This is a genomic window from Rathayibacter sp. AY1A7, from assembly GCF_002930845.1.
In the GTDB taxonomy this organism is placed as follows: domain Bacteria; phylum Actinomycetota; class Actinomycetes; order Actinomycetales; family Microbacteriaceae; genus Rathayibacter.
Window position 1 is genome coordinate 56,845 of the sequence record NZ_PSTL01000001.1, and the last position, 114,113, is coordinate 170,957.

A 114,113-nucleotide genomic window follows, 5' to 3' on the forward strand; every position below is an offset into this window, starting at 1 on the left:
ACCGTGTGCACGCGGGTGAGCTGCGGGAGCACCGCGAGGAGCCCCTCCGCCGAGCCGACCGAGTCGAGCGCGGTGAGGAGGACCACCAGCGAGCGCTGGGAGGCCAGGGTGCGCACCTGCGCGGGGACCGCCGCCCAGTCGGTCTCGATGAGCTGGGGCTGCACGGGGGCGAGGGCGTCCACGACGCGGGTCAGCACCTCCGTGCCGGTCGCGCCGTGCACGCGGGCTCGCCGGGTGCGGTCGAACGCGAGCACGTCGACCCGGTCGCCGGCCGAGGCCGCGAGGGCCGCCAGGAGGAGTGACGCCTCGATCGCCGTGTCCAGGCGCGGCTCGTCCTCGATCCGGGCGGCGGACGTGCGGCCCGTGTCGAGCACGACGATCACGCGCCGGTCGCGCTCCGGGCGCCAGGTGCGGACGACCGGCTCCCGGCGCCGCGCGGTCGCCCGCCAGTCGAGCGAGCGGACGTCGTCGCCGCGGACGTACTCGCGCAGGCTGTCGAACTCGGTCCCCTGGCCGCGGATCATCACGCTGGTCCGCCCCTCCAGCTCGCGCAGCCGCGCCAGGCGCGAGGGCAGGTGGCGGCGGGAGCGGAAGGCGGGCAGCACCCGCACGACGGCCGGCGCGGCCCGCGTCGCCTGGCGGCCGGCCAGCCCGAGCGGCCCGCGGGAGCGGATGGTGACGTGGAGTGCCCGGCGCTCGCCGCGGCGCAGCGGCTCCAGGACCGTGGTCACCGCGCGGCGCTCGCCCGGAGGCAGACGCAGGGGCGACCGGGTCTCGAGGGCGCCGGCCGAGGGCTCCCAGGCGTCGCGGAGGACCCCCGTGATCCTCCTGCGGCCGGTGCTCGTGACCAGGAGGGTCGCCTCGGCCCGCTCGCCGAGCCGCACCCGGTCCGGCACCCGCCGCTCGAGCACGACGGCCCGGGGCGAGCCCGCGACCGCGACGTCGATCCCGACGAGGACCGCCCAGGCCAGGAGCCAGAGGCCGAGCACGGCGAAGGCGACCTCGGGGCGGCCGCCCAGGAGGACGACCGGCACCAGGCCGACGAGGAGGACGAGGACGCTGCGTCCGGTGAGGTGCACGGCTCAGACCGGGACGCGGACCTGCTGCAGGATCCCGCCCAGGACGGCCTCGGTGCGGACGCCCTCGAGCTCCGCCTCCGGCTCCAGCTGGATGCGGTGGCGCAGCACGGGCAGGACCATCGCCTGCACGTGGTCGGGGGTGATCGAGCCGTAGCCGTTGAGCCAGGCCCAGGCGCGGGACGCCGCGAGCAGGGCGGTCGAGCCGCGGGGGCTGGTGCCGAGCTTGACGCTCGGGCTCTCGCGGGTGGCTCGGGCGAGGTCGACGATGTAGCCGAGGACGTCGGGGCCGGCTCCGACGCGCCGGGCCGACGCCTGGGCGGCGCGCAGACGAGCGGCGTCGAGCACGGGGCGCACGCCCGCGGCGTCGAGATCGCGCGGGTCGAAGCCGGCGGCGTGGCGCGAGAGCACCTCCACCTCGACGTCGCGCGGCGGGATGTCGAGCACGAGCTTGAGCAGGAACCGGTCCAGCTGGGCCTCCGGGAGCACGTAGGTCCCCTCGTACTCCACCGGGTTCTGGGTGGCGGCGACGAGGAACGGGTCCGGCAGAGGCAGGGTGCGCCCGTCGACGCTGACCTGGCGCTCCTCCATCGCCTCGAGCAGCGCGGCCTGGGTCTTCGGCGGCGTGCGGTTGATCTCGTCCGCCAGCAAGAGGTTCGTGAAGACCGGGCCCTCGCGGAAGGCGAAGCCGGAGGTGGAGGCGTCGTAGACGAGGGAGCCGGTGATGTCGCCGGGCATCAGGTCCGGCGTGAACTGCACCCGGCGGGTGTCGAGGCCGAGCGAGACGGACAGGGCGCGCACGAGCAGCGTCTTCGCGACTCCGGGGACGCCCTCGAGCAGGACGTGGCCGCCCGCGAGGAGGGCGATCAGGAGCCCGGAGACGGCGCCGTCCTGGCCGACGACCGCGCGGCCGACCTCGGAGCGGACCCGGTCGAGCTCGGCGCGCAGGTCGTCGTCGGAGACCGGCGCTCCGTCGCGGGCGGAGGGGGTGGTGTCGCTCATCGGGAGGGGCCTTCCGGTCGTCGGGCGGTCGTCGGGGAGAGGGCGGCGCGGAGCGCGCTCTCGAAGCGGAGGAGCTCGTCGGAGGCGGCGACGAGGGCGGCGTCGTCGCCCGGCAGGTCGTCGACGAGCAGACGGCGCAGCGCGGCCTGATCGCGGCCGAGGCGCTCGGCGGCGACGGCGACGATCTCGTCGACCCCGGTCGCCGGAGCGAGTCCCAGGAGCGCGGCCGTCCGCCGGAGGGTGCCGATGCGCAGTGCGTCGAGGGCGCGGGGCCGGAGGGCTCCGCGCGCGTAGAGCCGCGCGCGGCCGCGGGCCGTCTCGCTCGCATGCACGACGACCGGCAGCGGCTCGACCGCGAGCGGGCCGAGCCGGCGGCCGCGCCAGACGGCGGAGGCGACGAACACGGCCACCAGCAGCAGGAGAGCCGGAGTCACCCAGCCGGGGGCGAGGTCGGCGGGTGCAGGGGTGGTGCTCGCCGAGTCGGCGGCTCCGGCGCGGTACCAGACCAGCCGGTCCTCACCGCCGAGCAGTCCGAGTGCGAGAGCGGCGCGGCCGTCCTGGCCGATGGTGCCGTTGCGGAGGAGGTCGGCGTCGCCGATCGCGGTGACGTCGGCGCCCTGCGGGAACCCGGTGCTCACGAGCAGGAAGCCGTCGTCGCCTGAGGGGAAGCAGCCGACCGCGTCGCCGTCGTCGAGGATCCGGTACGTGTTCCCTCCGGCGGGGAGCGTGCCGGCGCGCTCAGCCGCGGGGAGCGGGCACTCGGCGCGGAAGGGGCCGTCGCCGGCCGGGGAGCCGGCGAAGCGGACGTCCGGCAGCAGGGCGTCGAGCGCGGCTCCTCCCGGGGTCACCAGGACGAGCGAGGCCGATGCGCGGGCGAGCCGGCGGTACTGGGCCTCGTCGAGGGCCACGTCCGGGTCGTCGACGAGCAGTGTCGCGTCGGGGGAGGAGGCGGCGAGAGCGGAGTCCAGGTCGTCGGCGCGGACGACCTCGACGCCCTGATCGCGCAGCACCTGGGCGAGCGCGCGGGCGCCGTCCGGGGTCGCGCTGTCGACGTCGAGGTCGGGGGCGGCCACCCGGGTCCCGGTCGCGACGGTGAGCAGCAGAGTGCCGACCGCGACGATCACGAGGAGGAGCACCCACACCCGTCCGCGGCGCAGCAGTGCGCCGAGGGTCGGGCTGGAGACCGTGTCGGCGCTCACCGGGGCGCCGCCAGGGCGTCCAGGACCGGCGAGGCCGCGGCGAGCTCGCGGTCCAGAGCCGCGACCCTCTCGTACTCGGCCGGGCCGCAGGGCTGCCCGAGGTAGCGCACGCGATCGAAGTCGTCGGCCGTGCGGCGCAGCGCGGCGGCGGAGGAGGGGAAGGCCGCAGAGGCGCGCGACGCCAGGCCGAGCGCGGTCGTGCCGGGCGAGACCCGCAGGACGGTCCGCTCGTCGAGGGAGCGCACCAGGGCGCGGAAGCGCTCGACGAGCGCCTCGTCCCAGTCCCCGCGGGCGGCCGCGGCCTCGGCGAGCGAGCGGAGGATCGCGGCCGAGCGGGTGTCGTCGTCGGCGAGCACCGCTCCCGTGACGGTGCTGCGGCGACCGGCGCGGGGCCGTCCCGCGATGACGAGCGCGGCGACCACGAGCGCCACCAGCACCAGCACGCCGATCACGGCGGCGATCGGCACCGGCGGGCCGTCGCCCTGCAGCGTGAGGGAGGCGAACCAGTCGCGCACCGCCTGCACCACCCGGTCGAAGAGGGTCGGCTCGGCCGCCCGGTAGCGCGGGTCGGTGAGCTCCTCGAGGAGGAGTCGGCGCGCCTGCTCCGCGTCGGGCTCGAGAGGGGCCGCGGCGAGGATCACGGGCGCTCCGGCACGGGGAAGGGATCGGGGGAGGGGCGGCCCGCCGCGCGCTCCTCGACGTGGCGCATCAGCACCAGGTCGAAGCCTTCGCGGCGCATCCGTCGGTCGAGGTAGACGAGGCCCGTCACGGCCGACTGGAGCACGGTGCCGACGGCGCCGATCACGAAGCCCACGGCGACGGAGGCGATCGTCACCACGAGCGAGGTGACGAGCTGCGCGTCCGGGTCGGTCGGGGCGATCAGGGCGCCGGCGATCGGGATGAGCAGGCTGAACGGCGTGGCCACGATCTGGCCGGCGACCTGGATGATCACGGTCATCAGCGCGAGCGCGCCGAAGGTGCGCCAGAAGCCGCCCGCCACCAGCCGCCAGGAGCGCGCCACCGCACGGCGCAGCGGCAGCCGCTCGACGACGATCAGGCTCGGAACCAGGGCGAGCTTCGTCGACAGCCAGACCCCCAGCGCGAGGGCGACCAGGCCGGAGCCGACGAGCACCAGGATCCCGCCGACGATCGCGCTCGACGTCCCGTCCATCGCTCCGATGACGAACAGCGGCACGGCGAGCGCCACGGCGAGGAGCACCAGGAGGAGGTAGCCGACGCCCTGCAGGACCGTCCAGCCGATCAGCGCCCAGAAGCGGCCCCGCAGCCGGGCGAGCAGCTGTCGGAAGGTCGCCCGCTCGCCGAGGACGCCGCGGGTGACCTCGAGCACGACCACGCCCTGCACGAGGGCACCGCTGGCGAGCGAGACGGCGAGGGGGATGAGGGCGGCCAGGACCACGACCGCGAGGGAGCCCGCGCCGACGGCGTCGCGGTCGGCGGACTCCGCCTGCGCGATGCGCCCGACGGCGAGCACCGCGATCAGGCCGTAGACCGCCAGGGCGAGCACCGACCCGAGGCCCTGCACCAGCAGGGCGACGCCCAGGGTCGTGCGGGGGCTGCGGCGGAGGACCTGGAACGGGGCGCCGAGCAGGGTGCCGAAGCCGAGCGGGCGCAGCGGCACGAGACCGGGCTTGGGCGGGGGAGTCCAGCCGGGTGCGGGGCGACCGGGCGACCAGGGGCCGGCGCCGGAGGCGGGCGACCAGGAGCCCCCGGCGGGACCGGTCGGTACGGGACCTGCGCTCGGCGGCGCGGGCGACCAGGCCGGGGCGACGGGAGCGGGCAGCGGCCTGCGCCGGTCGCCGTCCTGCGCCGTGACGGCCGCGTCGTCCGGACGCCCTGCGGGCGGGGGCCACTGAGCTGCGTCGGTCATCCCCTCCATGCTGTCACAGGCGTGCGGGCGGGGTCCTCCCCCGAGCGGACCCCCTTCGCCCGCAGAGCCCGCTCCCCGCCCACGGAGAGGTGCGTCGGTTAGCCTGGGTCGGGTCACCGTGCGCGCCGTGGGCGGGCGCGACCCGAGACGAGGAAGAGCAGACCGATGAGCGCGCGCATTCTGGTGGTCGACGACGACGCCGCCCTGGCCGAGATGATCGGCATCGTCCTGCGCGCCGACGGGTACGACGTCTCCTTCTGCGCGGACGGCTCAGGCGCCCTCGAGGCCTTCCGGCGGGCCCGGCCGGACCTGGTCCTGCTCGACCTGATGCTGCCCGGGATCGACGGGATCGAGGTGTGCCGCGCGATCCGCGCCGAGTCCGGAGTCCCCGTCATCATGCTGACGGCCAAGTCCGACACCTCCGACGTCGTGCAGGGCCTCGAGTCCGGCGCCGACGACTACATGGTCAAGCCGTTCGACCCCAAGGAGCTCGTCGCGCGGATCAGGACGCGCCTGCGTCCCGCCACCGCCGCCGCGAACGCGGTGCTGCAGGTCGGGGACCTGAGCCTCGACGTCGCCGGCCACGAGGTCCGCCGCGGCGAGACGCGCATCGGCCTGACCCCGCTCGAGTTCGACCTCCTCCTCGCCCTCGCCTCCAAGCCCCAGCAGGTCTTCACCCGCGAGATGCTGCTCGAGCAGGTCTGGGGCTACCACTACAAGGCCGACACCCGCCTCGTGAACGTGCACGTCCAGCGCCTGCGCGCCAAGGTCGAGAAGGACCCGGACGACCCCCGCATCGTGATGACCGTGCGCGGCGTCGGCTACCGCGCCGGCGCCGTCCTCCCGGGCTGACCGTGCCCCGCCTCGCCGCTCCCGACGTGCGCCGGTGGCCCCGCCGCGTGCTCGGGGTGTGGCGCACGTCGCTGCAGTTCCGCGCGGTCGCGATCACGGTCCTGCTCAGCGGCATCGCCATCGGCTCGACCGGCGTCTACCTCTCGTACAGCATCAGCGACAACCTGTTCCAGTCACGGCTGACGCAGGTCACGGGCGACACGTCGCGCGCGACCCGGGCCGCGCAGGGATACCTCGACGCCGCCACAGTCTCCACCCGCCAGGACATGGAGGAGGTGATGAGCTCGGTGCGCACCGCCGTCCGGGACGCCTCCTCCTCCGCGCTGATCGCCGTCGTGCGCTCGCCCGACCAGGAGGCGTCCTCGCTGGCGCCTCAGGACATCTACAACCGCGAGCTGCAGAACGGCGTGATCAGCGACGCGCTGCGCGAGCGGGTGCAGGCGGGCTCCGACGGGCAGTACTGGCAGTCGGTGACGCTCGACGCCTCCGGTCAGCAGCAGCCCGGCATCCTCGTCGGCTCGACCCTCGAGCTGCCGAGCTCGGCCGGGCGCTACGAGCTGTACATCGGCTACTCCCTCGCGGACGCGGAGCGCACGCTCCAGTTCGTGCAGCAGGTGCTCAACGTGGCGGGGATCCTGCTCATCCTGCTGATCGGAGCGGTCAGCTGGGTCGTCGTGCGGATCGTCGTCGCCCCGGTCCGGGTCGCGGCCGAGACGAGCCAGCGCCTCGCCGCCGGCGACTTCGACGTGCGGATACCCGAGCGGGGCCAGGACGTGATCGCGACACTCGCCCGGTCCTTCAACGGCATGGCCGACAGCCTGCAGGACCGGATCAGCGAGCTCGCGACGCTCAGCCAGGTCCAGCAGCGCTTCGTCTCGGACGTCTCGCACGAGCTCCGGACTCCGCTGACGACGATGAAGCTGGCCGGGGACGTGCTGTACGACCAGCGCGAGGACTTCGCCCCGGTCGCCGAGCGCACGGTCGAGCTGCTGCACAGCCAGATCGACCGCTTCGAGAGCCTCCTCGCCGACCTGCTCGAGATCTCCCGCCACGACGCGGGATCGGCCGAGCTCGAGCTCGAGCCGGTCAACCTGGTGAAGCTGGCCGGCGACGAGATCGAGGCGATGCGGGGGATCGCGGAGGCGAACGGCTCCCGGCTCACTCTCTCCGCCCCGGGCGGCTACTTCGACGCCGACCTCGATCCGCGCCGCATCCGCCGGATCGTCCGCAACCTGCTGGGCAACGCGATCGAGCACGGCGACGGCCGCGAGGTCGTCGTCACCGTCGACAGCAACGCCAGCGCGGTCGCCCTCGCCGTGCGCGACTACGGGCACGGCATGAGCAGCGAGGAGGTGGTGCGCGTCTTCGACCGCTTCTGGCGCGCCGATCCGTCCCGCCGCCGCACGCTCGGCGGCACCGGCCTCGGCCTCTCCATCGCGCAGGAGGACACCGCCCTGCACCACGGCTGGCTGCAGGTCTGGTCCGTGCCCGATCGCGGCGCCTGCTTCCGCCTGACCGTGCCCCGGCACCGCGGCGAGCGGATCGAGGCCTCGCCTCTCCCGCTGCCCCCGGTCGACGCGGGCGAGCAGGCCTACAGCGGCCCGATCGTCCTCCCGCCGCTGCAGGCTCCTCCGGTCGGGGCCGCGGGGGTCCTCCCGTGAGGCGCGGCGTCCTCCGCGCCGCCGCGGCCGCCACGCTGCTCGCGCTCGGGCTGGCCGGGTGCGCCGGCATCCCGCGGGACGGCGACGTCGGAGTCGGACGGCCCGACACCGCGCCGCAGGACCTCCAATACGACTTCCTCCCGTCGGGACCCGCCGTCGGTGCGTCGCAGCGCGACATCCTGACCGGCTTCATCGACGCCGCGTCGAGCCCGCAGAACAACTACAAGATCGCCCGCGAGTTCCTCTCCACCGGAGCCGACTGGACGCCGGGCGAGCACGTGACGGTCGACGAGGGCCAGCGCTCCGCCTCGCCGCAGTCGGGATCCACGCTCTCGCTGACGATCACGCCCGTCGCCGAGGTCGACGCGACGGGCGTCTACACCGACGTCGCCACCACGGCCGGCCTGACCCTCGACTACGGCTTCGTCCAGGAGAACGGCGAGTGGCGCATCAGCGCGCCGCCGAGCGGCGTGGTGATCGACCGCACCACCTTCGAGCAGGTCTTCTCGACGCACGCGCTCTACTTCTTCGACCCCGGATACCAGTACCTCGTGCCGGACCTGCGCTGGTTCGCCTCGCGCGCCGACAGCTCCACCAGCACCACGATCGTCACCGAGCTGCTGCGCGGCCCCACGCCGTGGCTGCGGGACTCCGCCGCCGTCGTGTCGGCCTTCCCGACCGGGACGACGCTGGCGGCCGAGACCGTCCCGGTCGAGTCGCAGCGCGCCGTGGTCGACCTGAACCCGGCCGCTCTCGAGGCCGATCCGGCGCAGTGGCGGCTGATGGCGCTGCAGCTGAACCGGAGCCTCGCGAACGTCTCGAACGTCACCGGAGTCGCGCTCTCCGTCGAGCAGAACCCGATCGACGTCCCCTCCGAGGTCACCGGGCTGCCGACCTCGCCCCGCGTCGACACCCGGCCGCTCGTGCTGACCGACGACGCTTTCGGATTCCTCGGCTCCTCCGGGCTGGCCGGCCTCGGGATCTCGGATCGGATCGAGGCGCTGCAGCCGCGGGCCGCGGTCCTCGGCGAGCAGCGCGGGGCCGACTCGGACGCATCGGCCGCCGTGCTCACCGCCGCGGGCGTGAGCCTCGTGGAGCCCGACGGTGCCGACGTCCTCCTCGACGCGCGGTCGGGCCTCGTCGCGCCGTCCATCGATCCGCTCGGGTACGTGTGGTCCGTGCCGTCGGCCTCGCCCGGGCAGCTGGTGGCGTACTCCGCGGACGGCTCGCGCTCGATGCAGGTCGCGACGGCCTGGAGCGAGGTCGAGTCGCTCGCCTCGATCGCCGTGTCGCGCGACGGCACCCGGATGCTGGCGCTCGCCCAGGACGGGCAGCAGGCGACGGTGCTGGTGGCCGGCATCACCCGCTCCCGGGACGGCGACCCGGTGGCGGTCGGCGAGCCGGTCGTCCTCCGCTCGACTCTGGGGACCGCGGTCGCCGCGGCCTGGACGGACGAGCTCGATGTGGTGTCGGTCGTCCGCGGCTCGACGGGAGAGGACGCCGTCACGATGAACCTGCTCGGCGGAGGCGCCACGGCGCTCGGCACGACGACGGGCACGGTCCAGATCGCCGCGGGCAACACCTCGACCCAGATCCGCATCCTCGCCGAGGGCGGGGAGCTCCGGCAGCAGCGGGGCTCGGCCTGGCAGACGACCGCGACGGACATCCGGCTGCTCGCGGCACAGACCGGCATGGGGTCCTGACCGGTCCTGTCGGCGGCGACGAGCCCTTCCGACGGCGGCGCGCTCCGGATGCTCCTCCCCAGGCGCGTCGGGCGGGCGGATCGTCCCGATCCGACGGATCCACCCCCCGCGCCGCGGCCCGGACGGCGAACGTGGAGGCATGCTCTCCGATCACCTGCTCGACGCCCTCGCCGTCCTCCTCCCGCTGGAGTGCCCCGCCTGCGGAGAGCCGACGAGCCGGGCGCCCTGTCCGGACTGCTCGGCCGACGCGGCCGCCTCGGCCTGCCTGCTGACCCGCGTCGTCGGGCCGCCGGACGATCCGCTCCTCGTCGTCACCGGTGCCCCGTACGAGGGCACGGTGCGCCGCCTCGTCGTCGCGCTGAAGGAGGAGGGCCGCACGGCCTGCCTCGCCCCGCTCGGCGCGCTGTTGCGTCCGGCCCTCGGCGCGGCGCTCGCCGGCAGCCCCGCGATCCTGGTCGTCCCGCCCGGCTCCTGGCTCGGCCGCGTGCGGCGGGGCGCCGATCCCGTCGCGCAGCTGGTCGCCGCGGCGGGAGGGCGGGCGGCGCGTCCTCTCCGGCGGTCGCGGATGGTCCGCGACCAGGTCGGGCTCGGCCGCGTCGAGCGGCGCGGCAACCTCGACGGGGCGTTCCGCGCCCGCCGTCCGCTCTCGTCGTGGCCGCCGGTGGTCCTCGTCGACGACGTGGTCACCTCCGCCGCCACCCTACTCGAGCTCCGGCGCGTCGTGCGTGCGGCCGGCGGGACGGTCCGGGCCGCGGCGGCCCTGGCCGGCACCGCGCAACGAGGAGGGAACGTAGCAGCAGAATCCGGACGAACTCCCGGTGACGATCCGGTGGCCGGGGTCTACGGTGGGGGCACGGCGTGAACGGTCCGCCCCGGAGAAAGGCGGCACGCCGTACTCGACTGGGAGGTTGTCATGGACATCGACATCACAGGACGCAACATCGACATCACCGATCGCTTCCGCGCGTACGCGACGGAGAAGTCGGACAAGGTGGCGCACCTCGCCGATCGTGCTCTCGCACTCGAGATCAAGGCGAGCAGGCACGCCGAGGGCAAGGGCTCGGCCGGCGGCGACCGCGTGGAGCTGACGCTGATCGGCAAGGGGCCCGTGGTCCGGGCCGAGGCGAGCGGGGCCGACAAGTACGCGGCGTTCGACGTCGCCATCGGCCGGCTGCTCGAACGGGTGAGACGCGCCAAGGACCGGAAGAAGGTCCATCGGGGCCAGCATCGGCCGACCTCGCTCCGCGACGCGGCCGCCGACGACTTCAGCGTCGTCGCCATCCAGCCGGCCGACGCGGCGGTGCTGGAGCAGCTGAGCACAGGCGTCATCCCCGTGCAGGAGGCGCCGGAGCCGGTGGAGGACGAGGTCGAGGAGCCGTACTGCCCCGTCGTCATCCGCAAGAAGGTCTTCGCCTCCGTCTCGATGACCGTCGACGACGCCGTCGACTACATGGAGCTGGTCGGACACGACTTCTACCTCTTCATCGACTCCGACACGAACCGCCCGAGCGTGGTCTACCGCCGCAAGGGCTGGGACTACGGCGTGATCGGCCTCGGCGACGAGGCCGACGAGCTCGCCGAGCAGGCCGCCGGCTGAGATCCGACCCCGGGCCCCGGAGCATCCGCTCCGGGGCCCTCCCCGTGCCCAGGCAGGGAGTCCGCCCAGGGCGGACGCGTCGCCCCGACCGCTCGCCGCCCGCCCCGGCTAGGCTGGTCGCGGTCCGCGCTCCGGCGCGCGACTCCTGTCTTCTACTTTTTTGGAGTACCCCGTGGCCTCTGTCCTCGAAAAGGTCCTTCGCGTCGGGGAGGGGCGGGTCATCCGTCGCCTCGAGAACTACGCGAAGGCCGTCAACGCCCTCGAAGAGGACTTCACGCACCTCAGCGACGAGGAGCTGAAGAACGAGACCGTCGAGCTGCGTGAGCGCTACTCGAACGGCGAGTCCCTCGACGACCTGCTGCCGGAGGCGTTCGCAGCCGTCCGCGAGGCCTCGCGCCGGACGCTCGGCCTCCGCCACTTCGACGTGCAGCTCATGGGCGGCGCCGCCCTGCACCTGGGCAACATCGCCGAGATGAAGACCGGAGAGGGCAAGACGCTCGTCGCGACCCTCCCGGCCTACCTCAACGCGATCGCCAGCCGCGGCGTGCACATCGTCACGGTCAACGACTTCCTCGCGTCGTACCAGTCCGAGCTGATGGGGCGCGTGTTCCGCGCCCTCGGCATGACGACCGGAGTGATCCTCTCGGGCCAGACCCCGGAGCAGCGCCGCGAGCAGTACTCGGCCGACATCACCTACGGCACGAACAACGAGTTCGGCTTCGACTACCTCCGCGACAACATGGCGTGGCAGGCGCAGGACATGGTCCAGCGCGGCCACTTCTACGCCATCGTCGACGAGGTCGACTCGATCCTCATCGACGAGGCCCGCACCCCGCTGATCATCTCCGGGCCGGCCTCGGGCGAGGCGAATCGCTGGTTCGCGGAGTTCGCCAACCTCGCCAAGCGCCTCGACGAGGGCGAGGACTTCGAGGTCGACGAGAAGAAGCGCACCGTCGGCGTCCTCGAGCCCGGCATCGAGAAGGTCGAGGACTACCTCGGCATCGACAACCTCTACGAGTCGGCGAACACCCCGCTGATCTCGTTCCTCAACAACGCCATCAAGGCGCGCGCGCTGTTCAAGAAGGACAAGGACTACGTCGTGCTGAACGGCGAGGTCCTGATCGTCGACGAGCACACCGGCCGCATCCTGGCCGGACGCCGCTACAACGAGGGCATCCACCAGGCCATCGAGGCGAAGGAGGGCGTGCAGGTCAAGGCCGAGAACCAGACCCTGGCGACCGTCACGCTCCAGAACTACTTCCGCCTCTACGCGAAGCTCTCCGGCATGACCGGAACGGCCGAGACCGAGGCCGCCGAGTTCATGTCGACCTACAAGCTCGGCGTCGTCCCGATCCCGACGAACCGCAAGATGCAGCGGATCGACAACGCCGACCTCGTCTACAAGAACGAGCAGGTCAAGTTCGCCCAGGTCGTCGAGGACATCGCGGAGCGCCACGCGGCCGGGCAGCCGGTCCTCGTCGGCACGACCAGCGTCGAGAAGAGCGAGTACCTCTCGCGCCTGCTCGCCAAGAAGGGCGTGCGCCACGAGGTCCTGAACGCCAAGAACCACGCGCGGGAGGCGGCCATCGTCGCCCAGGCCGGCCGCCTCGGCGCCGTCACCGTCGCGACCAACATGGCCGGTCGAGGCACCGACATCATGCTCGGCGGCAACGCCGAGTTCCTCGCGGTCTCCGAGATGACGGCCAAGGGCCTGAACCCCTCCGAGACTCCGGAGGAGTACGAGGCCGCGTGGGACGAGGTCTTCGCCGCCGTCAAGGAGAAGGTGGGCGAGGAGGCCGAGAAGGTCCAGGCCGCCGGCGGCCTCTACGTGCTCGGCACCGAGCGCCACGAGTCGCGCCGCATCGACAACCAGCTCCGCGGACGCTCGGGGCGCCAGGGCGACCCGGGGGAGAGCCGCTTCTACCTCTCGCTCACCGACGACCTCATGCGCCTGTTCAACTCCGGCGCCGCCGAGGCGCTCATGGGCCGCGGCAACGTCCCGGACGACATCGCCATCGAGTCGAAGGTCGTCTCGCGCGCCATCCGCAGCGCCCAGTCGCAGGTCGAGGCCCGCAACGCCGAGATCCGCAAGAACGTCCTCAAGTACGACGACGTCCTCAACCGCCAGCGCGAGGCGATCTACTCGGACCGCCGCCACATCCTCGAGGGCGACGACCTGCACGAGCGCACCCAGAAGTTCCTCGTCGACGTGATCGACGAGATCCTCGAGGTGCACACCGGCGACGGCAACGGCGACGACTGGGACTTCGACGCCCTCTGGACCGAGCTGAAGACGCTGTACCCGATCAGCCTCACCATCGACGAGGTGGTGCAGGAGGCGGGCAGCCGCGGCCGCATCAACAAGGAGTTCATGCGCCGCGAGATCCTCTCGGACGCGCAGCTCGCCTACCAGCGCCGCGAGGAGCAGCTGGGCTCTCCCGCCATGCGCGAGCTCGAGCGCCGTGTCGTGCTCTCGGTGATCGACCGCCGCTGGCGCGACCACCTCTACGAGATGGACTACCTCAAGGACGGCATCGGCCTGCGCGCGATGGCCCAGCGCGATCCGCTGGTCGAGTACCAGCGCGAGGGCTTCGCCCTGTTCCAGCAGATGATGGGGCAGATCCGCGAGGAGACCGTCGGCTTCCTCTTCAACCTCGAGGTCGAGGTGACCCAGAAGCAGGGCGAGGTCGCCGGAGTCGCGGCCAAGGGCCTCGCTCAGCCGGTCGCTCCGGCCGAGAAGCTCAGCTACTCGGCCCCGAGCGACACCGGCGGCGTCGAGGTCCGCAACCAGCGCGGACAGGTGCAGCAGGCGGCCACCGCGAAGGCCCGCGCCGAGGAGGCCCGCAAGGCGCTCCCCGAGGGCGAGGCGGAGGAGACTCCGACGACCGGCGCCTTCGGCCAGAAGCCGGGCGGCTCGGACGCCCCCGCCAACCGCGAGGAGCGGCGCGCGCAGTCCAAGCGCCGCTGAGTCCTCCCCGGACGACGCCGACGGCCCCGGTCCCGCAGCAGCGGGTGTCCGGGGCCGTCGGCGTTCCTGCGGAGGCTCGGAGCCCGCCTCGCCCGCCGTCAGGACTCGCCGCGCGCGAGGGCCGAGACGAAGCCGCCGGCGAAGGTGTCGCCGAGGCCGATCGTCGTCGGCCGGTCCGTCTCGAGGACGAGCCCGGGGACGCAGCAGGCCTCGAGCGCCGACTCCACCGCTGCGCACACCGCTTGCGAGCCGGGCTGGGGAGGGAGTCCGCCGACGAGGTCGTAGTCGGCGGCGGTGAAGCCGTCCCCGAGGAGGTCGCGGAGCTCGGCCGCGCGGATCATCTCGTCACCGACGCCCCGCCGCCCCCGGAGCTCGAGGAGGCCCTGCGCGACAGGGGGGTGGAGATCGTGCTCCCGGCCGGTGCGGCCGCCCGGGAGCGCTGACCCGCTCCTCACAGCACGTTGATCGCGGTGGCACGCCAGCGCGCGTCCGTGCCCTCGAGCCGGATCGCGACGGCCCGGCTCCGTGCGCGGTGATGCACCAGGACCACTCCCTCGACGACGCCGTCCCGCGGCTCCGTGACGATCACCCGTCCGACCGTGAACGGGACGCGCTGCGCCGTCCGCTTCCGCAGGCTGCGGGCGCGGGCCGCGAGCACGACCCGCTTCTGCAGGTGGTGGTAGACCTCGTCGCTCAGCCACCGCGCGATCTGGTCGATCTCGCGCGAGCCCTCGAGGATCTCGATCACGAGGTGCGTGAGCCGGGCGAGCAGGGGCTCCGGGTCGGGCAGCTCCGCGCGGGTCGCAGGCTGCGGGGCGAAGAACTCCGCGAGGGTGAGCCGCTCCACGGCCGCCTCGGGGTCGAGGGGGAGGGTGCGGTAGTCGAAGGCGTGGAGGGGAAGGCTCATGCGGCGATCTCCTGGGGCAGGACGAGCTGTTCACGGGTCCGGGTCACCTCTCTGCTCGACGGGCTGGGCGCGCTGGGTCGGCACGCGAGGACGACCTCATCGAAGCAGTCGAGGGATGCTCATGGAGTGCAGAGGCGCAGACTGTGGATAATCGTCGGCCGTCCCGAGCTGTGGACAGCGAGCCCGGCGTGCACCGCCCGGCCGCGCCCTAGGCTTGTCGGGTGTCGACCCTCAGTGACCTCGTCCTCTCCCACGGCCGATCCGACGAAGCGGACGTCGAATGGCTGCACCTGCTCGTCGGCGACCTGCAGCTGCTCGCCGACCTGGCCTTCGCCGACATCGTGCTCTGGGTGCCCACGGCCGACGACAGCTTCGTCGCCGTCGCCCACGCGCGCCCCAGCAGCGCGGCGACGCTCTTCTACCGCGACTTCGTCGGGCAGAGGATCAAGTCGGAGTGGCGCGCCCAGGTCGTCGAGGCGTTCGAGACCGCGCGGATCGTCGACACCTCCGCCCCGGACTGGTTCGAGGAGACGCCCACCCGCGTGCGCGCGGTGCCCGTCCTGCGCCGCCGGGGGGCCTCCGACGGCGGCACGACGGACCGCCCCATCGCGGTCGTCACGCGCCACACCAACCTCAGCGAGACGCGCACGCCGAGCCGGCAGGAGCTGACGTTCAACGACTGCGCGAACGACCTCTTCTCGATGATCGCCTCGGGCGACTTCCCGGACCTCGGCGCGCCGACCGGTCCTCGTCGCGGGGCGCCGCGCGCGTCCGACGGACTGATCCGCCTGGACGTCGACGGCGTCACCACGTTCGCGAGCCCCAACGCCCTCTCGGCGTTCAACCGCATCGGCTTCGCCGACGAGCTCGAGGGGGAGTCGCTCGCCGACGTCACCACGAAGCTGATCGCGGGGAAGGTCGTCATCGACGAGTCGCTCCCGCTGGTCGTGACCGGCCGGGCGCCGTGGCGAACCGACATCGAGGCCCGCGGAGTGACGGTGTCGCTGCGCGCGATCCCGATCCGCGACCGCGGCGAGCGGGTCGGCGCCGTCGTCCTGTGCCGCGACGTGACGGAGCTGCGCCACCAGGAGCGGGAGCTCATCACCAAGGACGCGACGATCCGCGAGATCCACCACCGCGTGAAGAACAACCTGCAGACCGTGGCCTCGCTGCTGCGGATCCAGGCGAGGCGCACCCACTCCGACCTCGCCCGGGAGGCGCTCACGCAGGCGATGCGCCGCGTCGCCGCCATCGCGGTCGTGCACGACACGCTCTCGGAGGGGCTGAACCAGAACGTCGACTTCGACGCGGTCTTCGACCGGGTGCTGCTGCTGATCGCCGAGGTCGCCTCGACCCACAACACCACGGTGCACCCGAAGCTGACGGGGAGCTTCGGCAACCTGCCCAGCGAGTACGCGACTCCGCTCGCCCTCGCCCTGACCGAGCTGGTCACCAACGCCGTCGAGCACGGCCTGGCCGGACGGGAGGGCGACGTGGAGATCGTCGCCTCGCGCAGCGACGACGAGCTCACGGTGAAGGTGCGCGACACGGGCGTCGGGCTGCCGGAGGGCAAGGTCGGATCGGGCCTGGGCACGCAGATCGTGCGCACGCTCATCCAGGGCGAGCTCGGCGGCACCATCGACTGGCACACGCTGGTCGGGCGCGGCACCGAGGTCACCATCGAGGTGCCGCTGCGATGGCTGGAGCGCGCCCGCTCCTGAAGCCGGAGACGACGCGACCCCCGCTGCCGAGAGGCGACGGGGGTCGGGGTCGTTCGTGCCGCCGAGCGGCTCGTGCGCCTAGGAGGCGCGGCGTGCGCGGGCGGCGCGGCGCTTCAGGGCGCGACGCTCGTCCTCGCTGAGGCCGCCCCACACGCCCGAGTCCTGGCCGGTCTCGAGGGCGTACTGGAGGCAGACCTCGGTGACGGTGCAGCGTGCGCACACCGACTTCGCCTTCTCGATCTGGTCCACGGCCGGGCCGGTGTTGCCGACCGGGAAGAAAAGCTCGGGGTCTGCGGTGAGGCAAGCGGCCTTGTCGCGCCAGTCCATGCGGATGCTCCTTGTGTGAAGGCGTGCGTGGAGGAACCACGCAGTGTTCGGGTGGGATGATCGATCCACGCCGACGATCCCGACCAGTACTCGACCTCCGCGCCCTCACCGGCGCACGCCACGAGGCCCCGTGCTGGAGCGCGGGGTGGATCGGGGTGGTGGACGGGAGAACGCTCGGTTCTTGCCGGTGCACTCGACGCGATGCGTGAGCACTGCGTCGGCCACCCGGCTCCAGTGCTGGTCATCCGGCTCGCCCCCTTGCCTGACGGCGCGGCGGGATCGGATGTTCACATCGGCGGAAACCCACGACCCTGTGAGCGGTGAAACGAACTGGACTAGCCTGTCACGGGGATGAGCCCGAATCAAGAGTCCTGGATGGGATGTGCCTGTGACCGCTGACGCGAACGGGTCCCGCGGACCCCGCCCGACCGCCTCCCGGCCGCTCGGTCTGGTGGTGCTGATCGCGGTCCTGGCCCTCGAGACGCTCGCCGTCGCCGGGGTCGCGGCGTGGCTCGTGCTCGAGCTGCTGACGACCCGTGCCGACACGGTCGGCGGAGGGATCGCCATCGTCGTCCTCGCGCTGATCGCCGTGTGCTGGGCCGCCGCGACGACGCTCGGCGCCGTGCGACGGCGAGGCTGGATGCGCGCGTCGGCGCTGACTATCCAGCTGGTGATGATGGCCGTGGCGCTCGGCGCCTTCCAGGGCCAGTACGCCGTGCCCGACATCGGCTGGGCGCTGCTGGCGCCGGCCGCGGTGGCCGTCGTCGCGCTGTTCCTCCCGAGCGTGGTCGCCGCCACTCGTCGCGATCCGGCCGTGTAGCCGGACGGCTGGCGCGCCGCCGCTCGCGGGTGCGACGCTGGAGGGACCCCCTCCTCGACACGGAAGCGACGCGCATGGACTCCACCCGACTCGGCTCCAGCGGCCTGCAGATCTCCTCGATCGTCCTCGGCTGCATGAGCTTCGGCGCTCCCGACCGCGGTGCCCACGGCTGGAGCATGGGCGAGGAGGAGTCGCGGACCTTCCTCCGGCGGGCGCTGGAGCTCGGCGTCACCACGTTCGACACGGCGGACGTCTACTCCGACGGCACGAGCGAGGAGTTCGTCGGCCGGGCGCTCGCGGACTTCGCGGTCCGCGAGGAGGTCGTGATCGCCACGAAGGTCCACGGGCGGATGCGCCCCGGCCCCAACGGCGGCGGCCTCTCGCGGCGGCACATCCTCAGCGCGATCGACGACAGCCTCCGGCGTCTCGGCACGGACTACGTCGACCTCTACCAGATCCACCGCTGGGACCCCGAGACGCCGATCGAGGAGACGATGGAGACGCTCCACGACGTCGTCCGCTCGGGCAGGGCGCGCTACATCGGCGCCTCGAGCATGTGGGCGTGGCAGTTCGCGAAGGCGCAGTACACCGCGGATCTGGGCGGCTGGACGCGGTTCGTCTCGATGCAGGACCAGTACAACCTGATCCAGCGCGAGGACGAGCGCGAGCTGCACCCCTTCTGCGTCGACCAGGGAGTCGGCGTGATCCCGTGGTCGCCGCTCGCCCGGGGCCGGCTCACCCGCGACTGGGACGAGACCACGGCGCGCACCGAGACCGACGTCTTCGGCGGCACCCTCTACCGCCAGCAGGAGGAGGCCGACCGGCGGACCGTCGCGACCGTCGCACGCATCGCCGAGCAGCGCGGCGTGCCCCGTGCGCAGGTGGCGCTCGCCTGGGTCCGGCAGCAGGAGGCGGTCACCGCTCCGATCGTCGGAGCCACGAAGCTCCACCACCTCGACGACGCGGTCGCGTCGCTGGACGTGGAGCTGACCACCGACGAGCTGGAGGCGCTGGGCGCCGACTACGCGCCGCGCGCCAACGAGGGGTTCTGATCCGGCCGATGCGCCACCGCTGATCCGCCCGAGCGGTCTCCGCTATTTTTCTCTCGAAGATGACGGAAGCTCGGATCGGGAGGCGGCATGGCGAGGAGTGCCGGGGATCCGTTGGGGGCGCGCTACCGCCTGCTCGAGCGGATCGGCTCGGGTGCCGCGGGCGAGGTGTGGCGCGTCGCCGACGCGCAGGGGCCGGACCGCGCGGCGAAGCTCCTCCGCGGTGAGCACGTGCACGACGCGGGCCTGGTCGAGCGGTTCGTCCGTGAGAGGTCGGTGCTCACCCGTCTGCGGCACCCGCACGTCGTGGAGGTGCTCGACCTCGTCGTGGAGGGGGAGACGCTCGGGATCGTGATGGAGCTCGTCGGCGGCGGATCGCTGCGGGAGCTGCTGCGGGACGAGGGCACCCTCCCGGCGGTCGATGCGCTGCCCGTGGCGGCCTCGATCCTCGACGCTCTCGCCGCCGCGCATGCGATCGGCACGGTCCACCGGGACGTGAAGCCCGACAACGTCCTGCTCGCGGAGGGTGCGGACGATGCGGGCTCCGCCGTCCGCGTCTCCGACTTCGGCATCGCTCACGTGGTCGCCGAGGGGCCGCGCGCGACGACGGGTGTCATCGGGACGCCGGAGTACCTCTCGCCCGAGATGCTCGCCACCGGAGCGGCCGGCCCGCCGAGCGACGTCTACTCGACGGGGATCCTGCTCTACGAGCTGCTGTGCGGCCGGACCCCGTTCGCCGGCCCCGGCGCCGACGTCGCGGTCGCCTACCGGCACGTCGCGATGCTCCCGCCGCCGCTGGAGCTGCCGCCGCGGCTCGCGTCGCTCCTGGACCGGATGCTCGCGAAGGATCCGGCGTCGCGGCCGACGGCTGCGGAGGCGGCGGGGATCCTGCGACGCCTCTCCCCGGCACTGGCCGGGCTGCCGGCGCTGCCGCTCGCGGCGGGCGTGGCGGAGTTCGAGGAGGCCGAGCGCCCGGGCACGGTCCTCCGCGGGATGGCGGTGGAGATGTCGTCGGAGCCGGTGGAGGAGGGGCCCGCTCCCGAGCTCGGCCCGTCGTCGCAGGCGACCGTGCTCCGCCCGGTGCCGCGCCGCGAGCTGCACCTGGTGGAACGGCCGTTCGAGGCTCCAGCTCGGCGGGGGCGCGGCGGACGTCTGCGGATGATCCTCGCCGCCCTCGGCGCCGGCGTCCTGCTCATCGGGGCGGTGCTCCTCGCCGTCCAGCCGCGCGGCGGCGGAGCACGGGCCTCGGCGCCGGATGCCGACCTGTCGGCCCGGCAGCAGGACCGGCCGCTGCCGACGGGCCTCGGAGTGACGCGATCGGCCACCTGGGACGCGGAGCGACGGGCCGTGGTCGTCGAGATCTCCTACTCCGCCCAGAGCGCGCCCCTCTCGGGGTCCTTCCTCGAGGTGCTGCCGGGCCCGGACGCCGCGGCGGCGTGCCCCGCGGCCAGCTGGTCCGGAGTGACGGCGGTGCGCAACCGGCCGAGCGTCACCGGAGTCGGGGTCGGCTGCGGTTGGAGCCTGACGGACCTGCACGTCCCGGCGCAGGGGATCGTCGACGTCACGGCGACCGTGCCGATCGCGGTGGCCGAGCAGAGCGCCCTGGACGGGTGGCTCGCGGCGGCCGCATCAGCGACGGCACAGGCGGTGGCCGACCCTGCGGTCACCGGGACGGCGTATCCCGTGCAGCGGCTGCGGGATGTGCGGATCGAGACTCCCGCGCGGACGGTCGGCCGGACCCCGCTGCCGGTGACGCTGGTGCCGGTCTGGCCGAGCGGGGCGGACCCCGTGAATCCCCTGCTGGCGACGCCGTCGTCCGCGCCGGCGAGCAGCATGCTCGACGCGATCGCGGGCGGAGTGGAGGGCGTTCGCTTCAGCGACGGCTGCGGCGGCGCGGTCGCCGTGTCGTCCGACGGGCTGACGGTGACCGCCCTCACGGTGACTCCGTCCTGCGAGCTGCGCGCCCGAGTGGGCGCGTTCTCGGACCTCTCGAGCAGTCCCTTCGCGATCACCACTCGCGAGTGAGTCGACCTCCCGCGCCAGTGTCGAGCCGTCGACGCCACGCGAGCCGTCTGTGCTGTCTTGCCTTCTACCATGACGAGACATCCTCATGAAACGTTGGTGGAGTGGGGAGCGGTCGGGACGGTCCCGTCCGCAGGGGTAGAAAGGTGTGATCCATGTCACGTGTTCTCTCGACCGACGAGGCGAAGTCCGCGATCCAGCAGATCCAGTCGATCGTCAACGGCGGCCTCGCCGATCAGATCAGCCGGCTCGACGCACAGGGGCGGACACTGTCCGACCCGAACGTCTGGGATGGTCCGCTGGCCTCGCAGTTCCGCTCGTCGACCTGGCCGGAGACGAAGTCGGCCCTCGAGAAGGCCAAGCAGGAGCTCGAGGAGCTGCGCGGCCAGCTGGCGACGATCTCGCAGAACATCTTCGCCGCCGGCGGAGGGAGCTGACCGGCCGTCCCGCCCCTGCGTGCTCCGGCGAGCGGGGGCGGGACGTGCTCGTCGTCTCCGCGCTCCTTCCTCCGCGCACCTCCATCGGTGCGTCTCGGAGTGATCGGAGCGCTCTCGAGGAGGACGCGCCGATCGACTCGGTGGCGGAGGCGCGATCACCCGCCCGAGGGCGCTGATCCGCCGCCGTCCGCCGGCGTCGGCGAGACCGACTGCACGAAGTGGATCTCGCCGTCGAGGCTGACGAAGCCCCGGCCCACCGTGGGCGGGACGGGGAAGCGCCGCGGGATCTGCGCGCCGAGGAGAGTGCCGTCGTTGTCGATGTCGGGCTGGAGCAGCAGCACGGAGCGGGAGGCCGCCGCCTTCTTCGTCCAGTTCCCGAAATGGCTGCGGAGCTCGCTCGACCGGCCGGCCAGCACGACGCAGAGTCCCGGGCGACCCGACGAGACCAGCCTCATCAGCGCCTGGTCGGTGTCGTCCCAGCGTTCGGCGTCGTCGAGAAGGAGCAGCACGGGGCCCTCCTCCGTCGACAGCGACGTGAGGAGGGTGCAGAGCTCCTCCGCGCCCACGGCGAGTCGGTCGAGGTCGGCGCCCCTGAGCGGGGAGCGTCGATCGCACACTCCCCAGACGGCGACCGAGCCGGCGGCCCGCGCCGCCTCGGCCAGGGCGAGCAGCACGGTCGACTTGCCCGATCGGGCGGGTCCGGCGATGACGACGTGCTCGCCCTCGAAGACCCGGAACGCCAGCGGGGCGAGGTCCGACTCGCCGAGGCCGATCGGGAGCAGCCACGGCTCGCGATCGAATCGGGCCTCGATCCCGAGTGCGCTCACGGCGACCCTGTAGGGAAGCGTGCCGACCGTGCTCGTCCTGCCGCGCGCATCCGGCCAGGCGGCCGCGAGCTCGGCGATCGCGTCGTCGAGACCGGCCCTCGGAGTCGCGACCTGCGTCTGCAGGAGCGACGGGGTGATGACGCAGCGCCCCGGCACCGCTGCCGGCGCCCGCACCGGCTTCACCCCGGCGGCGGCGTAGTCCTGCGGGTCGGCGAGGCGGAACAGCCACTTCTGCGTCGTGACCTCCTCCATCACCGAGGGGATCGCCCTCGCCCGGGTGCTCGTCACCGCGAAGTGCAGGCCGAGCTCCGGTCCGTCGGCGTAAGCGCGAGTGAACGCCTCCATCAGAGCCAGGCCCTCCCAGTCCTGGAACTCGTCCTTCAGAGTCGCGAGACCGTCGATGAGCACCAGCGCACGACGGTGGCCCCCGGGCGATGCTCGGCGCCGCCGCACCTCGTCGCGGAGGTGACGGAGGAACCGGGTCTGCTTCTCGTGGGATCCGCCACCTGCGCCGGCGTAGGAGACGGTGTGCGGGAGTCGCGCGAGCGGAGCGGAGTCGCGGGAACCGGCATCGAGGACGTAGAGGTCGAGCTCGTCCGGGGGGAAGTGGCGGGCGGCCGTCAGTGCGATCGACGCGAGCGCCGTGCTGGTGCCGCTGCCGGGGATGCCGATGAGGAGCAGGTTCCCCTCGCCCAGATTCCAGCCAGCCGGCGTCCGGCGCTGCCGGTCGGGGTCGTCCGAGAGTGCGACGTAGAGGACGTCGCCGACGACGCGACCGAGGTCGGACTCCTCCGCGCCGAACCCGCTGAGGGCCACGATGTCCTCGAGCGGCTCCGGCCAGATCGGGCGGGGAGGGCCGAAGCCTGAAGCGGCGTCCGCCTCGACCACCGCGTCGATCAGGAGGTCGAGATCGGTCGGGGCCGTCTCGTCGGCGGCGACCGGGGAGGGGCCCTCGACGGGGACGCCCGTGGGTCCGACCGGGCGGACCTCGATCGCCTCGACGGCCGGCGCCTCCGCGCGACCGGTGACCAGCGCCGTCTGGACGGGCGAGATGTCGTTCTGGCCCCGCTTCACGTACGCTCGGCCGGTCTGGGAGCGGGAGATCCCGGCCGCGCTCGCGACTCCGATCACGTCGGCGGAGTCGTCCCGGCTCTGCACCCGGAGGGCGACGCGGAGGTTGGTGTTGGCGAGGATGTCGTCGTTCACCACTCCGGCAGGACGCTGGGTGGCGAGGATCATGTGCACGCCGAGCGTCCTGCCGACCGCGGCGACGCTCACGAGGGACGTCAGGACGTCGGGATGCTCCTTCGCGAGAACGGCGAACTCGTCGACGACGAGCAGGAGCCGCGGCATCGGCTCCGGCGGCGAGGTGGCCCAGTACGCGTCGAGGTCGTCGACACCCTCGCCGGCGGCGGCGAAGAGCCGCTGACGACGCCGCATCTCGGCCTGGAGCGAGCGCAGCGCGCGGTCGGCGAGCTGGGCGTCGAGGTTGCTGATGGTGCCGATCGTGTGCGGGAGCCGCTCGCAGGACGCGAACGCTGCACCTCCCTTGAAGTCGATGAGCACGAAGGTGAGGCGCGTCGGATCGTTCCAGGCCGCGAGGCCGGCCACGAAGGAGCGCAAAAACTCGCTCTTGCCCGAGCCCGTGGTGCCGCCGACCAGGCCGTGCGGGCCGTCGGCGACGAGATCGAGCACGAGCGGACCGTGCTCGGACGAGCCGACGGGCGCGCGCACGCCCCGGGCGCTCGACCACCACCCCCGGACGTCCGCGGCGGTCGGACGATCGGCGCCCAGGAGCGGCGGCAGCCGCACGAGCGCGGAGAGGGCCGCCCCCGCGGTGACGAGCTCCGGGTCCTCGAAGCGCGCCAGGTCGCGCGCACAGCGCTCGGCCGAGGAGGAGGCGAGACCGGCGAGCACCACGTCCTCGACGGTGATCCGCTCGTCGGGCCGGGAGAGGACCGCCGAGGCGTCCGCTCCGACCCGGACGACGACCGTGCAGGAGGCGGGGAGCTGCTCCTCCGACGCCGCGAGGACGAGGCCGGAGATCCGGGTCGCCGCCTCGCGCTCGCCGCGGCCGAGTCCGAGGAGTTCGCGCGCCGGAGCGGCGCGTCCCTCGGTCAGCACGTCGGAGTCGAGCACCAGGAGCACGCGCGGCGAGTCCTCCTCGCGGAGGGCGCGGAGGAGCTCGGAGCTGCGGTCGCGCCGGTCGGAGAGTCGGCGTCCGCCCCCGGGCAGACGCGTGTGGGGGAGCCAGGAGGCCCAGCTCCAGTCGGAGTCGCGTCGCCGGTCGCAGAACACCCCGATCGCCAGGTCGGCCGGACCGCAGTGGACCGCCGCCTGGCAGAGCAGGCTCCTCGCCAGAGCGAGGCCGCCCTCGCGGTCGCCGACGATCCCGACGACGCCCGAGTCCGCGAGATCGATGGACACGGGCGCGCTCGGGACGACGCTCACCGCCAGGATCGCGCGCACCTCCTCCTCGAGCCGCGGCACTCCGCGCTGATCGAGCGGGGGAGACCACGGGACGTCGCCGACGCCGATGTGCAGGCGGAGCACATCGGCGGAGGTCGCGCGCCGCTGCCACAGCGACGTGGCGGGCAGCGCCGCCCGGCGGATCGTCGTCGCCGGGTCGGGCGCGTCCTCCTCGAGGCGGGCCCGTTCGACACGCGCGGAACGGGCGATGTCGTCGCGGAGCGTCTGCAGCGCCTCGCCGTAGCGCTGCTCCTCGGACCGGGTCGCTCGGGCGTGCCGGTGCCGCTGCTCGAACCACAGGCCCACTCCGGCCACGGGGCTGAGCGCGGCGAAGAGGGCGTAGCGCGCATCGCCCATGATGAGGACCATCGCGAAGGCGAGGACGAGCGGCGCGGCGACGGTGATCACGCTGAAGGTCGTGGCGGAGGCGATCTCGAGGCGGGCCGGCGGGACGACCGCCTCGCCGGCCGCCGGACGTCCCGGTCGCGGTGGCCGGTTGAAGGGCACGGTCGCCGTCCTGGAGACGTTGTCCGCGCTCCCCGGCTCGGGCGCGAGGAGCTCGGGGGGCGCGGGGCGCAGCAGGAGGGCCGCCCCACCGGCGATCACGACCGCGGCGTCGGAGACGAGGACCCCGTCCCCGGTCGCGGAGACGCCGTCGACCAGAGTGCCGTTGGTGCTGTCGGCGTCGTGCACCCGCAGGCCGTCGCCCTCGCGGGTCACCGAGAAGTGCTCCCAGGAGGCGCTCGCCGTGTCGAGGACGACGTTGGCGTGCGGGGAGCGGCCCACGATCAGCGCACGGCCCCGCGGGATCTCGACCACGGCTCCCGCGCCGAGACCGCCCGACAGCACGGCCGTCCACCCGCGGGCCGCGGCGGGTCGGGGCAGGGGGGAGCGGGCGATCCGCGTTCCCTCGAGCAGCAGCAGATCGGCCAGCCGGGTCTCCACAGGATGCAGGGCGGTGTCGACGGCGAGGGCCGTCCCGGGCGGGAGGCGGTGCCCGGTGGCGGTGGCGATCAGCTCGCCGAGTGTCGCGGAGTCGCGGTGGCGGCCGAGGTCGATGTCGGAGCGGGTGCCGTCGAGGTCGAGGAGGAGTCGCACCGGGGGCTCACGGTCGGGGCTGTCCGGCGAACCAGAGCAGCGGCGGGTCGGCGGGCCGCAGGCCGAGACGCTGCGGCGAGGAGTGGAGGGGGAGTGCCGGGGCGTCCAGAGCGTGCGCGGCGCCGAAGTCGAGCGGCGGACCGGCGAGCCCGTCCGCCGCTCCGATCGTGCATCCCCGGAGTGCGGCGGCGACCGCCGAGGGTGCCCTGCTGCCTGCGACGGCCGTGGCTCGCACGAGCGCCACGACGGCGTCGTGGCTGGGGGCGTCCGCGACCGCGGCGAGATCGCGGAACGCGCGGTCGCCGAGGAGGGTCGCCCGCGCGGCATCGTCGGCGGTCATCCGTACGGCCCCCAGGAACGCGGAGGCCGCGCGTCCGCGCTCGTCGCCGCGGAGGGCGACCGCGTCGCCGGAATCCGTGCCGATCGTCGTCAGATCTCCCGAGAGGGTGCCTCCGGCCGCGGCCAGGGCGGGAGCGAAGGCGGGGCTCAGCGCGTCGGGCGTGAGCAGGATCGGGACGGACGCCCCCGCCGCCTGCAGAGCGGCGACCGCCGTCGCCTGCGCCGCGGCGGGGCCGGACACGACGACGCGCTCGACCGCCGGCTCGCCCTCGAGGTGCGGGCGGGCGGCGGTGATGATCACGTCCGCGGCGGCGCCCGGATCGGCGGTCACCGTCGCGGCGGGCGAGAGACCGGTCGGGGTGCCTCCACCGGTGTCGACGAGGAGTACCCGGGCGCCTCCGCCGGCCTCCTCCACGAGTGCCGCGTCGGCCGAGGCGGTGTCGGGTCCGAGGGACCAGACGCCGTCGCCGGGCAGGGCGGGGCCGCCTCCGTACGGGAGGACGGCCGCTGTCCCCGCGGCCCGAGCGGCGTCCACGGCCGCAGCGGTGTGGGTGCCGTGGGTCGCGAGGACGAGGCCGGACACGCCCTGCCCCGTCAGCTCCTCGACGGCGGCGCGGGCACCCTCGGGCGTCCCGTGGTCGTCGACGGCGACGAGACCGATCTCGCAGCCGCCCATCGCTGACCGGTGCGCTGCGACGACGGCACCGTTCGCCGCGTCCTTCCACTCCGCGCCCTCGCCCGGAGCCGAGCTGAGCGAGACCACCACCCCGAGCGTCAGCTGCTCGGGCACCCGGGCGCACGAGAAGCCGACCGGGAGAGCGGCGACCTCCGTCATCGGGGCGGACTGCGGGGGCAGGAGGGAGACGAGGGCACCGCTGACGCCGAGGAGGGCGACGGCGCCGCCGATCAGCATCGGGCTCCGTCGGGCGGTGCGGGGGTGCTGCGCCGCGCGCCTGCCCAGGCGGGTCATCGCTCGTCCCCGATCCGGAAGGAGTAGACCGTCCGGGTCCGCGTGCCCTCGGGCAGGTCGAGGTGGAACGCGGGAAGCTCATCCCCGGCGCGGAGGGAGGCCCGCTCCTGAGCCTGCGCCAGCAGGATGCCCGAGACGTCCTCGGATCGCACCGCGGCGTAGCCCCGTGCGCTCTGCGAGGCGAGGGCGAGCTGCACGTCGGCGGTGCCGACCTTCGCGGCACTCGTGGTCATCGATCCGAGCAGGCCGGAGCCGCCGACCGTCCGGTCGCCGAGGTCCAGGAGCACCTTGTGCAGATCGGCGGCGAGGAGCGCGGCGGCCGCGTCGGTGTCGCGGGTCGAGGCGTCGATCGTCGTCGCGATGCCGGCCAGGGAGGCGCGCGTCCGCTCGGAGACGGCCCCGCCGATCCGGGCCTCCGCGGTGCGGAGAGCCCGGTGCCCGGCGTCCACCGTCGCTGCACCGTCGGAGCGGATGCCGGAGGAGGCCGTGCGCAGGCTCGAGACCGACCGGTCGAACATCGCGACGACCGCGTCGGCGTCGGCGCCGGAGCGCGTCGAGATCCGCCGCACCTGCTCGTCGAGGAGTGCGGTGACCGCGGAGGCGGCGGCCGTGTCCGTCTCGGCGAACGCCTTCTGGATCGCCGGTGCGAGAGCGTCCTGCTGGGCGCCGAGAGCGTCGATGCGGGTGCCGAGGGCGTCGCGCTGAGCGGTCAGCGCGTCGACGCCGGTGCGGAGGGAGGCGAGCAGGCCGGTGAGGCGTGCGTCGTCCGAGCCGGCCGTCGCGCCGGCCTCGGCCATGCCGCTGCGGACCGTGGCGAGCGCGGCGCGCAGGGCGGCGAGGTCGGCACTCGCGCCGGTGCTGCCGACGGTGGAGGCGACGGCGGTCCACGCGTGGACCTGGTCGCTCAGCCGGTCGGCCAGGGGGGCCGGATAGCCGTCGGGGGCGTCGAGGCGGCCCGCGCCGGAGCAGGGCGTCGCGGTCAGGTAGGCGCGGAGCTCCTCGACGGAGCCCCGGGTCACCTCCACGGGTGCGCGCGTCGGGCGCCCGGTCGGCGTGGGTGCGGCAGCAGGGGACTGTGTCGCCGGCGACAGCTCGCAGAGCCGATCGGCCAGCTCCTGGTTCTGCGCCGACAGCGACCCCGTGCTGGTCGGCGTGCCGAGCTCGTCCAGGGCGGTCGTGGCGGCGGCGCCGACCGAGGCGACCGTCGTCTCCAGGCCCGCGGTGTCCGCGTCGAGCTCGTCCAGCGTCGCCGACAGGGCGGCGAGCGCCCGGGTGACGGATCCCTCCGGGTCGGCCAGGGTGTCCACCGAGGCCGACGCGGCGTCCACCCTGCTCGCGAGGGCGGCGAACCCGGCCTGCACGCCGTCCATCAGCTCCGGCTGCAGGGAGTCGACGAGGTCCTGCCCGCGATCGAGCATCCCGAGCAGCACGGTGTCGACGGCGGCTGCGGAGGCGGCGAGGGAGCAGGTCATCGAGGGTGCCGTGCAGGTCTCGGCGGAGGGCTGTGCCGGCCCCGCGGCAGCACGGAGAGCCGCGACGACCTCGTCGCGGCAGGACTCGGCCGCGGTCCCGTACGCGTCGAGCTCGGCCGTGAGCCGTAGCAGCTCCGAGTGGATCGAGCCGGTGCGGCCGCCGTCGACGGCGAGTCCGCATCCGCTGCCCGAGACCGTCGGCGGCGGCACCGCGGCCGATGTGTCGCCCAGCATGGCGTCCACCGCGTCGATCGCCTCGGACAGCTGCGCCAGCAGGCCGGACTCGGTGCCCGAGACCGTCGACGACAGCTGCGCCCGGAGCGCGCCGAGCTGCCCGGAGAGGCTCTGCATCGAGGCCGCCGTCGAGGCGGCGCCGGCCCGCAGCTCCTCGGCCGTGCGGACACCGAGAGTCTCGGAGGTCGCGTCGAGCGAGGCCCGTACCTCGGCGACGGTGGTGCCGGCCTGCGTCAGCAGGTCGTCCACCGCGGTGACGACCTCGATCGTGCGGCGCTCGAGGGCGAGCGGCGAGGCGTCGGAGGAGTCGAACGCGGCGCCCAGCGCCCCCTCGGTGGTCGGGTCGGTGCTCAGGCCGGGCTGGACCGCCAGGTCGAAGGCGGGGACGGCGAAGTCGGCGACGTCGGCGACGAGGGTCAGCGTCGCCGTCGCGCCACCGCCCGGGGGAGCGAGGAGAGCGGCCCACTGCACGACGGCGTCTCCGTGCTCGTCACGGCTGAGCACGCCGTTGGTGACGGCACCCGACTCGCTCTCGGTGACGACGCGACTCGGCGAGACGCCCGGCAGGACCGCGGAGGCTGCGATCGTCAGCGGAGCGCCGACGAGTGCACTGCGGCGGGCTGCACGACCGGCCGCGTCGAACGCGACCTCCTCGGGCCGGACCGTCAGGTTCTCCACCGCGAGCGAGATCTCGATCCGACCCGAGCGCCCGGCGAGGTCGGCCGGATCGGTGCCCGAGGCGTCGGCGGTGCGCCACGAGGGCCGGACACGGACCGGCAGGTCGGCGGCGACCTCGGGGGGATCGTAGACGGTGGTGGTCGCCGAGGTGTCGGACGGGTCGTCGCCGACGGCGAGAGCCGTCCCCTCGATCGCACGGACACCCCCGTCGGACGAGACGGCGACGGACACCGCCTGCAGCACCCTGGCGGCGGTGAGCGCCGGCTCCGGTGGCGTGCAGCCCGCCAGTACAGCTGCCACGACCGCGATCGCCGCTGCGGCCGTCGTCCTGCGAGCATTCGAGCGCACCCTGACCACCCCTCGTCCCGACGGGGCACCGGGCGGTGCCGCTCACGTCGACATGAGATATGCTCGCATACGAGCGGAACCCCGAGAGCCGGTGGCGCACGATGACCTGCACCGCGCGCCCCGGGGTCAGACGAGCTTCAGCTTCTTGCGGAGCGCCTGCACGTGCCCGGTCGCCCGGACGCCGTACTGCGCGAACTCGAGCGCTCCCTCGGCTCCGACGACGAACGTCGAGCGCAGCACGCCGACGACGGTCTTGCCGTAGAGGCTCTTCTCGCCCCACACCGCGTACGCGCGGTGCACGGTCATGTCGGGGTCGCTCAGCAGCGGGTACGCGATGCCCTGGGCGTCGGCCCAGCGGCGCAGCGCCTCCGGGGCGTCCCGCGAGATCCCGAGGACCTCGTAGCCGGAGTCGCGGAGGGACGCCGCGTTGTCGCGGAAGTCGCAGGCCTCCGTGGTGCAGCCGGGGGTGTCGGCCTCGGGGTAGAAGAACAGGATGACGCGCCGTCCGCGGTAGTCCGCGAGCGAGACGGGCTCGCCGTCCTGGTTCGGCAGCGTGAACTCCGGAGCGGAGTCGCCGGCGGCGAGGCGCGCCTCGGCGGGGAGGGGGGAGAGGTCGGTCATCGTCTGCTTCCGTCGGTCGTGGCGAAGGTGGTCAGGAGGCGCTGGAGCGAGTCGAGGCGCTCCGGTCCGCTGGCGCCCAGCAGTCCGCCCTCGACCGCCTCGATGATGGCGCAGTCGGGGGAGTCGGGCAGGTGCGTGCAGCCGCGCGGGCAGTCCCGGGCGATCACGGCGAGGGTCGTGAACGCGCCGAGGATGTTGTCGGTGTTCACGTGGCCGAGTCCGAACGAGCGGACGCCGGGGGTGTCGATGACCCAGCCGTGCCGGTCGCCGCGCTCCACGCGGAGCGAGACGGTGGAGGACGAGGTGTGCCGACCGCGGCCCGTCACGGTGTTCACGCGCCCGATGGCCCGGTGCGCGTCCGGGACGAGCTTGTTCACGAGGGTGGACTTGCCGACTCCGGAATGCCCGACGACCACGGTCTCGTGGCCGAGGAGGGCGTCGGCGATCTCGTCGACCGGCGGCTCGTCCTGGCTCGAGAGGAACACGCGGAGGTCGAGCCCCTCGAAGTTGCGGAGGAACGGGGCCGGGTCCGCGAGGTCGGTCTTGGTGATGCAGAGCATCGGAGTGATCCCGGCGTCGAAGGCGGCGACCAGGTAGCGGTCGACCAGCCGGGTCCGGGGCTCGGGGTCGGCGGCGGCCACCACGCAGAGCATCTGGTCGGCGTTGGCGACGATCACGCGCTCGATCGCGTCGGTGTCGTCGGCGCTGCGGCGGAGGAGGGTCGACCGCTCGCGGATGCGGACGATGCGGGCGAGCGTCCCCTCGTCGCCGCTGGAGTCCCCGACCACGTCGACGCGGTCGCCGGCCACGATCGCCTGGCGCCGCAGCTCGCGGGCCCGGGCCGCCGTGAACTCGTGCTCCTCGGGCGTCCCGTCGCCGATCATCACCGTGTAGCGACCCCGGTCGACGCCGAGCACCATCGCGATCTCTGCGTCCTCGTAGGCGGGCCGGTTCTTGGTCCGGGGCTTCGTGCCCTTCGGGTTCGGGCGCACCCGCGCGTCCGACTCGTCGTACCCGTCGAAGTCGTCGAGAGCACCGTCGGCGTCGAGGCCGCTGTCCGTCCACCACGACACGGGTCAGACCGATCCGGCGAGGGTCGTCCACAGTTCCGGGAACTGGGGGAGGGTCTTCGCTGTCGTCGCGACGTCCTCGATCACCACGCCGGGGACCACGAGGCCGATCAGGGCGCCGGCGTGGGCCATGCGATGGTCCGAGTAGGTGCGCCAGCGGCCGCCGTGGAGCTCGGCGGGCTCGATGCGCAGACCGTCCTCGAGCTCCGTGACCCGGCCGCCGAGGCCGGTGATCTCGGCGGCGAGGGCGGCGAGGCGGTCCGTCTCGTGGTGACGGATGTGGCCGATCCCGGTCAGGGTGCTGGGAGTGGAGGCCAGCGCGGCGAGGGCGGCGAGGGCGGGGGCGAGCTCGCCTCCCTCCGACAGGTCGAGGTCCACGCCCAGGATCTCGTCGCCGCCCGTGACCACGAGGTCCTCGCCGTCGCGCTCGACGCGGGCGCCGAACAGCGGCAGGATCCGCTCGAGGTGCGCCCCGACCTGCGTGGTGACGGCCGGCCAGTGGCGAAGCCGGACGCGGCCGCCCGTGACGAGGGCCGCAGCGAGGAACGGCGCGGCGTTCGAGAGGTCGGGCTCGATCAGCACGTCGGCGCCGGCGATGGGCTGCGGCGCGACGGTCCACTCGCCGTCGGCGGGCGTGCCGACCTCGACGCCCCGTGCCGCCAGTGCGGCGACGGTCATGTCGATGTGGGGCCGGGAGGGGACGGCGCTGCCCTCATGGCGCAGGTGCAGTCCCTCCTCGAAGCGGGCGCCGGCCAGCAGGAGCGCCGAGACGAACTGGCTCGACCGCGAGGCGTCGACGACGACGTCGCCGCCCCGGACGGCCCCGGAGCCGTGGACGGTGAAGGGGAGCGCGCCGCGGCCGTCGTCGGCGACGTCGACGCCGAGCGCGCGGAGGGAGGCGATCGTCGCCCCCATCGGCCGCTTCGCCGCGTACGCGTCGCCGTCGAAGGTGGTGGGGCCGAGCGCGAGGCCGGCCAGCGGCGGGACGAAGCGCATCACGGTGCCCGCGAGCCCGCAGTCGATCGTCGTCGAGCCGAGCAGCTCCTCCGCGGGCTCCACGACCAGGTCGGCGCCGAAGCCGCCGGTCGAGCCGGACTCCCGGATCGTGGTGCCGAGCGAGCGCAGCGCCTCGATCATCAGGGCGCTGTCGCGGGAGTGCAGCGGCGCCCGCAGCGTGGAGGGTCCGTCCGCCAGAGCGGCGAGCACCAGCTCCCGGTTGGTCAGCGACTTGGAGCCGGGCAGGCCGACCTCGGCGTCGAGAGCGCCGGCCGCGAGGGGTGCGGGCCAGGCGTCGTCGCCGGGGAGCGCACGGGCGTCGCCGTACGGATCGAACTCGGGGGCGGAATAACGCGAGAAGACCATCGGTTGTCAGGATAGTCGGCGCGCAGGGCGTCGTCAGGAGCGTGACGGAGGCGGAGCATGACGGCAGCACCCCCGGTCCTCCGGAGCAGCAGGCCCGTCGCCCGGAGGCGCCCTCGCGCCGCAACCCCGGTCGTCCGCCGCGCCGCCGCTCTAGAATCGCTCGTGATGACTCGCGACGACGAACCCCGCACCACCCCCGCCGACGAGGCTCCCGAGCCCGCCGACGCGGAGCAGACGATCGTGGAGACCGTCGAGGAGTCGCTGGACGACGCCCCGGTCGAGGCTCCCGTCGATCTCCGCTCCCTCTTCGAGCAGCAGGCGCTGCCCTTCATCGACCAGCTCTACGCGGCCGGTCTGCGGATGACGAAGAACCCCTCCGACGCGCAGGACCTCGTGCAGGAGACGTTCGCGAAGGCGTTCGGCGCGTTCCGCCAGTTCGAGCAGGGCACCAACCTGAAGGCCTGGCTCTACCGCATTCTCACGAACACGTTCATCAACTCGTACCGCAAGAAGCAGCGCGAGCCCTACCAGAGCGCGATCGACGAGCTCGAGGACTGGCAGCTGGGCGGCGCCGAGTCGACCACGGCGACCTCCAGCCGCTCGGCGGAGGCGGAGGCGATCGACCACCTCCCCGACACCGCGGTGAAGGAGGCGCTCCAGGCGATCCCGGAGGACTTCCGGCTCGCCGTCTACTTCGCCGATGTCGAAGGCTTCTCCTACCAGGAGATCGCGGACATCATGAAGACCCCCGTCGGGACCGTCATGAGCCGGCTGCACCGCGGCCGGCGCATGCTGCGCGAACGACTCACCGACTACGCACGCGAGCGCGGATTCCGCGCCGCATTCACTTCCGGGAGCACGAAATGACCGACAGCGGCTGCACGAAGGCGAAGGCCGAGCTCGAGGAGTACCTCCACAACGAGCTGTGCAAGGAGGACGCCGCCGACATCCGCGAGCACATGGCGGGATGCGTCGACTGCGCCGATGAGGCGAAGGTCGGCGTGGTGCTGACGGTCGCCGTGCAGCGGGCGTGCAAGGAGACGGCGCCGGAGGACCTCCGCGCCCAGGTGCTCGGCATGCTCCGCGACGAGCACGCCGCGCACTCGCAGGCGCCCGCCCGCCTCTAGGCGCCGCACGACCCGGGGAGCCCCGGCCGTTCGAGACCTCCCGCGCACCGCGGGCCCTCGAGGGGCCGGGGCTCCGTCGTGTCCGGCGGCCTCCGGTCGCCGCAGCACCCGCACGTCGCGAGCGCTTCTGCCGGTCTCTGCGGGCCTGCGGTCAGGCACGGTCCGCCCGCAACGCGACGGGCCCGCCGGAACACGAGGTTCCGACGGGCCCGTCCGCGTCGTGCGGACCGCGGGTCAGCGGGTGAGCGCCCGCGACAGCAGGTCGGCCTGCTCGGAGGCGTGCCGCTTGGCCGAGCCGGCCGCGGGGGAGGCCGCGGACGGCCGCGAGACCACGCGCATGGATCGGCCCAGCTTCGGAGCGACCTCGAGGGCCATGAACGGCCAGGCGCCCTGGTTCTCGGGCTCGTCCTGCACCCAGACGAGCTCCGCGTCCGGGTAGCGCTCGGCGATGCCGCGCAGCTCCTCGATCGGCGCCGGGTAGTACTGCTCGACCCGCACCAGCGCGATGCCGTCGTCGGGCTTCTTCTCGAGCTCCGCCTTGAGGTCGTAGTGGACCTTGCCGGCGTGGAGCAGGACGCGCTTCACGCCGGAGGCGTCCTGGATCCGCGCATCGTCGATCACCGGCTGGAAGCGGCCCGAGGTGAAGTCCTCGACCGGGCTCGAGGCTCCGCGCAGACGCAGCATCGCCTTCGGGGTGAAGACGATCAGCGGGCGGCGGGGCCGGGAGTAGGCCTGGCGGCGCAGCAGGTGGAAGTAGGACGCCGGCGTCGACGGGCGCGCGACGGTCATGTTCCGCTCCGCGCACATCTGCAGGTAGCGCTCGATCCGAGCCGACGAGTGGTCGGGGCCCTGGCCCTCGTAGCCGTGCGGGAGCAGGAGAACGAGCGACGAGCGCTGCCCCCACTTCTGCTCGGCGGAGGAGATGAACTCGTCGATCACGATCTGGGCGCCGTTCGCGAAGTCGCCGAACTGCGCCTCCCACAGCACGAGCGAGTCGGGCCGCTCCACCGAGTAGCCGTACTCGAACGCCATCGCCGCGTACTCCGAGAGCAGCGAGTCGTAGATCCAGAGCCGGGCCTGCTGCTCGGACAGGTTCATCAGCGGCAGCCACTCCTGGCCGTTCTCGCGGTCGTGGAGGACAGCGTGGCGCTGGACGAAGGTCCCGCGGCGCGTGTCCTGGCCGACGAGGCGCACCGGGGTGTCCTCGAGCAGCAGCGAGCCGAGCGCGAGCAGCTCGCCGAAGGCCCAGTCGATGGAGCCGGAGCGGCTCATCTCCTGGCGCTTCGCCAGCAGCTGCTGGAGCTTGGGGTGCACGGTGAAGCCCTCGGGCGGCGTCGTGAACGCGTCGCCGATGCGGGTGACGACCTCGGTCTTCACGCCGGTCACCTCGGGCTCGCCCGGGTAGTCCTCGCCCTGCTGCGCGTCGGGCAGCTCGAGGTCGGCCACGGAGTCGCCGTCGGCGGTGATCACGGGGATCGCGCCGGTCTGCGCGGCGTGGGTCTCGGCGAACGCGCGCTCCAGGCGGTCCTGGAAGTCCTGGTGGGCGCGGTCGTACTCCTCCTCGGTGATGTCGCCGCGGCCGACGAGCGCCTCGGTGTACAGCTTGCGGACCGAGCGCTTGGCCTCGATCAGGCTGTACATCAGCGGCTGGGTCATCGAGGGGTCGTCGCCCTCGTTGTGCCCGCGCCGGCGGTAGCAGATCAGGTCGATGACCACGTCGCGGTGGAACCGCTGGCGGTACTCGAACGCGAGCTGCCCGACGTGGACGACCGCCTCGGGGTCGTCGCCGTTCACGTGGAAGATCGGCGCCTGGATCGTCTTCGCGCCGTCGGTCGAGTAGATCGAGGTGCGGGCCTCGTGAGGGGGAGTCGTGAACCCGACCTGGTTGTTGATGTTGATGTGGATCGTGCCGCCGGTGCGGTACGCGCGCAGCTGCGACATCTGCAGGGTCTCGACCACCACGCCCTGGCCCGCCATCGCGGCGTCGCCGTGGACGAGGATCGGCAGCGTGGTGAAGGTGCCGATGGGCTTGCGGTCCTGCTTGGCGCGGACGATGCCTTCGAGCACGCCGTTCACGGCCTCGAGGTGCGAGGGGTTCGCCGCCAGGTAGACCGGGATCTCCTCGCCCGCCGCGCCGCGGAAGGTGCCCTCGGTGCCGAGGTGGTACTTCACGTCTCCGGAGCCCTGGACCGTGCGCGGGTCCTGGGTGCCCTCGAACTCGCGGAAGATCTGGCCGTAGGTCTTGCCGGCGATGTTGGTCAGCACGTTCAGGCGGCCGCGGTGGGCCATGCCGATCGCGACCTCGTCGAGGTGCTCGTCGGCCGCGCCCTGCAGGACGGCGTCGAGCAGCGCGATGAGCGACTCCCCGCCCTCGAGCGAGAAGCGCTTCTGGCCCACGTACTTGGTCTGCAGGAAGGTCTCGAAGGCCTCGGCCTCGTTGAGCTTGCCCAGGATGCGCAGCTGCTCGTCGTGGCCCGGCTTCTCGTAGCCGCGCTCGAGCTTCTGCTGCATCCAGGCGCGCTGCTCCGGGTCCTGGATGTGCATGTACTCGACGCCGACGGTGCGGCAGTACGAGTCGCGGAGGATCCCGAGGATGTCGCGCAGCTTGAGCTGGCGCTTGCCGCCGAAGCCGTCCGTGACGAACTCGCGATCGAGGTCCCAGAAGGTGAGGCCGTGGCTCTCGATGGCGAGGTCGGGGTGCGAGCGCTGCACGTACTCCAGCGGGTCGACGTCGGCCATCAGGTGCCCGCGGACGCGGAACGAGTTGATGAGCTCCTGCACGCGGGCGGTCTTGGAGACGCGCTCGGCGAGGTCGACGGCGATGTCCGTGGACCAGTGGATCGGGTCGTAGGGGATGCGCAGCGCGGCGAAGATGTCCTCGTAGAAGCCGCGGCCGCCGAGCAGGAGCTCGTGCACGATCTTGAGGAACTCGCCCGAGCCGGCGCCCTGGATGACGCGGTGGTCGTAGGTCGAGGTCAGGGTGATGGTCTTGCCGATGCCCAGCTCGACCAGCGTCTTCTCGGACGCGCCCTGGAACTCCGCCGGGTACTCGAGGGCGCCGGCGCCGATGATGCAGCCCTGGCCCTTCATCAGGCGGGGGACGGAGTGGACCGTGCCGATGCCGCCGGGGTTCGTCAGCGAGAGCGTGGTGCCCGCGAAGTCGCCGGCGACGAGCTTGTTGCCGCGCGCGCGCTTGACCAGGTCCTCGTAGGCCGAGAGGTAGGCCGTGAAGCTCAGCGTGTCGGCGCGCTTGATGCTCGGCACGAGCAGGGCGCGCGTGCCGTCGGGCTTCGGCATGTCGATCGCGATGCCGAGGTTGACGTGCGCCGGAGCGACGACCGCGGGCTTGCCGTCGACCTCGTCGTAGAACACGTTCTGGCTCGGGAAGTCCTTGAGCGCGCGGATGAGCGCCCAGCCGATCAGGTGCGTGAACGAGACCTTGCCGCCGCGGGTGCGGCGCAGGTGGTTGTTGATGACGATGCGGTTGTCGATCATCAGCTTCGCCGGGATCGTGCGGACGCTCGTCGCGGTGGGGATGCTGAGGCTGGCGTCCATGTTGGTCGCGAGGCTCTTCGCCATGCCGCGGAGCGGGGTGACGACGTCCTCGTCCGGCGTCGAGTCCTCGGCGGAGGGCTTGCTCACCGGAGCGTCGGCCGGGATCGGCTGCGCCTTCGGCTGCTTCGACGTGGTGCGGGAGGCGGGGGTCGACTCGGAGGAGGAGGCCGCGGCGGGATGGGTCACGGCGCCTCCGCCGCTCGACGAGACGCGCTCGGCGGCAGCGGCGGGCTTCGAGGCGGCGGGCGCGGGGGCCGCGGCGGGAGCCGGAGCCGGAGCGTCCTTGCCGGAGTTCGCGAGCTGGGCGCCGTAGCGCTCCAGGATGGGCCACCAGGACTCGTCCACCGAGGCACGGTCGGCGCTGTACTGCTCGTACAGCTCCTCCACGAGCCACTCGTTGGCTCCGAAGTCCTCCGCGCCCTGCTCTGTTCCTGCTCCGGTCAACTGGCTCGACACAGCCGATCGCCCACTCTCTCCGTTGATTCGTCCTCGATCATCCGGACGGGCCCGTCGCATCCCTCGGCGCCTGCCACCGCGGCGGAGGAGGTCGTCCTCGCACCAGCGGGAACCGGTGCCGTCGCCTGGTCCCGTCCCGGTCGCCAAGCCTAGCCCCGTTCCCTGCACGGCCGACCCGGGGCCGCGCCGGAGTAGCGTTTCCCCCATGCGTTTCTCCGGCGGAACACCCTCAGGCGACCTCACCTACTCGGACGTCTTCCTCGTCCCCGGCCGCTCGTCGGTGACGAGCCGCCTCGACGTCTCGCTCGCCCCGGGCGACGGCACCGGGGCGACGATCCCCGTCGTCTCCTCCAACATGAACTCGGTCACCGGTCAGCGCCTCGCAGCGACGCTCGCGCGCCGGGGCGGGCTCGGCGTCCTCCCGCAGGACATGCCTCTGCAGGCGCTGGACGCCGCGATCCGCTGGGTGAAGCGCCAGCCGGTCGCTTTCTCCGGCGCCCTCACCGCCTCGCCGGCGACGACCGTGGAGGAGGCGCTGCGCATCCTGCCGGCCGTCGCCGGCCACGGCTTCGTGGTGCAGGAGGAGGGCGGCGCGATCCTCGGCTGCGTCCCGGCTGCGCGCCTGGCGACCGCGCTGCCGGACGCGCGTCTGGGCGACCTGGTGCACTCCGCCACGCCCTCGATCGACGCCGACGACGTGCCCACCGCGCGGGCCGCCTTCGACCTCATGGTGGCCGCCGACCTCGACTTCGCCCCGGTGCTGCACCACGGCGCCCTGGTCGGCACGCTGTCGCGCACCGGCGCCCTCCGCTCCACCGTCTACGACCCGGCGCTCGACGCGGACGGGCGTCTGCGCGTCGCGGCGGCGATCGGCATCAACGGCGACGTCGAGGCGAAGGCGCGCGCGCTCGTCTCCGCGGGCGTCGACGTCCTCGTCCTCGACACCGCGCACGGCCACCAGGAGGGGATGCTCCGGGCGCTCCGGACGGTCTCCGCGCTCGATCTCGGAGTGCCGATCGCGGCGGGCAACGTCGTCACGGCCGACGCGGTGCACGACCTCGTCGACGCGGGAGCGGACATCCTCAAGGTCGGCGTCGGCCCCGGCGCGATGTGCACCACCCGGATGATGACCGCGGTCGGCCGCCCGCAGTTCTCGGCCGTCCTCGAGACGGCCGAGCGCGCGCACGAGCTGGGCGCCCACGTCTGGGCGGACGGCGGGGTGCGCTACCCGCGCGACGTCGCCCTCGCGCTGGCCGCGGGCGCCGCCTCCGTGATGATCGGCTCCTGGTTCGCCGGCACGATCGAGGCGCCGGGGGAGCTGCGCAGCGACGCGGCCGGCCGGGTCTACAAGGAGAGCTGGGGCATGGCCTCGGCCAAGGCGGTGCAGGAGCGCTTCGACCGCCTCGACGCCTACGAGCTCGCCCGCAAGCGCCTCTTCGCCGAGGGCATCTCCTCCTCCACCATCTACCTCGACCCGTTGCGGCCCTCGGTCGAGGACCTGCTCGACATGATCACCTCGGGGGTCCGCTCGTCCTTCACCTACGCCGGCGCCCGGAGCGTGGCCGACTTCCACGAGCGGGCGCACGTGGGCCTGCAGTCGGCCGCGGGCTACGAGGAGGGCAAGGCGCTGCCGGTCAGCTGGTGAGCGGGCGCCGCGTGCTAGAACCGAGCCCATGACCATCGTCGACAACGCCGTGTACGTCGACGGCCGCCGCATCCGGAACCCCGACTCGCTCGAGGACACCTTCGAGCTGATGCGCGACGAGCACGGCATGGCCTGGATCGGCCTCTACCGCCCGACGCGCGAGGAGGTCGAGGCGGTCGCCGAGGAGTTCGGGCTGCACCCGCTCGCCGTCGAGGACGCGCTGAGCGGGCACCAGCGGGCCAAGCTCGAGCGCTACGACGACGGGCTCTTCGTCGTGCTGCGGCCGGCGCGCTACGCGGACGCCGCCGAGACGGTCGTCTTCGGCGAGCTGCACGTCTTCGTCGGCCCCGACTTCGTGGTCACCATCCGGCACGCCGATTCCCCGGACCTCGCCCGCGTGCGCCGCCGCCTGGAGGAGGATCCGGCCCTCCTCGCCCGCGGGCCCGAAGCGGTGCTCTACGCGATCCTCGACCAGGTCGTCGACGAGTACGCGCCGGTGGTGTTCGGCGTCCAGGGCGACGTGGACGAGATCGAGGACCAGCTCTTCGGCGACGACTCCGACGACGGGCTCTCCGAGCGCATCTACCGGCTCTCGCGCGAGGTCATCCACTTCCAGCGCTCGGTGCAGCCGCTGACCGCCCTGCTGCACGAGCTGCTGCAGGAGTCGACGCCCGTGGAGGGGGAGCCCTCGCCCTCGCCGGAGCGGATCGAGCTGCGCCGGTCCCTCCGCGACGTGCTCGACCACACCATCCGCGTGACGGAGGCGGTCGACTCCCTGCGCGCGATCCTCGACAAGGCGCTCACGGTGCACTCGACGCTCGTCTCGCGCCGCCAGACCGAGACCGGGCTCGCCCAGAACGACGTGGTCCGCAAGATCTCCTCGTGGGCGGCGATCCTCTTCGCCCCGACCCTGGTGGCCGGCATCTACGGGATGAACTTCGACGACATGCCGGAGCTGCACTGGCGGCTCGGCTACCCCTGGGCGCTGGGCCTGATGCTGCTGTTCGGCTTCGCGCTCTACGCGGTGTTCAAGCGGAAGAAGTGGCTCTGAGCCGCCGCGTCGGAGCACGCCCGGCAGCGCTCCGCGGCGGGTAGACTCGGCGCCACAATGGACGACCCTCCCTCTGCGCATCCGGCCTGTTCCGCTCACTGCCGTGCTCCTCGGACTCCCGCCCGCCGCTCCGGTGCCGCCGCTCCGCCGGCCCGCACCGTCCGGCCCTCCTCGCACCTCCCTCTCGTGACCGGGGGCGACCACCGTGGGAACTGAGTGGCTCCTCCTCGGCGTCGGCCTGCTGCTGACCCTGGGCACCGGCGTCTTCGTCGCCAGCGAGTTCGCGCTGGTGAACCTCGACCGGGCCGACCTCGAGGCCCGTCGCGACCGCGGCGAGACGCGGCTGGGCATGACCATCGCGGCCCTGCGCGTCACCTCCACGCACCTCTCGAGCGCGCAGCTGGGCATCACTCTCACGACGCTGCTCACCGGCTACACGATGGAGCCCGCCCTCTCGACGCTGCTCCAGGAGCCGTTCAGCGAACTCGGCATCCCGGAGGAGGCGCTCGCGCCGGTCATGACGGTGGTCGCCATCGTCATCGCGACCCTGCTGTCGATGATCCTCGGCGAGCTGGTCCCCAAGAACTTCGCCCTCGCTCTGCCGCGGGCGACCGCGAAGCTCGTCGTGCCGCTGCAGACCGCGTTCACGACGGTGTTCCGCCCGGCCGTCGCCCTGCTGAACGGCAGCGCGAACGCCCTGCTGCGCCTGGTCGGCATCGAGCCGAAGGAGGAGCTCTCGGGCGCCCGCAGCGCCGAGGAGCTCTCGAGCCTCGTGCGCCACTCCGCCAGCGCCGGACTGCTCGAGGAGGACACGGCCGACCTGCTCGGGCGCACCCTCCGCTTCTCCGCCCTCACCGCGGGCGACGTGATGACGCCGCGCCTGCGCCTGTCGACGGTCGAGCGCGCGAGCACCGCGCAGGACGTGCTCGACCTCGCCCGCACCACCGGGTTCTCGCGCTTCCCGATCACGGACGACGACATCGACGACATCGTCGGAGTCGTGCACGTCAAGCAGGCCGTCGCCGTGCCCCGCGGCAAGAGGTCCGACGTGCCGGTCACGGCGCTGCGCTCCGAGCCGCTCCGCGTCCCCGAGACCATGAAGCTCGACGTGCTGCTCACGGAGCTGCGTGGACGCGGCTTCCAGCTCGCGGTCGTCGTCGACGAGTACGGCGGGACGGCGGGCGTCGCCACGCTCGAGGACCTGGTCGAGGAGCTGGTCGGCGAGGTCGCCGACGAGCACGACCGCTCCCGGGCCGACGTCGTCAAGCTCCCCGGCTCCACCACCTTCCCCGGCATGCTCCGCCCCGACGAGGTCCTCGACCGCGCCGGCGTGCACATCCCCGAGGAGGGGCCCTACGAGACGGTCGCCGGATTCGTGATGAGCGAGCTCGGCCGCCTCCCCGCCGTCGGCGACCGGGTCGACGTCGAGGGCGGATCTCTACGCGTCGAGCGCCTGGACGGCCGCCGCATCGACCGCCTCCGCTTCACGCCCGACCCCGACGCGGATCCCGACGGGATCCCCGACCCGCTCGCCGACGTCGCCCGCGGACACCGCGGACGGAAGGAGTCCGACGATGAGTGACTGGGCCGGAATCGCCTGGCTCGTGGTGCTCCTCGCCGCGAACGCCTTCTTCGTCGGAGCGGAGTTCGCGGTCATCTCCGCGCGCCGCTCCCAGATCGAGCCCCTCGCGGAGAGCGGACGCCGGAGCGCGATCACCGCGCTCGCCGCGATGGAGCACGCCACACTGATGCTCGCGACCACTCAGCTGGGCATCACCGTCTGCTCGCTGCTGATCCTCAACGTGAGCGAGCCGGCGATCCACCACCTGCTCGAGGTGCCGCTGCACGCCGTCGGCATCCCCGACGAGCTCTCCGGCACCGTCGCCTTCGTCATCACGCTGCTGATCGTGTCGTTCCTGCACGTGGTGCTCGGCGAGATGGTCCCCAAGAACATCTCGTTCTCGATGCCCGACCGCGCCGTGCTCCTCCTGGCGCCGCCGCTCGTCGCCATCGCCCGGGTCCTCCGCCCGATCATCGTCGCCCTCAACGCGGTCTCGAACGGAGTGCTCCGCCTCTTCAAGGTGGAGCCCAAGGACGAGGCGAACAGCACCTTCACGCTCGAGGAGGTGCAGACGATCGTCGACCAGTCCACCCGCGAGGGCACGCTCCGCGACTCGACCGGGACCCTCCTCGCCGCGTTCGAGTTCACCGAGAAGAAGGTCCACGACGTCGCCCTGCCCCTCGACGGGATCGTCAGCCTCCCCAGCGGAGCGACCCCCGCCGACGTCGAGCGCGCCGTCGCCAAGCACGGCTTCTCGCGCTACGTGATCCTCGGGGAGGACGGCACCCCCGAGGGCTACATCCACCTCAAGGACGTCCTCGACCTCGACGGTGACACGGAGGGCGCCAAGTTCCGCCTCCCCGTCCCCGCCAAGCGCATCCGCCAGCTCGCCTCGATCTTCGAGGCCACCGACCTCGAGGACGCCCTCGCGATCATGCGGCGCACCGGCGCCCACCTCGCCCGGGCGTTCGACGAGCAGGGCCGCGCCACCGGAGTGCTGTTCCTCGAGGACATCATCGAGGAGCTCGTCGGCGAAGTCGACGACGCCACCCGCCGCTAGGCGCGGGCCGCGGAGGGGCCGTCTGCGGCGTTGTCGTCGGGCGCGATACCGCCGGTATCGCTTCCTCCTCCGCCTTGCATCCGACCCCTCCGCGGCCCGCGCCCGCGGGTGCTGGAGGGGGCGTTCGCGGCGTTGTCGTCGGGCGCGGTACCGCCGGTACCGCTTCCTCCTCCGCCTTGCGACTGCCCCCTCCAGCACCCGCGCCCCTCTGGAGCAAGGGGAGAGGGGCGCGGCTGCGCCGGCACCAGTGCGCTGCGCCGGCACCAGTGCGGCTGCGGCGGCACCGGGCGGCTCCGCCGCAGGGCGACGTAGGGTGGCGGGATGGGTCAGCGGGTCAGGACGGCGGAGGCGGCGCGGAGCATCAGGGTGCCGCGGGAGGACGACGACAAGTACACGCGCGGGGTGCTGGGGATCGCGACCGGGTCGGAGCGGTACCCGGGAGCGGCGGTGCTCGGCGTCGAGGCGGCGGTGCGGACGGGAGTCGGCATGGTCCGCTACCTCGGACCGGAGCGGCCCGCGGGACTGGTGCTCGCCCGGCGGCCGGAGGTCGTGACCGCGGTGGGGCGCGTGCAGGCCTGGCTCGTCGGCTCCGGCACCAGCGCCGAGGACCGCAGCGACGAGGAGCGGCGCACCCTGATCGAGCAGCTGCACTCGGGAGTCCCGGTGGTGCTCGACGCGGGCGCGCTCGACCTGATCGACGAGGCCGCAGGCCCGGTCGTCATCACGCCGCACTACCGCGAGCTCGCCGGAGTGCTCGGCCGAGCGGGTCTGGACGCGGACGCCGCGACGATCGCCGAGGCCCCGGGGGAGTGGGCGCGCCGGGCGGCGGACCGCCTCGGAGTCTGCGTGCTCCTCAAGGGCGGCACCACCCACGTCGTCGCGGGCGGCGTCGAGCTCGAGGTCTCCGGATCTACGCCCTGGCTGGCGACCGCGGGCAGCGGCGACGTCCTCGGCGGCGTGCTCGGCGCACTCCTCGCCGGTCGGGCCGCGGACGCCGAGGCGGCCGGGGCGACTCTGACCGCGGAGGACCTCGCCCCGGTGGCCGCCGCGGCCGCCGTCCTGCACGCGGAGGCCGGACGGAGCGCCTCCGCCGGCGGCCCGATCGCCGCGCTCGACATCGCGGAGCACCTGCCCGGAGTGGTCGCCGCACTCCTGCGCTGACACGCCCGTCGGACGAGCGCTGAACCGAACCGGGACCGCCGCCGTTGTCCTGGAGGAAGCGACGCCCGCGGCCCGGCTCACCGGCTCCGCACCGCCGCCTCATCGGGTGCTCGAAGCGAGCACCTCTACCGTCGGATCCGCCGCGTCCGCCTTGACCAGGAGAACAGACATGACCGCGAAGACCACGACTCCCGCCCGCTACGCCCTGACCCTCCTCGCCGGCGCCGGCACCCTCGCCGCGCTCGCCGCCTGCTCCAGCACCACCACGACCGGGAGCGACGCCGCCGACGCGGCGACCACCACCGCTCCGAGCACCGCCACCAGCTCCGCCCCCGAGGCCACCGGCGCCGCGTCCTCCGCCGCGAGCGGCAGCAGCTACGCCGACGGCACCTACGAGGCCGAGGGCGCCTACACCTCGCCCGGAGGGAACGAGAAGGTGGGCGTCTCGCTGACCCTCGCCGAGGGCGTCGTCACCGACGTGACCGTGACCCCGGAGTCGGAGAACCCCACCGGCCAGCAGTACCAGTCGCGCTTCGCGGGCGGCATCGCGGGCGAGGTCGTCGGCAAGCAGCTCGACGAGCTGAAGGTCTCCAAGGTGTCGGGATCCTCCCTCACCTCCGGCGGCTTCAACGACGCCGTCGAGACCATCAAGGCCGATGCCACGGCCTGACGCCCCGACGGTCCTCGGCCACGCGTGGCGGTTCGACGCGATCGGCACCGGCTGGCAGATCGACACCGCCGAGCCGCTCGGGCCCTCCCACCGCTCGCGGGTCGAGGCGCGCATCGCGGCGTACGACCGCACCTGGTCGCGGTTCCGTGACGACTCCGCCGTCTCACAGCTGCGGGCCGGAGGCGAGCATGTCTTCCCCGACGAGGCGGTCGACCTCTTCGCACTGTACGACGTGCTCGACGAGCTGACCGGCGGGGCGGTCACCCCCTTCGTCGGCGGCTCTCTCGAGCAGCTCGGCTACGACTCCGCGTACACCCTCGTCCCGCGCGGAACCGCCGTCCCCGCTCCCTCCTGGGCCGCCGCCCGACGGGGGGCGGCGGGACTGCGGGTCGAGCCCGGGACCGTCGTCGACGTCGGCGCCGCGGGCAAGGGCCAGCTCGTCGACCTCGTCCTCGAGGAGCTCGACGGAGTCGGGCCCGCCGTCGTCGACGCGAGCGGCGACCTCCGGGGCATCGGAGCCGGACCCGTCCGGGTCGGCCTCGAGCACCCGTGGGACCCGAGCAGCGCACTGGGAGTGGCGGTGCCCGGCGACCGCGCGCTCTGCGGCTCGGCGAGCAACCGCCGCGCCTGGGGCAGCGGCCTCCACCACGTCCTCGACGGGCGGACCGGAGCTCCGGTCGAGAGCATCGTCGCCGCCTGGGCGGTGGCCGACACGGCCCTCGTCGCCGACGGGCTCGCGACCGCGCTGTTCGTCTGTCCGCCCGAGGCCCTCGCCGAGCGCTTCGACTTCGAGTTCGTCCGCGTCCGCAGCGACGGCACCCTCCACTACTCGCCTTCCTTCCCCGGAGAGGTCTTCCGATGATCGGCACCTTCGACCGCGCCCTCGGCCGCGTCACCACCTACCGGCTGGTCTGGATGACGCTCGCCGCGCTCCTGCTCGTCGCCGTCGGCTACGCCGCAGCCGGCCTGATCTTCTCGACGCCGCTCGAGATCCTCGGCACGACGCTCGTCGCCGTCGCCTCGACGGCCCTGGTCAGCGCGGTCCTCGCGCGGCTGTTCCGCAGCCGCGCGCACCTGGAGTCCTCGCTCGTCACCGGTCTGCTGATCGCCTGCCTGCTCTTCCCGACGGCCGATCCCCGCGGGCTCGCCGTGATCGCGCTCGTCGGCGCGATCGCCGCCGCGTCCAAGTACGTCCTGGCCTGGCGGGGCCGCCACCTCTTCAACCCGGCCGCGGTCGCCGTGCTGATCATCGGCTTCACCGGGCTCAACGCCGGAGCCTGGTGGATCGCCAGTGGCGCGATCTGGCCGTTCGTCGTCGTGGGTTCCCTCCTGATCGTCGCGCGGGTCCGCCGCTGGGCCGTCTTCGCCGTCTTCGTCGTCGTCGCCGGCGGGGTGTCCGTGCAGCAGGCGGTGCAGAACGGCCAGGACCTCGGCGCCGCGGCGGCCCTGGTCCTCACGGCCTACCCCTTCGTCTTCGCCGGCGCCTTCATGCTGACGGAGCCGCTCACGCTAGCGCCGCGCCGCTCGCAGCAGCTGATCATCGCGGTCGTCGCAGCGCTCGTGGCGAGCGTCCCCTTCCACATCGGCGTCGTCTCCGCCACTCCGGAGCTGGGCCTCGTGGTCGGCAACGCCCTCGCGTTCGCCTTCGCGTTCCGCCAGCGTCGGCGGCACACGCTCGAGCTCGCCTCGACCCGCGTGCTGGCGCCGGGCATCGCGGAGTACCGCTTCCGCTCCCGCTCGCCGCTGACCTTCGAGCCGGGCCAGTGGCTCGAGCTCGACCTGCCGCACCGCGCCGACAGCCGGGGCAGCCGGCGCACCTTCTCGGTCTCCTCCGCTCCGTCCGACGGCGAGATCGCGATCGCCCTGCGGATGCCGGAGAAGGCGAGCAGCTTCAAGCGCGCCCTCGCCGCGCTGGAGCCCGGCGACTCGCTCCGGGCGACGAGCGTCGGCGGTGACTTCGTCCTGCCGGCCGATCCCACCGTGCCGCTGCTGCTTGTGGCGGGCGGCATCGGGATCACCCCGTTCGCCAGTCAGCTCCGCTCGCTCGCGGACGGTCCGCGGCGCGACGTCGTCGTCGTGGTCGCCGCGCCGAGCCTCGCCGAGGTCGCTTACCGCGACCTGCTGCAGGAGTCGGGGGCCCGGGTCGTGCTCTGCTCGAAGGAGGCGCCGACCGACCTGCCCGCACGGTGGTCGCACGTCACAGGCCGACTGACCGCCGAGCTGCTCGCGGACGCGGTGCCGGACGCCGGCCGCCGCGTGGGCTACGTCTCCGGGTCGCCGTCGTTCGTCGACTCGGTCCGCGGCGCCCTGCGCGGTGCCGGGGCGAAGCGGATCCGCACCGACGCGTTCGCCGGCTACTGAGTTCATCGGGTCGTGATGCCGGCTGCTGACGCCCGGCGGCGACCGACGCCGCCGGGGGACCGATGCCCGGCGGGAGCGGCGCTCTCAGGCGGGCTCAGGTGCTGCCAGGGTCCCGTTCAGCGGCCCCTCTACAATGACGCGGTGCCGTCCTCCCCTCCTCGAGCGTCCTCCCGCCCCCTCGCCCGGCTGCGCGAGAACCGCGACTCCGTCGCCGTGCTCTGGGGCGCCTTCGCGCTGGTGCACGTGGTGCTCTCCCTCCTGGCGCTGTTCGCTCCGGGTCTGCCGATGGGCGACGTCAGCATCGTCTACAAGGAGTGGATGAGGACCGCCGTCGAGGGCGGCGGCATCGCCGGGATCGACACGGGCTGGGTCTACCCGATCCTCGCCTGGGGCCCGATCGCCGCCTCCTGGCTCTTCGGCTCGGCGGGCTACGACCTGATGTGGCTCGTCCTCGTCGCGCTCGCCGACGCCGCCGCCTTCGCCCTGCTGCTGCGCGGCCGGTCGGCGCCTCGCCTCGCCGCGGCGCGCTGGTGGCTGCTGTTCCTCGTCCTCCTCGGGCCGATCGCGATCGGCCGCATCGACGCCTTCACTGCGCCGCCGGCCATCGCCGGGATGCTCTGGGCGGCGACCCGTCCGGGCGTCGCGGCGCTGCTGCTGACCGTGGCCACCTGGATCAAGGTGTGGCCGGCCGCGATCCTCGCCGCTGCCGTGCTGGTCCTGCGCGGACGGCTGCGGATGATCCTCGTCCCCGCGGTCGCCTCCGTGATCATCGTGCTCGCGGTCGTCCTCGTCGGCGGCGGGGACCAGGTCTTCAGCTTCGTCACCGATCAGACCGATCGGGGCCTCCAGATCGAGGCCGTCGTGAGCACTCCCTGGATGTGGCTGTCGGTCCTCCCGGGATCGGGGAGCTACGTCTACTACGCCGCCGACATCAACACCTTCGAGATGCACGGGCCCGGCACCGAGTTCGCGGCGAGCCTGATGACCCCGCTGCTCGCTCTGGCCATGCTCGGCGTGGCCCTGCTGGGTGCCCGTGCTCTCGCCCGCCGGGCGGACCCCGCCAGGCTGTTCCCGCTGCTCGCGCTGACCTTCGTGGTCGTGTTCATCGACACCAACAAGGTGCTCTCGCCGCAGTACATCGTCTGGCTCGCGCCGCCGGTGATCGCCGGGCTGATCGCGTGCCGCGACGGCGCGTTCGACCGGCCCGCGAAGCTGACCCTCGTCACTGCGGCTCTGACCCAGGTGGTCTACCCGTACCTCTACCTCTTCCTCCTCTGGTCGCACTGGTGGATGGTGCTCGTGCTGACCGTGCGGAACATCCTCCTCGTGGTGCTGCTCGGCTGGCTGCTGCGCGAGCTGTGGAGGATGGGGACGGCGCGGGTCGTCGCACCCGGCGCCACGACTTCCGCGTCGTCGCTGACCGGCGAGACCCGCCTGGCGCCCCAGGGCTCGTAGGCTCGGAGGGCGCGGGGCCGGCACGCGGTGCGCGCAGTCAAGGAGGCTCCCATGCTCGTCGCATTCTCGGTCGCACCGTCCGGGGGCGAGGCGCCCGACGCGTCCGTCCACGACGCCGTCGCCGCCGCCGTCCGCATCGTCCGCGAGAGCGGCCTGCCGTCGCGGACGACCTCGATGTTCACCGAGATCGAGGGGGAGTGGGACGAGGTCTTCGACGTCGTCAAGCGCGCGACGGAGGCCGTCGGAGCGTTCGGGACGCGCGTGTCGCTCGTCCTGAAGGCGGACATCCGCCCCGGCTACTCGGGCGAGATCGACGGCAAGATCGCCCGGCTGAACAACGCACTGGGGGAGTAGACGGGGCGAACGCCCGCGACGTTGGTCGCGAGCTCGGCATATAAGCGGCCATACGACATGCCGACGGCAAGGACGTGATTCTTATAATTAACCTCGCGAGCTGAGTACGATTGCTTTTCCCTCTTTCGAGGCAATTGTGTTGGCTACACCGTCCCGAAGTCCTGCCAGTGATAATTGTCAATTGCTTCCTGCCATGTGGCACCTCCATTTCCCCGACCAATCGGCTTTTCTGTCTCAGCATCCAGCACGGAGATTGTGTACTTATACTGCGGAGGAACTCCTTCGTGCTCGCGAAAAATGATCTTCATTTCTCGGCCATCTGCACCGACCACTGTCCTAACCCAAGTGCGGAATACCTCGTCTTCCTGCGAATCGCTAGTTAGCTCGAGGTTCTGCTTGTCGTGATATCCGTGCATTGCAAGGGCTGAGTTGATGTTCTTTAAAAGGGAATCTACATTCATGGCGTTATTATCTCATGTTGCTCGTTCTGGCGCAAGATGTATCTTGCGAAAAAGCACTCTTAGTCTCTTGGCTCGAACCATGACCTGGTAATGTAGGAGAGGCTGGTCGTGAGTGGGAGTCATATCGCTCGTACGCCATCCTCCGGCTCGTCGGGATATGCCTTCCTGCGGGCTTGAGCGGGTGTAGAACTAAAAACCCGCGTATTTACTCGAGGGCGGACATGACGAGGCCGATGATCTCCATTACGTTTGCTCAAATCGATTCGACATCCGTCCGATCCTGAGTAGCCTTGACCGGTGACGCTCTCGCCCGCTCGGACCCGCCTCGCCCTGCTCGCCCTCGCGATGGGGGGCTTCGGCATCGGCTCGACCGAGTTCGTCGCGATGGGGCTCCTCCCGCAGCTCGCCGCCGACCTCCTCCCCGGGGTCTGGGCCGTGAGCCAGGAGCAGGCCGTCTCGCAGGCCGGGATGTTGATCTCGGCCTACGCACTCGGCGTCGTGGTCGGCGCCCCCACCATCGCCGCCGCAGCGGCGCGCTGGCCGCGCAAGAGGCTCCTCCTGACCCTCCTCGTCGCCTTCACCGTCGGGACGATCGGCTCGGCGCTGCTCCCGAGCTTCCCGCTCGTCCTCGCCGCGCGCTTCGTCGCCGCGCTCCCGCACGGCGCCTACTTCGGCATCGCCTCCCTGGTCGCCGCCGACCTGATGGGTCCCGGCAAGCGCGGCAAGGGAGTCGCGTTCGTCCTCTCCGGGCTCACGATCGCGAACGTCGTCGGCGTGCCCGCGATCACCTGGGTCGGGCAGGTGGCCGGCTGGCGCAGCGCCTACCTCGTGGTCGCGGTGCTCTTCGCGCTGACCGTCGTGGCCGTCCAGCTGCTGGTGCCCGCGCAGCCCGGGAATCCGGCGGCGACCGTCCGCAACGAGCTGCGGGCGTTCGGGCGCCTGCAGGTCTGGATGACCCTCCTCGTCGGCGCCATCGGCTTCGGCGGACTCTTCGCGATGTACAGCTACATCTCGCCGCTCGCGACCGAGGTGACGGGCCTGCCGCTCGGCGCGGTCCCGTGGATCCTGGTCGTCATCGGCCTCGGGATGACCGTCGGCAACCTCGTCGGCGGCTGGGCCGCCGACCGCGACGTGCGGCGGGCGCTGGTGGTGTTCTTCGCCGGCGTCGGCGTCTCGCTGATCGGACTCGCGCTGTCGGCCTCGTCGGTCGTCGGCCTGGTGGTGTTCGCGTTCCTCTCGGCGGGCTTCTCGGCCGCCGCGTCGCCCGCGATCCAGACCCGGCTGATGGACGTGGCGCGCGACAGCCAGACGATCGCGGCCGCGCTCAACCACTCCGCGCTCAACATCGGCAACTCGGTGGGTGCCGCGCTCGGCGGCCTGACGATCGCCGCCGGACTGGGCTACCTGTCGCCCATCTGGGTCGGCGTGGGCCTGACCGCGGCCGGAATCGTGCTCGCCCTCGGCAGCATCGCGATCGACCGCGCCCGGGGCACGGTCTACCCGGTCCACCGCGAGCCCGCCCAGCCGGGCACCGGCGGCATCCCGGTCGACGCACTGTAGGCAGAGCGCCGCCCGGGCCTCTGGAAGACTCTCGGCATGCGCGCCGTGAGCTACTCGTCCTTCTCCGCCCTCCCCGCGATCGTCGAGGTCGCGGAGCCCGTCTGCCCCGTCGACGGCGTCGTCGTCCGCGTCGCGGCGACCGGGGTGTGCCGGAGCGACTGGCACGCGTGGAAGGGGCACGACGACTCGGTCGTCCTGCCGCAGATCCCCGGGCACGAGTTCGCCGGGACGGTGATCGCGACGGGAGCCCAGGTGTCGCTCTTCGCGGTCGGTGACCGGGTCACAGCGCCGTTCGTGTTCGCCTGCGGCGACTGCGAGCAGTGCCGGGAGGGGGCGACGCAGGTGTGCCTCCGGCAGCAGCAGCCGGGATTCACCCTCGACGGGTCGTTCGCCGAGGCGGTGGCCGTGCCGGGTGCGGACCTGAACCTGGTGCGCCTGCCCGACTCCGTCGGCTTCGTCGAGGCGGCCGGTCTCGGCTGCCGCTTCGGGACCGCGTACCACGCCCTGCACGAGCGCGGCCGGGTCGCCCCGGGGGAGTGGGTCGCGGTGCTGGGCTGCGGCGGAGTCGGCCTCTCCGCGGTGATCGTCGCGCTCGCGGCCGGGGCCCGTGTGGTGGCGTCGGACGTCTCCGCCCCGGCGCGGGAGGCCGCAGCCGCGCTCGGGGCGGTGACCGTCCCCGGAGGCGAGGGTGCCGCCGAGGCGATCCGGGCGGCGACCGGAGGAGGTGCGCATCTGGCGATCGACGCCGTCGGAAGCAGCGTCACGGCGGAGGCGTCGATCGCCGCCCTGCGTCCGCGGGGCCGGCACGTGCAGGTGGGTCTGCTCCTCGGGCCCGACGCGGCACCGGCGATCCCGCTCGGCCGGGTCATCGCCCAGGAGCTGGAGCTGCTGGGCAGCCACGGCATCGCCCGGAGCGGCTACACGGCCCTCCTCGACGACATCGTCGCCGGCCGTCTGCGCCCCGCCGACTCCGTCGGCCGCACCATCGCCTTCGAGGACCTGCCCGACGCCCTCGCCGCGATGGACGCCCCCGCCGCGACGCCCGGCATGACGGTCGCCGTCCTGGCCCCCTGACGCGGGCCCGCAGGAGCACGGGCAGTCCCGGTCCGGTGGGTCTCGATGCCGCGCGTCCCGCGGCCTCTCGACCAGCATCGACCCGTTGCCCGTGCCTGGCGGTTCTCGATAGGCCGCGTCCCGCGGCTACTCGACCGGCACGACTCAGGCACGCCCGCACTGCACGCCCGCAGGAGCAGGTGGCCGCCGCTCGACGAGGTGGAGCCCGCCGACAGTGATCCGCGTGTCAGCGGATCAATGCCGGGCGACGCACCCCGCTCCGGGGAACGCACCACGTCGTGGAGCCGACCGCGCCGCGGCGGGCGGGGACCGCCGCGCCGTCGTGGAGCCCGCCGACAGCGATCGGCGTGTCAGCGGATCGATGCCGGGCGACGCGCCCCGCTCTGCGGAACGCACCGCGTCGTGAAGCCGACCGCGCCGCAGCGGGCGGGGACCGCCGCGCCTTCGTGGAGCCCGCCGACAGTGATCCGCGTGCCAGCGGATCGATGCCGGGCGACGCACCCCGCTCTGCGGAACGCACTACGTCGTGAAGTCGACCGCGCCGCGTCGGGCAGGGACCGCCACGGAAGAGGACTCAATCCGTCTCGATGAGGATCCCGTCGTGGATGGCGCGCTTGCGGAGCGCCACCTTCGTGCCGACGTCGATGCCGACGACGCGGTACTTCTCGCGGATCCGCTTGAGGTACGACTTCGCCGTCTCCTCCGAGATGCCCAGCTCGAACGCGACCGACTTCACCGGCTCGCCGCCGCCGTAGAGGGCCATCACTCGGCGCTCCTGCGCGCTGAGCTTCGGCGCTCCGTCGGAGTCGCCGGTGGAGAGCGCCATGTCGAGCTCGTGCGAGATGTAGGAGTGGCCGTCCTTGGCCGCGCGGATCGCCTCGACGATCATGTCCGCGTCCTCGGTCTTCACCAGGTAGCCGAGGGCTCCGGAGGCGAGCGCCTCGCGGACCACGGCGGGCTCGGAGTAGGTGCTCATCAGCACGGTCTTCACCCCGGTGGTCTTGAGGGTCGAGAGCTTCACCGAGATCGGGATGTTGTCCTTGAGGTCGAGGTCGAGGAGGACGACGTCGACGGGGAACTCGGGGTGCGTGAGCAGCTCGGGCCAGGAGGCGACCGCGGCCACCAGCTGGATGTCGGAGGCGGCTCCGCGGATCCACTCCGTGAGCGCTCCGAGGAGCATCTTGTGGTCGTCCACGACCGCGAGAGTGATCTTCGCGTCAGCGGTGGGTGTCATCGGTGTCCTTAGGTCGGCGGTCGTCGGCGGTCTCTCGGCGGCTGCTCACCGGTCGGCGGGATTCTCGACCAGGCAGTCGATCTCGATCCGGAGCTCCCCGTCGCGCGAGGTGTCGCGGAAGACGCCGACCTGAGCGATAGCCTCCCACGTCGCAGGATCGACGCCGCGCAAGGGCGCGCCTGAGGAGCGGAGCGTGATCGGCACGAGCAGTCCTCGGGCGGCCGTCCCGGCTCCGGGATCGCGGGGGCTGCCCGACTCGACGTGGAGGACCACGGCGAGCCCGGTCGCGCTGTCGGCGATCAGCCAGATCGCCGAGAGGAGCCCGTCGCGCTGCTGGTGTCCGAGGAGTCCGGCGGTGCCGTCCGGGTCGTCGAGCTCGACGAGCGGCGCGAGCAGCTCGGACTCGAGCACGGCGTGGTGCAGCCAGGTCTCGCGCCGCCCCTCGATGAGGTGGAGGCGGAGCTGGGTGGCGAGCGAGGTCGCGTGGGCGGCGCGCTGGGCGTCGAGGGGCAGGCGGACCGAGCCGTCGCCCACCTCGGCGAGGAGGCGCTCGGCGGCGAGGTCGAGCCGTGCGAGCTCTTCCGAGGCGAGCATCCCGACCGCGTAGCGCGGGCCGAGCGTGGTGCTCTGCACGAGGGCGCGGTCGATCTCGAGCTGGACCATCCGGCGGAATCCGCGCATCATCACGACCACGACGACGGCCGGCGCGATCGTCACCACGAGGGCGCTGATGCGCACCGAGAGCGCGCCTGCGCCGCCCGACTCCATCGAGAGGAACGCGATCACCTCGGCGATCGCGACGAGGGCGCTCACCGCGAGGATCTCGATCCCGCGCCGGTGGACGATCAGCGCGGCGTGCGCGACGGCGCCCGCGACCGCGGCGGTGGGGACGGTGCGGGCCGCGCCGGAGTCGGTCACGGCCACCAGGTCGAGCACGACGGCGGCTCCGACGGCGACGAGGAAGCAGAGGTAGACCGGGAGCGGCAGGCGGCGTCCGCCGAGGTGGATCGCGAGGACGGTGGACCCGAAGGCCAGGACGACGAGGACCCAGGCGATCGCCGCGGGTGCGAGGTCGCTGTAGCGGGCGGAGGTCGAGAGGAAGATCAGCAGCTCGTAGGCGAGGATCGCGGCGGCGATGCCGTTGAGGCCGCTGCCGAGGTAGTTGGTGCCGAGCCCCTCCTGCTGGCGGCGGACCGAGCGGGCGGACCGGGAGGAGCGGCCGTGCGTCGCGGGCACGCGTCCCAGCAGCGGGGCCCGAGACTCCGGTGCTGGGCTCACTTCGGGACCTCCAGCACCACGGTCGTCCCCGATCCGGGGGCGCTGAACAGTCTGGTGCGGCCGCCGACGTCGCCGAGCCGGGCGATCACCGACTCCTTGAAGCCGAGCTTCGTGTCGGGGACGGTCGCGATGTCGAAGCCCGCGCCCGCGTCGGTGACCATCGCGCGGACGGTCGTCTCGTCCTCGGTGATCGTCACGTCGGCCGAGGCGACGCCGGAGTGGCGGCGCACGTTCTCGAGGCACTCCGCCAGGGCGAGGACGAAGGAGTCGAGGGCCGCGCCGGTGAGCGCCACCTGGCCGGAGCCGTGCCAGATCACGTCGAGCCCCATCCGGCCGAAGCGGTTGCGGACGGTCTCGAGGGTGTTGGCCGCGGGGGCGGAGGTGACGCTGGTCAGCTGGTAGGAGCCGGACGCGCTCGGGGTGGGGGTCCCGCCGAGCCGGAGCTGGCGCAGGAGCTGCGCGTCCTGCGCCGCCTGCTGCCGGAGCGCGTCGACCGACACTCCGCGGCCCGAGTGCGCGAGGAGCGTGAGGGTGGCCAGCACCGTGTCGTGCAGGAGCCGCGCGCCCTGCCGGCGCTGCGCCTCCGTCTCGCTGGCGAGGCGCTCCACACGGTGCGCGTTGCCGATGCTGTCGATCCGCCGCACCACCCGCGGGACCGCTGTGCCGATCCAGAGGGCGAAGCCGCAGAGCGTGCCCCAGGGCAGCAGGCTCTGGACGACCACGGTGGGGATCATGGTGCCGCTCGAGACGAGTACCGACGGGATCAGGCTCGGGAGGAGCACCGGCAGCAGCAGGAGCAGGCGGCGCGCGGACGTCGTCACGACCACGGCGATGCTCGCGGTCACGGCGTTCGCGGTGTTGACCAGGACGAACCCGGCGAAGTCGGCGCCCGGAGCGAGCCCCAGGGCGAGGCCCCAGCCCAGCAGCAGGCCGCCGACGGCGACGGTGATCACGCGGCTGCGGCGCCCCGTCCGGGCGAGCTCGACGTGGGCGGCCATCATGCCCAGGAGCAGCGCGACGGCGAACGGCACGGCGGCGGGCTGGAGCGTTCCGGGGATGAGGGCCATGCCGAGCGCCCCCGCTTCCGTGAGCAGGCCGATCCCGCAGGCGGAGTGGCGCAGCAGCCGGTCGCGCTCGCGGGCGCTGCGGATCATCGGCACGCGCTGGCCCCCTCCGGTCGTGGTGCGGGGCTGGCCCCCGACTCAAGATAGCCACTGCCCGGGCCGGTCGGAGCGGTTCGGGGCGTCGAACCGCGCCGGAGTCGACCCGGTCAGGCCGTCGCGGGATGCGCCAGCAGCCGGGCGAGGTGCGCGCCGACCGCGTCGTCCTCGATGAGGAACCCGTCGTGGCCGAACGTCGAGGTGATCACCGCGACCTCTCCGCCGTCGAGGGCGCCGGGAGCGTGCGCCGCGATGATCCGCTGGCCCTCGACCGGGAAGAGCCGGTCGCTGTCGATGCCGAGGACGAGGGTCGGGCTGGTGATCCGGGAGAGGGCGGCCGCCTCGCCGCCCCGGCCGCGGCCGACGTCGTGCGAGTTCATCGCCTCGACGAGCGTGATGTAGCTGTTCGCGTCGAAGCGGCGCGTGAACTTGTTGCCGTGGAAGTCGAGGTACGACTCCACGGCGAAGCGGCCGCCGCCGCCGAGCGGGCTCAGCCCCGACTGCCAGCTGCGCTCGAAGCGGTCGTTGAGCTCGGAGGGGCTGCGGTAGTTGAGCAGTGCCATCCGGCGGGCGAGCGCGAGGCCGTGGTACGGGCCCTGGCCGTCGCCCGCGTCGTAGTAGGAGCCGCCCGCGAAGGCCGCGTCGTTGCGGATCGCCTCGAGCTGCACGAAGTTGAGGGCGATCTGGTCGGCCGTGGCCCGCGGGGGAGCTGCGAGGACCGCGAGGCGCGCGACCCGCTCCGCGTGGTCGATCCCCCACTCCAGCGCCTGCATCCCGCCCATCGAGCCGCCGATGACGGTGTGCCAGCGCTCGACGCCGAGCAGGTCGCTGAACTGCACCTGCGCCCGCACCTGGTCGCGGATGCTCGTGTACGGGAACCGTGCGCCCCACTCGTGGCCGTCCGGGGCGAGGGACGCGGGCCCGGTGGAGCCCTGGCACCCGCCGAGCATGTTCGGGGCGACCACGAAGAAGCGGTCGGTGTCGATCACGAGGCCGGGGCCGACGAGTCCCGACCACCAGCCGTCCGTCGCGTGGCCGGGATCGCCGCGGCCGAGCAGGTGGGAGTCGCCGGTCAGCGCGTGCAGGACGAGGACGGCGTTGTCGCGGCGCTCGTTCAGAGCGCCCCAGCTCTCGTAGGCGATGCGGGCGTGGGGGAGGCGGCCGCCCGCCTCGAAGTCGAACGGGCCGAGGTCGACGAAGCGGCGTCCGCCCGGGTGGTCGCCGTCGCGCCAGGCTCCGGTGGCGGGCGGCTTGCCGATGACCGAGAGGAGCTGGCGCTCGGTGACGAACGCCGACGGGACCGTGTCCTCGAGTGTCTGCTGCCAGTCCATAGCGCTGTCCATCGTGTCAGAGCGCCGCGGGGCGGAGCCGTTTGTTACGCCCTGCTCCCGCGCTCCTCCGCCCGCGCGCGGAGCGCCCCGACGCGATCCCCGCGGACGGGGACCCCGTCAGGGCGCCGAGGGGCCTCAGGCGTTCGCGCGGGAGGCCTCGACGACGGCGCGCGCGGCGCGGAGGGCCTGGTCGAGGTCGGCGCGGAGGTCGTCGACGTTCTCGAGTCCCACCGACAGGCGCACCAGGCCCGGAGTGACGCCGGCGGTCAGCTGCTGCTCGGGCGAGAGCTGCGAGTGCGTGGTCGACGCGGGGTGGATGACGAGCGAGCGGACGTCGCCGATGTTGGCCAGGTGCGAGAACAGCTCCAGCGAGTCGACGAAGGCCCGGCCGGCGTCCACTCCGCCCTTGAGCTCGAACGAGAGCACCGCGCCCACGCCCTTCGGCGCGTAGCGGTTGGCCGCGGCGTACCAGGGCGAGGTGGGCAGGCCCGAGTAGTTCACCGAGGCGATGTCGGAGTGGTTCTCGAGGTACTCCGCGATCTCCTGCGCGTTCTGCACGTGGCGCTCGATCCGGAGCGAGAGGGTCTCGATGCCCTGGATGAGCTGCCAGGCGCTCGCCGGGGCGATCGAGGCGCCGAGGTCGCGCAGCAGCTGCACGCGGGCCTTGATGATGTAGGCGAGGGAGTCGCCGACCGCGTCGGTGTAGACGGCACCGTGGTACGACTCGTCCGGCGTGGTGAGGCCGGGGAAGCGCTCGGCGTTCGCGGTCCACGAGAAGCGGCCGCCGTCGACGATCGCTCCGCCGATGACCGTGCCGTGGCCGCCGAGGAACTTCGTCGCCGAGTGCACGATGATGTCCGCGCCGTGCTCGAAGGGGCGGATCAGGTAGGGCGTCGCGATGGTGTTGTCCACGATCAGGGGCACGCCGGCGTCGTGCGCGACATCGGCCACGGTGCGGATGTCGAGGATGTTGATCTTGGGGTTGCCGACGGTCTCGGCGAAGAACAGCTTCGTGTTCGGGCGGACGGCGCGGCGCCACTCCTCGCGGTCGTCCTGGTTCTCGACGAAGGTCGTCTCGATGCCGAGCTTGGCGAGGGTGTACTTGAAGAGGTTGTAGGTGCCGCCGTAGATCGAGGACGACGAGACGATGTGGTCGCCGGCCTGGGCGATGTTCAGCACGGCCGCGGTCTCGGCGGCCTGACCCGAGGCGAGCAGCAGGGCGCCGGAGCCGCCCTCGAGGGCGGTGAGCCGCTCCTCCACGACCGCCTGGGTGGGGTTCTGGATGCGGGTGTAGATGTTCCCGAACTCGGCCAGCGCGAACAGGTTCTGGGCGTGCTCCGCGTTGTCGAAGACGTAGGAGGTGGTCTGGTAGATCGGCGTCGCGCGGGCCTTGGTCACCGGGTCCGGGGCGGCGCCCGAGTGGATCTGCTTGGTCTCGAACTGCCACTTCTCGGAGTCGGTCATGGTGCTTCCCATCGGATCGTCGGGGTCGGTGACGGGGCCGTTCTCCGTCGCGACGAGCGTACGCGGGGGGCCCGCCAGGCGGCCAGGACCGCCGACACACGGGGTAACGGCCGTCAGCGCCGCTCGGGCTGCCGGTCGCGCTTGGCGCCCGTGGGGTCTGCGCGGTCCGGGCGCGGGGGCCTCTCGTCGGCCACCGGGGCGAAGAGCCAGGCCGCGCGGGGCTCGACCAGCCGATGGAAGACGGTGCGGGTCCAGCCCAGCGAGAGCGCGACCGAGACCGCGATGCAGAACACGATCATCAGCACGAGGGCGAGCGTGCTCTCCGTCCGCGAGAGGATCCCGGACTCCCGCAGCGGATAGAGGACGAAGCTGTGGAGGAGGTAGACGTACATCGTGGACTGCCCCCAGGCGGTGAGCGGGGTGCGGCGGCGCGGAACCAGCGCGAAGAGCGCGAGCGAGAGCACGACCGCTCCGGCCATCAGGGCCAGCCGCACCAGCCCGGCCCACCACTGGGTCTCGCCGAGGGCGTCGTAGGGGCGGTCGTAGAAGAACCAGTAGCGCAGGTCCGCCGCTCGGAACGCCTCGATGTTGACGGTCATGACGACCGCCGTGACCGCGAAGAGGACGACGGCGAGGATCCGGGCGAGGAGGACCCGCGACGGCGGCTGATCGAGCCAGCGCTCGACGGCGGAGCGGCCGCCGGGGGCGAAGCCGCGCAGGCGCCAGCCGAACACGAAGAACGGCAGGATCCCGATCGCGCGTGCGAGCGAGAAGGTCGAGTCGATGTTGTCGTAGTAGCTGACCCCGACCGCGAGCACCACGCTGATCAGCAGCGGCCAGCGCAGCAGCGCCAGGTAGGGGAGGACGAGGCGGAAGATGCCCAGCGCGAGCAGGAACCACAGCGTCCAGCTCGGCTTCGTCGGGTTGAACTCCTGCTTGCCCTCGACCAGGAACTGCACCAGGGTCCAGATCGTCTCCATGATCAGGTAGGGCAGGAGGATGTCGGTCAGCACCCGCCGCATCGCACGCCCGCTCGGGGCGCCGCTCTTGGAGAAGTAGCCCGAGATGATCGCGAACGCCGGCATGTGGAAGGCGTAGATCGTCAGGTAGACGATGAGCGAGGTGTCGGAGTTGGCCGTCAGCCTCTGGACGCCGTGCCCGATCACGACGAGGGTCACGCAGACGAAGCGCGCGTTGTCCCAGAGGGGAACGCGGCGCTTCGGGGTGACGGCTGTCCCGGCGGTCGCGGGAACCGGGTCGGCGGGCGGCACGCGGCCAGACTAGCGTTGGGCTGCGACGACGGAGTCGAGGGTGTCCGAGGCTTGACGGAAGGGGACGGGCGTGGATCGACGCGTTGTCGTGACAGGAGCGAGTTCAGGGATCGGGGCGGCCGCGGTCCGTCTGTTCCGCGAGCACGGCTGGGAGGTCGTCGCCGTCGCGCGCCGGCGCGACCGGCTGGAGGCGCTCGCCGCCGAGACCGGCGCCGGGTACTTCGCCGCCGACCTCACCGACGCCGCCCAGGTCGACGCTCTGCGCGACCACCTCTCCTCCTCCGGGCCCGTGCACGCGCTCGTGAACAACGCGGGCGGTGCGCTCGGACTCGACTCGGTCGAGAAGTCCGACCCCGAGGACTGGCGCCGCATGTTCGAGATCAACGTGCTCTCGGTGAAGCTCGTGACCAGCGCGCTGCTCCCGCTGCTGCGGGCCGGGATCCGGGGGAGCGGGACCTCCGCGGACATCGTGACCGTCACCTCGATCGCCGGCCACGTCGCCTACGAGGGCGGAGGCGGGTACAACGCCGCCAAGCACGCCGCGCACGCGCTGGTCGCCGTGCTGCGGCTCGAGCTGGCGGGCGAGCCGATCCGAGTGATCGAGATCGCGCCGGGGATGGTGCACACGGACGAGTTCTCGCTGGTCCGCTTCGGCGGCGACCGGGAGCGCGCCGACGCGGTCTACGCCGAGGTCCCCGACCCGCTCGTCGCGGAGGACGTCGCCGCTGCGATCGTCTCCTCGGTGGAGCTCCCCGCCCACGTCAACCTCGACCTGGTGACCATCAAGCCGGTCGCGCAGGCGGCCCCGCACAAGGTCGCGAAGGGACCCCTGGCCCCGCGCGCCTGACCGATGTGACGCGGAGGCCCGCGACGGCCTAGCCTGTCCCTCATGGTTTCCGACGCCGACGACTCCGCCGCCCTCCTCGCCGCCACGGAGAAGGAGGTGCTCGGCTGGCTCGAGTTCGGCGACGCCGCTCGGCACCTGGCCGACGACGTGGTCGCGTCGGGCTACCGGCCGGAGCTGGTCGTCGCCATCGCGCGCGGCGGTCTGCTCCTCGCGGGCGCCGTGGCCTACGCGCTCGGCATCAAGAGCTGCGGCGCGCTGAACGTCGAGTTCTACACCGGCGTCGAGGCGCGCCTGGCGGAGCCCGTGGTGCTGCCGCCGCTGCTCGACGAGGCGTCCGTGCGCGGCAAGCGCATCCTCCTGGTCGACGACGTCTCCGACTCCGGCCACACCCTCGCCCTCTCGGTGAAGCTCATCCGCGCGATGGGTGCCGAGGTGCGCACCGTGACCCTCTACACGAAGCCGCGCACGGTGCTCGAGCCCGATTTCTTCTGGCGCCGCACCCCGCGCTGGATCGTCTTCCCCTGGTCGGCTCTGCCCCCGGTGGACGGAGCCCTCGCCGAGGACGACGAGTGAGCGTCCACCTGATCGGCGGCGGAGGCGGCGTCGAGCACGACCAGCAGCTGTACGGGGCGTTCCTCGCGGAGGCGCGCGCCCACGCGGTCGACGCCGGCCGGATCGAGGGCCCGCGCATCGCGATCGTCGTCGTCCACGACGGGCTCGGCCCCGAGGCCTACGCCGGCTACGCGGCACTGCTCGCGACGGTCGGCCCGCTCGACGCGTTCGCCGTGATGAAGCCGGAGGGCGGCCGGATCGATCCCGCGGTCTTCGACGACGTCGACGGGATCTTCGTCGGCGGAGGGCTGACCCCGGCCTACCGCGACGCGCTCGAGGCCTGCTTCCCGCGGCTGCGCGATCTCGTCTCCTCCGGAGTGCCGTACGCCGGCTACTCGGCGGGAGCCGCCGTCGCGGCCGACCGCGCCCTCGTCGGCGGCCACCGGATCGGCGGCGTCGCCGTCGTCCCGGAGGGCGCGGCGGAGGAGCTCGACGAGGTCACGGTGCTCGAGGGCATCGGTCTCATCGACGTGACGGTCGACGTGCACGCGGCGCAGTGGGGGACCCTCGGCCGCCTGGTCGCGGCCGTCGAGGCGGGCCTGGTCGACGGCGGCGTCGCGCTCGACGAGTCCACCGTGCTGATCGTCGGCACCGGCGCGCTCCGCGTCGGCGGCGCCGGCTCGGTGTGGCGCGTGAGCGGCAGCGACGCCGGAGTCGTCGTCGCGACGCTCGCGGCGGGCTGACTCGGTGGACCTCGCGGAGCTCGCGGCCTCGGGACTGATCGACAGGGGCTGGGCGGAGGCGCTCGCCCCCGTCGCCGGGGACATCGCCGCGATGGGCGACTTCCTCCGCGGCGAGGTCGCGGCCGGCCGACCCTACCTCCCCGCGGGCCGCGACGTGCTCCGCGCCTTCGCCGCACCGCTCGCGGACGTGCGCGTCCTCATCGTCGGACAGGACCCGTACCCGACGCCCGGGCACCCGATCGGGCTGTCCTTCGCGGTCGAGCGCCACGTGCGCCCGCTGCCGAGGAGCCTGCAGAACATCCACCGCGAGCTCCGGGACGACCTCGGCGTCGAGCCGCCCGAGCACGGCGACCTCAGCGGCTGGACCTCGAGCGGCGTGATGCTGCTCAACCGGGTCCTCACCGTCGCCCCCGGCTCTCCCGCCTCGCACCGCGGGAAGGGCTGGGAGGCGGTCACCGAGCACGCGATCCGCACGCTGGCCGCCCGGGACGCGCCTCTCGTCGCGATCCTCTGGGGCCGCGATGCCGCGTCGCTCCGCCCGATGCTGGGGGAGGCCGGAGTGATCGAGAGCGCGCACCCCAGCCCGCTGTCGGCCTCGCGCGGCTTCTTCGGCTCCCGGCCGTTCAGCCGCGCCAACGCCCTCCTGGAGGAGCGCGGCGCGGAGCCGGTCGACTGGAGCGCTCTCGCGTGACCGGGCGCTCGCCCGCGGGGCGGCTACGCTGGCCCGGATCGATGGGCGGAGCCGAAGGGGAGCCGGATGCTTGAGGAAGAGTACGAGAGCCGGCGCGTCCTGCCGCCGCACCTGCGGAAGGCGCCGCCTCCCGAGCCCGGCTTCTCGTTCGAGATCCGCGACGCCCGCGACGCCGACCTCCCGGACATCCGCGAGATCTACAACCACTACGTGCGCAACACGGTGGTGACCTTCGACGAGGACGACTCGACGCTGAAGGAGTGGCGCACGAAGTTCTCCCGCAACCAGAAGCTCGGGCTGCCCTTCATCGTGGCCGTCTCGCCGTCGGGCCAGATCCTCGGCTACGCGATGGTGTCGCCGTGGTCCTCCAAGCGGGCGTACCGCTTCACCGTGGAGAACTCGATCTACCTGCGGGCGGCCTCCACCGGCAAGGGCCTCGGCCGGGCGCTGATGGCCGAGCTCCTCGAGCGCGCGAAGGCCGTGGGGATCCGTCAGATCATGGCCGTCATCGCCGACAAGGGCGCGGAGGCGTCGCTGGCGATGCACGCGCAGTTCGGATTCGTCGAGGTCGGCCGGATGGGCCGCGTCGGCTTCAAGTTCGAGCGCTGGCTCAGCACCGTCCTGCTGCAGAAGACGCTCAAGTAGGGCCGACCCGCCCCTGCGAATGCGCCTCATCGACAGGTGCCGGGGAGCGCGCCGTCCCTACACTGGACGGCATGGAATGGCTCGTCCCGCTCATCGTCGTCGTCGCGCTCGTCGTCATCCTCGGGGTCTACCTCTGGGCGACGTACAACTCGCTGGTCACCCTCAACGTCCGCGTGGACGAGGCGTGGAGCGACATCACCGTCCAGCTGAAGCGCCGTGCGGATCTGATCCCCAACGTGATCGACTCCGTGAAGGGCTACGCCTCGCACGAGCGCCAGGTCTTCGAGTCGGTGACGCAGGCTCGCGCCGAGACGCTGCAGGCCCAGGGCCCGGCGGAGGCGTCGGTCGCCGAGGACCACATGCAGAGCGCGCTGAAGTCGATCTTCGCGGTCGCGGAGGCGTACCCCCAGCTGCAGGCGAGCCAGAACTTCCTCCAGCTGCAGGGCGAGCTGGTCGACACCGAGGACAAGATCCAGTCGGCCCGGCGCTTCTACAACGGCGGCGTGCGCGAGATGAACACCAAGGTGAAGGTCTTCCCGAACACGCTCTTCTCGCGTCGGCTCGGCTTCTCGGAGCGCGAGTTCTTCGAGGTCGGCGATCTCGCCGCGATCTCGGAGCCCCCGCGCGTCCAGTTCTAGGCAGCCGCCGTGTACAGCGCGATCGCCCGCAACAAGCGCAACACGGTCCTGATCCTCGTCCTGTTCCTGGCGATCATCGGCGGCCTGGGCGCCCTGGCTGCAGCGGTCTACCGCAGCACGGCGATCGTCGTGGCGGTGCTCGTGATCGCCGCCGGGTACGCGTTCTTCCAGTACTTCTTCGCCGCTCGCCAGGCGGTCGCGCTCAGCGGCGGCGTGGCGGTGGAGAAGGCGGACGAGCCGAGGCTCTACCGCATCGTCGAGAACCTCTCGATCGCGACGGGCACGCCGATGCCGAAGGTGTACCTGATCGACGACCCGGCGCCGAACGCGTTCGCGACCGGCCGTGATCCCGAGCACGCCGTCGTGGCTGCGACGACGGGCCTGCTCGCGATCATGGACGACGCCGAGCTGGAGGGCGTGATGGCCCACGAGCTGGGCCACGTCCGCAACTACGACATCCGCGTCTCGATGATCGTCTTCGGTCTCGTCGTCGCGGTGGGCTTCCTCTCGGACGCCTTCCTCCGCCTGGCCTTCTTCGGGCGGGGCGGCAACGGCAACGGCGGGGGCAACCCGGCGCTCCTGATCGTCGGGCTGGTGTCGATGGTCCTCGCGCCGATCGTCGCCTCGGTCGTGCAGCTCTCGATCTCCCGTCAGCGCGAGTACCTCGCCGACGCGACCGGCGCGCTGACGACCCGCCACCCCGACGCCCTCGCCCGCGCCCTGCTCAAGCTCGAGTCCGCGGGCCGGCCGATGCAGCGGCAGAACAGCTCGATGGCGCACCTCTGGATCGCCGACCCGTCGAAGCCGGGGGTGGTCGCGCGCCTCTTCGCGACCCATCCGCCGATCGCGGACCGCGTCGCCCGCCTCTCCGAGATGGGCTCGCGCTTCTAGCAGGCCGATCCGGCCGACGCCCCGTCGACGATCGCCGCCCCGCACCGCATCCCGCTTCGGTCAGAGGCGCGCCCGTCACCGCGCCGGACGGGACGTCATCCGGTCGGAGCCGCGAGCGGACCGCCGTCGACGGTCGTCAGGTACTCGGCGAAGACCGGCGCCGGGTCGATGCCGCTCGCCGACGCGTCGACCAGCGCCCGCCGGACCAGGGCGAGGACGACGGTGGCCAGGACGGCCGCCCGGTGCGGGGACGTGCGGCCGAGCCCCATCCGCTCCGCGAGGAACGGCGTCAGCGCCTCCTCGCCGTCGTGCAGCGACTGCGCCCAGACGGCGCGCATCGCCGAGGTCTCGGTGAGCTGGGGGATCAGCCGGAGGGTGCGGTCGAGCTGGGGACCGGAGGCCGCCGCGGCGAAGGCGTGGCCGAGCGCCGCGTTCAGCGGCTCGGCGGCCGGGCGCTCGAGGAGGGCGCGTCCCATCGCGGCGATCGCGGCGGCGAGCACCGGGCGCACGCAGTCCTCCTTCCCGCCGAGGTACCGGTGGAAGGTCCGGAGGGAGACGCCGGCCGCGTGGGCGAGCTCGCCCGTGCCGACTCCGACGACGCTCCCGCGCTCGAGCAGACGGGCGACGCAGCGCTCCGAGAGCGCCAGCGCCAGGACGCCGCCGGGCGCGCTCACGCGATCCTCCTCAGTGCTGCGGCGAGGGCGGCCGCGAGGTCGCCGCGACCGACGACCTCGACGGCGTCGAGGCCCTGCCAGGCCGCCGCCTCGACCAGCAGTGCGGCGAGCCGCTCCGGCGTGTCGGCCGGGGCCCCCGGCTCGAGCCAGGCGGCCTGCACGAGGAGGACCCGGCGCTTGCGCTCGCTCTTGAGGTCGACCCGTGCAGCGATCACGTCGTCGAGGAGCACGGGGAGGACGTAGTAGCCGTGGACCCGCCGCTCGGCCGGGGTGTAGATCTCGATCCGGTAATGGAAGCCGAAGAACAGCTCGGCCCTCGGCCGGTGCCAGACCACGGGGTCGAACGGCGAGAGGAGCGCGTCCGCCCGGAGCGTGCGGGGGCGTCGGGCATCGACGTGCCGCCAGAGCGGCACGGGTCGCCCGCCCCGCTCCCAGCCGCGCACCTCGACGCGCTCGAGCTCGCCCGCCTCGACCAGCTCGTCGATCGCGACGCGCGTGGGGGACTGGAGCAGCCGGTGGTAATCGGCCAGGTCGCCGAGGGTGCCGATCCCATGGGCCCGGGCCGCCCGGCGCACGAGCTCGCGGACGGCGTCGGGGAGGGGCACGTCGGCATCGAGCACCGCGCTCGGGAGGAGCCGCTCGGCGAGACCGTAGGAGCGCTCGAAGCGCGTGCGCCCCGCCGTCACCACCTCGCCCCAGCGGAACAGGACCTCGAGGCCGCGCTTGATGTCGGACCAGCCCCACCAGGGGCCCGTGCGGACGTTGGCCTCGTGCTCGATCTCGGAGGCGCGGAGGGGACCGTCGGCGAGCGCGGCGCGGAGCCAGTCGAGGGTGGCGCGGTTCTCGTGGGCCCAGCCCTCGTGCTCGGGCAGGCGGACCCGGCGGTAGTGCTCCATCCGCCAGCGGTAGAGCGGGAGATCCTCGCGGCGGACGAGGGCGGCCTCGTGTGCCCAGTACTCGACGTAGGGGCCGTCGGGGGAGAAGGCCGCGGCGTCGAGGAGGGAGCGATCGTACGGGCCGAGCCGCGCGAGCAGCGGCAGGTAGTGGCTCCGCTCGAAGACGTTCACCGAGTCGAGCTGGAGCGGGCGGATCCGGTCCACGGCGGCGCGCACCCGGCGCGCGTCGACCCGGGACGGACGGGGGCCGAACCCCTGCGCCGCCAGGGCGATGCGGCGCGCCAGCGCGGGGGAGAGCTGCTCGGTCATGGTCCGCCCACGCTAGCGAACGCCCCCGACATCGCCGTCTCCGATTCGGCCCCCGGCTTTCGCCCGGCATTCACCGCCGCGCTCCCTCGCCGTCTCGCGGCGCTCCTACCGTTCCCGAGGCCGTCCCACCGGGGCGGCCCACCCGACTCCTGGAGGCCCCTTGACCATTCAGCGCCTGTCGCGCACCGCCGCGGTCGCCGCCGCCGGCACCGCCCTCGTCTTCACGCTCTCGGCCTGCTCCGGCGGCGCCACCGCCTCGTCCGACGGCGGCGGCACGGACGCGGCGTCCGCCACGTCCGCCGCGGACCTCGGCGGGCTGGACGCCCTGGTCGAGGCTGCGAAGGCCGAGGGCGAGCTCAACGTCATCGCCCTGCCCGACACCTGGGCGAACTACGGCGAGCTGATCAGCGGCTTCGAGGACGAGTACGGCATCACCGTGAACTCCGCCGACCCCGACGTCTCCTCCGCGGAGGAGATCAGCACGGCGGAGAACCTCGCCGGGCAGGACACCGCTCCCGACGTGTTCGACCTGGGGCCGGCCGTCGCTCTGGCGAACACGGACGTGTTCGCGCCGTACAAGGTCCAGTCCTGGGACGACATCCCCGAGGGTAACAAGGAGGAGTCGGGCCTCTGGGTCAACGACTACACCGGCCTGATGTCGATCGGGTTCGACGCGGCCGCGGTGCCTGCGCCCGCGTCGCTCGAGGACCTCCTCGGCGCCGACTACCGCGGCTCGGTCGCGATCAACGGCGACCCGACCCAGGCGGGAGCCGCCGCGGCCGCAGTGCAGCTCGCGGCTCTCCAGTCCGGCGGCTCCGCCGACGACGTCCAGGCGGGGATCGACTTCTTCGAGAAGCTGAACGACGCCGGCAACTCCTGCCGCTGGACCCGACCGACGCCACCATCGCCTCGGGCGAGACCCCTGTCGTCTTCGACTGGAGCTACAACAACCTCGCCGCCGGGAAGGCGAACGAGGGCACCCGCGAGTGGACGACGACCGTCCTCCCGGGCTCCGCCGTCGGCAGCTACTACAACCAGGCGGTCAACGCCGACGCTCCGCACCCGGCGGCCGCGCGGCTCTGGCAGGAGTACCTCTACTCCGACGCCGCGCAGAACCTCTACCTCGCCGCCGGCGCCTACCCGGTGCGCCTGGCCGCGATGACCGAGGCCGGCACGGTCGACCAGGACGCGCTCGACGCCGTCGGCGCCGCTCCCTCCGACCTCGTCCAGTTCACGGAGAAGCAGACCGAGGCGGCCTCGTCGCTCCTCGCCGAGAAGTGGGCCGCGGCGATCCAGTGACCACCGCTCCCGCCGAGGCCGTCTCCGGGGCGTCCGCGCCCCGTGGACGGCGCGGCACCCCGGCCGTGCTGGGCGTCGCCCCCTTCGCGCTCTACGTCCTGCTGTTCCTGGCCGTCCCCACGGTCCTCGCCGTGGCGACCGGATTCACGGACGGAGACGGCCGCTTCACCACGGCGAACGTGCTCGCGCTCGGGGATCCCGTCGTGCTGTCCGCCTTCGGCGCGTCGCTCGGGCTCTCGGCCGTGACCGCCGTCGTCGGCGCGGTGCTGGGCGCGGTCGTGTGCCTGGCCCTGCTCGGCTCCGATCCGCGCGGGGCGCTCCGGACCGTCGTCGATGCAGCGGCGAGCGTCCTCGCGCAGTTCGGCGGCGTGATGCTCGCGTTCGCGTTCATCGCGACGATCGGCGTGCAGGGGCTGGTGACCACCCTCCTCGCGGGAGCGGGCGTCGACCTCTACGCCGACGGCGTGTGGCTCTACCAGCTGCCCGGGCTCGTCCTGCCCTACCTCTACTTCCAGGTGCCCCTGATGGTGCTCACGTTCCTGCCCGCGCTCGAGGGCCTGCGTCCGGAGTGGGCCGAGGCGAACGCGGTGCTCGGCGGGGGCCGGCTCGGCTACTGGCTGCACGTGGCCCTCCCGGTGCTGGCGCCGTCGTTCCTCGGCTGCGTGCTGCTGCTGTTCGCGAACGCGTTCTCCTCCTTCGCCACCGCGGCGGCGCTGATCAGCCAGGGCGCGCAGATCGTCCCGCTGCAGATCCGCGCCGCGCTGGTCAGCGAGACGGTGCTGGGCCGTGAGAACCTCGCGGGCGCCCTCGCGCTCGGGATGCTCGCGGTGATGGTGGTCCTGATGTCCGGGTACGCGCTGCTGCAGCGCCGGGCCAGGCGGTGGCAGCGATGAGGCCCGCGCGGCTCCTGTCCGGGGCGGTGCTCGTGATCACCGGGCTGGTGTTCGCCGTTCCGATCGTCGCGATGGCGGAGTTCACGCTCCGCGGCGCCGGCGGCCACGACCTCTCGCACTGGACGGCGATCCTCGACCCGGAGAACGAGCGCGCCTACCGCTCGCTGTTCCAGGGGATCGGAAACTCGCTGGTCCTCGCCGTCGTCACCGCCCTCATCGTCCTGGTCCTGCTGGTGCCGACGATGCTGCTCGTCGAGATCCGGCTCCCGCGCCTGCGCCGGGCTCTGGAGCTGGTCTGCCTGCTCCCGCTGACCGTGCCCGCCATCGTCCTCGTCGTCGGCCTCGCGCCGGTCTACTCCGTGGTCACCGAGCTCGCCGGCTCCGCGCCGTGGACGCTCGCTCTCGCCTACGGGGTGCTGGTCCTGCCCTACGCCTACCGCGCCGTGGCGGCGGACCTCGCCGGTCTCGACGCCGTGACGCTCTCGGAGGCGGCCCGCTCGCTCGGCGCGGGCCCGCTCGCGGTGCTCGGGAGGGTCCTCCTGCCGAACCTGCGCCGGGGCCTGGTCGCGGCCGCGCTGATCACCGTCGCAGTCGTTCTCGGCGAGTACACGATCGCCTCGCTCCTCAGCCGCACCACCCTCCAGACCGGCCTGGTGCAGGTGTCGAAGTCCGACGCCTACGTCGCCGTGATCTTCTCGCTGCTCTCCCTCCTCTTCGCCTTCGCCCTCCTGATCGGGATCGGCCGCCTCGCGCGGATCGGCCTGCCGACGGGCCGGGCGCGCTCCTCGAAAGGCTCCTCGTGACCGCTCCCACCCTCCCCGGCGCCCGCGTGCGCTTCGTCGACGTGGAGCGGCACTACGGCTCCGCGCGAGCGCTCGACGGCGTCTCGTTCGACGTGGCCCCGGGCGAGTTCATCGCGCTGCTCGGCCCCTCCGGCTGCGGCAAGACCACAGCCCTGCGCGCCCTCAGCGGTCTCGAGCGGATCGACGCGGGGCGGATCCTCGTCGACGAGGAGGACGTCGCCCACGTCCCCGTCGCGAAGCGCGACATGGGCATGGTCTTCCAGTCGTACTCGCTCTTCCCGCACCTGCGGGCGCGCGAGAACGTCGAGTTCGGGCTGCGCACCCGGGGAGTCGGGGCGCGCGAGCGCCGGGCGGCCGCGGGGGAGGCGCTGGAGGTCGTGGGCCTCGGCGCCCTCGGCGACCGCTACGCGCACGAGCTCTCCGGCGGCCAGCAGCAGCGGGTGGCGCTCGCGCGCGCCCTCGTCACGCGGCCGCGGGTGCTGCTGCTGGACGAGCCCCTGTCGGCCCTGGACGCGAAGGTCCGCGTCCAGCTGCGCGACGAGATCAAGCGCCTGCAGTCCGAGATCGGCATCACCACGTTCTTCGTCACGCACGACCAGGAGGAGGCGCTCGCCGTCGCCGACCGCGTCGCGGTGATGAACGCCGGGCGGATCGAGCAGCTGGGTGCACCGGAGGACCTCTACGCGCGCCCGGCGACCGCCTTCACGGCCCGCTTCGTCGGCCTCTCGACGGTGGTCGCGGGGACGGTCTCGTCGGGATCGGTCCTCGCGCTCGGCGTGCGCCTGCCGCTCGTCGACGCGGCGGCGGCCGACGGTCCCGTGTCGGTGTTCCTCCGCCCCGAGGACCTCGCCGTCGTGGCCGACGGCGCTCCCGACTCCCTGCCCGGAGTCGTCCTCGCCTCGAGCTTCCTGGGGCCGGTGCGGCGCTCGACCGTCCGGCTGTCGACGGGCGAGGAGGTCACCGTCCAGCACGCGTCGGGGCACCGCCTCGAGCCGGGGGAGCGGGTCGGCGTGCTGCCCGCGCGGCGCCCGGTCGCGGTCGGTCCGGCACCGGAGCAGGCGGCGGTCGGCGCCGCCGCATGAGCACTCCCCGGGGATACCGCGCGGGGTATGCGCCGGGGCCTAGTCTGGGCAGATGAGACTCGGCAGGTCCCGCCGCACCTCCGGCCCGCGCGCCGTCCAGCCCGCCGCGCCCGTCGCCCCGGCCGCCCCCTCCCGGCCCGCTCCCGTCGCCGATTCGGCCTTCGTGAGCGACGGGATGCGCATCGCCGGCGCCTGGGCCTGGCGCGTCCTCGTCGTGGTCGCGGCGCTCGCGGTGCTGGTGCTGCTCGTCATCGAGCTGCGGCTGATCGTCATCCCGCTCCTGCTCGCGATCGTGATCGCCGCCCTGCTCGTGCCGTTCTCGAGCTTCCTCCAGCGCCACCGCTGGCCCAAGTGGGCCGCCGTCGTCCTGGCGGAGCTGGGGATCGTCGTGGTGATCGGCGGGCTCCTCTTCCTCGTCGTCACCCAGGTCTACTCCGGCTTCGACGACCTCCGCCGGCAGACGGTGCAGTCCTACGACGACTTCAAGGCCTTCCTCCTCGAGTCGCCGCTCCACCTCACCGAGACCGACATCAACCAGTACGCGCAGCAGGCGCTCACGGCCCTGCAGCAGGACTCGGGGATGCTGGTCAGCGGCGCTCTCAGCGTCGGCTCGACCGTCGGCCACCTGCTGACGGGCGTGCTGCTCACCCTCTTCTCGACGCTGTTCATCCTCATCGACGGGCCGAACATCTGGAGCTGGGTCGTCCGCCTCTTCCCGCGCCGCGCCCGCGGAGCCGTCGACGGCGCCGGTCGCGCAGGGTGGGTGACGCTGACCAACTTCGTGAAGGTGCAGATCCTGGTCGCCTTCGTCGACGCGGTCGGCATCGGCCTCGGCTCCTTCCTCCTCGGCGTCCCGCTGGCCATCCCGATCGGCGTGCTCGTCTTCCTCGGCTCCTTCGTGCCGGTCATCGGCGCCGTGGTGACGGGGGCGCTGGCCGTCTTCATCGCGCTGGTCTACAACGGACCGCTGATCGCGCTCTTCCTGCTGATCGTCGTCCTCGCGGTGCAGCAGCTCGAGGGCCACATCCTCCAGCCGCTGATCATGGGGTCGGCGGTCAAGGTCCACCCGCTGGCCGTCGTGCTCGCGGTGGCCGGAGGCTCGATCATCGGCGGCATCGCCGGCGCCTTCTTCGCGGTGCCCGTCGTGGCCACGCTCAACGTCATGGTCAAGTACGTCGCGAGCGGAGCCTGGCGCTCGCCGACCCGAACCCCCGAGAGAGTTGCCGCAGAGCATGCAGACTAGCCGCGTCGTCGGACCCGCCCTCCACGAGTTCGAGGCGGCCCGCGCCGTCCTCGCCCCCGTCATCGCCGCCACCCCCATGGAGACGAGCACCTTCCTCGCGCAGGTCCTCGGCTCGCCCGTGTTCCTCAAGTGCGAGAACCTCCAGCGCACCGGCTCCTACAAGATCCGCGGAGCGGTGTTCCGGATGTCGCGGCTCACCCCGGAGGAGCGGGCCCGCGGAGTCGTGGCGGCCTCGGCCGGCAACCACGCGCAGGGCGTCGCCTACGCGGCGCGGGAGCTGGGGATCAAGGCCACGATCTTCATGCCGATCGGCGTCGCGCTGCCCAAGCTCGCAGCCACCCGCGACTACGGCGCGGACGTGGTGCTGAGCGGCCACATCTTCAACGAGGCGCTCGCGGCGGCGGCGGAGTTCGCCGAGCGCACGGGCGCGGTCTTCGTTCCTCCCTACGACCACCCCGACGTGATCACCGGCCAGGGCACGGTCGGCCTCGAGATCCTCGAGCAGGCCCCCGCCGTCGAGACCATCGTGGTGCCCATCGGCGGCGGCGGCCTCATCGCCGGGGTCGCATCGGCGGCCAAGCAGAAGGCGGCCGAGGAGGGGCGCACGCTCCGCGTCATCGGCGTGCAGGCGGCCAACGCGGCGCCGTACCCGCTCTCGCTCGCAAGCGGCGAGCCGACCGCGATCACGATCTCTCCGACGATCGCCGACGGCATCGCCGTGGCGAAGCCGGGGCAGCTGAACTTCGCGATCGTCCGCGAGATGGTGGACGAGGTCGTCACCGTCGAGGACGACGACATCGCCCGGGCTCTGCTGGTGCTGCTGGAGCGGGCGAAGCTCGTGGTGGAGCCCGCGGGCGCGGTGGGCATCGCGGCGATCCTGACGGGGAAGATCCGCGACGCCGGAGCGACCGCGGTCATCCTGTCGGGCGGCAACATCGATCCGCTGATGATGGAGCGGGTGATCAGCCGGGGCCTGGCCGCGTCGGAGCGCTACCTCAAGATGAGCATCGGTCTGCCGGATCGTCCGGGGCAGCTGTCGCGCATCGCGGAGCTCATCTCGGAGGCGAACGCGAACGTGGTCGAGGTGCTGCACACTCGGCACGGCCGGGGCCTGCAGATCAGCGAGGTCGAGATCGAGATCAGCGTCGAGACCCGCGGCCCCGAGCACGCCGACCGCGTCATCCAGGTCCTCACCGACGCCGGCTACGCCCCCCGCATCTCCCGCAACTGACCGCTCGAGGGCGCCGCGTCCGCGATCCCGTCGCGAGGCCGGCGCCCCGAGTCCGGGGAAGGCCGTTCGTCCGTCTCGGCGTTCCCCGCACAGCGGGGAAGAATCCGATCACGGCGATCACGGCGATCTCGCGTCCTCCGCTGTCGCCGCGAAGCCGGCGCCCCCGTCTGGAGAGGACTGATCGTGCGTCGCGGCGTTCTCCGCAAGGCGGAGGAGGAAGCGGTACCGGCGGTGTCGCGCCCGACGCTGTCGCCGCGAAGCCGGCGCCCCGCTCCCGTTCAGAGAGGGCTGATCGTGCGTCGCGGCGTTCTCCGCAAGGCGGAGGAGGAAGCGATACCGGCGGTATCGCGCCCGACGACAACGCCGCGGAGAGCGCCGCGACGTGCGATCAGTGGCCGGACCAGGTCTCGACGTTGGCGACGCGGACCTCGATCTCCCGCCCGTTGGGTGCCGTGAAGCGGGCGGTGTCGCCGACGTTCAGGCCCATGATCGCCGATCCGAGGGGGCTCTGGGGGCTGTAGACGTCGAGGTCGCTCTCGCCCGCCATCTCGCGGTTGCCGAGGAGGAAGCGGGACTCGTCGCCGGCGATCTCGGCGGTGATGATGGTGCCGGCCTCGACGACTCCGTGGCTCTCGGGGGGCGTGCCGATCTCGGCTTCGCGGAGGAGGGAGGTCAACTGGCGGATGCGGGCCTCGATCTTGCCCTGCTCGTCCTTCGCGGCGTGGTAGCCGCCGTTCTCCTTCAGGTCGCCCTCCTCGCGGGCGACCTCGATGCGCTTGGCGATCTCCTCGCGTCCGTTGGTGGACAGCTCGGTGAGCTCCGCCTCGAGGCGGTCGTACGACTCCTGGGTCATCCAGGTCACCTGTGACTGGTCGGCCATGGTGGGCTCCTGCTCTGCGGGCCGCGCTCGCGGCGCCCGGCAGCACCGTGCGGAGGTGTCCGCGTCCGGCGGTGGGGACGGCCGGCGTCAGGCGGCGGTGGGAATGGCGAGGCCCCGACGAGTCCGTCAGGGCTTCGGGCAAGCCTACGGGAGCCAGCAGGAGGAGATCAAACCTGTGTTCGCGAGCTCGGTGGTGCGGACGGTCTCCGTGTAGGAGCGGAAGCGCTCCGTCGTGGCGGGGTACTCCACGACCAGCCAGCCGACCACGGCGGACTGCTCGTTGAGGGCCTGGACCGCGCAGGCGACCTCGCGGCCGACGGGCGCGGTGAGGTCGAAGGAGACGGTGACGGTGCGGTCGTCGACGACCTGGTGCGCGGTGTCCTGGACGTCCACTCCTCCGCGTGCTCCGTCGAGTCCGGCCCAGACGACCCAGGCGGCGAAGACGGCGACGAAGGCGAGCGCGACGCCGCCGAAGAGCCAGCGGTTGCCGCGGCGGGTGCGCGTCGTGCGGCCGTAGCGGGTGGCGAGGGGTCCGGCGGCGCGGACGGCGTCCGGATCGAGTGCGGGCGCGGCGGCTCCCTCGACGCTCTCGGACGTGCGGGCGGCCACGGAACTCCCTGGGTGATGCGTCTACTCTGGACGGGTGGCGCGCGTCCTTCGCGGACGGGAGCGCCGATCCCATTAAACCCCGAGGAATCGAGCGATCGTGTCCCAGGCCGTCGAGGTCTCCGTCGATTCGGAGGTGCGGGAGACTCCGCGCCTCCTCGCCGTGCACGCCCATCCTGACGACGAGTCGAGCAAGGGCGCGGCGACGCTGGCCGCCTACGCCTCGCGGGGCGCCGAGGTCATGGTGGTCTCCTGCACCGGAGGCGAGGCCGGCTCCGTGCTGAACGAGGACCTCGAGGCCCGCGCGCACGCCGAGCGCGACATCGGCGGCCTCCGCCGGTACGAGATGGCGGCCGCTCGCGAGGCGCTCGGCGTCGAGCACGCCTGGCTCGGCTTCGTCGACTCCGGCATGCCCGAGGACGGGAAGGTCGACGCCGCCTCGTTCGCGGGTCTGCCGCTCGCCACGGCCGCCGCTCCGCTCGTGCGCCTGGTCCGCCGGTTTCGGCCGCACGTGATCATCAGCTACGACGAGAACGGCGGCTACCCGCACCCCGACCACATCCGCGCCCACCAGGTCGCCGTCGAGGCGTACCGCGCGGCGGGCCTCGCCGAGGAGTACCGGGGCACGGGCGCTCCGTGGTCGATCTCGAAGCTGTATTACGACCGCGTCTTCAGCGGCCAGAAGCTGCGGGCGATCGCCGAGCACCTGCGCTCGATCGACCCGGAGGACCCGCGCCTGTCGGTCTTCGAGGAGATGAAGCGCTGGAACGAGGACACCCCGTACCTCGCGACCACGCGGGTCGTGATCTCCGGCTTCCACGATCGTCGCGATGCGGCCCTGCTGGCCCACGCCAGCCAGGTCGCTCCGGACAACGCCTTCTTCTTCCTCCCGCACGAGGCGATCGACGCCGCCTGGCCGACCGACGACTTCCAGCTCGTCGAGAGCCGGGTCGACGCGCCGACGCCCGAGACGGATCTCTTCGCCGGTCTCGACCTGGCCGAGCTCGCCCCGGGCCCGACCGCGGTCGTCCCGCCGATCGCTCCCGACCCCGAGCCCTCGGGGGACGCCCCGGTGTCCCCGGAGCCCGACGGCTCCGGCGTCGTCGTCGCCGACGAGGTGCGCGCGTGATCGCCGGGCTGCTCGAGGGCGCCCAGCGCGCCGTCGTCCTCGCCTCCACGACGGTGCCGACCCCGGGTCCCGAGTTCAACGAGGACACGGTCACGCCGGGCCTCTTCGGCTTCATCACGATGCTCGTGATCGCTCTGGCCGCCGTCCTCCTCGCGCTCGACATGGTCCGGCGCGTGCGGCGCACCACCTACACCGCCCAGGTGAAGGAGCGGCTCGACGCCGAGGAGGCGGAGCGCAGCGAGGGCTGAGCCCGGCCCGCACCGGTGGGCCCGGGTCGCGCTAGGCGTTGTAGGCGGGGTGGAGCGAGACGATCAGCGCCGCCGTCCAGTGGCAGAGGAACGCCACGGCCGTGAGCGCGTGGAAGATCTCGTGGAAGCCGAAGACGCCCGGGACCGGGTTGGGCTTCTTGATCCCGTAGATCACGGCGCCCGCGGAGTAGCAGAGCCCGCCGACGAGGACGAGCACCATCATCGTCGCGCTGGCCTCGAAGAGCGGTCCGAGGTACATCACGGCCGCCCAGCCCAGCAGCAGGTAGAGCGGCACGTAGAGCCAGCGCGGTGCGCCGATCCAGAAGACGCGGAAGCCGATCCCGAGCAGCGCCCCCGCCCAGACCAGGACCAGCAGGAGCGTGCCCTGCGCGGGCGGCAGGGCGAGCACCGCCAGCGGCGTGTAGGTGCCGGCGATCAGCAGGAAGATGTTGGCGTGGTCGATCCGCTTGAGGATCATCTTCGTCCGCGGCTTCCAGTCGAAGCGGTGGTACAGAGCGGAGTTGCCGAAGAGCAGGAGCGACGTGGTCGCGAACACCGCGGCCGCCCACTTCGCCGCGGTCCCCTCCGCGACCACGATCAGCACCACTCCGGCGACGATCGCGAGCGGGAAGAGGCCGGCGTGGATCCAGCCGCGCCAGGTGGGCCGGACCTCCGCCGAGGAGTCGTGCTCGATCGCGTCCTCGACGAGGGGGAGGGCGGGCAGGTCCGGGCCGTCCGCTCCGACGGCGTCTCCGCCGCGGACAGTGCGGACGCGGGGATCGGACGGGGGAGGCGTCGGCCGCTGGCTCATGCCGGACAGACTACGACGCCGTCGCGGGCCGACGCCGAGCGCCGCCGGGCTTCGAGGAGCGCCCCGGGTCGACTACCGTGTCACTGTGCCGAAGCCGAGACTGCCTGTGGGAAGGGACCTCCTCTACGGCGTCTACAAGAAGCGCCTCCGCTCGAGCCTTCCCCCCGACTCCCTGCCGAACCACGTCGCGATGATCATCGACGGCAACCGGCGCTGGGCGCGGCAGCGGGCCCTCGAGACCGCCGCGCACGGCCACCGGGCCGGCGCCGCCAAGGTGCACGAGTTCCTGCAGTGGTGCGACGAGCTCGGCGTGCGCCACGTCACCCTCTACCTGCTCTCGCAGGACAACCTCGTCGGCCGCGACAGCAGCGAGCTGACCGAGCTGATCGCGATCATCGCCGACCTCGCCGAGGAGGTCTCCCAGCAGCCCGACTGGCGCGTGCAGCACGTCGGCTCCGACGAGGGCCTCCCGCCCTCGCTCGTGGCCGCGCTCGACACGGCGGAGGCGCGCACCGCCTCCCACACGGGCCTGCACGTCAATCTTGCGGTCGGCTACGGCGGGCGGCACGAGATCGCCCAGGCCGTGCGGAGCATCCTGGAGGAGCACGGCAAGCGCGGCTCCTCCATCGAGGACGTCGCGGGCCTGCTGACCCCGGAGCTCATCGGCGAGCACCTGTACACCAGCGGGCAGCCCGACCCCGATCTGGTCATCCGCACCTCGGGGGAGCAGCGCCTCTCCGACTTCATGCTCTGGCAGAGCGCGCACAGCGAGTTCTACTTCATGGAGGCGCTCGGCCCCGACATCCGCGAGGTCGACTTCCTCCGCGCGCTCCGCGACTACGCCGGACGGCACCGCCGCTTCGGCAGCTGACCTCGCGGCTCCTGCCGCACCACCGACCGGAAGGGCCGGCATGAGCTCGAACGAGGCCACCTCCACCACGACCGCGGACTACCTCGCCGGCTTCGGCGAGGAGACCGGGTACCTCGACTTCGGCCGGGTGGGCCCGCTCTCGGCGACCGTCGCCGCCGAGCAGGAGGCGGCCGTCGAGCTGCTGGTGCGCGCGCGCAGCGGCACCCTCGACGAGCTGTTCCGGCAGGACGAGCGCGTCCGGGAGGCGGCGGCGGCGCTCGTGCGCGTCCCCAGCGACCGCGTCGTCTTCCAGCCCAACACCTCGACCGGCCTCCTGCACGCGCTGTTCGGCGCCTCGGGCGCGGTGCTGCTGTCGGCCGCGGAGTTCCCGAGCCTGCCGTTCGCGGCGGTGCGCTCGGCGCAGGCTCTCGGCTCGGTGGAGCCCCGCTGGCTGCGGACCGAGCAGGGACGGGTGACGCCGGAGGCCGTCCGCGAGCAGCTCACGGACGACGTGACGACCGTCGCGGTGAGCCTGGTCGACTCCCGCACCGGCTACCTCGCGGACGTCGCGGCGATCCGCGACGTGATCGGCGACCGGATGCTCGTCCTCGACGCGATCCAGGGCTTCGGCGTCGTCGACGCGCCCTACGAGCTGGCGGACGTGGTCGTCACCGGCGGCCAGAAGTGGCTCCGCGCCGGCTGGGGGACGGGCTTCCTCGCGCTCAGCGAGCGGGCGCTGTCGCGGCTGACCCCGGTGCTCTCCGGCTGGACGGGATCGGAGCAGGCGGAGCCGTGGGACGAGGTGGCTCCGCCGCGCGGCGACGCCCGCGCCTTCAGCATCAGCAACCCGGACCCGATCGCCCAGGCCCGGCTCGCGTCGGCGCTGGAGGAGGTCGCCGCGGTCGGGCAGTCGACGATCGCCGCGCTCGTGGCGGAGCGGGTCAGCGCGATCGTCGACCTCGCGGACGAGTTCGGACTGGCGGTCGTGGGCTCCCGCGGCGAGCACGAGCGCGCCGGCATCGTGGTCGTCGAGCCGGAGCCGGAGGAACTGGCCCCGCTGGCAGCCTCCCTCGCCGCGCACGGCGTGACCGCGCGCCTGCGTCCGAGCACCGTCCGCTTCAGCGCGCACGCCGGCACCACCGACGCGACCCTCGCGCTGCTCCGCGCCGCCCTGATCTCGTCGGCCACGAGCATCGACTACTAGGCCGGATTCCGCGCGTTCACACACTGGTTACACATTCGTAGCGGTGAGAAGCACACGGATGTCATTCGCCGGGTTAGGTTCGAGTCATCAGGTACAGCGCCTGGTCGAGACGGCCACAGAAGTACGGCTCGACATCGCGCAGACGCCGAAGGGACACTGCGCGGTGCACGACACGCACCGATGAGGCCGGCTCGAGGACATGAGCCGGGGGCTCCGGCCCCCGGAGTGTGGAGAGTCGTCGTGACAGTTCCCCAGGGCATGGATCCGCAGACCGGGACGCAGGGCGGCGTCCACCGCCGTGTCCAGCACGGCTCCTCGGATCCGGCCGATCAGCTCCTCCGCACCTACGTCCTGGACACCTCGGTGCTGCTGTCGGATCCGTCCTCGATGTTCCGGTTCGCTGAGCACGCCGTCGTGCTGCCGATCGTCGTCGTCAGCGAGCTCGAGGGCAAGCGCAACGATCCCGAGATCGGCTACTTCGCCCGGCAGGCCCTGCGCCGCCTCGACGAGCTGCGCGTGCAGCACGAGCGCCTCGACTTCCCCATCGCCGTCGGCCGCGGCGGCACGCTCCGCGTCGAGCTCAACCACTCGAACATGTCGGTGCTGCCGAGCGGGCTCCAGATGGGCGACAACGACGCGAGAATCCTCGCCGTCGCGCTCAACCTGCAGAGCGAGGGCGCCGTGGTCACCGTCGTGTCCAAGGACATGCCGATGCGCGTGAAGGCCGCCTCCATCGGCCTCGCCGCGGAGGAGTACCTGGCCGAGCAGGCCCCCGAGTCCGGTTGGACCGGCATGGACGACGTGACGCTCGGCGGCGACGCGATGAGCGAGCTCTACGACCGCGAGCGGCTCTTCACGGACGTCGTGGCCGACATCCCGGTCAACACCGGGCTCGTCGTCCACTCCGACCGCGGCTCCGCTCTCGCGAGGGTCACCGGCAAGCGGCAGATCACGCTGGTCCGCGGCGACAAGGACGTGTTCGGCCTGCACGGGCGGTCGGCGGAGCAGCGGCTCGCGATCGACCTGCTGCTCGACCCGGAGGTCGGCATCGTCTCGCTCGGCGGCCGGGCCGGAACCGGCAAGTCGGCGCTGGCGCTCTGCGCGGGCCTGGAGGCGGTGCTGGAGAAGCGCCAGCACAAGAAGATCATGGTCTTCCGGCCGCTCTACGCGGTGGGCGGCCAGGACCTCGGCTTCCTGCCCGGCGACGCGGCCGAGAAGATGAACCCCTGGGCGCAGGCGGTCTTCGACACGCTCGGGGCGCTGGTGTCGCAGAACGTGCTCGACGAGGTGATCGAGCGCGGGATGCTCGAGGTGCTGCCGCTCACGCACATTCGCGGGCGCTCGCTGCACGACGCGTTCGTGATCGTCGACGAGGCGCAGTCGCTGGAGCGGAACGTCCTGCTCACGGTGCTCTCGCGCGTCGGGCAGAACTCCCGGGTGGTGCTGACCCACGACGTGGCGCAGCGCGACAACCTCCGCGTCGGCCGGCACGACGGGGTCGCCTCCGTGATCGAGACGCTGAAAGGCCACCCGCTGTTCGCGCACGTCACGCTGACCCGCTCCGAGCGCTCGGCGATCGCCGCTCTGGTCACCGAGATGCTGGAGTCGAACGAGCTCGCCTGACGGGCTCGCCGTGCGTCCGGCCCGTGGGATCCGAGGATCCCCGGGCCGGGCGCGTCCCTGCAGGGCACCGGGGCGTAGCGTGGACGGGTGAGCATCCTCGACGATGCGCTCCTCGAGCGCTTCCGCACCCGCGCGGCCGACTACGACGAGCGCAACGCGTTCTGCGCGGACGACCTGGAGGAGCTGCGCTCGATCGGGTACCTGGCGCTGCTCGTCCCCGAGGAGCTCGGCGGTGCCGGCCTCGGCCTGGAGCAGGCGGCCGCCGAGCAGACGCGCCTCGCGACGGCCGCGCCCGCGACCGCGCTCGCCGTCAACATGCACCTGGTCTGGACCGGGATCGCGCGACTCCTGCTCGAGCGGGGCGACGACTCCCTCCGCTCGGTCCTCGTCGACGCCGCGGCGGGTCACGTCTTCGCCTTCGGCAACAGCGAGGCGGGCAACGACCTGGTGCTCTCGGACTCGCTGACGCGGGCGGAGCCGCTCGGGGACGGCGGCTACCGCTTCACCGGCACGAAGGTCTTCACCTCCCTCGCGCCCGCTTGGACGCGGCTCGGCGTGTTCGGCCGCGACGACAGCGGGTCGGAGCCGCGGCTCGTGCACGGCTTCGTGCACCGTGAGCGCCCGGACTCGCCGGTCGCCGGGCTCGAGGTCCGCGACGACTGGGACACGCTCGGCATGCGGGCGACCCAGAGCCGCACGACGGTGCTCGACGGCGTCGTCGTCCCGGCCGAGCGGATGATCCGCTCGCTGCCCGTCGGACCGACCGCCGACCCCTTCGTCTTCGCCGTCTTCGCGGCCTTCGAGCTGCTGATCTCCTCGGTCTACCTCGGTGTCGCGCAGCGCGCGCTCGAGCTCGCCGTCGCCTCCGTCCGCCGACGGGCCTCCCTCCGGGCGGGAGGGCGGCCACTGGCGGAGGACCCCGAGGTGCGGCACCGGGTGGCTGAGACCGGGATGCTGCTCGACGGGCTCGAGGCGCCCCTGCGCTCGGCGGCGGCCGACGTGGACGCGCTCGTCGACCGCGGCGCGCGCTGGTTCCCCTCGCTGGTCGGGGTGAAGATCCGCACCACGGAAGGAGCGCTCCGCGTGGTCGAGAGCGCCGTCCGGATCGCGGGCGGCTCGGCGTACCAGCGCCGGTCGGAGCTCGGTCGCCTCTACCGAGACGTGCTCGCCGGGCAGTTCCACCCCTCCGACGACGCGTCGGCTCACGGCGCCTGGGCGTCGCTCCTGCTGGGACCGCTGCCTCCGCGCGACTGAGGCCGGGGAGGGACCCGCCGCCGCCCGAGCACACCTGCGGGCCGCCCTGTGGAGAACTCCGACGCCCCGAGGGCGGTGCCCCCTAGTCTCGGCGGATGCTCCGCGGATCTCTACTCGACCGGGCCGCCCTGCTCCTCGGCGCCCTGGTGCTCCTCCTGATCGGGGCCCCGCACCTGGGTCGGGCGCCCGGCCTCGTCCCGGTGGCGCTCGCGAGCGTGCCGTTGGTGCTGGCGGACGTGCGCGGGCACCGGCTCCCGAACGCGGTCACGCTCCCGCTGCTGGTGGTCGGAGCCGTCCTCGCGCCCACGGCGGGGACGCTTCTCGCCGTCCTCGCGACGGTGCTGTGCCTGGGCGTGCTGCATGCGGCGGGCGGGCTGGGCCTCGGCGACGTGAAGCTCCAGGCGGCCCTCGCACCGCCGCTCGCGGCTCTCGGACCCGAGCAGGTCGTCGCCGCGCCCGCTGTCGGCTTCGCGGTGGCGGGGCTGTGGGTGCTCGTGCTGCGCGTCCGCGGACGGGTCGCATTCGGACCGTTCCTGCTCACGGGGTTCTGGCTGGTGCTCTGACGGCCCGCCTCCGCGCCGATCGCAGGGACGGGCCGTCGGAGGGCCGGGCTCAGCCGGGGTGGGTCATCGACATGACGTCGAGGGCGCTGTCGAGCTGCTCCTCCGTCACCTCGCCGCGCTCGACGAAGCCGAGGTCCACGACCGACTCTCGGACGGTGATCCCCTTGGCGACCGAGTTCTTCGCGACCTTGGCGGCGGCCTCGTAGCCGATCACCTTGTTGAGCGGCGTGACGATCGAGGGGGAGGACTCGGCGAGGGCGCGGGCGTGCTCGACGTCGGCCTCGAGGCCGTCGACGGTCTTGTCGGCGAGCAGCACGGCGGAGTTCGCGAGCAGGCGGATCGACTCCAGCAGCGCCGTCCCCATGACGGGGATCGCGACGTTGAGCTCGAAGGCGCCCGAGGCGCCCGCCCAGGCGATGGTGGCGTCGTTGCCGATCACGCGCGCGCAGACCATGAGGACGGCCTCTGGGATCACCGGGTTCACCTTGCCGGGCATGATCGAGGATCCGGGCTGGAGGTCGGGGATCCGCAGCTCTCCGAGGCCGGTGTTGGGGCCGGAGCCCATCCAGCGGAGGTCGTTGTTGATCTTGGTCAGGCTCACCGCGAGAACGCGCAGCGCTCCGGAGGCCTCGACCAGCGAGTCCCGCGCGCCCTGGGCCTCGAAGTGGTTGCGGGCCTCGGTGACGGGCAGGCCCGTCTCCTCCGCGAGGCGCGCGATGACCTTCTGCGGGAAGCCGGCGGGGGTGTTGATCCCGGTGCCGACCGCGGTGCCGCCGAGCGGGACCTCGGCGACGCGGGGGAGCGCCGACTGCACGCGCTCGATGCCGAGGCGGATCTGCGCGGCGTAGCCGCCGAACTCCTGGCCGAGCGTGACGGGGGTGGCGTCCATCAGGTGGGTGCGGCCGGCCTTGACGACCTCGGCCCACTGCTCCGCCTTGACCTCGAGCGACTCGGCGAGCTGCTCGAGCGAGGGGATCAGCGACTCGATGAGCGCGCCGGTGACGGCGACGTGGACCGAGGTGGGGAACACGTCGTTGGAGGACTGCGAGGCGTTGACGTGGTCGTTCGGGTGCACGGTGCGGCCGAGGGCCGTGGTCGCCAGCGAGCCCAGCACCTCGTTCATGTTCATGTTCGAGGACGTGCCCGAGCCGGTCTGGTACACGTCGATCGGGAAGTGCGCGTCGTAGCCGCCCCCGACGACGAGGTCGGCCGCGTCGGCGATCGCCGTGGCGATGTCGGCGTCGAGCACGCCCAGCTCGGCGTTGGCCAGCGCCGCCGCCTTCTTGATGCGGGCGAGGGCCGCGATCTGGGCAGGCTCGAGGCCCGCACCGGAGATCGGGAAGTTCTCGACCGCCCGCTGGGTCTGCGCGGCGTAGAGGGCGTCGCGGGGGACCCGCACCTCGCCCATCGTGTCGTGCTCGATGCGGAAGTCGCCGGAGTCGTCGGTCGGGGAGTGATCCACCACGCTGTGTTCGTCCTTGTCTGATCGGTTGGTGCTGTGCTGTCCGGAGCCGCTCACGCGGGATCCGATCCCACCGCGCTCGGAGCGGCGGCGGAGGAGGCCGAGCCGGAGTCGCGCTCCAGCTCGGAGACGTAGGGGCTGAGCTCGGGCGGATCGATGCCGAGCACGACATCGGACATCACGGTGCCGTCCGAGAGCCGGTAGTTGGCGCCCACGAGGGCGAGCCGCCCGGTCGCGACAGCGTCGGCGATCAGCGGGGAGCGCTGGAGCAGCTCGGCGACCGTGTCGCGCAGGTGCTCGCGGCCGACGGCCAGCGCGTCGGTCGCCGACGGGTCGACGAGCACGCGGCCGTCCGGCTGAGCACCCACGAGGCGGCGCACCGCGGGGATGATCGGCTCGATCAGGTGCTCGATGTGCGGGGGGAGCCGCTCGGCGCCGGGCGCCTGCGACTGGATCGCTGCCCGGACCGCTCCGCACTCGTCGTGGCCGAGCACGAGCAGCACCTTCACGCCGAGGACGGCGACGCCGTACTCCAGCGAGCCGATGATGGAGTCCGCGATCACCTGGCCGGCGTTGCGGACGACGAAGAGGTCGCCGAGCCCCAGGTCGAAGATGATCTCGGCCGCGAGGCGGGAGTCGCTGCAGCCGAAGAGCGCAGCGAGCGGGGCCTGCGCGGCGGCGAGCTCGGCGCGGCGCTCGACGTCCTGGCGGGGGTGGCGGGGCTCGCCGGCGACGAAGCGCTGGTTGCCGCGGAGCATCTCCTTCCAGACCCACGCCGGCGGGCGGGACTCGCGGGGGACGGTGCTGCTGGTTCCGAGGCTCATCGGGACTCCTCCTGGCCGATCTGCGGGGTGATGGCGTCCACGACCAGGCGGATCTCGTCCGTCGGGGCCGTGCCGTAGACGAGGTAGGTGCTGGAGCCCTCCGTCGTCTCGAGTGCGTAGGGCGTGTTGCCGGTGTCGTCGCCGGAGTCGCGGTGGTCGTAGACGGTCCAGTCGCGGCCGTCGATCGTCTCGACGCCGGTCGCAGCCCGGCGGTCGAGCTGCGTCGCGACCCAGGCCGCGTCCGCGTCGAGCCCCTGGCTCAGGCCGATGTAGCCCGCCTTCGGGGTGATCAGGCCGACGTACCAGTAGTCGGTGCCGTTCTCGCGGCGGAGCTCGGCCGCATTGGCCTTCCAGCCCTCGGGCAGGGAGGGCACGGCGAGCGTCTGCTCCTCGCCCAGCTGGACCTGCGCGGCGACGCGGGGGACGTCGACCGAGGAGAGCTCCACGGTGTCGCCGCGGGGGACGAGCAGGACGATGAGCGCTACGGCGCCGACGGTCGCGAGCAGCGAGAAGACGAGGTTGTTGACCGTCTTGCGCTGACGGTAGAGCCGGGAGTTCTCGGCCTTGCGGGCGGCCGTCTCGGCGGCCGTCTCCGGGCGCCCGAGCTCGGCGACGACCCGCGCAGGCTTCGCGCGGCTCATCCGGCGGCCGCCCCTCCGGAGCGGGCCGCGTCCAGCCGGGCGCGTGCTCCGATCAGCCACTCCTCGCAGCGGGCGGCGAGGGCCTCGCCGCGCTCCCACAGGGCGAGCGAGCGCTCGAGGGTGGAGCTGCCCTGCTCGAGCTCGGACACGACGCGGACGAGCTCGTCGCGCGCCTGCTCGTAGGAGAATCCCGAGACGTCGGAGTCGGTCGCCGGGGCGTCGGGGGAGTCGGGCATGGGTCTGATCCTATCGATCGGGGCTGAGGGGGACGGGTGGCGCGGCGGGCTCAGGACCGGCCGGCGGGATCGCCGGTGGGCCCCTCGGAGCGGGCGCCGACGGCCCCCTCCGCGAGCGTGAGGACGAGTGCGCCGCCGGCCGGTGCGTCACCGGGCGCCCGGACGACGTGCCCGGCCGCGTTCTGGACGATCGCGTAGCCGCGGTCGAGGGTGTGCTGGGGGGAGAGGGCGCGCAGGTGGCCGTGCAGGCGCTCGACCTCGAGGTGCGCGCGCTCGAGGCGGCGGTCCACCAGCTCGGCGCCGCGCGCGACCCAGCGGGTCAGCTCCTCGGAGTGCCGGTCGACCAGCACGTGCGGCTGGGCGAGCACCGGCCGCGAGCGCAGCTGCGAGAGCCGGTCGATCTCGTGCGAGACGAGCCCGCTCACGCGGCCGGTCATCCGCAGCCGGGCCTGCTGCACGCGCAGCAGCTCGTCGGAGACGTCGGGCACGACCCTCTTCGCGGCGTCGGTGGGAGTGGAGGCGCGCAGGTCGGCGACGTCGTCGAGCAGCGGGCGGTCGGCCTCGTGGCCGATCGCGCTGACGACCGGAGTGGAGCAGGCGGCGACGGCGCGCACGAGCGCCTCGTCGCTGAAGCCGAGCAGGTTCTGGAAGTCGCCGCCTCCGCGGGCGATCACGATCACGTCGATGCTGTCGTCGGCCTCGAGGGTCCGCAGGGCCGAGAGCACCTCCGGGACCGTCCGGTCGCCCTGCACGGCCGAGTGGACCACCCGGAAGCGCACCGCCGGCCAGCGCAGCTGCGCGTTCCGCAGCACGTCCTTCTCGGCGTCCGAGTCCTTGCCGGTGATGAGGCCCACGCCGTGCGGGAGGAACGGCAGCGGCTTCTTGCGGGAGGCGTCGAACAGCCCCTCCGACGCCAGCTGCCGGCGGAGCCGCTCGAGCTTCTCGAGCAGATCGCCCAGGCCGACGTGGCGCATCTCGAAGACCTGCATCGAGAGCGTGCCGCCCTTGACCCAGTAGTTGGGCTTCACCAGCGCGATGACCCGATCGCCCTGCTTGAGGTCGGCCGGGAGGCGGCTCCGCACCGACGACCAGACGGTGAAGCCGACCGTCGCGTCTCCGGACAGGTCCTTCAGCTTCCCGTAGACGTTGCCGCCGGACGCGCCCCACTGGGTGATCTCGCCCTCGACCCACGCGGTCCCGAGGCGCTCGATCCAGCCCTTGATCTTGCTGGCGAGCAGGCCGACCGGCCAGGGTGCGTCGGCGGTGGGTGGGGCGTCGGTCATCGCTGCCTCTGCTCGGAGGGACGGGGGGAGCGGGAGTGCCCTCCCGCGACGACAACGGTACGGGACGGGTCCGACACCGGGACGGCCCGGGCACAGGATGCACCACGTAGAATCAGGGGGTGAGCCAAGTCCCGATCAGCCTGCCCATGCCGCGCATGCCCCGCGCCACAGGGCGTCTGCGCGACGTCCCCGTCGAGGGCCGCAAGCGCGTCCTCCTCGCCGCGCCCCGCGGCTACTGCGCCGGAGTCGACCGCGCGGTCGTCGCCGTCGAGAAGGCCATCGAGCACTACGGTGCCCCGGTCTACGTGCGCAAGCAGATCGTGCACAACGTGCACGTCGTCTCCACGCTCGAGAGCCAGGGCGCCATCTTCGTCGACGAGGTCGACGAGGTGCCCGAGGGATCGCACATCGTCTTCAGCGCGCACGGCGTCTCACCGGCCGTCGTCCAGGGCGCGGCCGACCGCAGTCTCCAGGCGATCGACGCGACCTGCCCCCTGGTGACGAAGGTGCACCGCGAGGCCGTCCGCTTCGCGCGCGACGACTTCGAGATCCTCCTCATCGGCCACGAGGGCCACGAAGAGGTCGAGGGCACCGCGGGCGAGGCTCCCGATCACGTCACCCTCGTCGGCAGCCCCGACGACGTGCCGAACATCGTCGTGAAGGACCCGGACAAGGTCGTCTGGCTCTCGCAGACGACGCTCTCGGTCGACGAGACGATGGAGACGGTGCGCCGTCTCCGCGAGCGCTTCCCCAACCTGCAGGACCCGCCGAGCGACGACATCTGCTACGCCACGCAGAACCGCCAGGTCGCGATCAAGAAGGTCGCCGCGGGCGCCGAGCTGGTCATCGTCGTCGGCTCCGCGAACTCCTCCAACTCCGTGCGCCTCGTCGAGGTCGCCCTCGAGTACGGCGCGAAGGCCGCCTACCGGGTCGACTACGCGAGCGAGATCAAGCAGGAGTGGCTCGAGGGCATCCGCACCGTCGGCGTCACCAGCGGCGCCTCGGTGCCCGAGGTGCTCGTCCAGGAGGTCCTCGACGACCTCGCCGCCGCCGGGTACGGCGACGTCGAGGAGGTCAAGACCGCGGAGGAGGACCTGATGTTCTCGCTCCCCAAGGAGCTGCGCAAGGACGTCGCCGGCAAGCGCGACGCCCGCGGCGTCGGTGGACGCATCAGCGCGGGAGCGGGCGCCTAGAGCGTTCCGGCCCGGACACGGAAGAGGCCGCCCTCCCTCGGGAGCGGCGGCCTCTTCCGTGTGCGGTGGAACGGGGATCGACGCTAGACGTCGGTGCCGGCGCCGCCCTGCGAGCCCGACATGCGCGTGACGTACTCCGCGAACGTCGGGTCGCCCAGGATGGCGATCGCCGCGACGATCAGGGAGAGCAGCACGGTCGCCGCGATCCCGAGGATCGGGACGAGCACGGCGCGCTTGCCGGCGCGGAGCCGCCGGATCGAGATCCACACCGCGAAGGCGACGATCAGCGACTGCGCGAGCGCCACCACGACGCCGAGGATCCGTGCGAGCTCTGGCGACGCGTAGGTGCCGATGCCCTGGGAGCGGTAGAGCTCCTGGAGGGTCGTCGCGAAGCTCGAGGGATCGAGCAGCGTCGGCACGGCGAAGAACACGCCGAGCGCGAGCAGCACGATCGTGAGCAGGCGGTCGACGGGATGCGCGACCGGCTTCGCGGCCGGAGCGGTCGCGGGCCTCGGATCGGTCTCCGACCCCCGCGGGTCGGGGACGACCACGGCGTCCTCCGGCGGCTGCCACGACCAGCCGGGCGGCGCGTACTCGCCGTACTGCGGCTCCGGACGCCTGTCGCCCGGCTGATCGTGTGCGTTCGTCACGGAGCGGTGCCCTACTTCCCGGAGTTCCCGGCCGAGCCGAGCTGACGGGTCGCCTCGGCGACGCGCGCGGCCATCGCGGTCTCGGCGATCTTGCCCCACGAGCGCGGGTCGTAGACCTTCTTGTTGCCGACCTCGCCGTCGACCTTGAGGAAGCCGTCGTAGTTCTTCAGCACGGTGTCCGCGACGGAGCGGCTGAACGCGTACTGCGTGTCGGTGTCGATGTTCATCTTGACGACGCCGTTGCGGACCGCCTCGGCGATCTCCTCGTCGGTCGAGCCCGAGCCGCCGTGGAAGACGAGGTCGAGGGGGAGCGCACCGGTGCCGTACTTCGCCTGCAGGCCGTCCTGGATCTCGCGGAGCAGCTCCGGGCGCAGTCGGACGTTGCCCGGCTTGTAGACGCCGTGGACGTTGCCGAAGGTCAGGGCGGCCATGTAGCGGCCCTGCTCGCCGAAGCCGAGGGCCTCGACGGTCGCGATCGCGTCGTCGAGCGTGGTGTAGAGGTGCTCGTTGATGTCGTGCGAGACGCCGTCCTCCTCGCCGCCGACGACGCCGATCTCGACCTCGAGGATGGCGTTGATGTTCTTGACGCGCGGGAGGATCTCCTTCGCGATGGCGAGGTTCTCGTCGAGCGGGATCGCGGAGCCGTCCCACATGTGCGACTGGAAGAGCGGCTCGCGACCGGCCTTGACCTCCTCCTCGGAGGCGGCGATCAGCGGGTAGACGAAGCCCTCGAGCGCGTTCTGCGGGCAGTGGTCGGTGTGGAGCGCGACCGTGACCGGGTAGTTCTTGGCGACCTCGGTCGCGAACCTCGCGAAGGCGATCGCGCCTGCCGCGCGGTTCTTCACGGTGTGGCCGGCGAAGTAGTCCGCGCCTCCGGTGGTGACCTGGATGATGCCGTCCGAGCCCGCCTCGGTGAGGCCCTGGAGGACCGCGTTGATCGTCTGCGACGACGAGACGTTGAACGCCGGGTAGGCGAAGCCGCCCGCCTTCGCCTTGTCGAGCATCTCTGCGTACTGGTCCGGGGTAGCGACGGGCATGGCATCTCCTTTGACGGATGAACGAAGGGGGGTCGGGCGAGGCCCGCGTCGCGGACGAGTCTAGCGAGGCGCCCCTCCGCGGTCCCTCCGCCCGTGGAGGGCCCTGGACTAGGCTTCGGGCAGGGATGGGGATCCGCTCCGCGGGTCCTGCGACGACGTGCACGAACTCGACGACGAAGGACTCCGCTCTGTGATCGACAACGTTTCGCTCTACCTCCACCCCGACCGCAACCTCGGCATGGAGCTCGTCCGCGCCACCGAGGCCGCCGCGATCCGCGCCGTGCCCTTCATCGGCAAGGGCGACAAGAACGCCGCCGACGGCGCAGCGGTCGACGCCATGCGCACCTTCCTCGGGACCGTGAACTTCGACGGAGTCGTCGTGATCGGCGAGGGCGAGAAGGACAACGCGCCCATGCTCTTCAACGGCGAGCACGTCGGCAACGGCTCGGGGCCCGCCGCCGACATCGCCGTCGACCCGATCGACGGCACCTCGCTGACCGCGGCCGGGCGCCAGAACGCGCTCTCGATGATCGCCGTCGCCGACCGCGGCGCGATGTTCGACCCCTCCGCCGTGTTCTACATGGAGAAGATCGTCACCGGGCCCGAGGGCGTCGGGATCATCGACATCCAGCGCCCGATCGGCGAGAACATCCGCGCCCTGGCCCGCGCCAAGCGCAAGCCCGTCGAGGAGATGCGCATCGCGGTGCTTGACCGCCCGCGCCACGCTCAGCTGATCGAGGACATCCGCGCGGCCGGAGCCGGCACGCGCCTCCTGCTCGACGGCGACGTCGCGGGCGGCATCAACGCCGCTCGCCACGACTCCCGACTCGACATGTGCGTCGGCACCGGAGGCACGCCCGAGGGCATCATCACGGCCTGCGCCATCCGCGCGCTCGGGGGAGTGATCCAGGGCATCCTCCGCCCGAAGGGCGACGACGAGCGCCAGCGCGCCATCGACGCCGGGCACGACCTCGACCGCGTGCTCCACGCCAACGACCTCGTCCGCAGTGACAACACCTACTTCGTCGCGACCGGAGTGACGAACGGCGGGCTCGTGAAGGGCGTGCGCAAGGAGGGCCACGTCATCACGACGGAGTCCATCGTGCTGCGCTCCCGCTCGGGCACCATCCGCCGCGTGACCGCCCAGCACCTCGCGGAGAAGTGGGTCTAGGCCGTCACCGTCTCTCCGAGACGCCGCCCCGCCGCTGAGACGCCGCTCCGCTGACGGCGCCTCGGCGAGTGCGGCGGCGTTCCGGCGTGCGGGACGCGGAAGGACACCGGCCCCGGCCACCGAGGCGAGCGGGCGGGGCCGCGGCGGGTCTCGAGACGCCTCGTCGGCGCTCCTCCGCCGAGCCGCGGAGGCGGAGCGCCGTCGCGACCTGCGGTCGTCCGGGTGTCGAACCGGATGGACGGCGCCGCTCGCGCGCGGCCTGCACGCCCGGTGCTCGCTCAGCGGGGACCCGGGGCCCTACGCGCTCCGCTCGGATTCGTCCTCCGCGGCGAGCAGCTCGACGGCGGTGAGGCGGCGCGGCGAGGAGGCGACTCCTCCGACCGGGGCGATGACGCGCGACTCGTCGAGGGAGTCGAACTGGCGCGCGGTGACCAGCACACGGCTCTCGAGCGAGCCGGCGAAGGCGTTGTAGGAGTCGACCGTCTTCTCGAGCGAGCGGCGCAGGCCCTCGGCGTGGTCGGCGAGGGTGCCGAGACGGGCGTAGAGCGTCTTGCCGAGGTCGAGCAGGCGCTTGGCGTCGTCGGTGAGCACGTCCTGCTGCCAGGTGTAGGCGACGGTCTTCAGCACCGACCACAGGGTCACGGGCGAGGCGAGGGCGACGCGCTTGCGGAACGCGTACTCGAGCAGGCTCGGGTCGGCGTCGAGCGCGCTCGCGAGCAGCGGCTCGCTCGGCACGAACGCGATGACGAACTCGGGGCTCGCCGGGAGACCGGTCCAGTAGGAGCGGGCGGCCAGCGCGTCCACGTGGCCGCGGAGGGCGCGGACGTGCGCCCGCAGGAGCCCCGCGCGCCGCGCCTCCTCCTCGCCGCCGGCGCCCGCGGGGATCGCGCTCGCCTCCAGGTACGCGTCGAACGGCACCTTGGCGTCCACCGCGATCGCCTTGCCGCCGGGCAGGCGGACCACCATGTCGGCGCGGCCGCGGCCCGCCTCGCCCTCGAGCCCGAACTGCACGTCGAAGTCGACCCGCTGGGTGAGCCCGGCGGCCTCGACGACGTTCCGCAGCTGCGTCTCGCCCCAGGCGCCGCGGCTCGTGGTGGAGCGGAGCGCGGACGCGAGGGTCTCGGTCGTCGAGCGCAGCTGCTCGCCCGCCGCCCGCTGTCCCTCGAGCTGCTCGGTGATCGCCCCGAACTGGGCGGCGCGCTCGCGCTCGAGCCGGCCGACCGCCTCCTGCATGCCGCGCAGGCTCTCGGCGACGGGGGAGAGGGTCTGCAGGATGCGCGCGTCGTGCCGCTCGCGCTCGGCGACGACGCGCAGCTGCTCCTGGAGCTCGCGGATCTGGTCGCGGGCGGAGCCGAGGTGCTCGCGGTGCTGCTCGACGACGGCCTCGTGGCGCTCCTCCAGGCCCTCCGCGCGTGCGCGGGCCGTCGCGAGGTCGAGGGCGAGGGCGGCGTCGGGCGTGCGGGAGCGGGCGAGGAGGACGGCGACGACTCCCGCGAGGAGCGCGCCGACCACCAGGCCGAGGACGAAGGAGAGATCCATGCCGCCGATGACACCACGCACCTCCGACATCGAGCGATCGACGCGCCACGCCCACCGAACGAGGGCCAGGACGCCCTGCGACCGCCTCGTAGACTTCGCGATCATGGGGAATCACCACCGCTCATCGCGCCTGCTCACGGCCGCGCTCGCTCTCGCCGTCGGGCTCGGCACCGCCCTCGTCCCGATCACCTCCGCCTCCGCCGCCGAGGACGCGCCGTCGACCGTCTCGGTCGAGACCGGCGCTCTCGACGCGTCCCTCGACCGCGCCGACCTCGGCGTCCCGGACCAGTCGACGCAGTACAGCGCCGAGGAGACGAAGAGCTTCCGCGCCGGCTTCATCGTCAGCGACGCCCAGTTCTTCGACGGGGACGCGCTGAGCACCGGTCAGGTGCAGTCGCTCCTGAACGAGAAGGGCAGCCCGTGCTCCACCGCCGGCACCGCCCCCTGCCTCAAGAACTTCTCGCAGGCGACGCCGTCCAAGGCGGCGGACGCGATGTGCAGCGCCTACCAGGGCTCCGGCAGCGAGTCGTCGGCCTCGATCTTCACGCGCGTCGGCCTGGCCTGCGGCATCAACCCGCTCGCCCTGGTCGTGCTCGTGCAGAAGGAGCGGAGCCTCGTCACCGACGCGACGCCCAGCCCCGAGGACTACGCCAAGGCGACCGGCTACAACTGCCCGGACACCGCGGCGTGCGACCCCGGCTCGGCGGGCTTCTTCACGCAGGTCTACAGCGCGGCCCGCCAGTTCAAGCGCTACGCCAACCCGCCCGGCTCCGGCTCGAACTTCACCACCTACGCTCCGGGCACGACGCCGAACGTCGCCTACTACCCGAGCACCGCGTGCGGCTCCTCACCGGTCACCATCCGAAACCAGGCCACGGCCGACCTCTACTACTACACGCCGTACCAGCCCAACGACTACGCGCTCACCGGCTCCGGCAACGCGGCCTGCGCGACCTACGGCAACATCAACTTCTGGTACCTCTTCAGCGACTGGAACCCGAACGGCACCCTGGCCAACGCCGGGATCGCCCCCGCGGGACGCGTCGACGCCCCGCGCATCTCGGGCAGCACCCTGAGCGTGTCCGGCTGGGCCGTCGATCCGACGACGCAGCAGGCCGCGCTGACCACGACGGTCACGGTGACCGGCCCCGACGGCACCCGCACGGTCCGCACGCAGACCGCGAACGGCGACCGCGGTGACATCCCGGGCGAGTACTCCGTCGCCGGCCGCGCCCACGGCTTCGGCGCCACCACGCCCGTCTCGGCACCCGGCACCTACCAGGTCTGCGTCTCCGCCGACTCCGTCGACTGGAACCGCTGGGTCGGCACGGGCGACTCCCGGGGCCCCGGCCGGAAGGATCTCGGCTGCTCGTCCGTGAGCACGTCGGCCGGGATCGACGTCTCGCGCCTGGCCGGCACGGACCGCCAGGGCACCGCCGTCGCGATCTCGAAGGCCGTCTTCCGCACGAACGTCCCGGTCGTCTACATCGCGACCGGCGCCAACTTCCCCGACGCCCTGAGCGCCGCCCCTGCCGCGGCCAAGCAGGGCGGTCCGCTGCTCCTGGTCGACCGGGACTCGATGTCGCAGCCCGTTCGCGACGAGCTCAGCCGGCTCAAGCCGGCGAGGATCGTCGTGGTCGGCTCCGCACTGAGCGTCGGCGACGGCCTGCTGAACCAGCTGAGGTCCTACTCGCCGACGGTGGACCGCATCGGAGGGAAGGACCGCTACGACACGTCCAGGCTCATCATCCAGAGCGCGTTCTCGGGCGGCTCGACGCGGGCCTGGCTCGCCACGGGCGAGAAGTTCCCCGACGCGCTCGGCGCGAGCGCCGCGGCCGGCTCCGTCGACGCGCCCGTCGTCCTCGTGAACGGCACCGGCAGCACGGCCGACGCCGTGACGAAGGGCATCCTCTCGAAGCTCAAGGTGCAGAACCTCACCATCGCGGGCAGCCCCCTGTCGGTGAGCGAGGGGATCAAGAACTCGCTTCCGGTGCCGACGATCACCCGCATCGGCGGAGTCGACCGCTACGACACCTCGGAGCAGCTGAACCGGGCAGCCTTCTCGAGGGCCAAGACCGTGTTCCTGGCGACGGGCGAGAACTTCCCCGACGCCCTCGCCGGAGCCACGGCGGCGGGCTACTCGAACAGCCCGCTGTTCGCCGTGCCGACGAACTGCGTGCCCCGCGCCGTCCTGACCGACATCGCGAAGTCGGGAGCTCAGCGGGTCGTCCTCCTCGGCGGTCCCACCACCCTCTCGGAGGACGTCGCGCGCCTCACCCCCTGCGGCTGATCGCCCGCGGCCCCGCCACTAGCGTGGAGGGATGACCCCGACCGCACCGTCCCCGACCGGCGTCCGACGCCGGCGGGGCGGTGCGGTCGTCGTCGGGGCGCTGGTGGCGCTCCTGCTTGGAGGGTCCGTCGACGGCACGCGCCTCGCCGCGGTGCCGTCCGAGCCGCAGACCGTCCGGCTGTGGACCTTCCTCCAGCCGGGCCCCGTCGCGGCCGACTTCGACCCGGGCGACCTGATCTCCGACGAGGTCTTCTTCGCCGGCGACGCGCTCGGACCGCTCACGGTGCAGGCGTTCCTCGACGCCCGCGTCCCCGACTGCGCGGGCGGGCCGGTGCCGTGCCTGCGCGACTACGCCGAGGACACCGCGGCGATCACGGCCGACGAGCAGTGCGATGCGCTGCCCGCCGGACGCGACGTCCCGGCCGCGGAGATCATCACCTCGGTCGCCGGCGCGTGCGGCGTGAATCCGGCCGTCCTCCTGGTGCTGCTGCAGAAGGAGCAGTCGCTCGTGACCGATCCGGAGCCGAGCGAGCGGCAGTTCCGCAGCGCCACGGGCTACGGCTGCCCGGACACCGCGGACTGCGACACGGACTCCTACGGCTTCGCCGCGCAGGTGTACGGAGCGGCGTGGCAGTTCCAGCGCTACCGGAATCCGGACTCGAGCTTCGACTGGTACCCGGTCGGCGCGGCCGGCGACGTCCGCTACTCCCCGGACGAGTCCTGCGGTACCGCCCCGGTGACGATCGCCAACGCGGCCACGGCGGGTCTCTACTACTACACGCCGTACCAGCCGAACGCGGCGGCGCTCGCGAACCTCTACGGCGAGGGCGACGACTGCTCGGCCTACGGGAACCGGAACTTCTGGCGCATCTTCAGCACCTGGTTCGGCGACCCCCGCGGCTGAGCCGATCGTCTCGAGCAGGCTCGGCATGACGGACGTCAGGCGGCGACGGGAGCCTTCGGGCGCAGGCGCTTCACGGAGACGCCGGCCAGCTCGCCGAGCTCGGCCATGCTCGCGGCGCCGTGCCGCCGGGCCGCGTGCACGACGATCGCGGCGCACGCCTCGGCATCGGCCGACGCGTCGTGGTGGCGGAAGTCCTCGAAGCCCGCGGCCATGGCGACAACGGGGAGGCGGTAGGAGTCGAGCTCGTACGTCTTGCGGGCGAGCTGCAGCGAGCAGAGGTAGTCGTACTCGGGGTGCTCGAGCGAGGTCGCCGCGCAGGCCGCGCGGATGACGCCCATGTCGAAGCCGGCGTTGTGCGCGACGAACACGTCCTCGCCGGCGAAGGCCGCCAGGTCGGCGAACTGGTCGACCCAGGAGGCGGCGGCGTGCACGTCGTGCTTGCGGATGCCGTGGATCCGCGTGTTCCACTCGAGGAAGTCGTCGTACCCCAACGGCGGGCGGATGAGCCAGCCGGCGCGGTCGACGACGCGGCCGTCGCGGACCTTGACGAGCCCGACGGAGCAGGCGGAGGCCCCGTGCGAGTTGGCGGTCTCGAAGTCGATGGCGGTGAAGTCGATGGGCACGCTCCAGCCTCTCACGCACCTCCGACGCCGCCGGGAGCGTCGCGCGCGCGTCGCCCTGAGCGGCCGGGAGCACCCGCCGGCCGCGGGCCGGGCGCCTCCCGTTCCTCTCCGCCCGCCCGCCCGGCCCTTCCGCCGCCACGCCGTAGGATGTTCACCCGTGGCTCTCACTATCGCAATCGTCGGTCTCCCCAACGTCGGCAAGTCGACGCTCTTCAACGCACTGACCAAGAACACGGTGCTCGCGGCGAACTACCCGTTCGCGACGATCGAGCCGAACGTGGGTGTGGTGAACCTGCCCGACTCCCGCCTCGAGGTGCTCGCCGGGATCTTCGGCTCCGAGCGCATCCTCCCGGCGCCCGTCTCCTTCGTCGACATCGCCGGCATCGTGCGCGGCGCGTCCGAGGGCGAGGGCCTGGGCAACAAGTTCCTCGCGAACATCCGCGAGGCCGACGCGATCGCGCAGGTCATCCGCGGCTTCGAGGACTCCGACGTCGTCCACGTCGACGGCAAGGTCGACGCCGCCAGCGACATGGAGACGATCAACACCGAGCTGGTCCTCGCCGATCTCCAGACCCTCGAGAAGGCCGAGGCCCGCTACGAGAAGGAGCTCAAGGGGAGGAAGATCGAGCCGATCGTGGTCGAGACCGCGAAGAAGGCGCGCGAGTTCCTCGACCAGGGCAAGCCGCTGTCGGCCTCCTCGATCGATCTGGAGCCGATCCGCGAGCTGGGCCTGCTGACCGCCAAGCCCTTCATCTACGTCTTCAACGTCGACGAGGCCGTGCTGACCGACGACGCCCGGAAGGCCGAGCTCGCAGCCCTGGTCGCGCCGGCGAAGGCGATCTTCCTCGACGCGAAGATCGAGTCCGAGCTGATCGACCTCGACGAGGCCGACGCCGCCGAGATGCTCGAGTCGACCGGCCAGACGGAGTCGGGCCTCAACCAGCTCGCGACCATCGGCTTCGACACCCTGGGCCTCCAGACGTACCTCACGGCCGGCCCGAAGGAGACGCGCGCCTGGACCATCGGGAAGGGCTGGACCGCGCCCCAGGCCGCCGGTGTCATCCACACCGACTTCCAGAAGGGCTTCATCAAGGCCGAGATCATCTCGTTCGACGACCTCGTCGAGACCGGCTCGATCGCCGAGGCCCGCGCGAAGGGCAAGGCCCGCATCGAGGGCAAGGACTACGTCATGCAGGACGGCGACGTCGTGGAGTTCCGCTTCAACGTGTAGGAAGACCGCGCTCGGCTCGAGGCGCCCGGTTCGCTCGGATCCCCGGATCCGCGAGCCGGGCGCTTCTGCACGGAGGTGCGGGATCGCCGACCCCGGGAGTCCGACACGAGGCCGGTCACGTCCCCGGACGTCCGCTCCGCCCGTCAGTTCAGCACGTCGCCGATCAGCCAGCTCGACAGCCCGACGAGGGTGCAGACGCCGACGACCACCCAGGCGACGGTCCGGCGGACCGAGCGGGAGACCGCCTCCGAGCTGCGGGGAGTGGGACGCAGCGGCGGCGTGTACGCGGGCGGTACGGAGTAGGTCCGAGCCGGCGGGAGGAGTCGGGGGAGGGTGACCGGACGGCCGTCGACCCACTCGGCGGGCAGCTCCGCGGCCTTCGCGGCCTGCAGCGTGAGCTCGACCTTCAGCGGGGATCCGCGGAGGGAGGCGTAGGCGGCGGCGGTGAGGCCGAGGCTCGCGAGGTGGCGGAGGGTCGGGGTGAAATCCGCCGAGAGGGTCGGGGAGAGCTCGCCCACCCGCTCGCCGTCGAGACGGAGCTCGACGAGGTCGCCGGCCGGGTGCAGGGTCACCAGCAGCAGGCCGCGGCCGCTCGCCGGAACGACCGTCGAGAGGCGGGCGAAGTGCTCGTCCTCGCGCAGGACCGGCAGGCCCCGCGACCAGGGGAGGATCGAGTGGCGCTCGACGGGCGGCTCGTTGAGCGGCACGAGCAGCTCGGGGGCGACCAGGGCGACGCGGAGGACGGCCCGCAGGCCCTCCTCGCCGCGCTCGACCCGGAGGCGCGCGGTCGTGACCGGGACGGCTCCGCTCGCCACGACCCGGTCGAGAGCGGCCCGGTGGGCGGAGGCGTTCGGCAGGTAGCCGAGGACGCGGCCGCCGGCCCGGACCGAGACGGCGTCGAGGCCGGTGGGGTGGTCGGGCTCGGGGATCAGGTCGACCTCGAGGGTCCGCTCGTCGATCTCGCCCTGCTCGAGCGTGCGGCCGATCAGATCGGCGATCTCCTCGATCCGCTCGGCCTCGGCGAGGGCGTCGACGCTCGGGGCGCCGTCGGCGTTCGGGAGCCGGTAGTCGACGCGCTCCGTGACGGGGGTGACGGGTGCGTCCCGCACCACCGCGGCACTGTCCTGCGCGGAGCGGCGCGCCCCGGTGAACCGCCTGCCGTCCCACCAGCGCATCTCGGCCGCATCGGCCTCGTCGCGGTACCAGCCCGCCGGCGCACCCTCGTCCATCGACCCCCCGTTCCTCCGGCGAACGAGTCTACGAGGAGGGCGGGAGCGTCAGAGACCCGGGTCCGTGGCGGCGGGATCCTCGGGGGCGAGCGCGGCCGCGGGCTCTCCCGAAGCGGGGCCGCTCCACGCACCGGACTCGTGCGCCCGAGGGCCGGCGATCCACTCCAGAGCCTCGCGGACGAGCATCCGGACGTGACGCGCGTGGCCGATGGTGACGGGGGCGGGATCCTCGAGGACCTCGAGCAGGCGGTGCAGCACGGCACGGCTCTGCAGTCGTGTCATGGGCCTCACGGTAGGGGCCCGGTCGCTCGGACGGTAGTGCCGATCCGCGACAGCGCACCCGTCTAGGCTCGCCACATGACTCGTCTCGACGGTGCCGTCGTCCTCGTCCTCGGAGCCTCGGGCGGCCTCGGCCGCCTCCTGGCCGATTCGCTGGAGGCGCGCGGTGCCGTCGCGGTGCGCTCGGGGCGCGACTCCGCGGCGCTCGGCGAGGCACCCCTGGTCGCCGACCTGCGCGGGGAGGACGAGCCCCGGCGCGTGGTCGCCGAGGTGCTCGAGCGGCACGGGCGCCTTGACGGCGTCGTCGTGTCCGCGGGCGTCGTGGCCTTCGGGCCCTCCGCCGAGCTCGATCCGGCCGTTCTGGAGGAGCTCGTCGAGGTGAACGCGCTGGCGCCGATCCGGGTGCTGACCGCCGCGCTGCCGTCGCTCGTCGCGTCGGCGGGCGAGGGGCGCGAGCCGTTCGCGCTGACCATCAGCGGCGTGGTGGCGGAGGCTCCGACCGCGGGACTCGCCGCGTACTCCGCCTCGAAGGCGGCACTGCACTCCTTCGTGAAGGCCTCGGCCCGCGAGTACAAGCGGGCGGGCGTCCTCCTGCTCGACGCGCGCCCCGGCCACACCGAGACCGAGCTGTCCCGGCACCCGCTCGCGGGAGACGCGCCCCGCTTCGGCGCGGGTCTGGCGCCGCAGGACGTGGTCGACCGGCTGCTCGACGCGGTCGAGGACGGCGAGACCGACCTGCCTCCTGCGGCGTTCACCGGCTGACGCCGTCCCGAGACGAGGCGGAGCCGGTCGATCCTCGCGGGAGCGCCCCGGATCGAGCACTGCAGCCTCGGCTGCGTACAGCCGTTGTGATCAGCCTGCGCATGCGGCGGCCGGGACCGCGATCGGCGCGGCAGCCCGTCCGACCGTCCTCCCCGCAGACGCGGGGATACCCGCCGTTCACCGGAGCGTCGCACGGGCGCACTAGCGTCCCTCCGTGCCCGACACCGCCGATGACGCCCTCCGTCCCACTCCCGAGCTGCTCCGCACGCTCACGCCCGCCGACGCGCGGGACCTCGTCGTGCTGGACGAGGACGACGACGATCCGGTGCTCCTGCGCCGCGACGGCACGCAGATCGACACCTGGCGCGAGGGCTACCCCTACGACGAGCGGATGTCGCGCGAGGAGTACGAGGCGGGCAAGCGCCTCCTCCAGATCGAGCTGCTGAAGCTGCAGAACTGGATCAAGAAGCACGGGCGCCGGCTCGTGGTCGTCTTCGAGGGGCGCGACGCCGCGGGCAAGGGCGGCACCATCAAGCGCTTCACCGAGCACCTCAACCCGCGCGGAGCCCGCGTGGTCGCACTCGAGAAGCCGACCGAGCGCGAGGCCGGTCAGTGGTACTTCCAGCGCTACGTCTCGCACCTGCCGGCCGCCGGCGAGATCGTCCTCTTCGACCGCTCCTGGTACAACCGGGCCGGCGTGGAGCGCGTGATGGGCTTCTGCACGCCGGCGCAGTACGACGAGTTCATCCGCCAGACGCCGCTGTTCGAGCGGATGCTCGTCGGCGACGGCATCGACCTGGTGAAGCTGTGGTTCTCGGTCTCGGCGGAGGAGCAGCGCACCCGGTTCACGATCCGCATGATCGACCCCGTGCGCCAGTGGAAGCTCTCGCCGATGGACCTCGCCTCGCTCGACAAGTGGGGCGACTACACCGCGGCCAAGGAGGCGATGATGGCGGCGACCGACACCGCCGACGCTCCCTGGACCATCGTGAAGAGCAACGACAAGAAGCGCGCCCGGCTCGAGGCCATGCGCTACGTCCTGAGCCTCTACGACTACGACGGACGCGACGAGGAGGTCGTGGGCCCGCTGGGTCCGGACCCGCTGATCGTCGGATCGGCCGCGGACGTGTACGAGCGCGGCGAGCACGCCGCGACGAGCTGACCGGGGGACGGACATGGGGGAGTCGGGGATCGGCGCGGAGCTGCCGGGGGTGCACCTGCGCTGGCTGGCGCTCGACGAGCAGACGCTGGACGCCGAGCGGCTGCTGCCGCTGCTGAGCGACGAGGAGCGCGAGCGCTACGCCGGCACGGTCGCCGCGTCGGTGGCCGAGCGCTTCGTCTTCGGGCGGGTGCTCCTGCGGATGCTCGCGGCCGAGCTCACGGGGACGCGCGCGTCGGAGGTCCGGGTCGTCGCGTGCTGCCCACGCTGCGGGGGCGCGCACGGCCGGCCGCGGCTGGAGGGACGCGGGATCGCGCTCGAGCTGCTGTCGGTGAGCATCGCGCACTGCGCGGGCGCCGTCGTGGTCGCGGCGAGCAGCGCCGGTGCGGTCGGCGTCGATGTGGAGCCGACGCTGGGCACGCCCGAGCGCGGGGAGCGGATCACGCGCATCGCCGGGGCGCCCTTCGCCACGGGCGGGATGCGCCCCGCCGACCCCGTCCTGCACTGGACCCGGATCGAGGCCGCACTGAAGGCGGACGGTCGCGGGCTCGAGCTCGACCCGCGCCGGGTGCACGTGCACGAGTCGCACCACGCGGCGGAGGCGCGGATCGACGGCGTCCGCTTCCGGCTGGCCGAGCCGCAGCTGGACCCCGCGCTGCGGGTCAGCGTCGCCCTCGGGCCGATGGGGGACGCGGGCGCCGGGCCCATCATCGGCTGGCGGCGCGAGCACGGCGACGCGCTCGCGGACTCGCTGGTGTCAGCGCCGGGACGGTAGCGGCGGCAGCTCCTCGTCGAGGAGCCAGGTGTCGAGCAGGTCGTCCACGCCCTCGCCGAGGACCTCGGTGCAGAGCTCGCGGAACTCCTCGTCGGTGACGGCGGCGGAGGCGTAGCGGGACGTCCACTCCCGCAGCAGCCGGAGGAAGGGCTCGTCGCCGACGGTGAGCCGCAGCGCGTGCAGGGTGAGCGCGCCGCGCTTGTAGACGCGATCGTCGAAGAGTGCGACCGGCCCCGGATCGGCGAGCACGAGATCCTGCGCCGCAGCCCGCAGCACCGCGTGGTGGCGGCGGGCGCAGGCGTCGGCGGGGGCGCGGCCCGACTCCTCCGACCACAGCCACTCCGCGTAGCAGGCGAACCCCTCGTTGAGCCAGATGTGGCGCCACCGGGCGATGCCCACGCTGTTGCCGAACCACTGGTGCGCGAGCTCGTGCGCGATGAGGCGCTCCGAGCCGCCGCGGCCGTCGGCGTGGTTGGCGCCGAACACCGCCATCGCCTGCGCCTCGAGCGGGATCTCCAGCTCGTCCGCCGTGACGACGACGCAGTAGCGGGCGAAGGGATAAGGCCCGAACAGCCGCGTGAACAGGGCGAGCATGCTCTCGAGCGGAGCGAAGTCGTGGGCGACCCGTGCGGCCATCGCGGCGGGGCGGGCGAGGGTCACCGCGACGCCGGCGAGCACGCGCTCCTCGATCGCGTAGCGGCCGATCTGCACCGAGGCGAGGTACGCGGCGCTGGGCTCGCGCTGCTCGTAGAGCCAGGTGCGGCGGCCGGAGCGGGCGCTCGAGTCGATGAGCACCCCGTTCGCGAGCACGGCGTAGCCCTCCTCGGCGGTGACGCGCAGGCGGTACGGAGCCTTCTCGGCGACGTCGTCGTTGCAGGGGAACCAGGTGGAGGAGCCGGAGGGCTGCGAGGCGACGAGCACCCCGTCCTCCAGCTCCTCCCAGCCGAGCTCGCCCCAGTGGCTGGCGCGGGGGGCGGGGTGGCCGCTGTACTCGATCTCGACGTCGACGCTCTCGCCGGCGGCCAGCGGCTCGGCGGGGGACACTCGCAGCTTGTGCGGCGCCTGCTCGTGGCGGGCGCGGCGTCCGTCGATCCGGACACGGGCCACGCGGAGCCGGGAGAGGTCGAGGGAGAACCGCCGGAGCGGCTGCAGCGCGACGATCCGCAGCACGGCCCGGCCGGCCAGGCGGTTCGAGGCGACGCGGTAGTCGAGGTCGAGGTCGTAGGACTCGACGCGGTAGCCGGTGTTCCCGATGCCGGGGACGTAGGGGTCACCGGCGGTCTCGAGCCCGGTCAGCGCGGGGCTCACGCGACGGGCGCGTGGTAGTCGGCGACGCGCACCTCGCGCCACGGGCCGATCGGGTTGCCGCTCCAGCGGCTGCCCGCGGGCACGAGCTCCCCCCGCATCACGAGCGAGGCCGGGCCGACCGTGCCGTGCTCGGCGATCCGCGCGGCGGGGAGGATCACGCTGTGCGGGCCCAGGGTGGCGCCGGCGTCGAGGCTCACGAGATCCATGCTCATGATTCGATCATGGAACAGGTGCGTCTGCACGACGCAGCCCCGGTTCACGGTCGCTCCATCGCCGAGCGAGATCAGATCGGCCTCGGGGAGCCAGTAGCTCTCGCACCAGACGCCGCGTCCGATCCGGGCGCCGAGGCTCCGCAGCCACCAGACCAGCGCCGGAGTGCCCGCGGCGGCGTGGGCGAACCAGGGCGCGGCGACCATCTCGGTGAAGGCGTCGGCCAGCTCGCTCCGCCAGACGAACGAGGACCACAGCGGCTGCTCGCTCGGCTCGACCCGCTGGATCAGGATCCACTTCGCGGCGGTGGAGACGGCCGCGGCGACCGCTCCGGCGGCCAGCAGCACGACGCCTCCCACGAGCGCGGCGAGCACCGCCCCGAGCGTCTGGATCAGCGCGAGCAGTCCGGCTACCACGCCGAGGCCGATCGCGACCGAGACGACCACCGGGACGAAGCGGCCGAGCTCCCACGCGATGCGGGCCGCGCGGAGTCGGCGGGCCGGGCGGAAGGTGCGCGCCGACTCCGCCTCGACGACGGTGCGCCGCAGCCGCACGGGCGGTGAGCCCAGCCACGACGAGCCCGCCTTCGACTTGCGGGGCGCGGAGGAGAGGACGGCGACGAGTCCGCCGGCGGGCACGGTGTGGCCGGGCGCGGCCATGCCGGAGTTGCCGAGGAACGCGCGCTCGCCGATCTCGGCGCGGGCGAGCCGCATCCAGCCGCCGCCGAGCGCGTAGGAGGCGACGAGCGTGTCGTCGGCGAGGAACGCGCCGTCGCGGATGGTCGTCATCGCGGGCAGGAGCAGCACCGTCGAGGCCTCGACGTCGCGTCCGACCTTCGCGCCGAGGAGCCGCAGCCAGACCGGGGTGAACAGGCCCGAGTAGAGCGGGAAGAGCAGGACCCGCGCGGAGTCGAGCAGCCGCTCCGTCGACCAGACCTGCCAGCCGATCCGACCGCGCACGGGGTGGGTGCCGGGCTCGACGCCCCGCCCGAGCAGGCGCACCAGGACGACGACGAGGGCGGCGAGGACGACTCCGGAGACGGCGACGGCGGGCACGAGGGCGGCGAGAGCGGGCCCGAGCGCGGTGCCGAGGCCGGCCGAGCCGCGCACGGCGGCGGCCACGACGGCGAGCCCGGCCGCGAGGGCGAGGACCGGGACCGCTGCGAGGCCGACCGCGGACGCTCCGTACGCCCAGACCCAGCCCGGGCGGCGCGCCGGGCGCTCCGAGGGGAACCCGGCGTTCGCCCTGCCGAGCCGCTGGGCGGGGGATCCTCCCCAGCGCTGCCCGGCCGGCACCCGCCCGAAGACGGCCGATCCCGGCTCGATCTGCGCGTGCTTGCCGATCCGGGCGCCGGGGAGGAGCGTGCTGCGCGCGCCCACCGTGCTGCCGGCGCCGACCCGGACGGCACCGACGCGCAGGACGTCGCCGTCGATCCAGTAGCCGGAGAGGTCGACCTCGGGCTCGATCGCGGCGCCGCGCCCGAGCGTGAGCATCCCGGTCAGCGGAGGGAGGGAGTGCAGGTCGACGTCGTCGGCGATGCGGGCGCCGAGCGCGCGGGCGTAATAGGCGACCCAGGGCGCGCCCGCGAGGCTCACGGCCTTGAGCTGGAACGCGATCTGCTCGGCCAGCCAGAGCCGGAGGTGCACGCTCCCGCCGCGCGGGTGGTCTCCGGCTCGGATCCCGCGCAGCAGGGTGCGCGCGGCGAGGACGGTGAGCCCCATCCGCCCGAACGGCGTGAGGAAGAGCGCGAACGCGGGGATCAGCGCGGCGAGCGGAGCGGTGGGCAGCCAGCCGAACCCCGGCACCAGGTCGAGCACCGCGGTGGCGGTGAGGATCGCAGTGACCCAGCGGGCGCTGCCGAGCACGAGCAGCGGTGCGCCGAGGAGGGTCTGCAGCACGCGCATCCTGAGGGGGACCGGCGCGATGCGGTGAGCGGACACCTCCGCAGTGCCGGTCGAGCGGCTCTGGATCTCGGCGGCCATCGCCGCGAGACGCGGGTGGGCGTAGACGTCGGCGACCGTGAACTCGGGGTCGCGCTCGCGGATCCGCGCGACCAGCTGGGCGGCGGCGAGGGAGCCGCCGCCGAGGTCGAAGAAGTTCGCCCGCTCGTCGACCGGCACGCCGAGCACGTCGCGCCAGAGGGCGGCGAGCCACGCCTCCTCGGGGTCGAGGGAGGCGTCCTCGGTCGTGCCCACGGCGAGCGGCCAGGGGAGTGCGGCGCGGTCGACCTTGCCGGAGACGCGGGTCGGCAGCTCCTCGACCACGGCCAGCAGCGGCACGAGGGATGCGGGCAGCGCCTCACGCAGGCGGGCGAGCGCCGCGTCGCGGTCGAGCTCCCGGCCGCCGGCGAGGGCCAGGTAGCCGACGAGGACCTGGTTGCCGGCCGCCGTGGTGCGGACCGCGGCCGCCGCCCCCGAGACTCCGGGGAGCGCCTGCAGCGCCGCCTCGACCTCGCCGAGCTCGATCCGCCGACCGCCGAGCTTCACCTGGTCGTCCGCGCGCCCCTGGAAGACGAGGCCGGCGCTCTCGAAGCGCACCAGGTCGCCGGAGCGGTAGGCCCGCTCCCAGCCCAGGAGCGGTGCCGGCGCGTACTTCTCGGCGTCCTTGACCGGGTCGAGGTAGCGCGCGAGCCCGACCCCGCCGATGACCAGCTCGCCGACCTCGCCCTCGCCGACCCGCTGCCCGTCCGCGTCCACGACGGCGAGCCGCCAGCCGTCCAGCGGCAGCCCGATGCGCACCGGGGGAGGCCCGCCGAGGGGCGCGGCGCAGGCGACGACGGTGGCCTCGGTCGGCCCGTAGGTGTTCCAGACCTCGCGGCCCTCGACGGCCAGGCGCTCGCCGAGCTCCGGCGGGCACGCCTCGCCGCCGAAGATCAGCAGGCGGACGTTCTCGAGCGACTCCGCGGGCCAGAGCGCCGCGAGGGTCGGCACGGTCGAGACCACGGTGATGCCGTGCGTGGTCAGCCAGGGGCCGAGGTCCATGCCGCTGCGGACCAGCGAGCGGGGAGCGGGGACGAGGCATGCGCCGTGCCGCCAGGCGAGCCACATCTCCTCGCAGGACGCGTCGAACGCGACCGAGAGACCGGCCAGCACCCGGTCCCCGGGGCCGAGCGGCTCCGCCTGGAGGAACAGGCGCGCCTCGGCGTCGACGAAGGCGGCGGCGGAGCGGTGGCTGACCGCCACTCCCTTGGGGGTTCCGGTGGAGCCGGAGGTGAAGATGATCCAGGCGTCGTCCTCGAGCGAGGGCGGCTGCAGCAGAGGGATCGACGCCGTGCTCGGGTGCGGCGCGCTCGCGGTGAACAGGCGCGCGGCCGGCTCGTCGGCGCCGGTGCGCTCGAAGCGGCCGGAGCCGGTGATCACGCCGCGGACGGCGGCCTCGCCGAAGACGAGGCGCGCCCGCTCCTCGGGGTCGTCCGCGTCCACCGGGACGTACGCGGCTCCCGCGGCGAGGACGGCCAGGATCGCGAGGTAGAGCTCGCGGGAGCCGCTGGGCATGCGGATCCCGACGCGGTCGCCGCGTCGGACCCCTGCGGTGGTGAGCTCGCCCGCGAGCTGCACCGTGCGGGCCAACAGCTCCCGGTAGCTGAGCGCTCCGGCCGGGTCCTCCAGCGCGGAGGCGTCCGGGTGGCGCTCCGCGGTGTCGCGGAGGACATCGACCAGCGTGCGGGGAGGAGGGGTGGCCGCTCCGGCGTCGAGCACGTCCTGGGGGCCGGCCGTCTCGGTCACGTCTCGTCTCCGTCCCGGCCGCGCGATCGGGAGCGCGGCGGCCGGGGCGACACCGTAGGGAGGCGGGGTGACGCGGAGGTGAACAGGCGGGGTCGGCCCGCCCGGCTCAGTGCGCCATCGGGAGCGGCGCGTCCGACTCCGCCGGGCGGCGGACGAAGAACGCGGCCACGATCGCGACCGTCGCGATCGACGCGCCCCACAGGAACGCGGAGTGGATGCCGCCGGCGTAGGAGGCGACCTCGTCGGCTCCGCCCTGCGCGAGCTCCGCCGACCGGATCGAGAGGACGGTGACGAACAGCGCCGTGCCCGCCGCGCCGCCCAGCTGCTGCACGGTGCCGATGATCGCGCTGCCGTGCGAGTAGAGCGAGGGGCGCACCGAGCCGAGGCCGGCGGTGAACAGCGGCGTGAAGACGAAGGCGAGGCCCAGGCTGAGGGTGACGTGCAGCGAGAGGACGAACCAGGGCGACGAGTCCGCCGCGAGCAGGGTGTACCCCCACAGTGCGCCGGCGACGACGATCGAGCCGGGCACGAGCAGCACGCGCGGGCCGAAGCGGTCGTAGCCGCGGCCGACGAACGGCGCGAGCAGGCCCATCAGCAGGCCGCCGGGGAGCAGGAGCAGCCCGGTCTCCAGCGGAGTGAGGCCCAGCACGTTCTGCGTGTAGAGGGGCAGCAGGATCAGGGTGCCGAAGAGCGCCGACATGCTGACCGCCATCATCGCGATGACGATGGTGAAGTTCGCGGAGGAGAAGGTCCGGAGGTCCAGCAGGGCCCGGTCGGTGCGCTGCAGCAGCAGCTGGCGCGCGATGAAGCCCGCGAGGCCGAGACCCGCGACGACGAACGGGATCCACGGCGCGACGACCGCGGCTCCGCCCTCGCCGAGGCTCGACAGGCCGTAGACGAGGCCGCCGAAGCCGAAGACCGAGAGGACGACCGAGAGCGAGTCGATCGGGATGGAGCGGGGCTCGGTGACGTTCTCGACCTTGCGCAGGCCCAGGAGCAGCGCGCCGATCGCGATCGGCAGCACGATCCAGAACATCCAGCGCCAGCCGAGGAAGTTGAGGATGACGCCCGAGATCGTCGGTCCGACGGCCGGAGCCACCGAGATGACGATCGAGATGTTGCCCATCATCCGGCCGCGGATCGCCGGGGGCACCAGCGTCATCACAGTCGTCATCAGCAGCGGCATCATGATGGCCGTGCCGCCGGCCTGCACCACGCGGGCCGCCAGGAGGACCGCGAAGGTCGGGGCGAGCGCGGCGGTGAGCGTGCCGAGGCTGAAGAGGATCATCGCGGCGGCGAAGAGCGTGCGGGTGTGCAGCCGCTGGATCAGGTAGCCCGTGATCGGGATGACGACGGCCATCGTGAGCATGAAGGCGGTCGAGAGCCACTGGCCCACGTGCGCCTCGACGTCGAAGTCGCGCATGAGGTCGGGCAGCGCCACGCTCATGATCGTCTCGTTGAGGATCACGACGAACGCCGACACCAGCAGGAGGCTGATGACCAGGCGGCTGCGCGGCTCGAGGGTTGTGGCGGCGGCGGGTGCGGCGGGCCGCGCGGCGGGAAGGGTGCTGCGCTCGGTCACAGGTGTTCTCCGGTCGTGAGGGGGATCGGTGTGAGGGGCGCATCGACGGCTCGACTCGCGGGCGCGGATGCGGGGTAGGGAGGGAGAACAGCGGCGGACGCCCCGGACATTCCCGATCGACGGGGATCCGCTGCGAGAGGTCTCAGGCGAGGACCGCGGAGAGCGCGGAGGACGCGGCCTCGGCCTCCTCGAGCGTGGCGCCCTCGCCGAAGCTGAACCGCACGGCGGTCCGGGCGACGTCGGAATCGAGGCCGAGGGCCAGCAGCGCGGGCGAGGGCTCGTCGCGCCCGGCGGCGCACGCCGAGCCGCTCGAGACGACGACGCCGCGCTCCTCCAGCTCGAGGAGCGTCGACTCGCCGCTGCGCCCGGGGACGGCGTACGCGGCGATCGAGGGGAGCCGGTGCGCCGCGGAGCCCAGCGGCACGGCCCGGGGCGCCAAGGCCGCGACCCGCTCGGCGAACGCGTCCCGGACCGCTCCGACCCGCGCCGCGCGGTCCGGATCGAGCAGGCGCACCGCGGTGCCGAGCGCGACCGCGAAGGCCACGTTCTCGGTGCCCGAGCGCCGCTCCCGCTCCTGGCCGCCGCCGTGCAGCAGGGGCTCGAACGGGAGCCGGCTGCGCAGCAGCAGCGCCCCCACGCCCTTCGGCGCCCCGAGCTTGTGCCCCGAGACCGAGACCGCGTCGGCGCCCCAGCCCGCGACGTCCAGCCAGCCGGCGGCCTGGACGGCGTCCACGTGCAGCGGCACGCCCCGCGATCGGCAGAGCGCCGCTATCGCCGGAACGTCCTGCACCGTCCCGATCTCGTTGCTCGCCGCGAGCACCGAGACCAGTGCGGTGTCCGGCCGGACCAGCGCGGCGAGCGCGTCGAGGTCGAGCAGGCCGGTCGCGTCGACGGGGGCCGTCGACACCTCGAAGCCGTGCAGGCGCCGGAGGTGGTCGGCCGACTCGACGGTCGCCTCGTGCTCGAGCGCCGAGATCACCAGGTGCCGTCCGCGCGGCGATCCCAGCGCGAGGCCCTTGACCGCCGTGTTGATCGACTCCGTGCCGCCGGAGGTGAAGAGCGTCTCTGAGGCGCGGCCGCCGAGGAAGCGGGCCACGTGAGCGCGCGCCGCCTCCAGCGCGCGCGCCGCGGCGTCGCCGAGCGAGTGGCTGCTCGACGGATTGCCGTACTCGGCGGTGAGGAACGGCCACATGGCCTCCAGCACCTCGCGGCGCACGGGCGAGGTCGCGGCGTGGTCGAGGTAGATCACTCGACCGCGATGTCCAGGCCGAGGTCGAGCGAGCGGACGCTGTGGGTGAGCGCGCCGACGGAGATCACGTCGACTCCCGCCTCCGCGATCGCGCGCACGGTCGTGAGGTCGACGCCGCCGCTCGCCTCGACCACGGCCCGCCCGCCGATGAGGGCGACGCCCTGGCGGAGCAGCTCGGGGGTGAAGTTGTCGAGCATGATCGTGTCCGCGCCTCCCGCCAGCGCGGGCTCGATCTGGTCGAGCCGGTCGACCTCGACCTCGAGGTGCGCCGTGTGCGGGATCGAGGCGCGCGCGGCCCGCAGGGCCGCGGTCAGGTCGATCCCGCGCGCGGCGAGCACCGCGAGGTGGTTGTCCTTCGCCAGCACCGCGTCCGAGAGCGAGAAGCGGTGGTTGCGGCCGCCACCGCTGCGGACGGCGTGCCTCTCGAGCGCGCGCAGGCCCGGCGTGGTCTTGCGGGTGTCGACGATGCGGGCGCGCGTCCCCTCCACCGCGGCGACGTACTGCGCCGTCAGGGTGGCGATGCCGCTCATCCGCTGCACGAGGTTGAGCGCGACCCGCTCGCCGCGGAGCACGCCGCCCGCGGGGCCCTCGATCCGGGCGAGGGTCTGCCCGGCATCGAAGACCGCGCCGTCCTCCACGAGCACCGAGCAGCGGATCCGGGAGTCGACCTGCCGCATCGTGCCGACGAGGACGGCGCCGCCGCTGAGGACGCCGGGCTCGCGGGCCACGAGGGCGGCGCTCGCGGTGGCGTCCGCGGGGAGGAGGGTGTCGGAGGTCAGGTCGCCCCAGGGCGCGTCCTCCTCGAGGGCGAGGGTGACGACGCGGTCGATGCTCTGGCGGGTCAGCACGGAAGGGCCGCCTCTCTGGTGGGGGCGGCGGCGCTCGCCGTCGCGGGGTCGGGGGAGTCGATGCGGTGGTGGGCGCCGACGGAGTGCGTGCGCGCGAGCGCGGCGTCGATGAGAGCGAGGGCGCAGGTCAGCAGGTTCGCGTCCTCGAGCGTCCTCTGTCCGAGCGGAGCGGGCGAGGCGGAGGCGACGAGCGCGCCGCGCGCCGCTGTGAGCCCCGCCGCGTCCCGGGAGAGGCCGGCTCCCGCCCACATCGCGTCCTGGAGAGCGGTGCGGTCGAGCGTCATCGGGACGACGGCCCGGGGAGGGGCGACCGGGCCCCCGCTCCACGGGAGGGAGTCGAGGGCGAGCGCCGCGCGGCGCGCGAACACGACGCCCTCGAGCAGGCTGTTGGAGGCGAGGCGGTTCGCGCCGTGGACGCCGGTGCGGGCGACCTCGCCGACCGCGAGCAGCCCGGGGAGGCTGGTGCGCCCGTCCAGGTCGGTCGCGATCCCGCCCATCCAGTAGTGCGCGGCCGGAGTCACGGGCAGCAGGTCGTCGGCGAGCGAGAGCCCGTTCTCGCGGCAGGCCGCCGAGATCGTCGGGAACCTCTTCGCCAGCACCTCGGGGGCGATCGCCCGGGCGTCCAGGTGCACGGGCAGTCCGCCCTGCAGCCGCATCCGCTCCGCGATCGCGCGCGCCACGACGTCGCGCGGCGCCAGCTCGGCCTCGGGGTGCACCCCTGCCAGGAACCGCTCGCCCGCGGCGTCGCGCAGCACCGCGCCCTCGCCGCGCACCGCCTCCGAGACGAGGAAGCCGCCCGGCAGCGCGAGCGTGGTCGGGTGGAACTGGTAGAACTCCAGGTCCGCCGTCTCCGCTCCCGCCCGCAGGGCGGCGGCGAGCCCGTCCCCGGTCGCGACGGACGGATTGGTGGTGTGCCGGTAGAGCTGCCCGGCGCCTCCGGTGGCCAGCACGACCGCGTCGGCCGCCAGGCGCTCGAGCACGCCGTCGTGCAGGACGTCGGCGCCCGTGACCGAGCCGCCCTCCCGCACCAGGTCGACCAGGGCGGCGTGCTCGCGCACCTCGACCGACGAGGCCCGCACCGCCGCCACGAGAGCGGCCTCGATCGCGGCGCCCGTCGCGTCGCCGCCGGCGTGCAGGATCCGCGGACGCGAGTGGGCGCCCTCGAGTCCCCGCGCCAGCTCGCCGCCCTCGCGGTCGAAGCCGACGCCCCACTCCTGCAGCACCGCGACCGCCTCCGGCCCCTCGGCGCAGAGCACCTCGACCGCCGAGCGCACGGCGAGGCCCGCACCGGCGGTGAGCGTGTCCTCCACGTGCAGCGCCACGGAGTCGCCCGGCGCCGTGACCGCGGCGATCCCGCCCTGCGCGGCGCGCGTCGACGACTCCGCCAGCGCGCCCTTGGTGACGAGCAGCACCTCGTGGCGGCGCTGCGCCGTCAGCGCGGCGACCAGCCCGGCGATGCCGCTGCCGACGACGACGACCCGCGCCATGTCAGACCGCCGCCGGCCCGGCGGGCGGAACGGCCGCGAGCATCCGCTCGAGGGCGATGCGCGCCTCGGCCTGCACCGACTCCGCGACCTCGATCCGGTTGAGCACCGTCCCCGCGACCAGTCCCTCCAGCACCCAGGCGAGGTAGCCGGGGTGGATGCGGTACATGGTCGAGCAGGGGCAGACCACGTCGTCGAGGCAGAAGATCGTGTGCTGCGGGTACTGGACGGCGAGGCGCTGCACCAGGTTGATCTCGGTGCCGATCGCGAAGGTCGATCCCGCGGGTGCCGCCTGGATCGCCTTCACGATGTAGTCGGTCGAGCCGTACTCGTCGGCCGCGTCGACGACCGCCATCGGGCACTCCGGGTGCACGATCACGCGCACGCCCGGGTGCTCGGCGCGCGCCTTCGCGATCTGGGCCGTCGTGAAGCGCTTGTGCACCGAGCAGAAGCCGTGCCAGAGGATCACCTGCGCGTCCAGGAGCGTCGCGGTGTCGGAGCCGCCCTGCGGCTTCCGCGGGTTCCACATCGGCATCCGCTCCAGCGGCACGCCCATCGCCTTGGCGGTGTTGCGGCCGAGGTGCTGGTCGGGGAAGAACAGCACCCGCTGCCCGCGCGCGAACGCGTCCTCGAGCACGGTCGCCGCGTTCGAAGAGGTGCAGACCACGCCTCCGTTTCGGCCGCAGAACGCCTTCAGCGCGGCGGAGGAGTTCATGTACGTGACCGGGACGAGCGGCACGCGGCCGTCGGCGTCCGGCTCGGTGCCGTAGAGCTCGGTGAGCTCGGCCCAGGCGTCCTCGACGGAGTCGATGTCGGCCATGTCCGCCATCGAGCAGCCGGCCGCCAGGTTCGGGAGGATCACGGCCTGCTCCGGTCCGGAGAGGATGTCGGCCGTCTCCGCCATGAAGTGCACGCCGCAGAAGACGATGGCCTCGGCGTCGGGCCGGCTCGTCGCCGCCTTCGCCAGCTGGAACGAGTCGCCCACGTAGTCGGCGTACTGCACCACCTCGTCCCGCTGGTAGAAGTGCCCGAGCACGACGACCCGCTCGCCGAGCGTCTCCTTCGCCGCGAGGATGCGGTGGTGCAGCTCGTCGGCGCTCGCCGTCGTGTACTCCTCCGGCAGACGTCCCTGGACCGGGGCGTCGGCCGGGATCGGGTCGGCCTGGGAGGCGCCGGGCCCGTAGGCGGGCAGGCCGAGGTCGAACGACCAGGGGGCCTCCGCGAGCTCGGGCGCGCAGGTGGCGCCGGGCGCGGAGCCGCCCTCGATGAGCCGGATGGTGCTGTCGACGGATGTCACGGTGTTCTCCTCGTGAGGCGGGTGGGGGAGTCGGGCGGCGCGCTCAGACGGGCAGCGGGCCGTTGTCGACGAGCGCCGCCGACTCGTCGTAGCGGTAGAGGCGCGGGGGACGGTGGCGGGTGCCCGTCAGGCGCTCCCCGGTGGGCACCACGGTGCCGGAGCTCTCGATCGTCCGGCGGAAGTTGGCCGGGTCGAGGGGCTTCTGCAGGACGGCCTCGTGGACCTCCCGCAGCTGGGACAGGGTGAAGGCGCCGCCGAGGAAGGCCTGCGCGATGCGGGAGTACTCCATCTTGTTGCGCAGGCGCCAGAGGGCGTAGTCGACGATCAGTCCGTGGTCGAAGGCGAGCTCGAGCGGCAGATCGGTGCAGAGCCAGGCGACGTTCTCTCCCACGATGGCCTCGTCGGCCTCGGCGGAGCGCACGAGCGCCCAGTAGACGATCGACACGACGCGGTCCTCGCCGGGGGAGCGGTCGGTGCCGCCGACGGCGTAGAGCTGCTCGAGGTAGCGCGG

General features: G+C 73.2%; 98 protein-coding genes and 1 pseudogene (2 of these 99 only partly in view). 53 read left to right on the forward strand and 46 right to left on the reverse strand.

Annotated elements, in window-relative coordinates; translation table 11 throughout:
* The 5 genes in view from C5B95_RS00245 to C5B95_RS00265 are tightly spaced (at most 3 nt apart) and all read right to left on the reverse strand, a layout consistent with a single transcriptional unit that may run on beyond the window.
* Positions 1-1,079 carry the 5' portion of a DUF58 domain-containing protein gene (locus tag C5B95_RS00245; RefSeq protein WP_104348226.1) on the reverse strand. The gene continues 229 nt to the left of window position 1, outside the view, so the window shows 1,079 of its 1,308 coding nt (coding positions 1-1,079); the start codon lies at positions 1,077-1,079; the stop codon falls past the left edge of the window.
* A gap of 3 nt (positions 1,080-1,082) precedes the next feature.
* Positions 1,083-2,078, reverse strand: a complete 996-nt coding sequence (locus C5B95_RS00250; RefSeq protein WP_104224137.1) for a MoxR family ATPase — start codon at positions 2,076-2,078, stop codon at positions 1,083-1,085.
* Complete coding sequence (locus C5B95_RS00255; RefSeq protein ID WP_104348227.1) at positions 2,075-3,277, reverse strand: DUF4350 domain-containing protein; 1,203 nt, start codon at positions 3,275-3,277, stop codon at positions 2,075-2,077. The genes C5B95_RS00250 and C5B95_RS00255 overlap by 4 nt, the downstream gene beginning before the upstream one ends.
* On the reverse strand, positions 3,274-3,918 hold the full coding sequence (locus C5B95_RS00260) for a DUF4129 domain-containing protein (RefSeq protein WP_104348228.1): 645 nt from the start codon (positions 3,916-3,918) through the stop codon (positions 3,274-3,276). Before C5B95_RS00260 ends, C5B95_RS00255 begins: the two co-directional genes overlap by 4 nt.
* Positions 3,915-5,165, reverse strand: coding sequence for a hypothetical protein (locus C5B95_RS00265; protein ID WP_146076462.1), 1,251 nt, complete (start codon positions 5,163-5,165; stop codon positions 3,915-3,917). The genes C5B95_RS00260 and C5B95_RS00265 overlap by 4 nt, the downstream gene beginning before the upstream one ends.
* Before the next feature lie 165 nt (positions 5,166-5,330).
* Between C5B95_RS00265 and mtrA the strand changes: the two genes are divergently transcribed.
* From mtrA to secA, 6 genes are all read left to right on the forward strand, one after another.
* Complete coding sequence (mtrA, locus tag C5B95_RS00270; RefSeq protein WP_104224133.1) at positions 5,331-6,017, forward strand: MtrAB system response regulator MtrA; 687 nt, start codon at positions 5,331-5,333, stop codon at positions 6,015-6,017.
* Positions 6,018-6,019: 2 nt separating this feature from the next.
* Entirely contained in the window at positions 6,020-7,678 is a 1,659-nt protein-coding gene (mtrB, locus tag C5B95_RS00275; protein WP_244229464.1) for an MtrAB system histidine kinase MtrB, read from the forward strand.
* The gene (locus C5B95_RS17295) at positions 7,675-9,381 is read left to right on the forward strand and encodes an LpqB family beta-propeller domain-containing protein (protein WP_104347157.1); all 1,707 of its coding nucleotides are present in this window, start codon (positions 7,675-7,677) and stop codon (positions 9,379-9,381) included. Before mtrB ends, C5B95_RS17295 begins: the two co-directional genes overlap by 4 nt.
* A 139-nt stretch (positions 9,382-9,520) precedes the next feature.
* A complete protein-coding gene (locus C5B95_RS00285) occupies positions 9,521-10,243 on the forward strand; it encodes a ComF family protein (RefSeq protein WP_104348229.1) in 723 nt (240 codons plus the stop codon).
* A 51-nt stretch (positions 10,244-10,294) separates the two neighbouring features.
* Positions 10,295-10,978: a ribosome hibernation-promoting factor, HPF/YfiA family gene (hpf, locus tag C5B95_RS00290; RefSeq protein WP_104224131.1), complete on the forward strand. Its 684-nt coding sequence runs from the start codon at positions 10,295-10,297 to the stop codon at positions 10,976-10,978.
* Positions 10,979-11,150: 172 nt separating this feature from the next.
* Positions 11,151-13,946 carry a preprotein translocase subunit SecA gene (gene secA, locus C5B95_RS00295; protein ID WP_104338761.1) on the forward strand — a complete coding sequence of 932 codons (2,796 nt, stop codon included), beginning with the start codon at positions 11,151-11,153 and terminating at the stop codon, positions 13,944-13,946.
* Between the two features lie 98 nt (positions 13,947-14,044).
* Here the strand turns inward: secA and C5B95_RS00300 are convergent, their stop codons facing one another.
* On the reverse strand, positions 14,045-14,287 hold the full coding sequence (locus C5B95_RS00300) for a carbohydrate kinase family protein (protein WP_146076463.1): 243 nt from the start codon (positions 14,285-14,287) through the stop codon (positions 14,045-14,047).
* A gap of 110 nt (positions 14,288-14,397) precedes the next feature.
* Positions 14,398-14,853, reverse strand: coding sequence for an Rv3235 family protein (locus C5B95_RS00305; RefSeq protein WP_219812326.1), 456 nt, complete (start codon positions 14,851-14,853; stop codon positions 14,398-14,400).
* A 221-nt stretch (positions 14,854-15,074) separates the two neighbouring features.
* On the opposite strand from C5B95_RS00305, the gene C5B95_RS00310 reads away from it, so the two are divergent.
* On the forward strand, positions 15,075-16,574 hold the full coding sequence (locus C5B95_RS00310) for a sensor histidine kinase (protein WP_104348231.1): 1,500 nt from the start codon (positions 15,075-15,077) through the stop codon (positions 16,572-16,574).
* A 78-nt stretch (positions 16,575-16,652) separates the two neighbouring features.
* Here the strand turns inward: C5B95_RS00310 and C5B95_RS00315 are convergent, their stop codons facing one another.
* Positions 16,653-16,901, reverse strand: a complete 249-nt coding sequence (locus C5B95_RS00315) for a WhiB family transcriptional regulator (RefSeq protein ID WP_055788231.1) — start codon at positions 16,899-16,901, stop codon at positions 16,653-16,655.
* A 388-nt stretch (positions 16,902-17,289) separates the two neighbouring features.
* Between C5B95_RS00315 and C5B95_RS00320 the strand changes: the two genes are divergently transcribed.
* The 4 genes from C5B95_RS00320 to C5B95_RS00335 all read left to right on the forward strand — a co-directional run bounded on the left by C5B95_RS00320 (position 17,290) and on the right by C5B95_RS00335 (position 21,229).
* A complete protein-coding gene (locus C5B95_RS00320) occupies positions 17,290-17,721 on the forward strand; it encodes a hypothetical protein (RefSeq protein WP_104246659.1) in 432 nt (143 codons plus the stop codon).
* 74 nt (positions 17,722-17,795) lie between these two features.
* Positions 17,796-18,773, forward strand: coding sequence for an aldo/keto reductase (locus C5B95_RS00325; RefSeq protein ID WP_104348232.1), 978 nt, complete (start codon positions 17,796-17,798; stop codon positions 18,771-18,773).
* Between the two features lie 87 nt (positions 18,774-18,860).
* Positions 18,861-20,795 (forward strand): serine/threonine-protein kinase, encoded by a 1,935-nt coding sequence (locus C5B95_RS00330; protein ID WP_104348233.1) that lies wholly within the window; start codon positions 18,861-18,863, stop codon positions 20,793-20,795.
* A 152-nt stretch (positions 20,796-20,947) separates the two neighbouring features.
* A complete protein-coding gene (locus tag C5B95_RS00335) occupies positions 20,948-21,229 on the forward strand; it encodes a pyrophosphorylase (RefSeq protein ID WP_104291592.1) in 282 nt (93 codons plus the stop codon).
* Positions 21,230-21,384: 155 nt separating this feature from the next.
* Here C5B95_RS00335 and C5B95_RS00340 read toward each other — a convergent pair whose 3' ends face one another.
* The 6 genes from C5B95_RS00340 to aroA form a co-directional block, all read right to left on the reverse strand.
* Entirely contained in the window at positions 21,385-25,623 is a 4,239-nt protein-coding gene (locus tag C5B95_RS00340; protein ID WP_104348234.1) for an FtsK/SpoIIIE domain-containing protein, read from the reverse strand.
* Positions 25,624-25,630: 7 nt separating this feature from the next.
* Entirely contained in the window at positions 25,631-26,932 is a 1,302-nt protein-coding gene (locus C5B95_RS00345; RefSeq protein ID WP_146076464.1) for a hypothetical protein, read from the reverse strand.
* Positions 26,929-29,616, reverse strand: a complete 2,688-nt coding sequence (locus tag C5B95_RS00350) for a hypothetical protein (RefSeq protein WP_146076465.1) — start codon at positions 29,614-29,616, stop codon at positions 26,929-26,931. Before C5B95_RS00350 ends, C5B95_RS00345 begins: the two co-directional genes overlap by 4 nt.
* Before the next feature lie 174 nt (positions 29,617-29,790).
* On the reverse strand, positions 29,791-30,285 hold the full coding sequence (bcp, locus tag C5B95_RS00355; RefSeq protein ID WP_104232788.1) for a thioredoxin-dependent thiol peroxidase: 495 nt from the start codon (positions 30,283-30,285) through the stop codon (positions 29,791-29,793).
* Positions 30,282-31,358: a ribosome small subunit-dependent GTPase A gene (rsgA, locus tag C5B95_RS00360; RefSeq protein WP_104224119.1), complete on the reverse strand. Its 1,077-nt coding sequence runs from the start codon at positions 31,356-31,358 to the stop codon at positions 30,282-30,284. The genes bcp and rsgA overlap by 4 nt, the downstream gene beginning before the upstream one ends.
* A gap of 3 nt (positions 31,359-31,361) precedes the next feature.
* Complete coding sequence (gene aroA, locus C5B95_RS00365; protein ID WP_104225496.1) at positions 31,362-32,717, reverse strand: 3-phosphoshikimate 1-carboxyvinyltransferase; 1,356 nt, start codon at positions 32,715-32,717, stop codon at positions 31,362-31,364.
* Between the two features lie 165 nt (positions 32,718-32,882).
* Between aroA and C5B95_RS00370 the strand changes: the two genes are divergently transcribed.
* Entirely contained in the window at positions 32,883-33,584 is a 702-nt protein-coding gene (locus C5B95_RS00370) for a sigma-70 family RNA polymerase sigma factor (RefSeq protein ID WP_104224117.1), read from the forward strand.
* Complete coding sequence (locus C5B95_RS00375; protein ID WP_104224116.1) at positions 33,581-33,844, forward strand: zf-HC2 domain-containing protein; 264 nt, start codon at positions 33,581-33,583, stop codon at positions 33,842-33,844. The genes C5B95_RS00370 and C5B95_RS00375 overlap by 4 nt, the downstream gene beginning before the upstream one ends.
* Positions 33,845-34,078: 234 nt before the next feature.
* Here the strand turns inward: C5B95_RS00375 and C5B95_RS00380 are convergent, their stop codons facing one another.
* The gene (locus tag C5B95_RS00380; protein ID WP_181067960.1) at positions 34,079-37,855 is read right to left on the reverse strand and encodes a multifunctional oxoglutarate decarboxylase/oxoglutarate dehydrogenase thiamine pyrophosphate-binding subunit/dihydrolipoyllysine-residue succinyltransferase subunit; all 3,777 of its coding nucleotides are present in this window, start codon (positions 37,853-37,855) and stop codon (positions 34,079-34,081) included.
* 205 nt (positions 37,856-38,060) lie between these two features.
* On the opposite strand from C5B95_RS00380, the gene C5B95_RS00385 reads away from it, so the two are divergent.
* The 10 genes from C5B95_RS00385 (at position 38,061) to C5B95_RS00430 (ending at position 49,173) form a co-directional block, all read left to right on the forward strand.
* Positions 38,061-39,500 carry a GuaB1 family IMP dehydrogenase-related protein gene (locus C5B95_RS00385; protein WP_104246650.1) on the forward strand — a complete coding sequence of 480 codons (1,440 nt, stop codon included), beginning with the start codon at positions 38,061-38,063 and terminating at the stop codon, positions 39,498-39,500.
* A gap of 28 nt (positions 39,501-39,528) precedes the next feature.
* Complete coding sequence (gene corA / locus C5B95_RS00390; protein WP_104348237.1) at positions 39,529-40,551, forward strand: magnesium/cobalt transporter CorA; 1,023 nt, start codon at positions 39,529-39,531, stop codon at positions 40,549-40,551.
* 205 nt (positions 40,552-40,756) lie between these two features.
* Entirely contained in the window at positions 40,757-42,133 is a 1,377-nt protein-coding gene (locus tag C5B95_RS00395; RefSeq protein WP_104348238.1) for a hemolysin family protein, read from the forward strand.
* The gene (locus C5B95_RS00400; RefSeq protein ID WP_104224111.1) at positions 42,126-43,172 is read left to right on the forward strand and encodes a hemolysin family protein; all 1,047 of its coding nucleotides are present in this window, start codon (positions 42,126-42,128) and stop codon (positions 43,170-43,172) included. Before C5B95_RS00395 ends, C5B95_RS00400 begins: the two co-directional genes overlap by 8 nt.
* A 321-nt stretch (positions 43,173-43,493) precedes the next feature.
* Entirely contained in the window at positions 43,494-44,333 is an 840-nt protein-coding gene (locus tag C5B95_RS00405; protein ID WP_104348239.1) for an ADP/ATP-dependent (S)-NAD(P)H-hydrate dehydratase, read from the forward strand.
* A gap of 169 nt (positions 44,334-44,502) precedes the next feature.
* Positions 44,503-45,003 (forward strand): FMN-binding protein, encoded by a 501-nt coding sequence (locus C5B95_RS00410; protein WP_104348240.1) that lies wholly within the window; start codon positions 44,503-44,505, stop codon positions 45,001-45,003.
* The gene (locus tag C5B95_RS00415) at positions 44,990-45,865 is read left to right on the forward strand and encodes an FAD:protein FMN transferase (RefSeq protein ID WP_104348241.1); all 876 of its coding nucleotides are present in this window, start codon (positions 44,990-44,992) and stop codon (positions 45,863-45,865) included. Before C5B95_RS00410 ends, C5B95_RS00415 begins: the two co-directional genes overlap by 14 nt.
* The gene (locus C5B95_RS00420; RefSeq protein ID WP_104287627.1) at positions 45,862-47,364 is read left to right on the forward strand and encodes an oxidoreductase; all 1,503 of its coding nucleotides are present in this window, start codon (positions 45,862-45,864) and stop codon (positions 47,362-47,364) included. Before C5B95_RS00415 ends, C5B95_RS00420 begins: the two co-directional genes overlap by 4 nt.
* A gap of 141 nt (positions 47,365-47,505) precedes the next feature.
* The gene (locus tag C5B95_RS00425) at positions 47,506-48,819 is read left to right on the forward strand and encodes a glycosyltransferase 87 family protein (protein ID WP_104225503.1); all 1,314 of its coding nucleotides are present in this window, start codon (positions 47,506-47,508) and stop codon (positions 48,817-48,819) included.
* A gap of 51 nt (positions 48,820-48,870) precedes the next feature.
* Positions 48,871-49,173 (forward strand): thiamine-binding protein, encoded by a 303-nt coding sequence (locus C5B95_RS00430; RefSeq protein ID WP_104348242.1) that lies wholly within the window; start codon positions 48,871-48,873, stop codon positions 49,171-49,173.
* Between the two features lie 143 nt (positions 49,174-49,316).
* Here the strand turns inward: C5B95_RS00430 and C5B95_RS17030 are convergent, their stop codons facing one another.
* The gene (locus tag C5B95_RS17030) at positions 49,317-49,634 is read right to left on the reverse strand and encodes a hypothetical protein (protein WP_146076466.1); all 318 of its coding nucleotides are present in this window, start codon (positions 49,632-49,634) and stop codon (positions 49,317-49,319) included.
* A 345-nt stretch (positions 49,635-49,979) separates the two neighbouring features.
* Between C5B95_RS17030 and C5B95_RS00435 the strand changes: the two genes are divergently transcribed.
* Both C5B95_RS00435 and C5B95_RS00440 read left to right on the forward strand, forming a co-directional pair.
* Complete coding sequence (locus tag C5B95_RS00435) at positions 49,980-51,194, forward strand: MFS transporter (protein WP_104257102.1); 1,215 nt, start codon at positions 49,980-49,982, stop codon at positions 51,192-51,194.
* A 36-nt stretch (positions 51,195-51,230) separates the two neighbouring features.
* Positions 51,231-52,268, forward strand: a complete 1,038-nt coding sequence (locus C5B95_RS00440) for an alcohol dehydrogenase catalytic domain-containing protein (RefSeq protein WP_104348243.1) — start codon at positions 51,231-51,233, stop codon at positions 52,266-52,268.
* A 574-nt stretch (positions 52,269-52,842) separates the two neighbouring features.
* On the opposite strand, the gene C5B95_RS00445 is transcribed toward C5B95_RS00440, so the two are convergent.
* The 6 genes from C5B95_RS00445 to C5B95_RS00470 all read right to left on the reverse strand — a co-directional run bounded on the left by C5B95_RS00445 (position 52,843) and on the right by C5B95_RS00470 (position 60,006).
* The gene (locus C5B95_RS00445; protein ID WP_104224447.1) at positions 52,843-53,502 is read right to left on the reverse strand and encodes a response regulator; all 660 of its coding nucleotides are present in this window, start codon (positions 53,500-53,502) and stop codon (positions 52,843-52,845) included.
* 45 nt (positions 53,503-53,547) lie between these two features.
* Complete coding sequence (locus C5B95_RS00450; protein ID WP_104348244.1) at positions 53,548-54,738, reverse strand: hypothetical protein; 1,191 nt, start codon at positions 54,736-54,738, stop codon at positions 53,548-53,550.
* A gap of 38 nt (positions 54,739-54,776) precedes the next feature.
* Complete coding sequence (locus tag C5B95_RS00455; RefSeq protein ID WP_104339645.1) at positions 54,777-55,934, reverse strand: sensor histidine kinase; 1,158 nt, start codon at positions 55,932-55,934, stop codon at positions 54,777-54,779.
* A gap of 116 nt (positions 55,935-56,050) precedes the next feature.
* Positions 56,051-57,271, reverse strand: a complete 1,221-nt coding sequence (locus C5B95_RS00460) for a homoserine O-acetyltransferase (protein WP_104224444.1) — start codon at positions 57,269-57,271, stop codon at positions 56,051-56,053.
* Positions 57,272-57,406: 135 nt separating this feature from the next.
* The gene (locus C5B95_RS00465) at positions 57,407-58,735 is read right to left on the reverse strand and encodes a bifunctional o-acetylhomoserine/o-acetylserine sulfhydrylase (RefSeq protein WP_104237865.1); all 1,329 of its coding nucleotides are present in this window, start codon (positions 58,733-58,735) and stop codon (positions 57,407-57,409) included.
* A 113-nt stretch (positions 58,736-58,848) separates the two neighbouring features.
* Positions 58,849-60,006 (reverse strand): acyltransferase family protein, encoded by a 1,158-nt coding sequence (locus C5B95_RS00470; RefSeq protein WP_104348245.1) that lies wholly within the window; start codon positions 60,004-60,006, stop codon positions 58,849-58,851.
* 70 nt (positions 60,007-60,076) lie between these two features.
* Between C5B95_RS00470 and C5B95_RS00475 the strand changes: the two genes are divergently transcribed.
* The 7 genes from C5B95_RS00475 (at position 60,077) to C5B95_RS00505 (ending at position 65,013) form a co-directional block, all read left to right on the forward strand.
* Complete coding sequence (locus C5B95_RS00475; RefSeq protein ID WP_258059721.1) at positions 60,077-60,853, forward strand: SDR family NAD(P)-dependent oxidoreductase; 777 nt, start codon at positions 60,077-60,079, stop codon at positions 60,851-60,853.
* A 42-nt stretch (positions 60,854-60,895) separates the two neighbouring features.
* Positions 60,896-61,426 (forward strand): phosphoribosyltransferase, encoded by a 531-nt coding sequence (locus C5B95_RS00480; protein WP_104224441.1) that lies wholly within the window; start codon positions 60,896-60,898, stop codon positions 61,424-61,426.
* Positions 61,423-62,148, forward strand: coding sequence for a peptidase S51 (locus tag C5B95_RS00485; protein WP_104224440.1), 726 nt, complete (start codon positions 61,423-61,425; stop codon positions 62,146-62,148). The genes C5B95_RS00480 and C5B95_RS00485 overlap by 4 nt, the downstream gene beginning before the upstream one ends.
* A 4-nt stretch (positions 62,149-62,152) precedes the next feature.
* On the forward strand, positions 62,153-62,839 hold the full coding sequence (locus C5B95_RS00490; protein ID WP_104232774.1) for a uracil-DNA glycosylase: 687 nt from the start codon (positions 62,153-62,155) through the stop codon (positions 62,837-62,839).
* A gap of 66 nt (positions 62,840-62,905) precedes the next feature.
* Positions 62,906-63,484 carry a GNAT family N-acetyltransferase gene (locus tag C5B95_RS00495; RefSeq protein WP_104224438.1) on the forward strand — a complete coding sequence of 193 codons (579 nt, stop codon included), beginning with the start codon at positions 62,906-62,908 and terminating at the stop codon, positions 63,482-63,484.
* Positions 63,485-63,555: 71 nt separating this feature from the next.
* On the forward strand, positions 63,556-64,122 hold the full coding sequence (locus C5B95_RS00500) for a LemA family protein (RefSeq protein WP_104225511.1): 567 nt from the start codon (positions 63,556-63,558) through the stop codon (positions 64,120-64,122).
* A 9-nt stretch (positions 64,123-64,131) separates the two neighbouring features.
* Entirely contained in the window at positions 64,132-65,013 is an 882-nt protein-coding gene (locus C5B95_RS00505; protein WP_104348247.1) for a M48 family metalloprotease, read from the forward strand.
* 95 nt (positions 65,014-65,108) lie between these two features.
* Here the strand turns inward: C5B95_RS00505 and C5B95_RS00510 are convergent, their stop codons facing one another.
* Positions 65,109-65,687, reverse strand: coding sequence for a TetR/AcrR family transcriptional regulator (locus C5B95_RS00510; RefSeq protein ID WP_104348248.1), 579 nt, complete (start codon positions 65,685-65,687; stop codon positions 65,109-65,111).
* Positions 65,684-66,892, reverse strand: coding sequence for a winged helix-turn-helix domain-containing protein (locus C5B95_RS00515; protein WP_104348249.1), 1,209 nt, complete (start codon positions 66,890-66,892; stop codon positions 65,684-65,686). The genes C5B95_RS00510 and C5B95_RS00515 overlap by 4 nt, the downstream gene beginning before the upstream one ends.
* A gap of 160 nt (positions 66,893-67,052) precedes the next feature.
* Between C5B95_RS00515 and C5B95_RS00520 the strand changes: the two are divergent.
* From C5B95_RS00520 to ilvA, 6 genes and pseudogenes are all read left to right on the forward strand, one after another.
* Positions 67,053-68,191 (forward strand): annotated as a pseudogene (locus C5B95_RS00520) (ABC transporter substrate-binding protein).
* Positions 68,188-69,084 (forward strand): ABC transporter permease subunit, encoded by an 897-nt coding sequence (locus C5B95_RS00525; protein ID WP_104272694.1) that lies wholly within the window; start codon positions 68,188-68,190, stop codon positions 69,082-69,084. The pseudogene C5B95_RS00520 and the gene C5B95_RS00525 overlap by 4 nt, the downstream one beginning before the upstream one ends.
* Positions 69,081-69,887: an ABC transporter permease gene (locus C5B95_RS00530; RefSeq protein WP_104287618.1), complete on the forward strand. Its 807-nt coding sequence runs from the start codon at positions 69,081-69,083 to the stop codon at positions 69,885-69,887. The genes C5B95_RS00525 and C5B95_RS00530 overlap by 4 nt, the downstream gene beginning before the upstream one ends.
* A complete protein-coding gene (locus tag C5B95_RS00535; protein WP_104249531.1) occupies positions 69,884-70,969 on the forward strand; it encodes an ABC transporter ATP-binding protein in 1,086 nt (361 codons plus the stop codon). The genes C5B95_RS00530 and C5B95_RS00535 overlap by 4 nt, the downstream gene beginning before the upstream one ends.
* 52 nt (positions 70,970-71,021) lie before the next feature.
* Positions 71,022-72,212, forward strand: a complete 1,191-nt coding sequence (locus tag C5B95_RS00540; protein ID WP_104348250.1) for an AI-2E family transporter — start codon at positions 71,022-71,024, stop codon at positions 72,210-72,212.
* Complete coding sequence (gene ilvA / locus C5B95_RS00545; protein WP_104224429.1) at positions 72,202-73,443, forward strand: threonine ammonia-lyase; 1,242 nt, start codon at positions 72,202-72,204, stop codon at positions 73,441-73,443. Before C5B95_RS00540 ends, ilvA begins: the two co-directional genes overlap by 11 nt.
* Before the next feature lie 388 nt (positions 73,444-73,831).
* On the opposite strand, the gene greA is transcribed toward ilvA, so the two are convergent.
* On the reverse strand, positions 73,832-74,323 hold the full coding sequence (greA, locus tag C5B95_RS00550; protein ID WP_104225519.1) for a transcription elongation factor GreA: 492 nt from the start codon (positions 74,321-74,323) through the stop codon (positions 73,832-73,834).
* A gap of 144 nt (positions 74,324-74,467) precedes the next feature.
* Positions 74,468-74,932, reverse strand: a complete 465-nt coding sequence (locus C5B95_RS00555; RefSeq protein WP_104232767.1) for a DUF4307 domain-containing protein — start codon at positions 74,930-74,932, stop codon at positions 74,468-74,470.
* 97 nt (positions 74,933-75,029) lie between these two features.
* Here C5B95_RS00555 and mca point away from each other — a divergent pair, with 97 nt between their 5' ends.
* The gene (gene mca, locus C5B95_RS00560; RefSeq protein WP_258059722.1) at positions 75,030-76,058 is read left to right on the forward strand and encodes a mycothiol conjugate amidase Mca; all 1,029 of its coding nucleotides are present in this window, start codon (positions 75,030-75,032) and stop codon (positions 76,056-76,058) included.
* On the forward strand, positions 76,055-76,306 hold the full coding sequence (locus tag C5B95_RS00565) for a hypothetical protein (protein ID WP_244230611.1): 252 nt from the start codon (positions 76,055-76,057) through the stop codon (positions 76,304-76,306). Before mca ends, C5B95_RS00565 begins: the two co-directional genes overlap by 4 nt.
* Positions 76,307-76,337: 31 nt before the next feature.
* Here the strand turns inward: C5B95_RS00565 and C5B95_RS00570 are convergent, their stop codons facing one another.
* The gene (locus tag C5B95_RS00570; protein WP_104225520.1) at positions 76,338-77,117 is read right to left on the reverse strand and encodes a hemolysin III family protein; all 780 of its coding nucleotides are present in this window, start codon (positions 77,115-77,117) and stop codon (positions 76,338-76,340) included.
* Between the two features lie 106 nt (positions 77,118-77,223).
* Here C5B95_RS00570 and C5B95_RS00575 point away from each other — a divergent pair, with 106 nt between their 5' ends.
* The 5 genes from C5B95_RS00575 (at position 77,224) to C5B95_RS00595 (ending at position 82,611) form a co-directional block, all read left to right on the forward strand.
* Positions 77,224-77,988, forward strand: a complete 765-nt coding sequence (locus tag C5B95_RS00575) for an isoprenyl transferase (RefSeq protein ID WP_279630826.1) — start codon at positions 77,224-77,226, stop codon at positions 77,986-77,988.
* 40 nt (positions 77,989-78,028) lie between these two features.
* The gene (locus C5B95_RS00580; protein ID WP_104347275.1) at positions 78,029-79,171 is read left to right on the forward strand and encodes an aminotransferase class V-fold PLP-dependent enzyme; all 1,143 of its coding nucleotides are present in this window, start codon (positions 78,029-78,031) and stop codon (positions 79,169-79,171) included.
* A gap of 258 nt (positions 79,172-79,429) precedes the next feature.
* Positions 79,430-80,794: a PhoH family protein gene (locus C5B95_RS00585; RefSeq protein WP_104225522.1), complete on the forward strand. Its 1,365-nt coding sequence runs from the start codon at positions 79,430-79,432 to the stop codon at positions 80,792-80,794.
* Between the two features lie 87 nt (positions 80,795-80,881).
* Positions 80,882-82,048, forward strand: a complete 1,167-nt coding sequence (locus C5B95_RS00590; RefSeq protein WP_104224422.1) for an acyl-CoA dehydrogenase family protein — start codon at positions 80,882-80,884, stop codon at positions 82,046-82,048.
* A gap of 95 nt (positions 82,049-82,143) precedes the next feature.
* Positions 82,144-82,611: a prepilin peptidase gene (locus C5B95_RS00595; RefSeq protein ID WP_104291554.1), complete on the forward strand. Its 468-nt coding sequence runs from the start codon at positions 82,144-82,146 to the stop codon at positions 82,609-82,611.
* A 49-nt stretch (positions 82,612-82,660) separates the two neighbouring features.
* Here C5B95_RS00595 and C5B95_RS00600 read toward each other — a convergent pair whose 3' ends face one another.
* The 5 genes from C5B95_RS00600 to xseA are packed head-to-tail and all read right to left on the reverse strand — an operon-like array spanning position 82,661 to position 87,057.
* On the reverse strand, positions 82,661-84,076 hold the full coding sequence (locus C5B95_RS00600) for an aspartate ammonia-lyase (protein ID WP_104224420.1): 1,416 nt from the start codon (positions 84,074-84,076) through the stop codon (positions 82,661-82,663).
* 50 nt (positions 84,077-84,126) lie between these two features.
* The gene (locus tag C5B95_RS00605; protein WP_208543312.1) at positions 84,127-84,897 is read right to left on the reverse strand and encodes a carbonic anhydrase; all 771 of its coding nucleotides are present in this window, start codon (positions 84,895-84,897) and stop codon (positions 84,127-84,129) included.
* Positions 84,894-85,538 (reverse strand): DUF4245 domain-containing protein, encoded by a 645-nt coding sequence (locus C5B95_RS00610; RefSeq protein ID WP_104225525.1) that lies wholly within the window; start codon positions 85,536-85,538, stop codon positions 84,894-84,896. The genes C5B95_RS00605 and C5B95_RS00610 overlap by 4 nt, the downstream gene beginning before the upstream one ends.
* Positions 85,535-85,774 (reverse strand): exodeoxyribonuclease VII small subunit, encoded by a 240-nt coding sequence (locus C5B95_RS00615; RefSeq protein WP_104224418.1) that lies wholly within the window; start codon positions 85,772-85,774, stop codon positions 85,535-85,537. Before C5B95_RS00615 ends, C5B95_RS00610 begins: the two co-directional genes overlap by 4 nt.
* 50 nt (positions 85,775-85,824) lie before the next feature.
* Positions 85,825-87,057 (reverse strand): exodeoxyribonuclease VII large subunit, encoded by a 1,233-nt coding sequence (gene xseA, locus C5B95_RS00620; protein ID WP_104224417.1) that lies wholly within the window; start codon positions 87,055-87,057, stop codon positions 85,825-85,827.
* A gap of 146 nt (positions 87,058-87,203) precedes the next feature.
* Here xseA and C5B95_RS00625 point away from each other — a divergent pair, with 146 nt between their 5' ends.
* On the forward strand, positions 87,204-88,250 hold the full coding sequence (locus C5B95_RS00625) for a 4-hydroxy-3-methylbut-2-enyl diphosphate reductase (RefSeq protein WP_104232760.1): 1,047 nt from the start codon (positions 87,204-87,206) through the stop codon (positions 88,248-88,250).
* Between the two features lie 83 nt (positions 88,251-88,333).
* On the opposite strand, the gene C5B95_RS00630 is transcribed toward C5B95_RS00625, so the two are convergent.
* A complete protein-coding gene (locus C5B95_RS00630) occupies positions 88,334-88,900 on the reverse strand; it encodes a DUF6264 family protein (RefSeq protein WP_104224415.1) in 567 nt (188 codons plus the stop codon).
* Positions 88,901-88,911: 11 nt separating this feature from the next.
* On the reverse strand, positions 88,912-89,937 hold the full coding sequence (fbaA, locus tag C5B95_RS00635; RefSeq protein WP_104224414.1) for a class II fructose-bisphosphate aldolase: 1,026 nt from the start codon (positions 89,935-89,937) through the stop codon (positions 88,912-88,914).
* Positions 89,938-90,175: 238 nt separating this feature from the next.
* On the opposite strand from fbaA, the gene glpX reads away from it, so the two are divergent.
* Entirely contained in the window at positions 90,176-91,108 is a 933-nt protein-coding gene (gene glpX / locus C5B95_RS00640) for a class II fructose-bisphosphatase (RefSeq protein WP_104348366.1), read from the forward strand.
* A 297-nt stretch (positions 91,109-91,405) separates the two neighbouring features.
* Here glpX and C5B95_RS00645 read toward each other — a convergent pair whose 3' ends face one another.
* Positions 91,406-92,647, reverse strand: a complete 1,242-nt coding sequence (locus C5B95_RS00645; protein WP_219813796.1) for a DNA recombination protein RmuC — start codon at positions 92,645-92,647, stop codon at positions 91,406-91,408.
* Positions 92,648-92,750: 103 nt separating this feature from the next.
* Between C5B95_RS00645 and C5B95_RS00650 the strand changes: the two genes are divergently transcribed.
* Positions 92,751-94,937, forward strand: coding sequence for a cell wall-binding repeat-containing protein (locus tag C5B95_RS00650; RefSeq protein WP_104291550.1), 2,187 nt, complete (start codon positions 92,751-92,753; stop codon positions 94,935-94,937).
* A 31-nt stretch (positions 94,938-94,968) separates the two neighbouring features.
* A complete protein-coding gene (locus tag C5B95_RS00655) occupies positions 94,969-95,841 on the forward strand; it encodes a hemagglutinin (protein WP_104348252.1) in 873 nt (290 codons plus the stop codon).
* Between the two features lie 35 nt (positions 95,842-95,876).
* On the opposite strand, the gene C5B95_RS00660 is transcribed toward C5B95_RS00655, so the two are convergent.
* A complete protein-coding gene (locus tag C5B95_RS00660; protein WP_104224410.1) occupies positions 95,877-96,464 on the reverse strand; it encodes an exonuclease domain-containing protein in 588 nt (195 codons plus the stop codon).
* A 157-nt stretch (positions 96,465-96,621) separates the two neighbouring features.
* Here C5B95_RS00660 and ychF point away from each other — a divergent pair, with 157 nt between their 5' ends.
* Positions 96,622-97,695 (forward strand): redox-regulated ATPase YchF, encoded by a 1,074-nt coding sequence (gene ychF / locus C5B95_RS00665; protein ID WP_104222958.1) that lies wholly within the window; start codon positions 96,622-96,624, stop codon positions 97,693-97,695.
* 143 nt (positions 97,696-97,838) lie between these two features.
* Here the strand turns inward: ychF and C5B95_RS00670 are convergent, their stop codons facing one another.
* Together C5B95_RS00670 and C5B95_RS00675 are read right to left on the reverse strand one after the other, a co-directional pair.
* Entirely contained in the window at positions 97,839-98,924 is a 1,086-nt protein-coding gene (locus tag C5B95_RS00670; protein ID WP_104348253.1) for a DUF2510 domain-containing protein, read from the reverse strand.
* A 48-nt stretch (positions 98,925-98,972) separates the two neighbouring features.
* A complete protein-coding gene (locus C5B95_RS00675) occupies positions 98,973-99,206 on the reverse strand; it encodes a hypothetical protein (protein WP_104222960.1) in 234 nt (77 codons plus the stop codon).
* Positions 99,207-99,281: 75 nt separating this feature from the next.
* On the opposite strand from C5B95_RS00675, the gene C5B95_RS00680 reads away from it, so the two are divergent.
* The 3 genes from C5B95_RS00680 (at position 99,282) to C5B95_RS00690 (ending at position 101,899) form a co-directional block, all read left to right on the forward strand.
* A complete protein-coding gene (locus C5B95_RS00680; protein ID WP_104348254.1) occupies positions 99,282-99,965 on the forward strand; it encodes an SDR family oxidoreductase in 684 nt (227 codons plus the stop codon).
* A 301-nt stretch (positions 99,966-100,266) separates the two neighbouring features.
* Positions 100,267-101,127 carry a polyphosphate kinase 2 gene (ppk2, locus tag C5B95_RS00685; RefSeq protein WP_244229668.1) on the forward strand — a complete coding sequence of 287 codons (861 nt, stop codon included), beginning with the start codon at positions 100,267-100,269 and terminating at the stop codon, positions 101,125-101,127.
* Positions 101,128-101,140: 13 nt separating this feature from the next.
* Positions 101,141-101,899, forward strand: coding sequence for a 4'-phosphopantetheinyl transferase superfamily protein (locus C5B95_RS00690; RefSeq protein ID WP_104348255.1), 759 nt, complete (start codon positions 101,141-101,143; stop codon positions 101,897-101,899).
* On the opposite strand, the gene C5B95_RS00695 is transcribed toward C5B95_RS00690, so the two are convergent.
* From C5B95_RS00695 to C5B95_RS00730, 8 genes are all read right to left on the reverse strand, one after another.
* On the reverse strand, positions 101,882-103,207 hold the full coding sequence (locus tag C5B95_RS00695; protein ID WP_258059723.1) for a M1 family metallopeptidase: 1,326 nt from the start codon (positions 103,205-103,207) through the stop codon (positions 101,882-101,884). The genes C5B95_RS00690 and C5B95_RS00695 overlap by 18 nt on opposite strands.
* Positions 103,204-107,142 carry a Pls/PosA family non-ribosomal peptide synthetase gene (locus C5B95_RS00700; RefSeq protein WP_181067961.1) on the reverse strand — a complete coding sequence of 1,313 codons (3,939 nt, stop codon included), beginning with the start codon at positions 107,140-107,142 and terminating at the stop codon, positions 103,204-103,206. The genes C5B95_RS00695 and C5B95_RS00700 overlap by 4 nt, the downstream gene beginning before the upstream one ends.
* 106 nt (positions 107,143-107,248) lie before the next feature.
* Positions 107,249-108,724 (reverse strand): DHA2 family efflux MFS transporter permease subunit, encoded by a 1,476-nt coding sequence (locus tag C5B95_RS00705; RefSeq protein ID WP_104222964.1) that lies wholly within the window; start codon positions 108,722-108,724, stop codon positions 107,249-107,251.
* Positions 108,725-108,866: 142 nt separating this feature from the next.
* Positions 108,867-109,973 carry a cysteine desulfurase family protein gene (locus C5B95_RS00710; RefSeq protein WP_104348257.1) on the reverse strand — a complete coding sequence of 369 codons (1,107 nt, stop codon included), beginning with the start codon at positions 109,971-109,973 and terminating at the stop codon, positions 108,867-108,869.
* Positions 109,970-110,821: a carboxylating nicotinate-nucleotide diphosphorylase gene (nadC, locus tag C5B95_RS00715; RefSeq protein WP_104348258.1), complete on the reverse strand. Its 852-nt coding sequence runs from the start codon at positions 110,819-110,821 to the stop codon at positions 109,970-109,972. Before nadC ends, C5B95_RS00710 begins: the two co-directional genes overlap by 4 nt.
* Positions 110,815-112,308 carry an L-aspartate oxidase gene (gene nadB / locus C5B95_RS00720; RefSeq protein WP_104348259.1) on the reverse strand — a complete coding sequence of 498 codons (1,494 nt, stop codon included), beginning with the start codon at positions 112,306-112,308 and terminating at the stop codon, positions 110,815-110,817. Before nadB ends, nadC begins: the two co-directional genes overlap by 7 nt.
* 1 nt (position 112,309) lies before the next feature.
* Positions 112,310-113,602 carry a quinolinate synthase NadA gene (nadA, locus tag C5B95_RS00725; RefSeq protein WP_104222968.1) on the reverse strand — a complete coding sequence of 431 codons (1,293 nt, stop codon included), beginning with the start codon at positions 113,600-113,602 and terminating at the stop codon, positions 112,310-112,312.
* Between the two features lie 43 nt (positions 113,603-113,645).
* Positions 113,646-114,113, reverse strand: partial view of an NUDIX domain-containing protein gene (locus C5B95_RS00730; RefSeq protein ID WP_104348260.1) — the 3' portion only. Its footprint extends 210 nt past the window's final position; the window shows 468 of its 678 coding nt (coding positions 211-678); its start codon lies beyond the right edge, outside the window; the stop codon is at positions 113,646-113,648.

Excerpts from the sequence above, each read along its gene's own strand:
- C5B95_RS00605 (WP_208543312.1), bottom strand. The coding sequence starts at position 84,897 with ATGAGCCTCGGAACCAGCAGCACCGTCCCCCGCGAGTCCCGCCCGCCG.
- C5B95_RS00530 (WP_104287618.1), top strand. The coding sequence starts at position 69,081 with ATGAGGCCCGCGCGGCTCCTGTCCGGGGCGGTGCTCGTGATCACCGGG.
- nadB (WP_104348259.1), bottom strand. The coding sequence starts at position 112,308 with ATGGCGCGGGTCGTCGTCGTCGGCAGCGGCATCGCCGGGCTGGTCGCC.
- C5B95_RS00315 (WP_055788231.1), bottom strand. The coding sequence starts at position 16,901 with ATGGACTGGCGCGACAAGGCCGCTTGCCTCACCGCAGACCCCGAGCTT.
- C5B95_RS00405 (WP_104348239.1), top strand. The coding sequence starts at position 43,494 with ATGGGTCAGCGGGTCAGGACGGCGGAGGCGGCGCGGAGCATCAGGGTG.
- glpX (WP_104348366.1), top strand. The coding sequence starts at position 90,176 with ATGGAGCTCGTCCGCGCCACCGAGGCCGCCGCGATCCGCGCCGTGCCC.
- fbaA (WP_104224414.1), bottom strand. The coding sequence starts at position 89,937 with ATGCCCGTCGCTACCCCGGACCAGTACGCAGAGATGCTCGACAAGGCG.
- C5B95_RS00325 (WP_104348232.1), top strand. The coding sequence starts at position 17,796 with ATGGACTCCACCCGACTCGGCTCCAGCGGCCTGCAGATCTCCTCGATC.
- C5B95_RS00495 (WP_104224438.1), top strand. The coding sequence starts at position 62,906 with ATGCTTGAGGAAGAGTACGAGAGCCGGCGCGTCCTGCCGCCGCACCTG.
- C5B95_RS00465 (WP_104237865.1), bottom strand. The coding sequence starts at position 58,735 with ATGACCGACTCCGAGAAGTGGCAGTTCGAGACCAAGCAGATCCACTCG.
- C5B95_RS00460 (WP_104224444.1), bottom strand. The coding sequence starts at position 57,271 with ATGGACTGGCAGCAGACACTCGAGGACACGGTCCCGTCGGCGTTCGTC.
- C5B95_RS00375 (WP_104224116.1), top strand. The coding sequence starts at position 33,581 with ATGACCGACAGCGGCTGCACGAAGGCGAAGGCCGAGCTCGAGGAGTAC.
- C5B95_RS00515 (WP_104348249.1), bottom strand. The coding sequence starts at position 66,892 with ATGACCGAGCAGCTCTCCCCCGCGCTGGCGCGCCGCATCGCCCTGGCG.
- ilvA (WP_104224429.1), top strand. The coding sequence starts at position 72,202 with ATGCAGACTAGCCGCGTCGTCGGACCCGCCCTCCACGAGTTCGAGGCG.
- C5B95_RS00655 (WP_104348252.1), top strand. The coding sequence starts at position 94,969 with ATGACCCCGACCGCACCGTCCCCGACCGGCGTCCGACGCCGGCGGGGC.
- C5B95_RS00445 (WP_104224447.1), bottom strand. The coding sequence starts at position 53,502 with ATGACACCCACCGCTGACGCGAAGATCACTCTCGCGGTCGTGGACGAC.
- C5B95_RS00455 (WP_104339645.1), bottom strand. The coding sequence starts at position 55,934 with ATGATCCGCAGCGCCCGCGAGCGCGACCGGCTGCTGCGCCACTCCGCC.
- mtrA (WP_104224133.1), top strand. The coding sequence starts at position 5,331 with ATGAGCGCGCGCATTCTGGTGGTCGACGACGACGCCGCCCTGGCCGAG.
- C5B95_RS00610 (WP_104225525.1), bottom strand. The coding sequence starts at position 85,538 with ATGAGCCGCGCGAAGCCTGCGCGGGTCGTCGCCGAGCTCGGGCGCCCG.
- C5B95_RS00345 (WP_146076464.1), bottom strand. The coding sequence starts at position 26,932 with ATGACCCGCCTGGGCAGGCGCGCGGCGCAGCACCCCCGCACCGCCCGA.
- hpf (WP_104224131.1), top strand. The coding sequence starts at position 10,295 with ATGGACATCGACATCACAGGACGCAACATCGACATCACCGATCGCTTC.
- C5B95_RS00580 (WP_104347275.1), top strand. The coding sequence starts at position 78,029 with ATGAGCTCGAACGAGGCCACCTCCACCACGACCGCGGACTACCTCGCC.
- C5B95_RS00650 (WP_104291550.1), top strand. The coding sequence starts at position 92,751 with ATGGGGAATCACCACCGCTCATCGCGCCTGCTCACGGCCGCGCTCGCT.
- C5B95_RS00585 (WP_104225522.1), top strand. The coding sequence starts at position 79,430 with ATGGATCCGCAGACCGGGACGCAGGGCGGCGTCCACCGCCGTGTCCAG.
- C5B95_RS00480 (WP_104224441.1), top strand. The coding sequence starts at position 60,896 with ATGGTTTCCGACGCCGACGACTCCGCCGCCCTCCTCGCCGCCACGGAG.
- C5B95_RS00305 (WP_219812326.1), bottom strand. The coding sequence starts at position 14,853 with ATGAGCCTTCCCCTCCACGCCTTCGACTACCGCACCCTCCCCCTCGAC.
- C5B95_RS00250 (WP_104224137.1), bottom strand. The coding sequence starts at position 2,078 with ATGAGCGACACCACCCCCTCCGCCCGCGACGGAGCGCCGGTCTCCGAC.
- C5B95_RS00385 (WP_104246650.1), top strand. The coding sequence starts at position 38,061 with ATGCGTTTCTCCGGCGGAACACCCTCAGGCGACCTCACCTACTCGGAC.
- C5B95_RS00540 (WP_104348250.1), top strand. The coding sequence starts at position 71,022 with ATGAGACTCGGCAGGTCCCGCCGCACCTCCGGCCCGCGCGCCGTCCAG.
- C5B95_RS00645 (WP_219813796.1), bottom strand. The coding sequence starts at position 92,647 with ATGGATCTCTCCTTCGTCCTCGGCCTGGTGGTCGGCGCGCTCCTCGCG.
- C5B95_RS00500 (WP_104225511.1), top strand. The coding sequence starts at position 63,556 with ATGGAATGGCTCGTCCCGCTCATCGTCGTCGTCGCGCTCGTCGTCATC.
- C5B95_RS00440 (WP_104348243.1), top strand. The coding sequence starts at position 51,231 with ATGCGCGCCGTGAGCTACTCGTCCTTCTCCGCCCTCCCCGCGATCGTC.
- C5B95_RS00690 (WP_104348255.1), top strand. The coding sequence starts at position 101,141 with ATGGGGGAGTCGGGGATCGGCGCGGAGCTGCCGGGGGTGCACCTGCGC.
- C5B95_RS00410 (WP_104348240.1), top strand. The coding sequence starts at position 44,503 with ATGACCGCGAAGACCACGACTCCCGCCCGCTACGCCCTGACCCTCCTC.
- C5B95_RS00420 (WP_104287627.1), top strand. The coding sequence starts at position 45,862 with ATGATCGGCACCTTCGACCGCGCCCTCGGCCGCGTCACCACCTACCGG.
- C5B95_RS00265 (WP_146076462.1), bottom strand. The coding sequence starts at position 5,165 with ATGACCGACGCAGCTCAGTGGCCCCCGCCCGCAGGGCGTCCGGACGAC.
- C5B95_RS00300 (WP_146076463.1), bottom strand. The coding sequence starts at position 14,287 with ATGATCCGCGCGGCCGAGCTCCGCGACCTCCTCGGGGACGGCTTCACC.
- C5B95_RS00370 (WP_104224117.1), top strand. The coding sequence starts at position 32,883 with ATGACTCGCGACGACGAACCCCGCACCACCCCCGCCGACGAGGCTCCC.
- C5B95_RS00670 (WP_104348253.1), bottom strand. The coding sequence starts at position 98,924 with ATGGACGAGGGTGCGCCGGCGGGCTGGTACCGCGACGAGGCCGATGCG.
- C5B95_RS00415 (WP_104348241.1), top strand. The coding sequence starts at position 44,990 with ATGCCACGGCCTGACGCCCCGACGGTCCTCGGCCACGCGTGGCGGTTC.
- C5B95_RS00595 (WP_104291554.1), top strand. The coding sequence starts at position 82,144 with ATGCTCCGCGGATCTCTACTCGACCGGGCCGCCCTGCTCCTCGGCGCC.
- corA (WP_104348237.1), top strand. The coding sequence starts at position 39,529 with ATGACCATCGTCGACAACGCCGTGTACGTCGACGGCCGCCGCATCCGG.
- C5B95_RS00570 (WP_104225520.1), bottom strand. The coding sequence starts at position 77,117 with ATGAGCCAGCGGCCGACGCCTCCCCCGTCCGATCCCCGCGTCCGCACT.
- C5B95_RS00435 (WP_104257102.1), top strand. The coding sequence starts at position 49,980 with ATGGGGGGCTTCGGCATCGGCTCGACCGAGTTCGTCGCGATGGGGCTC.
- C5B95_RS17030 (WP_146076466.1), bottom strand. The coding sequence starts at position 49,634 with ATGAATGTAGATTCCCTTTTAAAGAACATCAACTCAGCCCTTGCAATG.
- bcp (WP_104232788.1), bottom strand. The coding sequence starts at position 30,285 with ATGACCGACCTCTCCCCCCTCCCCGCCGAGGCGCGCCTCGCCGCCGGC.
- C5B95_RS00400 (WP_104224111.1), top strand. The coding sequence starts at position 42,126 with ATGAGTGACTGGGCCGGAATCGCCTGGCTCGTGGTGCTCCTCGCCGCG.
- greA (WP_104225519.1), bottom strand. The coding sequence starts at position 74,323 with ATGGCCGACCAGTCACAGGTGACCTGGATGACCCAGGAGTCGTACGAC.
- C5B95_RS00615 (WP_104224418.1), bottom strand. The coding sequence starts at position 85,774 with ATGCCCGACTCCCCCGACGCCCCGGCGACCGACTCCGACGTCTCGGGA.
- aroA (WP_104225496.1), bottom strand. The coding sequence starts at position 32,717 with ATGGTCTTCTCGCGTTATTCCGCCCCCGAGTTCGATCCGTACGGCGAC.
- C5B95_RS00330 (WP_104348233.1), top strand. The coding sequence starts at position 18,861 with ATGGCGAGGAGTGCCGGGGATCCGTTGGGGGCGCGCTACCGCCTGCTC.
- C5B95_RS00625 (WP_104232760.1), top strand. The coding sequence starts at position 87,204 with ATGCCGCGCATGCCCCGCGCCACAGGGCGTCTGCGCGACGTCCCCGTC.
- C5B95_RS00430 (WP_104348242.1), top strand. The coding sequence starts at position 48,871 with ATGCTCGTCGCATTCTCGGTCGCACCGTCCGGGGGCGAGGCGCCCGAC.
- C5B95_RS00335 (WP_104291592.1), top strand. The coding sequence starts at position 20,948 with ATGTCACGTGTTCTCTCGACCGACGAGGCGAAGTCCGCGATCCAGCAG.
- xseA (WP_104224417.1), bottom strand. The coding sequence starts at position 87,057 with ATGACCGACGCCCCACCCACCGCCGACGCACCCTGGCCGGTCGGCCTG.
- C5B95_RS00285 (WP_104348229.1), top strand. The coding sequence starts at position 9,521 with ATGCTCTCCGATCACCTGCTCGACGCCCTCGCCGTCCTCCTCCCGCTG.
- C5B95_RS00675 (WP_104222960.1), bottom strand. The coding sequence starts at position 99,206 with ATGACACGACTGCAGAGCCGTGCCGTGCTGCACCGCCTGCTCGAGGTC.
- C5B95_RS00680 (WP_104348254.1), top strand. The coding sequence starts at position 99,282 with ATGACTCGTCTCGACGGTGCCGTCGTCCTCGTCCTCGGAGCCTCGGGC.